Below are 114,678 nucleotides of genomic sequence, written 5' to 3' on the forward strand. Positions count from 1 at the left end.
CCCCGGCCCGTGCTGGCGGCGCGGGCGCTCCAAGGCACGCGCGCCAATGGCGCGCAAACCGCGCCTTCTCGCCCCGGCGGGAGAGGGGCACCCTTGCGGTGTCGCCGGGCAGCGCGATCACCGACCGACTCTGGATTTTTGATGACCACCACCCCCTTCCCGCTCGAACCCACCGCCGTCGACGCACAGGCCGCCATCGCCGAGGAGTTCTCCTTCTTCGGCGACTGGTCCGAGCGCTACCAGTACCTGATCGACCTGGGCCGCAAGCTGCCCAGCTTCCCCGAACAGTGGAAGACCGAAGAACACCGCCTGCATGGCTGCCAGTCGATGGTGTGGATCGTGCCGGAGGGCAATGCCGAGCGGCTGGACTTCCACGCCGTCAGCGACTCGGCGATCGTGTCCGGGCTGATCTATCTGGCCTTGCGCGTGTACTCCGGGCGTAGCGCGCAGGAGATCCTGGCCACCGAGCCGGACTACATCGCCGGAATCGGGCTGGCCAAGCATCTGTCGCCGACCCGCAGCAACGGCGTGGCGGCCATGCTGGCCTTCATCCGCGACACCGCCCGCGCGCAGCAGTGAGTACGCCGACGCCCTCGCCCGCCGCCTCGCTGCGTACGCTGCTCGCCCACCCCGGCTTCGGCCTGGTGCTGCTGTATCGCGTGGCGGCGATGCTGTCGTACCAGATCGTCGCGGTCACGGTCGGCTGGCATATCTACGAGATCACCCGCAATCCGCTCTCGCTCGGCTTGATCGGCCTGGCGGAGATCCTGCCGTTCTTCTGCATCGCGCCGTTTGCCGGCTATCTGGTCGATCACCTGCCGCGCCGCCGCCTGGGCACGATCGCGGTGCTGGGCCTGGTCGCCACCGCTCTGCTGTTGCTGGCCATCACCCATGGCTGGCTGCCGGTGCAAGGCGTGTGGCCGATCTATGCAGCCATCGCGCTGACCGGTGCGGCACGCTCGTTCCTGTCGCCGGTCTATAACGCGCTGTTCGCGCGTGCGCTGCCGCGCGAGGCCTTCGCCCGTGGCGCCAGCATCGGCAGCGTCACCTTCCAGGCCGGCATGGTGATCGGCCCGGCGCTGGGCGGCGTGCTGGTCGGCTGGGGCGGCAAGGGGCTGGCCTATGGCGTGGCCGCCAGCGTGGCGTTGGTGGCGATCCTGGCACTGGCGCTGTTACGGGTCAGCGAGCCGGTCAACACAGGCCCGCGCGCGCCGATCTTCCGCAGCATCGCCGAAGGGGCGCAGTTCGTGCTGTCCAACCAGATCATGCTGGGCGCGATGGCGCTGGACATGTTCTCGGTGCTGCTGGGCGGCGCGGTGTCGATGCTGCCGGCCTTCATCCACGACATCCTGCATTACGGCCCGGAAGGCCTGGGCATCCTGCGCGGTGCCCCGGCGCTGGGGTCGATCGTGGTCGGGGTGTGGCTGGCCCGGCACCCGCTGCAACGCAATGCCGGGCGCATCCTGATGCTGTCGGTGGCCGGCTTCGGGCTGTGCACGATCGCATTCGGCCTGTCGCGGCACTTCTGGCTGTCGGCGGCGATTCTGCTGGTGTACGGCATGTGCGACGGCGTGTCGGTGGTGGTGCGCCAGACCATCCTGCAGCTGGCCACGCCCGATGCGATGCGCGGCCGGGTGTCGTCGATCAACGGCATCTTCATCGGCTCGTCCAACGAGCTGGGCGCGTTCTACGACGGGGTGATGGCGCGCCTGGTCGGCCTGGTACCGGCGGTGGTGATCGGCGGCTGCGTGACCCTGGGCGTGGTCGCCACCACCGCGTGGAAGGCGCCCAAGCTGCGCACGCTGGATCTGCGCGACCTGCAGTGAGCCCTGCAACGATGCGGTGCCGGTTGCACCAATGCAGCCGGCACTGTTTCGCTGCGTATGCCGGGCCGGGCACGGCACGCCCGTACATCTGGCCCACATCAGGCAAGCGACCCCCACCAGGCCGCCTGCCCTGCGTCAGGCATGTCGATGCATCGAACGCCATTGCGTGTGCGCGATGCGCACAAAAAACCCCGCACATGGCGGGGTTTTTTAGTCGACGGACAAGGCCTGGACCCTGTCGAACGATCAGTCGCCCTGCTGCTTCTGCAGGTGCTCCCAACGCTCCTGGGCGTCGATGGTGCGCTCGGCGGTCAGACGCGCTTCCAGGCGGTCGATGCCGATCTCTTCGCCGGTGTCCACGCAATAGCCGTAATCGCCGTCTTCCAGGCGCTTGAGCGTGCTGTCGATCTTGCCGATCAGCTTGCGGTGACGGTCGCGGGTACGCAGCTCCAGCGAGTTCTCGGTCTCGCGCGTGGCACGCTCGGCTTCGTCGCCGATGTCGCGCACTTCTTCGCGCAGGTTTTCGATGGTCTGCTTGGACTCTTCGACCAGGTCGTTGCGCCAGCTCTGCAGACGCTGACGGAAGTACTCCTGCTGCAGCTTGCTCATGTACTCCTCATCGGCTGCAGGCTTGTAGCCCTGCGGCAGGATCGGACGACCGGTGGCTTCATCGGTCTTGTACTCGACCACCTTGTACTTGGTCTTGGGGGTCGGGCTGGACGGCTTGGAGGTCACGGCCACGGCCACCTTGCCGACCGGACGGGTCGCGGCGGGCTTGGCGGGGGCTTCGGTTTTGGTTGGCGTTTTTGCTGAAGATTTCGAAACGGGCACGGGATTCTTAGGTGACGGGGTCGCAGGCTTTGCCGGCTTCGCAGGGACGGCCTTGGAGGCCGGTGCGGGCGCGGGCTTTTCAGCCTTGACCGGGACTGACTTGGCCGGAGCCGACTTGGTAGCTGGCTTCGGTGCGGACTTGGGCGCCACCGGCTTGGCGGCCGGTTTGGCGGCAGCCGGAGCTGCCTTGTTCGCCGCCGGCTTGGCAGCACTCTTGGCGACAGGAGATTTTACAGGTTTGGAGGCCGCGGCTTTGGACGCTGCGCTCTTGGAGACCGGCGCCGGCTTGGCCGTGGTCTTCGTCGCAGCTGCCTTCTTGGCGACAGGCGGCTTGGCGGGCGATGTCGCCTGCTTGGCGGCCGGTTTTGCAGCGGCGGGCGCCGCTGCCTTCTTCGCAACGGGTCTGGCGGACTTCTTGGCGGCCTCTACGGCCTTTTTTGCAGGTTTTTTAGCAGCCACGAAACGCTCATCCTTGGTTCCCCCGGGGCCCGGGAAAGCGGGCCTTTATAGCTTACCCCACGGACCCCCGGCAACCACGTATTAATCCAAGTGGCATATCATTGGCAAGTGATCTCACGCCTGCTCATTGCGCTGCTGCGCTTCTACAAGCGGTTCATCAGCCCCTTGCTGGGGCCGCGCTGCCGTTTTGCGCCCAGTTGCTCGGAGTATGCGATGACCGCGATCGGCCGCTTCGGCCCACTGCGCGGTTGCTGGCTGGCCACGCGCCGGCTCGGCCGCTGCCATCCATTCCATCCGGGCGGGTTCGATCCCGTGCCCGACGCGCCTGCGTCCGCAGCCTCGCCCGTCTCCCCTTCCTGCAGTTGCAAAGGACCTCATCCATGAGCCGAACCCTCATCGTCAACGCCCGCCTGGTCAATGAAGGCAAGGAATTCGACGCCGATCTGCTGATCGACGCCGGCCGCATCGCGAAGATCGCCAGCAAGATCCCCCCGGCCGCCGGCGACACCGTGGTGGACGCCGCCGGACGCTGGGTGCTGCCGGGCATGATCGACGACCAGGTGCACTTCCGCGAGCCGGGCCTGACCCACAAGGGCGACATCGCGACCGAATCCGGCGCTGCGGTGGCCGGTGGCCTGACCAGCTTCATGGACATGCCCAATACCAATCCGCCGACCCTGGACGCAGCCGCACTGCAGGCCAAGTACGACGCGGCGGCCGGGCGCGCCTGGGCCAACTACGGCTTCTACATGGGCGCCAGCAACGACAACCTGGCCGCGATCCAGACCCTGGACCCGAAGACCGCCCCGGGCATCAAGGTGTTCATGGGCGCCTCCACCGGCAACATGCTGGTCGACAACCCCGAAACGCTGGACGCGATCTTCCGCGACGCACCGACGCCGATCATCACCCACTGCGAAGACACCCCGACCATCGATGCGACGCTGGCGCAGTACAAGGAGAAATACGGCGACGCGCTGACCCCGGAGATGCATCCGGACATCCGTTCGCGGCAGGCCTGCCTGAAGTCGTCGCAGCTGGCGGTGGCGCTGGCGCGCAGGCACAACACCCGCCTGCACGTGCTGCATATCTCCACCGCCGACGAGCTGGCGCTGTTCGAGGCCGGCCCGCTGGTCGATGCCGACGGCAAGCTGCGCAAGCGCATCACCGCCGAGACCTGCATCCACTTCTTGCGCTTTGACCGCAGCGATTACGCGCGGCTGGGCAACCTGATCAAGTGCAACCCCGCGATCAAGGACGCCGAGGACCGCGTGGCGCTGATCGAGGCGCTGGCCGAGGATGTCATCGACGTGCTCGCCACCGACCATGCGCCGCACACCTGGGAAGAAAAGCAGAAGCCCTACGCGCAGGCGCCCTCCGGCCTGCCGCTGGTGCAGTACGCGCTGGTCGCCGCGCTGGAACTGGTGCACGAGGGCAAGCTGCCGATCACCCGCATCGTGCAGAAGTTCGCGCATGCCCCGGCGCAGTTGTTCGACGTGGAAGAACGCGGCTTCCTGCGCGAAGGCTATTTCGCCGACCTGGTGATGATCGACAACACCCCGTTCACCGTGAAGCGCGAGCAGGTGCTGTCCAAGTGCGGTTGGTCGCCGTTCGAAGGCACCACGTTCCGCTCGCGCATCGCCGCGACCTGGGTCAACGGCCAGCAGGTGTGGGATGGCGAACAGTTGCTCGGCAGTGCGGCCGGCCAGCGCCTGACCTTCGACCGCTGATGCGCGCAGCCCTGTTTGGCGCCTGGCTTGCGCTGGCGCCGCTGTCGCTCGCCGTCGGCAGCGCCGTTGCGCAGTCCGCGGCGGCGGCGGACGTGGTGTTTCCGCAAAGCGCGTCGCAGGGCGCGCTGGTGATCGGCAAGGTGCCGGCGGGTAGCCAGGTGCAGTACGCCGGCCGCACGCTGCGCGTCAGCGGCTACGGCAGCGTGGTGTTCGGCATCGGCCGCGATGCCACCGGCCCGTTGCAGGTGCAGATCACCCGCCCCGATGGCAGCACGCAGACCGCCAGCATCGCGGTGACGCCGCGCGACTGGCCGGTGGAGCGCGTCAACGGCGTGCCGCCCAAGACCGTCAATCCGCCTGCGGCGATCGCCGAGCGGATCAAGCGCGAGCAGGCGCAGGTCACCGCCGCGCGCGATCGCGACGATGCCCGCCCCGATTTCGCGCAAGCCTTCATCTGGCCGGTGCAGGGCCGCATCAGCGGGCGCTTCGGCAATGCACGCGTCTACAACGGCCAGCCCGGTGCCGGCCATTCGGGCATGGATATCGCCGTGCCCACCGGCACGCCGGTCAAGGCGCCGGCCGCCGGCGTAGTGACCTTCGCCGCGCCGGACCTGTACCTGACCGGCGGCACCGTGCTGCTGGACCATGGCTTCGGGGTGAGCTCCAATTTCCTGCACCTGTCGCGCATCGACGTGAAGGTGGGCGACCGGGTGGAGCAAGGCCAGGTGATTGCCGCGGTCGGTGCCACCGGGCGCGCCACCGGGCCACACCTGCATTGGGGAATGAACTGGTTCGACGTGCGGATCGATCCGTTGCTGGTGCTGGAACGCAATCAATAGTCGGAGCGTCGGGATCCGAACAAGGCCGGCGCGTGGCGGCATGGTCGCTGCGCCCCACCCGCCGTGCTCGTGTTCGCCGCGGGCCTTTGGGGTATAACCGGAACGACCGTGGATCGTCGTCCTGCAGCAGCGGGCGGGCGGTCGCTGGCGGTCGGTCCAGCGTTTAGGCGCCGGACCGCTTCATCTCCCCTCCCCCGACCGCAGGAGATGTGCGACATGCGCAACGAGCAGCTCAAACCCACCCTGGGCACCTGGCAACTGTGGGGGATCGCCGTGGGCCTGGTGATTTCCGGCGAATATTTCGGCTGGAGCTACGGGTGGGGCACCGCCGGCACGCTGGGCTTTCTGGTGACCACGCTGCTGGTTGCGGTGATGTATACCTGCTTCATCTTCAGCTTCACCGAGCTGACCACCGCCATTCCCAATGCGGGCGGGCCGTTCGCCTACAGCCTGCGCGCATTCGGCACCTACGGCGGCATGCTGGCGGGCCTGGCCACGCTGATCGAGTTCGTGTTCGCGCCGCCGGCCATTGCAATGGCGATCGGCGCCTATCTCAATGTGCAATTCCCGACCCTGGACCCGCGCATCGCCGCGATCGGTGCGTATGCGATCTTCATGGGCTTGAACATCGTCGGTGTGGCGATCGCCGCCACCTTCGAACTGATCGTGACCTTGCTGGCGGTGATCGAGCTGCTGGTGTTCATGGGCGTGGTGGCGCCGGGGTTCAGCGTTGCGCGCTTTGCCGCCAATGGCTGGGCCGGCAGCGATGTGTTCGGCCCGGCGGCGATCTCCGGCATCTTCGCCGCGATCCCGTTCGCGATCTGGTTCTTTCTGGCGATCGAGGGCGCGGCGATGGCGGCCGAGGAAGCGAAGGAGCCGAAGCGTACGATTCCGCGTGCCTACATCGCCGGCATCCTCACCCTGGTGGTGCTGGCATTGGGCGTGATGGTGTTCGCGGGCGGGGTCGGCGACTGGCGTCAGCTCTCCAACATCAACGACCCGTTGCCGCAGGCGATGAAGGCGGTGGTCGGCAACAGTTCGACCTGGCTGCACATGCTGGTGTGGATCGGCCTGTTCGGCCTGGTGGCCAGCTTCCACGGCATCATCCTGGGCTATTCGCGGCAGTTCTTCGCGTTGGCGCGTGCCGGTTTCCTGCCGCACGGCCTGGCCAGGCTGTCGCGCTTTCGCACGCCGCATCGCGCGATTCTTGCCGGCGGCGCGATCGGCATCGCGGCGATCTGCAGCGACAGCGTGGTCAAGATCCAGGGCATGTCGCTGACCGCGGCGATGATCACCATGTCGGTGTTCGGCGCGATCGTGATGTATGTGATGAGCATGCTCAGCCTGTTCAAGCTGCGCCGCGCCGAACCCGGGCTGGAGCGCAGCTTTCGCGCGCCGGGCTATCCGGTGGTGCCGGCCATCGCGCTGCTGCTGGCGCTGGTGTGCCTGGTGGCGATGGTCTGGTTCAACCCGATCGTGGCGCTGATCTTCGTGGGCCTGCTGCTGTTCGGCGGGCTGTGCTGCGTGCTGAGCCTGCGCGGCCAGGCCACGCCGGCGGCCAGTGCCAGATGAGCGGGTTCGCGTTCAGCGCAGGCGGCGAGCGCTTCCGGTTTGCCGATCTCAAGACCCTGCTGGCCAAGGCCACGCCGCCGCGCTCGGGCGACCAACTGGCCGGGCTCGCGGCCGACTCCGGGCTGCAGCGGGTGGCGGCGCAGATGGCGCTGGCGGACCTGCCGCTGCGGCACTTCCTCGAGGAAGCGGTGGTGCCGTATGAAGCGGACGAGGTCACCCGCCTGATCGTCGACCAGCACGATGCGGCTGCGTTTGCCGCGGTGGCGCACCTCACCGTCGGCGGCTTTCGCGATTGGCTGTTGAGTGCGCAGGCCGACGAAGCGGCGCTGACCGCACTGGCACCCGGGCTGACGCCGGAGATGGTGGCAGCGGTCTCGAAGTTGATGCGCGTGCAGGACCTGGTCCTGGTCGCGCAGAAGACCCGCGTGGTCACGCGCTTTCGCAATACGCTGGGCTTGCGTGGCCGTCTGTCCACGCGCCTGCAGCCCAACCACCCTACCGACGATGCCACCGGCATCGCCGCCAGCGTGCTCGACGGCCTGTTGTACGGCAACGGCGATGCGGTGATCGGCATCAACCCTGCCAGCGACAGCCTGGCCGCCACCACTGCGTTGCTGCGCATGCTCGATGCGGTGATCAGCGGTTACCAGATCCCGACCCAATCCTGCGTGCTGGCGCATATCACCACCACCATCGAGGCGATCAACCGCGGCGTGCCGGTGGACCTGGTGTTCCAGTCCATCGCCGGCACCGAGGCGGCCAATGCCAGCTTCGGCATCAATCTGGCGCTGTTGCAGGAAGGCCATGACGCCGGGGTGGCGTTGCGGCGCGGCAGCGTCGGCGACAACGTGATGTATTTCGAGACCGGCCAGGGCAGCGCGTTGTCGGCCAACGCGCATCATGGCGTCGATCAGCAGACCTGCGAGGTGCGCGCCTATGCGGTGGCACGGCAGTTCAAGCCGCTGCTGGTCAACACGGTGGTGGGCTTCATCGGCCCGGAGTATCTCTACGACGGCAAGCAGATCATCCGTGCCGGGCTGGAGGATCACTTCTGCGGCAAGCTGCTCGGCGTGCCGATGGGCTGCGACATCTGCTACACCAATCATGCCGAAGCCGATCAGGACGACATGGACGTGCTGCTGACCCTGCTCGGCACCGCCGGCATCAACTTCATCATGGGCATCCCCGGCTCGGACGATGTGATGCTCAACTACCAGACCACCTCGTTCCACGATGCGCTGTATGCGCGCCAGGCGCTCGGCCTGCGCGCCGCGCCCGAGTTCGAACACTGGCTGGAACAGCAAGGCATCCTGCGGCTGCGCGATGGCCGCTTCGAACTCGGCAGCGAACTTCCCGCACCGTTCCGGCGTGCGCTGGAGCAGCTGCACACCGGCGGCGCGCAATGAGCGCCCCGCCCCCCCCACCACGCGATGCCTGGGCACACCTGCGCCGGCTCACACCGGCGCGCATCGCGCTGGGACGCGTCGGCACCAGCCTGCCGACCGCCGCGCACCTGGATTTCCAGCTGGCGCATGCGCAGGCACGCGATGCGGTGCATCTGGCGTTCGACCCACAGCCACTGCAAACAGCGCTGAAACAGCGTGGGCGCGACAGCATTCTGCTGCACAGCGCGGCGGTGGATCGGCATGCCTATCTGCAACGTCCGGACCTGGGCCGGCGCCTGGGCGAGGAGGCGGCCGCGCATCTGCGTGGCCTGACCGCCGTACATGGCGGCGGACACGATGTGGCTGTCGTGGTCGCCGATGGACTCTCTGCACTGGCCGTGCATCGGCATGCAGCGCAGATGGTGGAGCATATCGACGCCCTGGCCGCGCACGAAGGCTGGTCGCTGGCGCCGGTGGTGTTGGTCGCGCAAGGCCGCGTCGCCATCGGCGACGAGGTCGGCGAACTGCTCAAGGCCCGCCTGGTGATCGTGTTGATCGGCGAACGACCAGGCCTGAGCTCGCCCGACAGCCTGGGCCTGTATCTGACCTACACCCCGCGGGTGGGCCTGACCGACGCGGCGCGCAACTGCATCTCCAACATCCGCACCGAAGGGCTGAGCTACGCCGATGCCACCCACAAGCTCGGGTATCTGCTGCGCGAATCGTTCCGACGCAAGCTGTCCGGCGTGCAACTCAAGGACGAGGCCGAGCAACCGGCGCTGCCGTCGGCCGGCCTGCCCGACGCCGCACCACGGACGTTTCTACTTCCCGATGGTTTGCCGCAGGATGTCGAACGTAGTCGACGTTAGCCGATCTACTTGAGTGCGCCATCCTGCGGATCGCTGGCCGCGTAGGTGCTGGTCGGCAATTCATTGTCGTGTGGGTGACGCAAGGCATTGCGTACCTCTTCCGGCAGTTGCTCGACATCCAGCATCACCTTGCCGGAATGCACATCGCGCACCACCGTCGCCGGCAGCACGAAGTCGCCACCGTTTTCGATATTGACGACGAGCTCGGCGCCATCCTTGCGAATCTCGCGAATTGCACCGACGCCGACTTCGCCGTCGCGCAAAAACACCATCTGGCCGATTTCGATCTGTTGCATCTCGCTTCTCCTGTGGAAGGCGCACGGCACATGTACGCGTGGCGCCTTTGGCGTTCCTGCATGCAGTCAGCAGCTGGTGCCGATCAAGCCTCACAACCGGGCCGGAACCTGCGCAAGCGACAGCACGTGAATGAAGACGATGCAGGCGCCATCGCGAAGATCGCGCCTGCATCGTTCAGGCCTTAGCGCAGCGGAACGTCCGCCACCTTGTCCTGGTAATCCTTCTTCGGGTCGACGCCGAACAGCACCTTGATGCCGGCCAGCAGACTGGAACCGTTAAGCCAGATCTGCGCGTGATCGGTATCCAGGCGCAGCAGCGCCAGCTTGGGATCGTCCTTGCCGCCTTCATACCAGGCCGCGACATGCGGGTTCCACAGACGTTCGACCACGGCCGGATCGGTGTCCTCGCGCAACGAGCCGCTGATGCTGGCGAACAGGTCGTGCCCCTTGCTGCTGAAGGCACCGATGACGCGGCGGCCCTGCCCCAGCATGGCAATCAGCGCATTGTCCTTGGAGGTGAAGAACCAGATCGGGCCACCGCTATCGCCTTCGATCTGCGCCGTCATCGGGCGTGCATGCCCATCTTCCACGCCATCCAGGCCCAGCATCACGGTGCGATCGGACTTCAGGGCTTTCCAGAATTTTTCCTGCAGCTCTTTGGGATCTGCCATCTCGCTATCTCACATGCGCGTGTCTACGCGGGTGGTTCAGTCTGGAAGTCTCCCTGCCCACGGCATGTGACGATGCGCACTCCCGCCTGCACACGGCGGCAACGCGATCGGCCCCTCTGCAATGGTGCACCTGCATAAATGGCGACCGCCCATGCTGCGTGTTTGCGACGCTGTCACCTTGCAGAGCGTGATGCCGGCAAAGCCCTCGAGCATTGCGCCTCGACACCGGGCAGCTGTAGCAACCATGTCAGTAAGCTCGCCTGCCAGGCCGCCCGGCATTGGAGCATGCTCCGCACGCCAACGGTTGGGGATAGCGCGTAGGGACCCGGCGCCTGCTGCCACGACGCTGATTGAGCTTCATCCCGGCGCTCGCTGCAGCCATGCTGCTCAATGAGCCAGGCAAGAAGCGGGCGCTTATGCGCCGGGTCTACAGCTTTTTTGCGATCAGATCCTTCAACGCATGGTTTTCCATTGCCCAACTCGGCATACATCCGCTTGCGCTTGGCGTGCTCGGCTTCAACATCACGCAGCCGCTGCACGTCGGAGGCTTCCGTGCCGCCGTACCTGGACTTCCAGACGTAGTACGTCGCATCGGAAATACCCGGCTCACGGCACACATCCTTGACCTGCTCGCAAGGCAGGAAACATCATGTGGTTCATGAATAAAAAAAACCTCAGTGACGAGCAGGCGACCGCGCTCAGTGAGCAGGCGTGGGCGGCGTTTCGCGAGCAGGATCTGGACACCGCGCTGGAGTCCTTCCAGACCCTTGCCAAGGCGTGCCCTGCCGACCCGCGCTGGATGAACGGCGTTGGCGCGGTGAGCCTGGCGCGTGAAGATCACGCCGACGCTCATCGACACTTCCAGATGGCCGCCGAGCACGATTATCCCGGCGGCCACTACAACCTCGGCATCTTGGCCTATCAGGACGGTGATCACGACGCTGCCCGCCACCACTTCCAAAGGGCCGCCGAGCACGATTATCCGGGCAGCCACTACAACCTCGGCAGCATGGCCTTCCAGGAGGGTGATCACGACGCCGCCCGCCAATACTTCCAGAAGGCCGCCGCGTACGATTGCCCCCGCAGCCACTTCTACCTCGGCAGCATGGCCTATCAGGACGGCGATCACGACGCCGCCGTCGAGCACCTCGACAACGCCGTGCGCCACGATCATGCGGAGGCGCTGAACCTGCTTGGCGACGTCCATCTGCACGCCAAGCGCTACCCGCAGGCCGAGCAGGCCTATCGGCGCGCTGCCGAGCTGGGGAATGTCGACGGCTACAACAACCTCGGCCTGCTGTACCTGCAGCTCGAGGACTACCAGCAGGCCAGGCAGGCATTGTTGCAGGCGCTGGAATCCGATCACGTCTACGCCCAGCACAATCTGGCGGTTGCCTACCACCGCCTGGGCGAACTCGAGGCGGCCGAGCGCTGGTATCTGATTTCCTTCTCCAAGCACGGCAACCTGCAGTCGCTGGAGAACCTTGGCCACGTGTATGGCGAAAGTGGGCGTGAAGTCGAGGGCCGGACGCTAGTCGACGCCTCCGACAAGCTCTACGAAAATCAGCCTCTCAACGATTACGAGCAGGCGTTGATCGATCGTTTGCTGATCTGAATCGCGATGACCTTGCGGAGAATCCTCAACGGCTCTTGAGAGAGGCGCTGGGTAATGCAGCCATACAGGGTGATCTGGGCCTGCCGCCCGATCTGCAGATTAGTGGGATTGCCCTGCTGGCCCACGATCTGTCGACACATCCGGCGAAGTACGCGATGCGCCACCGTATCCCGTACGCCAGCATCGCCACCCAGCGCACCAAGCTGGCGCCGAAGTTGGCCGTGCATGTGGGCGGCTGCGTCCGCGCCGCCGGCCTGATGTAGGACAGCGCAGATCGGCGGATAGCGCCTCAAGGACCTTTTTTATGTCCTTTCCTTGCCGCAAGGACTAATACAAGACATCAATTACAGCGACTTTTGGCGGCTTATCCTCACTATATTTAACAATGACTTTAATGCCTTTCTTTAATTTATGAACGTCGTTTGGCCTTACCAACCCTTTCGCAGTATGTAGATTCCGTTTTCCAGCAATATTAAGTGATACCTTGAAATCATAGAAGAATTCATCACCATGCTTGGTGTCTATTGGCGACCAACTTTTAGGCTCGGTAGTCATTATTTCACCATGCCATTCCCCCTTGGTCTTCCAGTTTCTTATATCCACCAACTCGTTTTTATCAGGCTTGAAGATTGAAAACATCACGAACAAACCAATGGCAGTCATTAAAATGCCGACGATAAATGGTGTTTCAGTTAAAAAATGCATCTTCACCTTCATATAAATAAATGTATCGCGCCGACCTGGGCGCGCCTGGCACGAGGGCATCGGCAGCAGCCTGTCCGCCTACGTCAACGGTAGCTCGCCCAATGGCCAGGTCACGGTGCGCAATTCCGGCCTGGGCAGCCACATCCGCAAGACCGCACCATGCAATGCATCCACCGTCAGCCGCCCGTACTGCAGCAGCACCCGTGTCAATTCAGCCAACCGTTGCTACGAATACGGCAATAGCGGTGCCGGCAGGCGGACCGACGGCTGCCACACCAGGTCATCCGCGTCGCCGGATCGCAACGCGTAGACGTTGCCACCCCCGCCTGTCGGCAAGCCGTGTGATGCGGTACGCCGACAGGCGTTGTCTTTCCTGCGATTGCGGCACCTTCGCCACGTCGTTGGTCGTGCTCTGACGGAACCGCAGATCCGCGCGCTCAGTCTGCGCCGCTGGCAGCACGCCAGCTATGCCACAGCTGCTGCACCGGCGGTGGATACGCTGCCTTGCCGGCAAGCTCGCGCTGCAGGCGCAAGCGGGCCAGCCGCGACCATACCCGATGCGGGCGCGCCAACGCCGCTTTGCGCGGCCAGGCGCGCAGCAACTGCGTGCGCCATGCAGCGAGCGTCATGTCACCGGGCGCGGCGCTGTCGCCGGCCACCCGCTGGCGGGCGTCCAGCCATTGCAGCGCCACCGCAGCGGCATCGCCAGGCTGGGTGCGCGCAAATAGCGCGGCTTCCACGGCGACCACGGCCTCGGCGAAGGCCCGCAATCTCGCCAACGCCTGCTGCAGCGATTGCGGTTGCGCACGCGCGTCCTGCATGGCAGGCAGGGTGTCGGCCAGTTGCGCCCATGGCGCAGGCACCGGCTCCAGCACACGCCCGAGCGGATGGCGCGAGCGCTGCTGCGACCAATCGCGCAGCTCCTGCTGCCACCATGCCAGCTTGGCGTCGGCCGGCAACGGGTCGCCGGCGATGTTCATGATGTCTTCCCATTCCTGCAGCAGCGCAAACCAGGCCGCCGTGAGGCGTCGCTGCGGCTCGGGAATGAATGGCTCGGCAACCGACCACTCCGGCCAGCGGGTGCGCCACTTGTCGAGAAAACTGTCGAGAGCGCTGGATTGGCTCATGGCGGGTCCAGAAGAAAACGAAAGAAGATCAGATCTGCGGCCACGCCACGGCGTCCCACAGTGCCTGCGGCTGCGCCACGAGCACGTCGGCCTGCCAGCGCGATGGCTCGTCGTCGTGCAGCCGATAGCCCCACAACACCGCCACCGACGGCATCGCCGCTGCGCGCGCGGCGAGAATGTCGCGCTCGTCGTCGCCGACGTAGACGCACTGCGCCGGCGCAACGCCGATGCGCTCGGCCGCTGCCAGCAAGGGCAACGGGTGCGGCTTGCGCTCGGCCAGCGTATCGCCGCCGATCAGCACCGCGCAGCGCCGCTCCCACCCCAGCTGCGGCAGGATCAGCCGGGCCAGATATTCGGGCTTGTTGGTGACCACGCCCCAGATGCAACCGGCGCGCTCCAGCCGCAGCAGCAGTTCGTCGACACCGTCGAACAGCTGCGACCGCGTGCCGATCAAGCCTTTGTAACGACGCAGGAATTCCGGCACCAGCGCATCGCGCTCGACCGCATCGCGTTCGGCAAACGCCACTGCCAGCATCGCGCGCGCGCCCTTGGACACCACCGGACGCAACTGCGCCAACGCCATCGGCGCGCGCCCACGTTCCTCCAGCATCGCATTGACGGTCGCCAGCATGTCCGGCGCACTATCCAGCAAGGTGCCATCCAGATCGAACAACACCGCACGCGGAAACCTCATCGCCGCCCCGCCGCTCTGCGCTTGCCTGCCGTCATCGGTAACTTGCGATTCGGCCGACATCAAACACGCACGTGCCGTTGCGAATGCCAAATCTCCACTGCCCAATCCCCGCTCGTCACGGCTTCACCGCATAGGCCAGGTAATTGACCTCGGTCCGCGACGACAGGCGCGCGCGATTGCGCCACGGCTCGTACAGCATGCCGCTGACGTCTGCCAGCTGCAGCTCGGCGCTGCGCAACCAGGCCGCAAGTTCTGCCGGCTTGATGAAATCCTTGTACTGATGCGTGCCCTTGGGCAGCAGCCGCGCGATGTATTCGGCGCCGACCACCGCCAGCGCGAACGCGGCCGGGGTGCGATTGAGCGTGGACAGGAACAGCTTGCCGCCGGGCTTGAGCAGGCTGGCGCAGGCGCGGATGATCGCGGTCGGGTCCGGCACGTGCTCGAGCATCTCCATGCAGGTCACCGCATCGAAACTGCCCGGCTGTTCGGCGGCCAGGTCTTCCACCGACTGCACGCGGTAATCCACCTGCACGCCCGATTCCAGGCTGTGCAGGCGCGCCACCTTGACCAGCTCCGGCGCCAGATCGATCGCCGTGACCTGCGCGCCCAGGCGCGCCATCGACTCGCTGAGCAGGCCGCCGCCGCAGCCGACATCGAGCACGCGCGCACCGGCCAGGCCCAGCCGTGCGGACACATAGTCCAGGCGCACCGGATTGAGCGCATGCAGGGGCTTCTGCGGGCCGTCGGCATCCCACCAGCGGTTGGCCAACGCCGCGAACTTGTCCAGCTCGCTCTGATGGAAGTTGCTGGACGTGGATTGGGTATTCGGATTCATGCGGAGCTCCGTGATGGGATGACGCGCGCTCAGGCGCGGACGGTGCGGATGCGCTCGCGCCACTGCCGCGCATTGGCGACCAGGGCAGCGGTATCCATGTCGATGAGCTCGCGCTGCACCAGCTTGGGCTTGCCGGCGATCCACACATCGGTAACCTGGTGACGGCCGGCGGCGTAGATCAGTTGCGACAGCACATGATGCAGCGGCTGGGTCTCCAGTGCAGACAAGTCGACGCAGACCAGATCGGCCTGCTTGCCAATTTCGATCGAGCCGATCCTGTCGCCGAAGCCCAATGCACGCGCGCCGCCCAGCGTGGCCGCGCGCAGCGTGGTGGCAGCATCCAATGCGGTCGCATCGTTGGCCACTGCCTTGGCCAGGATCGCTGCGGTACGGTTCTCGCTGAACATGTCCAGGTCGTTGTTGCTGGCGCAGCCGTCGGTGCCGATGGCCAGATTCACGCCGGCACGTTGCAGCGCGCAGGCCGGGCAAAAGCCCGAGGCAAGCTTGAGGTTGGACTCCGGACAGTGCACCACGCTGACACCGCGCTCGGCGCACAGATGGATTTCCGCGTCGGTGAGCTGGGTCATGTGGACGGCGATCAGGCGGTCGTTGACCAGCCCCAGGCGGTCCAGGCGTGCCAGCGGCCGCTGCCCGTACTGCGCAATCGAATCGGCCACTTCCTGCGCGGTTTCGTGCGTATGCAGATGCACCGGCAGATCCAGCTGGTCGGCCAGCATGCGCACGCGTTCGAAGTTGGCGTCGTTGACCGTGTACGGCGCATGCGGCGCGAACGCGGTGCTGATCAGCGGATCGTCGCGCCACTGGTCGTGCAGCTCGCCGGCCCGTGCGAAGTATTCGTCGTCCGACGATGCCCAGGCGGTGGGGAAATCGATGATCACCGCGCCGACCAGCGCACGGAAGCCGTGCTGCTTGTAGACGGCCGCCTGCACATCGGCGAAGAAGTAGTTTTCGTTGACGCAGGTGGTCCCGCCACGCAGCATTTCGGCGATCGCCAGCGTGGTGCCGTCGGCCACGAATTCCGGCCCGATCACCGCCGCCTCCACCGGCCAGATGTGCTGCTGCAGCCACACCATCAGCGGCAGATCGTCGGCCACGCCGCGCAGCAGCGTCATCGGGTTGTGGGTATGCGCGTTGACCAGGCCCGGGATCAAGGCTGCCTCCGGGCGCGAGACGGTCCGGGTCGGCGCGAATCGCAGGCGCGCCTCGGCGGTCGGCAGGATCGCCACGATGACGCCGTTGTGCACCGCCACCGCGTGATCGTCGAGCACCACCGCATGCGGCTCGATCGGCACCACGTAACCGGCTTCGATCAACAGGTCGCACACTTCGGGAGGGGCATTGGTCATGAGCGGATCCATAAAAGGTTAGTTGTCGAACGGCCAGCGGGGATCGCCATCGGCCACCGGCACATAGCGCTGGCCGTTGTAGTGCAGCACCTGGCGCACGCGACGGGTGCGTTCGGTATCGGTGTCGCTGCCAGCGGTGCTCTCCACGGTAGATACATTGGCTGTCAGCATGATGTCCGCATAGCCGGCATGTCCCTGCGGCGCCATGCTCACGCTCAGATTGGCGACGTCGGTGATCACATCGCCCTTCCCCAGACTGCACGGCTCGCCTTTCACACGTCGCCATGCATAGAGATCGCGCTGCAGCACCGGGCGCAGGCTGCGCCCCTCGCGCACCAGCAGGGTCAACGCCTGATTGCTGTAAAAATCCGGGCAGCTGGGCCCGCGCGCAGCACTCCGCACCACCACGCCGATCGCGCGCACGCCCTTGGCCAGGTCGTAACGCGCGGTATCCAGGCGCAGGCTGTCGGCAGCGAGTTCGAAGGCGGCGTCCTCGCCCATTGCCTGCGCGTAGAACGCCAGCACCTTGCCGCTGGCGGCATCGAGCATGGCCACGCGCAACTCAAGGTCGCGCTCGCCAGGCACGGCCTCCGTGTCGCCAGCAAATGCGAGTGCCGCCAGCCGGATCGTCGGGTCGTTCGGCCACCGCTTGCAGGCCTGGGCCACCAGACGGTCGACCGGCAGCGTGGCGGCAGCGCCGCCGACGACGCCGGACGTTGCAATGGCCGCAACGGCAGCCACGTCACCGGCGTCGCAGGTTGCGGCCGCCGATTGCGCCAACGCCGGGCACCCAAGCAGCGCAGCCCACAGCCCCAACCCGACACTGGCACCGCATACCGCTAGCTCAGGCCAGTGTCCCGGACGCATCGTCTTACTTGACGCGCGCCGAATATTCGCCCGAACGGGTGTCGACCTTGATGATCTCGTCCTGGTTGACGAACAACGGCACGCGTACCACTGCGCCGGTTTCCAGCGTCGCCGGCTTGCCGCCGCCGCCGGAGGTGTCGCCGCGCACGCCCGGGTCGGTCTCGGTGATCTTGAGCTCGACGAAGTTCGGCGGCTGCACCCAGATCGGGGTGCCGTTCCACAAGGTCACGATGCAGTCTTCCTCGCCCTTGAGCCACTTGTCGGCGCCGCCCATGCCGGCCTTGTCGGTCTGCACCTGCTCGAAGGTTTCCGGGTCCATGAAGTGCCAGTACTCGCCATCGCTGTACAGGTAACGCATGTCGGTATCGACCACGTCGGCCACTTCCACGTCGTCGGTCGCCTTCATGGTCATTTCGACCACGCGCCCGGACTTGATGAAGCGGTACTTCATGCGGGTGAAGGCCTGGCCCTTGCCCGGCTTGACGTATTCGGTCTCGGTGATGACCGCCGGCTCGTTGTTGACCAGGATCTTCATGCCGTTCTTGACGTCGTTCATGCCAACAGTGGCCATGGTGCAGCTCCTCGATAAGACCACGACCTGCCACAGGCCGTGGCAGGTCGGATTAGAATGGGGCGCCCGCCGCAACCGGCGGGCATTGGTTTTGTGACCGCATATGATACCCGCAGCCCCCCTCGCCTTGCAGCCATCTCCGCCTCCCACCCTGCAGCCGCCACGCTGGCAGCAGCAGTGGCGCGACGCCGTGCGCGACCCGCGCGCGCTGCTGGCGCTGCTGGGCCTGGACGCGCAGGCGGCCGGGATCAGCGACGCAGCCGCCGCCCAGTTCCCGCTGCGGGTGCCGCAGGCATTCGTGGCGCGCATGCGCCGTGGCGACCTGCACGACCCGCTGCTGCGCCAGGTGCTGCCGCTGGACGATGAAATGCGGCTGGTGCCGGGCTTTGACCTGGATGCGGTCGGCGATGGTGCCGCCAAGATCGCGGACGGCGTGATCCAGAAATACCGCGGACGCGCCCTGCTGATCGCCACCGGCAGCTGCGCGGTGCACTGCCGCTACTGCTTCCGCCGCCACTTCCCGTATGCCGAGGAAACCGCCGCGCGTGACGGATGGCGCGACGCGGTCGCCGCGATCGCGGCCGACCCCGGCATCGACGAAGTGCTGCTGTCCGGCGGCGACCCGCTGTCGCTGGCCACCGGCAAGCTGGCCGAACTCACCGACGCGCTGGCCGCCATCGGGCATGTCAAACGCCTGCGCATCCACAGCCGGCTGCCGATCGTGCTGCCCGAGCGCGTCGATGCGCCGCTGCTGGCCTGGCTGCGCAGCCTGCCCTGGCCGGTGGCCTTCGTGGTCCATGCCAACCATGCCAACGAATTCGACGGCGCGGTGGACGCCGCCATGCGCGCCCTGCGCGAGGCCGGTGCGCAGCTGCTCAATCAGGCCGTGCTGCTGCGCGGCGTGAACGACAGCGTGGACGCGTTGGCGGCACTGAGCGAACGCAGCTTTGCCGCCGGCGTGCTGCCGTATTACCTGCACCAGCTCGACCGGGTCGCTGGCGTGGCGCATTTCGAAGTGGACGATTCCCGCGCGCGCGCCTTGCACACCGAGCTGGCCGCGCGCCTGTCCGGCTATCTGGTGCCGCGTCTGGTGCGCGAAATCCCCGGCGATACCGGCAAGCGGCCGCTCTAACCAAGGGCGCCACACACGGGACCCGTAGGAGCGCACCCGGGCGCGACGCAGCATACCGATAACGCCCGTCGCGCCCGGGTGCGCTCCTACGCCGATCAGCCGGCCGCGATCAGCTTGACCATATCGGCCGGGCTCAGCGGGCGGCTGAACCAGTAGCCCTGGCCCAGGTCGCAGCCGCGCTCGCGCAGCAGGTTGAACTGCGCTTCCTGCTCGATGCCCTCGGCCACCACCGTGATGCCCAGCGAATGCGCCATGCCGATGATGGCCGTGGTCAGCGCCAGATCGTCCGGGTCGCGCTGCAGGTCGGCGATGAAGCTCTTGTCGATCTTGACCCCATCCACCGGCACCTGGCGCAGGTGGCTCAGGCCGGAGAAACCGGTACCGAAGTCATCCAGCCAGACCTTTACGCCGGTGCGGTGCAACTGATCGAGCAGGCTGGCGGCCATCATTTCGTCGCCGATCACCGCCGTTTCGGTCAGCTCCAGATGCAGCCGCGCAGCCGGCAAGCCGGACTCGGCCAGGCACTCGGCCACCGTGTCGATCAGGTCGCCACTGCGCAGCTGACGCGGCGAGACGTTGACCGAGATGAACAGGCCATCGCCCACCACCGGCCATTGCGCCGCTTCCAGGCAGGCCGCGCGCAGCACCTTGGGGCCGATCACCTCGATCAGGCCGCTCTGCTCGGCGATATCGATGAAGGTGGACGGCGCAATCGTGCCCAGCGCCGGGTGCTGCCAGCGCAGCAGCACTTCCACCCCCACCAGCACACGGTCGCTGGTGCGGTAGATCGGCTGATAGACCAGCCGCAACTCGTCGCGATCCCAGGCCCCGCGCAGCTCGTGCTCCATGTGCACACGCCGCTCCACCGCATGATCGGCGGCGCGGCTGTAGAAACGATGGCAGTTCTTGCCGGCGACCTTGGCCTGATACATCGCAATGTCGCCGTTCTTCAACAACGCAGTGGCATTGCTGGCATCGTCCGGGAACAGCGTGATGCCGATCGAGGTGCCCAGGAACACCTCCCGGCCCTGCACGTTCAAGGGGCGGCTCAACTCGTGCACCAGCCGGTCGGCGAGCTGGGCGGCGAGCAGGCTGACATCGCCGTTCTGCAGCAGAATCACGAACTCATCGCCACCGAAGCGCGCCAGGATCGCATCGTCGCCGCCCAATGCGCCGACCGCGCGGCTGATCCGGCTGGCGAACTGCAGCAAGGCCTCGTCGCCGGCCTCGTGGCCCAGCGTGTCGTTGACGCGCTTGAAGTCGTCGATATCGGCAAACAGCAGCGCCAGCTTGCTGTCGGTACTGCGGGCGGTGTTGAGCAGATGATCCAGGCCTTCGCGAAATCCCAGCCGGTTGGTCAGGCCGGTCAGCGCATCGGTGTAAGCCATGTGGCGCACCTCGCGATCGTGCCGGGCGATGCTCTCGCTCATGCGGCCGAAGGCGGAGATCAGCTCGCCGATCTCGTCGTTGCGCGGATGCGGCGGCAGCTGCACCGCATAGTCGCCACGCTCGATCTGGCGCGCGGCCGCGGCCAGCAACCGCACCGGCGCCACCAGGGTGCGCTGCACGTAGATGGCCAACAGCACACCCAGCGCGACCAACGCGGCCAGCAGCACCAGCAGCCAGCCCAGATCGCGCTTGCCGATCGCGTTGAGGTTCTGCACCAGGGTCAGGTTGGCGCCCGATTCGATCCTGCGCACCCGTTCGAGCGACATGCCCACGCGGACGCCGCCGATACGCTGGTCGCCGATCTTGATCGGCACCGTCACGTCCAGCACCTCCGGCGAGGACTGCAACACCATGGCGCGCGCCGTCACCGCCTTGAAGGCGAGCGGGTCGGTCATGGCCTGACCGTAATGCTGCAGGTTGGGCGAGCCGTCGTGCACCAGCCGGCCGCGACGGTCGAACACCAGCACGTAGCTCACCACCTGCTGCCGCGCGGCATTGCGCACCAGGGCCCCCACTGCGCCCAGGTCCGAGTAGTACAGCGGATTGGCCAGACCGTTCGCCAGTTCGGTGGCCAGGGTCTCGCCGCGCGTGCGCAGGCTGCGATCGAACAGCTCGTGCAGGATCTGCGCACTGAGCCCGCGCACCTCGCGCTGCATCGCGCTCTGGCGCTGCAGCAGCGACGCCAGGATGGCACCGACCAGCAACAGCGTCAGTGCCATCACCAAGAGAAAGCGTGCCTGCAGCCCGAAGCGCATCTGAGTCATTCCACGTGATCCCTGACACGTCGCAACCCCGCGCTCAGCGCATCCAGGCGCCGGCGGCTGGCCTCATCCAGCGGGTGGAAGGCGGTGGTGCCGAAAAAGCGCTTCAAGGCCGGCCCGGCTTTCGGGTCGGAGGCCGCCTGCAGCAGCACCACGCGCAGCCGCCGCTCCACCGCCGGGTCCATGCCGGTGCGCACCATCTCCACCGCGCGCGGTACCGGCGCACTGCGATGCACGATGCGGAAGTCGCGCTTGAATACCGGTGGCAGGTGGCGCTCGTCGTCCCAGTCGGCATTGCTGAAAGCACCCGCATCGATCAGGTGCTGATGCACGAACGCGGCGATATTCAATTTCGACCCGACCATCAGGTAACCCACCGAGCCCGGCACCCGGCTGTCGTCCGGCGACAGCAGCACATCGCAGGCGATGCCATTGCGCACCAGCTCCAGCATCGGCAGCAGATAGCCGCTGGTGGAGGAGGCGTTCTGCAATGCCAGGGTGTGGCCGCGCAATTGCTTGAGCGACTGGATCGGACTGTCGCGGCGGACGAAGAACACCGTGTGGAACTCGCGCAGGCCATCGCGCTCGGTCATCACCAGCGGGTGCGCACTGCCGCGCTGTTCCAGCAGCATCGCCGCACCGGTGGTCTCGCTGACCCAGTCGACCCGGCCACGCCGCAGGTAACTGGACATCTGTCGCGCATCCGGCGCCATCAGGATTTCGCCACGGCGGATACCCACCTCGCGCATGCGCGGCACCACGTAATCCAGCAAGGGCTTGAGTTGCGCGTAATGCGTGGCGGGATCGTCGCTGATCCGTCCAAGCACCAAGACCGGGGAAGGCGCCGCCGTCGCCGTCGCGGCCAGGCCTGCCCCCGCCAACAGCCCGCAGGCAATCAGACACCATCGTAGACCGCGCAAAACGGACACTCCCCTAGAGCCGCCGACAGCCTAGCCGAATCTTTCGAGATGTGACAGACGTCAGCTTCCGGCGCGCTTTGCCAGCATGGCCATGCGCTGCGCATCGGACAGAATGCCGCGCAGCAAGCGCACCTCCTGCTCGCTCATGTCCGCGCGCAGCAGCAACCGCCGCAGCTTGCGCATCGCCGACTCCGGCGCGCGCCCCTTGTGGAAGTCGATCTCGTCCAGGGTGTCGCCCAACTGGCCGAACATGCCCTCCAGTTGCGCATGGCTGGCCGGGCCGTCGCGCAGCGCGCCGCCCGTTGCAGCCGCTGCCGGGGCCGGCTCTGCCTCGCCCGCCGCCAGCTGCGCCAGCCGGACTTCGTACGCCACCACCTGTACCGCCGCCGCCAGGTTGAGCGAGCTGAACGCCGGGTCGGAGGGGATATGCAGCGCCGCGTGGCAAAGCTGCAGCTCGTCGTTGGTCAGGCCGGTACGCTCGCGGCCGAACACGATCGCCACCTCGGCCGGTTCGCTGGCCTTGGACCAGGCGCGGCGCGCACCTGCGTCCGGTGGCAGCTCTTCCAGCGCGACCCGGCGCGCACGCGCGGTGCAGCCGATCACCAGGGTGCAATCGGCCACCGCCTCGGCCAGGGTGGCGAAGATCGGCGCCTCGCCGAGCACGTCCTCGGCGCCGGCCGAACGCCGATAGGCGTCTTCGTCGAGCGCACGCTCCGGCGCCACCAGCACCAGGCGCGACACGCCCATCGTCTTCATCGCACGCGCGGCGGCGCCGATGTTGCCTGGATGCTGGGTGCCGACAAGAACGAAACGGATGCGCTGGCTGACGGACATGAACGGAGATTGGGGAGCGATTCGGCCGTAGATGGTAAACTGCGCGGCCGGCTTTGGTGCCGGACCGCTCTTTTACCTTCGCCATTTTCGATTCTGCCTTCACGGGAGCTTTAACCATGCAGAAACCCGCCGTCACCGTCATGGTCAAAGCCGCCCGCCTCGCCGGCAATGTGCTGTTGCGCGGCATCAACAAGCTCGATGCGCTGAATGTGGTGCAGAAAGGCCGCATGGACTACGCCAGCGAAGTCGATGCCGATGCCGAGAAGGTCATCATCAAGGAACTCAAGCGCGGCTACCCCGAGTACGCCGTGTTCGGCGAGGAAGGCGGCGTGCAAGGCGGCAAGAGTGGCCGCTACACCTGGGTCATCGACCCGCTGGATGGCACCAGCAACTACCTGCGCGGCTTCCCGCATTACTGCGTGTCCATCGCGCTGGTGGAAAACGGCGAGCCGACCGATGCGGTGATCTTCGACCCGTTGCGCAACGAGCTGTTCACCGCCAGCCGCGGCGCCGGCGCGGTGCTCAACGACCGTCGCATCCGCATTGCCGAACGCAAGGACCTGGAAGGCGCGATGGTCCACACCGGCTTTCCGCCGCGCGAGCGCGCACGCATCAGTGCGCAGCTGAAGTGCGTCGACGCGCTGCTGGTGCAGGCCGAAGACGTGCGTCGTACCGGTTCTGCCGCACTGGACCTGGCCTATGTGGCCTGTGGCCGCGCCGATGCGTATTTCGAAGCCGGCGTCAAAGCCTGGGACATCGCGGCCGGCGTGCTGCTGGTGCGCGAAGCCGGTGGCCGCGTCTGCGACTACAAGGGCGCCACCCCGCCGCGGATGGACAACATGGGTCCGGAAACGCAGCAGATCGTGGCCGGCAACATCAAGATCAGCGACGCCCTGCAGAAGGTCATCGTCAACACCGGCTACGCCCGCGAGTTCGACGCCAAGTTCTGATCTCTGCCTGAGAGCCGAGCTCCAATCGCCGCCGACAACGTAGGAGCGCGCCCGAGCGCGACGGGCTTTCCCTGTAAAGCCTCTCGCGACCAGGGTCGCTCCTACAACAGCGTGCAGCAGAACGCACAAGGCCGGGATCGCTCCCGGCCTTGTGCGTTCCAGCTCCACGCCAACCAATGGCGCCGCACGATGTAGGAGCGCGCCCGAGCGCGACGGGCTTTCCCGGTAAAGCCTCTCGCGACCAGGGTCGCTCCTACATCACAGCGTGCAGCGAAATGCACAAGGCCGGGATCGCTCCCGGCCTTGTGCGTTGGGTGTCACTGGTAGAGCGCTACACAGGATTCAGCGCTCAAGCAGGACGTCAGGCGATCGCAGCGTGGTAACGGCGCTCGACTTCTTCCCAGTTCACCGCGTTGTAGAACGCGCCGATGTATTCCGGGCGGCGGTTCTGGTACTTCAGGTAGTACGCGTGTTCCCACACGTCCAGACCCAGGATCGGGGTGTTGCCTTCGAACAGCGGGCTGTCCTGGTTGGCGGTGCTCTCCACCACCAGCTTCTTGTCCGGGGTCACGCTCAACCAGGCCCAGCCCGAGCCGAAACGGCTCACCGCGGCCTTGGTGAAGGCTTCCTTGAACTTCTCGAAACCACCGAGGTCCTTGTCGATCGCCTTGGCGACCTCGCCCTTGGGCTCACCGCCGCCATTGGGCGACAGCACGGTCCAGAACAGCGAATGGTTGGCGTGGCCGCCACCATTGTTGCGCACCGGGCCCTGCAGGTTTTCCGGCAGGCTCTTCAGCTTGGACACCAGCTCTTCCACCGGCAGATCGGCGTACTCAGTCCCTTCCAGCGCCGCGTTGACGTTGTTGATATAGGTCTGATGATGCTTGGTGTGATGGATTTCCATCGTCTGCGCATCGATGTTGGGTTCCAGCGCGTCGTAGGCGTAGGGCAACTGCGGAAGGGTGTAAGCCATGGGTGTCTCCTGGACGTGCCGCCCGGCGAAGACCGGGCGTTGCGGGGTAGATGGTAAGGACGGCGGCGGCGCTTACCAAGGGTGGTGGCAGGGAAACTTCATCCCATCGCATGCCGCGTCGTGTTCGCTGCACACCTTGCACCATGCCCCGGTTACTTGGGCGTGAACCGGACCGGCGCAGTTGTGCATTCAAAGTCGACACAGTCGGGCAACGGCATACTTGCCCTGCCGTCCATACCGTCGCTTCCGGAACGTTTTCATGCGCAAGCCCGCTTTGCTGATCGTCGCCATCGTGCTGCTCGTGGCCGGGTTATGGGGCATGCGTGCGCTGCAGACGCCCAAGCCGCACTTCGCGCCGCAGCTGAGCGCGCCGATCGCCGCGGAGGCACCGGCCGAACGGCCATCCCGGCAGCACGAGTTGCCGGGGTTCCTGCCGACCGAAGCGATGGCCACGATCGTGCTGATCCAGCGCGGCGGCCCGTTCCCGCATCCGCAAGACGGCAGCGTTTTCGCCAATCATGAGCAGCACCTGCCCGCGCGCCCACGCGGCTACTACCACGAATACACCGTGGAAACGCCAGGCAGACCCGATCGCGGCGCGCGCCGCATCGTCACCGGCGGCACGCCGCCGCAGGCGTGGTATTACAGCGACGATCATTACCAGAGTTTCAAATCGTTCCAGGGCCCGGCCCCGGAGCGCACGCCATGAGCGCAGGCGACTTCGCGCTGGATCTGTCCGACCCGCAGCAATCGGGCGTCTACCAAGCCGACACCGACGATCTGGACACCATGGCCGCGCTCGCCCGCGATGCCGGCCTGCACATCCTGCGCGTGGACCTGGCCGGTTGCAGCGACAAGCACAGGTTGCTGATGCGCCTGGCCACCCAACTGGACTTCCCGGCCAGCTTCGGCCGCAACTGGGACGCGCTCTCCGATGCCTTGCGCGACCTGGCGTGGCTGCCGGCAGCGCAGGGCTATGCGCTGCTGATCGACGGCGCCGACGCACTCGCGCGCACTGCGCCGAAAGACCGCGACACCTTGCTGGATATTCTCGACCAGGCCGCTACCGCCTGGGCCACGCGCGGGCACACGTTCGCGGCGTTCGTGGCACCTGCCAGTGCCTGCGACTAGGCGCGGTCTGCAAGACCAGCCTGCGATCACGGAACAGACCAAGACCGGCACTGCGCGCGCGATCGGTGAGTGGCGGCGGGCATCTATCCCGCGTTTTACCTGACGCGCGGCCCCAACGCCTGCCACCGCGTCATGGATGTGTGGTGCCAGCTATCGGCACCGCACCTCCACAGGGCCGGCATGCAGTCGCGCGCCGGCCCGATCGTCAACCATCCAGTTCGCTCCAGCGCGCGAACGCCGCATCCAGCTGCGCCTGCGCGGCGCCCAATGCGGCGGTATGCGCGGCCATCGCCGCACTGTCGCGCTGATAGAAGGCCGGGTCGTTCATGGCCTCGGTCAGTGCCGTGACCTGCTGCTCCAGGGTTTCGATCAACGCCGGCAACTGCTCCAGCTCACGCGCGTCCTTGTAGCTGAGCTTGCGCTTGGGCGCGGCATCGGCCGGCACCACAGCCGCCACCGGCGTGGTCGCCGCCGCCGTTGCCGATGCCTTGGCAACCGCCATCGCGTTGGGTGCAGGGGTGCGACGCTGACGCAACGAATCGCTGTACCCGCCGACGTAATCGCCGATCAGGCCCTCGCCTTCCATCACCAAGGTGGAGGTCACCACGTTGTCGAGGAAGTCGCGGTCGTGGCTGACCAGCAACAAGGTGCCGGTGTACTCGCCGAGCAGCTCTTCCAGCAGTTCCAGCGTTTCCACGTCCAGATCGTTGGTCGGTTCGTCCATCACCAGCAGGTTGGACGGCTGCGCGAACAGGCGTGCCAGCAGCAGCCGATTGCGCTCGCCACCGGACAGCCGGGTGATCGGCGCACGGGCGCGCTCGGGCGTGAACAAAAAGTCCTGCAGATACGCATGTACATGCTTGCGCTTGCCGTTGATCTCGATGAAATCGCGGCCTTCGGCCACGTTCTCGATCGCGCTCCAGTCCTCGCGCAGCGTGGAACGGTATTGGTCGAAGTAGGCGATCTGCAGATTGGTGCCGATGCGGATCTCGCCGTGCTGCGCCTGCAGATCGCCCAGCAACAGCTTGAGCAAGGTGGTCTTGCCGCTGCCGTTGGGACCGATCAGACCGATGCGGTCGCCACGCTGGATGATGGTCGAAAAATCCTTGACCATCGTGCGCGTACCGAATGCGAAGCCGACCTCCTTGGCCTCGATCACCTTCTTGCCGGAGGACTCGCCCTGCGAGACTTCCATGCGCACGTTGCCGGTCAGGTCGCGGCGTTGCACACGCTCGTTGCGCATCGATTCCAGACGCCGCACGCGGCCTTCGTCGCGGGTGCGCCGCGCCTTGATGCCCTGGCGGATCCAGATCTCTTCCTGCGCCAGCATCTTGTCGAAGCGCGCATTTTCCTGCGCCTGCGCATTGAGCCGCTCTTCGCGGCGGCGCTCGTAATTGGCCCAGTCGCCCGGCCAGCTGGTGACCTGGCCACGATCGATCTCGACGATGCGGGTGGCCAGCGCACGCAGGAAGCGCCGGTCATGGGTGACGAACAGCACGCTGCCGTTCCAGTTCTTCAGGAACGACTCCAGCCAGTCGATGGCTTCGATGTCCAGATGGTTGGTCGGCTCGTCCAGCAGCAGCACATCCGGCGAGGACACCAGCGAGCGCGCCAGCAGCACGCGCCGCTTCATGCCGCCGGACAGCCGCGCAAACTCCGCATCGCCGTCCAGTTCCAGCTTGGTCAGCGTTTCGCTGACGCGCTGATCCAGCGCCCAGCCTTCGGCTGCATCGATCTTGGCCTGCACCTTGCCGAACGCATCGGCATCGAACACCTCGGCATGGCTGAGCTGATGGAACTCGGCCAGCCAATGACCCAGCTCGCCCAGGCCGTCGGCCACCACATCGAACACGCTGCCGCCGGTGCCCTGCGGCACTTCCTGCTCCAGCCGCGCGATACGCACGCCTTGTTGCACGCGCACTTCGCCGTCGTCGGGCTTGAGCTCGCCGGCAATCAGTTTCATCAAGGTCGATTTGCCGGCGCCGTTACGGCCGATCAGGGCGATACGCTCGCCCGGCTCGATCGTGAGGTCGGTTTTTTCCAGCAACAAGGGGCCGCCGACGCTGTAGTCGACGCTTTGCAGAGTGATTAAAGGCATGGACCAATTGTACGGGATTGGTGATTGGGGATTCGGGATTGGCAGGAGCGCGGGCTGTCGCGGTGACGAATCCCGAATCCCCAATGCCCAATCCCGGGCTAAAATGCGTCATGAACGAATTCTCCGCGCTGCCGCTGTCGCCGGCCCTGGCCCCCGGCATCGACGCCCTTGGCTACACCGTCCTCACTCCCATCCAGGCACAGAGCCTGCCGCCAATCCTGCAGGGGCTGGACGTCATCGCCCAGGCGCCGACCGGCAGCGGCAAGACCGCCGCCTTCGGGCTGGGCCTGCTGCAAAAGCTCGATCCGGCAGTGACCCGTGCGCAGGCGCTGGTACTCTGTCCCACCCGCGAACTGGCCGACCAGGTCGGCAAGCAGCTGCGCAAGCTGGCCACCGGCATCCCCAACATGAAGCTGGTGGTGCTCACCGGCGGCATGCCGCTGGGCCCGCAACTGGCATCGCTGGAAGCGCATGACCCGCAAGTGGTGGTCGGCACGCCCGGCCGCATCCAGGAACTGGCCCGCAAGCGCGCCCTGCATCTGGGCGGCGTGCGCACGCTGGTGCTGGACGAGGCCGACCGCATGCTCGACATGGGCTTCGAGGAACCCATCCGCGAGATCGCCAGCCGCTGCGACAAGCACCGCCAGAGCCTGCTGTTCTCGGCTACCTTCCCGGACATCATCCGCACGCTGGCGCGCGAGATCCTGAAGGACCCGATCGAAATCACCGTCGAAGGCGCCGACAACGCGCCGGAAATCGACCAGCAATTCTTCGAGGTCGACCCGACCTACCGGCAGAAGGCCGTCGCCGGCCTGCTGCTGCGCTTCAATCCCGAATCCAGCGTGGTGTTCTGCAATACCCGCAAGGAAGTGGACGAAGTGGCCGGCTCGCTGCAGGAGTTCGGCTTTTCAGCGCTCGCGCTGCATGGCGACATGGAACAGCGCGACCGTGACGAAGTGCTGGTGCGCTTCGTCAACCGCAGCTGCAACGTGCTGGTGGCCAGCGACGTGGCCGCACGCGGGCTGGACGTGGAAGACCTGTCGGCCGTGGTCAACTACGAGCTGCCCACCGATACCGAGACCTACCGCCACCGCATTGGCCGTACCGCACGCGCCGGCAAGCGAGGGTTGGCGCTCAGCCTGGTGGCCTCGCGCGAGACCGGCCGCGCGCAGGCGCTGGAAGCCGAACAAGGCCAGCCGCTGACCTGGTCGCGCGCACCGCTGGCCACCGCCCGCCCCGCGCAGATGCCGCAGGCGGCCATGACCACGCTGCGCATCGATGGCGGCAAGACCGACAAGCTGCGTGCCGGCGACATCCTCGGCGCACTGACCGGCGAAGCCGGGCTCTCGGGCGCGGCGATCGGCAAGATCGCCATCTACCCCACGCGCTCCTATGTCGCCATCGCCCGCGCGCACGTCGCCAAGGCACTGGCGCATCTGCATGCGGGCAAGATCAAGGGCCGCCGGTTCCGGGTCAGCAAGCTGTAACCAAGCTGCGGCAGAACTCCTGCCGACCAATCGATCGAGCGGCGGCGACAGCACCCGCCGCGGGATCCACAGGGATGCGCACGCTGGCGCACATGGGCGATCTGCACACGGCGGCACGACCGTTGCGCCGGTTTGCAGGCCGTCAGAGCAGCGAGACGCGCAGTCGGAAAGAGGCCTGGATCAATAGCTCAGCGTTGCCAGCAGCGGCACGTCATTGGCCCACTTCTCACGGCCCTGCAGCGCCAGCAGCTCGACCAGCACCGCCGCGCCGACCACTTCCAGTTCCAGCTGTGCGGCCAGACCCAAGGCCGCGCGCAGCGTACCGCCGGTGGCCAGCACGTCGTCGACGATCAAGACACGGGCACCGCGCGGCAACGCATCCTCGTGCATCTCGATGCGATCGGTACCGTATTCCAGCGCATATTCCTGGATCAGCGTCCGCCCGGGCAGCTTGCCGGGCTTGCGTACCGGCACGAAGCCGGTGCGCAGTTCGCGCGCCAGGGCTGCTCCCAGGATGAAACCGCGCGCTTCGATGCCCAGCACCGCATCCAGCGGCGTGGTGCGCCAGGGCTGCGCCATTTCGTCCAGCGCGGAAGCGAAATCCGGGCCGTCGGACAGCAGCGGCGTGATGTCCTTGAAGACGATGCCCGGCTTGGGAAAATCGGCGATGTCGCGGATTCGCTCGGACCATTGATTGGGTCCGGAAGAATGGGTGCCGGCGCAACGGGTGCAGTCAGTCATGGTGGCAGTGGCATCAGGGCCGGTGGGGATGCCCCTATTCTAGGCTGCGCGGCCTGACGACGCTGGGTTTACGACATACCTGCATCTGAGCGCGTCAGGAACTGCACGACAGCATCGAGCAACCGGCGCGGTCGCGCGCCCAGTCCGGCCGCCGCGCGGCAAACGCGTCGCGGCCCGGCTGGTCGTCGTAGGGCCGGCGCACGACCTCCAGCAATTCCTGCACGCCCGACGCATCGCCCTGCTCGGCCAGATCGATCGCCTGCTGCGCCAGGTAGTTGCGCAGCACATAACGCGGGTTGGCCAGGCGCATGCGTTCGCGTCGCTGCTCCGGCGACAGCGTGTCCTGGCGCAGCCGCGCCGCGTAGCGCTGCAGCCATGCCTGCAATGGCACGGCATGCGCGAGGCGCTTGTCCTGGTCGTAGAACGCCTCGTGCAATAGATCCGGATCAGGATTTTCCTGCGCGAACGCGATCAGGCCGCGGAATGTCAGCGTCATGTCCATCTCGGCGTCGAGCATCAGCGCGCGCAGCGCATCGATCAACTGCAGATCCTCGTCGCGGCAGTCGGCCAGGCCCAGTTTGGCAGCGGTGTCGTGGCGGTCGCAGGCCAGGTAGGTATCGCGGAAGCGGTCCAGGCCCTGCTGCAACCGCGCCTGGTCGGCAAACAGCGGCGCCAGCGCCTGGGCCAGGCGCCCCAGGTTCCAATAGGCGACCTGAGGCTGGGTGCCAAAGCGATAGCGACGCCCCTGCGCGTCGGTGGTGTTTGGCGTCCAGTCCGGGTCGTAGTCGTCGACCCAGCCATAGGGGCCGTAATCGATGGTCAATCCCAGGATCGACATGTTGTCGGTATTCATCACCCCGTGCACGAAGCCCACCCGCATCCAGTGCGCCACCATCACTGCCGTACGCTCGCAGACCTGCGCGAACCATGCCGCGTACAACGCCTCACCGGCACCTTCCAGCTGCGGGAAATCGCGTGCGATGGTGAAATCCACCCATTGCCGCAGCAGCGCAAGATCGCCGCGCGCACCGGGCAACTCGAAATTGCCGAAGCGGATGAACGAGGGCGCCACCCGACACACGATCGCGCCCGGTTCGCGCTGCGGCCGGCCGTCGTAGAACATGTCGCGCACCACCGCATCGCCGGTGGTGACCAGACTCAGCGCGCGTGTGGTCGGCACACCCAGATGATGCATCGCTTCGCTGCACAGGAATTCGCGAATCGACGAGCGCAGCACCGCCCGGCCATCGGCCCCGCGCGAATAGGGCGTCGGGCCGGCGCCCTTGAGCTGCAGCTCGTAGCGGCCGCCATCGACCCCGATCGCCTCGCCCAGCGAAATCGCCCGGCCATCGCCCAGCTGGCCGGCCCAATGCCCGAACTGGTGGCCGCCATAATTGACCGCCCATGGCTGCATGCCCGGAAACACCGCATTGCCGGCAAACACCTCGGCAAAGTGCGCGCTGCCGATCTCCGCGGCGTCCAGCCCCAGCCGTTGCGCGACATCTGCCGAATACGCCAACAGGCGCGGCGCGGCGACCGGTGTCGGCGCCACCGCCGACCATGCGGCGCGCACTTCGCGGCGGCGTGGACCTTGTTCCGGATCACCAGGCAGCTGCTGGCGCAGGCGGTTGTCAAATTGCAGGGTCGTCATGGCTGCCAGCGTAGGCCAACGACAATGAACTTCGCATGGGCAACCACGCATCCGGCTTCGCGCACGTACCGTATCTTCGATCAGCTGGCCGCCAGCAAGCGGACTCGTCCTGCACATGCTGGCGACAACCACAGCGTTATTCCTCCCTGCCCTTCGACAGACATCGCCCATGCCTTCGCGCGCTTATCGCTGGTTTCGCCCCGCCCTCCTGTTGCTCGGTTCGCTGACGCTGACCGCCTGCAGCAGCGTGTTCTTCGGTGGCATCAACGCCGCATCCAGCCGAGACGGCATCGTCGAGCATCGCGACCAGGTGTTCGATGCGGCGCATGATCTGGCACTGGACGTCTACCAGCCGCGTGGCGCGGTGGATGCACCGGTGGTGGTGTTCTTCTATGGCGGCACCTGGAAGCGCGGAACGCGCGCCAACTATCGCTGGGTCGGGCGTGCACTCGCGCGCCAGGGCGTGGTGGCGATGGTGGCCGACTATCGCAAGTATCCGCAGGTGGGGCCGCAAGGCTTCATGTCCGATGCCGCCGCTGCCACCGGCTGGGGCTATCGGCATGCCCACGCCTATGGCGGCGACCCGACGCGCCTGGCGGTGATGGGCCACTCCGCCGGTGCGCATATGGCTGCGCTCCTGGGTACCGATGCGCGCTGGCTGCAGACGCAGGACATGCAGCCCCGCCAGCTGTGCGGGGTGGTGGGGCTGGCCGGGCCGTACGATTTCCTGCCCACCAGCGACCCGGAACTGGTGGAGATCTTCGGCAAGGCGCCGCAGACGCAACAGCAGTCGCAGCCGGTGCACTTCGTTGGCGGCGACGAACCGCCGATGCTGTTGCTGCACGGCGATGCCGACCACGTGGTCGAGCTGCAGAACAGCACCTCGTTGCAGCAGGCTCTGCAACGCACGGGCGGCACGGCCGTGTTGAAGATCTACCCGGGCATGGGCCATCTCGGCCTGGTGCTGGCACTGCGCAAATCGCCCGAGCGCTCGCCGGTGCTGCGCGACACGCTGCAGTTCCTGCGGCAGTGTCAGGCGCCGTGATGGGGCGGTAACGGATTGGGGAGCCGGGAGTCGGGAGTCCCCAACCCTGGCAGGACACCGTCAAGGCACGGTGACCTGCAGCTTCTGTGGGCGCACGGTCGACACGGCGACCGCAATGTCACCCGGCCGGCTTGCGCCCCATCAGCGCGAACGGGCCGCCCTTCTTCAACGCGGCCTGATATGCCGGGCGCGCTTCGATGCGCGCGAGAAAGGCACGCAGGCGTGGATAGCTCTCCAGGCCGCCGCCGCGTGCAGCAGCCGCCTGCACCGGGAAACTCATCTGGATGTCGGCCGCAGTGAAACGCTCGCCGGCAAACCACTTGCGTGCCTGTAGCGACTGCTCCATCCAGTCCAGGTGCAGCTTGAGCTGCGGACCGACAAAGCCCGCCATCGCCTTGTCCACGATGGCGCGTGCGATCGGCTTGGCGAAGAACGGCATCGGCGCACTGCGAATGCGCCCGAAGATCAGGGTCATCAGCAACGGCGGCATCGCCGAGCCTTCGGCGTAATGCATCCAGTAGCGGAATTCCAGGCGCTCCGGCGACTCCAGCGGGCGCGGCGACGGCGACAAGACGCACTCGGTGTCGTAGCGTTCGGTCAGGTACTCCAGGATCGCGCCGGACTCGGCCACGGTCAGATCGCCGTCGACGACGATGGGCGACTTGCCGAGCGGATGAATGGCACGCAAGGCCGCCGGTGCCAGCATGGTCTTGGGATCGCGCTCATGCCGGACGATCTGGTACGGCAGCGCCAGTTCTTCCAGCAGCCACAGCACGCGCTGGGAACGGGAATTGTTGAGATGGTGAACAGTGATCATGGCAGTGACTGCGCGCGGAAAGCACCTATGCTACCGAGCCGCGTGTCGTCGCTGCGCTCACCTGCGCGGGTCGGTCTGCCCGGCTCTGGCGCATCGATCAGATTGCGCCCAATAAAAAACGCCGGTCGCTTGCGCGACCGGCGTTTTGGCAACCTTACGGTTGCAGACGGATTAGACCGCCTGCACCTGGTCAGCCTGCATGCCCTTCTGGCCCTGCACGGCGACGAAGGTCACCTTCTGGCCTTCCTGCAGCGACTTGAAGCCGGTGCCCTGGATGGCACGGAAGTGCACGAACAGGTCCGGGCCGCTTTCCGGGGTGATGAAGCCGAAGCCCTTGGCATCGTTGAACCACTTCACGGTACCGCTCTGACGATCTGACATTTACAAACTCCTGAACTATAGATGGATAAATCGCAGCGTCCGAAAAGCCGGAGCTGAGACTGAGTTGCAGGCGTTGGTAAAGCGGAACGATGAAGCGAGATCTGTAACGATCCGGCTGCATCAGGCCACGATTCACGGTGACCCTTGCAAACACAGTGCGTGCACAGTACTCGTGTTCCCAGCAAAAAGCGACACCCTGCGTCAAATTTTTTACTGTCAGGCTGGATCCGACCACCTGTCAGGCCCTTTCCCTCCCGATTTCAGCACATGAATACGCCTCCCCTGCCGTCCCGCCCGCAGATCTGGGTCGATGCCGACGCCTGCCCGGCAGTCATTCGCGACATTCTTTTCCGCGCTGCCGCACGGACCGGCGCGGCCGTGACACTGGTCGCCAATCATTTCCTGCAGACCCCTCGCCTGGCGCATGTGCGTGCGCTGCAGGTCCCCGGAGGGCCGGACGCGGCCGACGACCTCATTGCCGGACGGGTGGCTGCGGGCGACCTGGTCGTCACCCAGGACATCCCGCTGGCTGCCCGCGTCCTGCAGGCCGGCGCGGCCGCCGTCAGCCCGCGTGGCGAGCCGTTTACCAGCGACAGCATCAACGAGCGCCTGTCGGTACGCGGTTTTCTGGAAGAACTGCGCGGCGCCGGCGTCGTCACTGGCGGGCCTGCGGCCCTGCATCCGCGCGACCGTCAGGCATTTGCCGCCCAGCTGGACCGCTGGCTGGCCGAGGTGGCGCGCAGCTGAGCGCCGCACGCTGGGGTTGCAGCGGGGGCGTATCATGGGCGCCCTTTGCAACCGGCATCCTGATGGCCCTTACCGCCACCGTCCGCAGGGCGGAACTCCAGATCAGCGACATGGACCGTGGCTACTACGCCAACCATTCGTTGACCCTGGCCCAGCACCCCTCCGAAACCGACGAACGCCTGATGGTGCGGCTGCTGGCGTTCGCGCTGTTTGCCGACGACCGCCTGGAATTCGGCCGCGGCCTCAGCAACGAGGACGAACCCGACCTGTGGCGGCGCGACTACACCGGCGACCCGGACCTGTGGATCGACCTCGGCCAGCCGGACGAGAGCCGCGTGCGCAAGGCCTGCAACCGCTCGCGCGAGGTGGTGGTGATCGGCTACGGCGGCCAGGCCACCGAAACCTGGTGGAAGAAGCACGCCAACGCGCTGGGCCGGCACCGCAACCTGCGGGTGCTCGAACTGGAGTCGCAGGCCACCGAGGCGCTGGGCGCGCTGATCCAGCGCGGCATGCGCTTCGATGTGATCATCCAGGACGGCGAGGTGCAGATGCTGGCCGACCACGGCAGCGTCACCCTGACCCCGATGGTGCGGCAAGCTCCGGCCGAATGAGCACGCGTTGCGACGTGCTGGTCGTCGGTGCCGGCGCGGCCGGACTGATGAGCGCCTTCACCGCCGGCCGGCGCGGCCGCCAGGTGCTGGTGATCGACCATGCCAACAAGGTCGGCAAGAAGATCCTGATGTCCGGTGGCGGGCGCTGCAACTTCACCAATACCGGCACCGCCCCGGGCAACTTCCTCTCGGCCAACCGCCACTTCTGCAAGTCCGCCCTCGCCCGCTACAGCCCGCTGGATTTCGTGGAGATGGTCGAGCGCCACGGCATCGCCTATCACGAGAAAGAGCTGGGCCAGCTGTTCTGCGATATCTCGTCCAAGCAGATCGTGCGCATGCTGCTGGACGAATGCGACGCGGCCGGCGTGCAGGTGCGTACCGACTGCAAGGTGCATTCGGTGCAGCGTGACAGCGATGGCTTCACCGTGGAGACCAGCCAGGGACGCGTGCAGGCGCAGTCGCTGATCGTGGCCACCGGCGGGCTGTCGATCCCGAGCATGGGCGCCAGCGGCTTCGGTTACGCGCTGGCCCAGCAGTTCGGCCACACGCTGTTGCCGACGCGCGCCGGGCTGGTGCCGCTGACCTTGAGCGGCAAGCACCAGGAGCGGCTGCAGGATCTGTCCGGGCTGGCGGTGCCGGTCCAGGCGCAGTGCAACGGCGCCAGCTTCCGCAACTTCATGCTGATCACCCATCGCGGCGTCAGCGGCCCGGCCATCCTGCAGATCTCCTCGTACTGGCAACCCGGCGACGAGCTGCGCCTGGACCTGCTGCCGGGCCAGGACGCCGCGGCGTGGCTGCGCGAACAAAAACGCCAGCGGGGCGCCACCGAGCTGCGCAACGTGCTGGCCGACGTGCTGCCACGGCGGTTTGCCCAGCGCCTGTGCGAGGTGTGGTTGCCGGACAAGCCGGTCCGCCAGCTCGACCCGCCGCAGTTGCAGGCCGCCGCCGACCTGCTGGCCGCCTTTCCGCTGATCGCCAGTGGAACCGAAGGCTATCGCACCGCTGAAGTAACGCTGGGCGGTGTCGATACCCACCAGGTCTCCAGTGCGAGCATGGAGTCGCGCCTGGTGGCCGGCCTGTACTTCGTCGGCGAGGTGCTGGATGTGACCGGATGGCTGGGCGGCTACAACTTTCAATGGGCATGGGCGTCCGGTCACGCTGCCGGGAGCGTAGCCTGATGCGACGTCCCCAGGCGGAAACATGGCCTGAGTCTCACCCCGGATGCGGCCTTGTCCACAGACATGGACGCAGTCGAGTTCCTTCGTATATTAAAGCCCGTCGCCAGGGAAACGCGCATGCAAAAAGGTAAAGATCTCACCCTCCGCTTGATGATGGTCGACGACAGCGTCGAAGGCGCAGAGGCGATCGTGACCGCGTTGCGCAACGGCGGCATCGCGGTGCGCCCATCGCGACCGCAGACCCCGGAAGAGCTCGCCGGCATGCTGTCGGGGCAGATCGACCTGGCCCTGTACGGGCAGGCGCTGCAGATCCCGATGAGTGTGTTGCAGCAGCAGATCGCCGGCAGCGGCAAGGACATCCCGATCATCCTGCTGGCCGAGCGGATCGAGGAAGACGCGCTGGTCGAGGCCGCCGCGCATGGCATCCGCGCCATCGTGCTGCGTCATCGCCCCGAACACCTGCTGGCGCTGGTGCGCTCGGAATGGGCCGACCTGCAGGCACGCCGCGGGCTGCGCCGCATCGAGGCGCAGATGCGCGAAACCGAACGGCGCTGCGATGCCTTGATCGCCTCCTCGCGCGACCCGATTGCCTATGTGCACGAAGGCATGCATATCCGTGCCAACGAGGCGTACCTGGACATGTTCGGCTTCGAGTCGTTCGACGATGTCGAGGGCGTGTCGCTGCTGGACATGATCGCCGCGCAGTACGTCGACGACTTCAAGCAGTTGCTCAAGGCGATGTCCAAGGGCGAGCCGCCGCCGGCGCAGTACAAGGTTGACGCGCGCCGGCTGGAAGGCGACACCTTCCCGGCGACGATGGAGTTCGCCACCGCCACGTATGAAGGCGAGCCGTGCATCCAGGTGGTGTTCCGCCGCCGCGAGGAATTCGACCCGGAGCTGGCGCGCGAGGTCGAGGACCTGCGTCAGCGCGACCAGGTCACCGGCCTGCTCAACCGCCCCGCCTTCATGGTGGCGCTGGAACAGGCGGTGGCGCGCGCCGGCCGCAGCGAAGGCCAGTCCGGCTTCCTGCTGATCGAGCCCGACCATTACGCGCGCCTGCTGCCCGAGATCGGCCTGGATTCGGCCGACGCGCTGATCGCCGCCCTGGCCGCGCATGTGGCCAGCGTGACCGATGACAGCGTGGTCGCCGCGCGTTTCGGCGAGCACAGCTTCGCGTTGCTGATGGACGGCAATTACGCGCGCACGCACGCATTGGCGGAACTGGTGCGCGACGCGTTCGCGCAGCACGTCTTCAGCATTGGCGCGCGCTCGGCCACGGTGACGGTGAGCATCGGCGGCGTGCAGATCGGCGAGAAGATCGCCAGCATCGGGCAGGTGCTCAACCGCGGTACCGAGGCGGTACGCACCACCGCCGAGCTGGGCGGCAATGCAGTCAGCATCTACGACCCGGCAGCGGCCGACCGGGCCGAAGAGGAACGCATCGAACGCTGGGTGCAACAGCTGCGCGAGGCACTGGCCGGCGACGGCTTCCTGCTGCATTACCAGCCGGTGCTCAACCTGCAGGGCGAGCCGCTGGAGCTGTATCAGGTCTTCCTGCGGCTGGAGCGCAACGGCGAGATGATGTCGCCGAACGCCTTCATGGCGATCGCCGAAGAACACGATCTGATCACCGAGATCGACCGCTGGGTGGTGGCGCGCGCGATCCGCCAGCTTGGCGAGCGGCAGCGTGCGGGACACGCCACGCACCTGCTGGTACGCATCGGGCCCAACTCGTTTTCCGATCCGCAGATGGTCGACATCATCCGCGAGCAGCTGGCCGTGTATGGCGTGCCGGGCGAACGGCTGTGGTTGCAGACGCCGGAATCGAAGGTGTTCACGCACCTGCGCAACGCCCAGCAGTTCCTGGCGGCGGTGTCGGCGATGGGCTGCAAGGTCGGGCTGGAACAGTTCGGCTCGGGCCTGGATTCGTTCCAGCTGCTGGCGCATTTCCAGCCGGCCTTCCTCAAGCTCGATCGCGGCATCACCGGCGAAGTGGCCTCGGCCCGCGAAAGCCAGGAAAAGATCCGCGAGATCACCTCGCGCGCGCAGCCGGCCGGCATCCTCACCGTGGCCGAGTTCGTGGCCGATGCGCAGTCGATGAGCAGCTTCTTCAGCGCGGGGGTGGACTATGTGCAAGGCGATTTCGTCGCACCGACCGGGCCGTTGATGAACTACGAGTTCGGCTGAGGCCTGCAGCCGCATCGCATCGCTGGCACCTCGCGCCAGCCAACAAAAAACCCGCGTGCTGCGGGTTTTTTGTTGGCTGGCGTGAACCAATGCGCCACGCGGGCATCTGGCAAGGCCGTCTTACATCGCCGCACCGTTGGCGGCACGCAACGCGGCGATGCGCTCGGCCAGCGGCGGGTGGCTCAGGAACAGCCGGCGCAGCCCGTCGCCCACACCGCCGGAGATGCCGAAGGCCTGCACCTGCGAGGGCAAGGTGCTCTGGCCGTGGTTCAGCGACAGGCGCTCCAGTGCGGCAATCATCTTGCCGCGACCCGCCAGCTGCGCACCACCGGCATCGGCGCGGAATTCGCGGCGACGCGAGAACCACATCGCGATCATCGTCGCGAACAGGCCGAACACCATCTCCAGCACGAACACGATGATGTAGTAGGCAAAGCCACGGCCACCATCGCGGTTGCCCGACATGGCACTGTCGATGATGCCGCCGACCACGCGTGCCAGCACGATCACGAAAGTATTGAGCACGCCTTGCAGCAAGGCCATGGTGACCATGTCGCCATTGGCGACATGTGCGATTTCATGGCCCAGCACCGCCTCGGCCTCGTCCTGGCTCATGTTCTGCAGCAGCCCGGTGGACACCGCGACCAGCGCGTTGTTTCGGTTGGCGCCCGTGGCGAAGGCATTGATTTCCGGGCCGTCGTAAACCGCCACCTCCGGCATGCCGATGCCGGCCGCCTGGGCCTGACGGCGCACCGTCTCCAGCAACCAGCGCTCGGTCGGCGTGCGTGGCTCGGTGATCACCTGCGCACCGGTGCTGCGCTTGGCCATGAACTTGGACAGCAGCAACGAGATGAACGAGCCGCCGAACCCGAACACGGCCGCCATCACCAGCAGGCCGCTCATCCGCGCGGGATTGACGCCCGCGACCGACATCACGATGCCGGCCAGCATCAACACCGCAAAATTGGTCAGCAGGAACAGGAAAATGCGGTTGAACATGGTGCGATGACTCCACGCAAGCAGGATGACCTGCAGCGGATCTGCGGTCGTCAGCGCTTGAAATCAAGCGATCACCTGACCGACGATTCAGCCGATCATGCCAGCCCTCCTCTACCGCGGCCGCTTCGCGCCCTCCCCGACCGGCCCGCTGCACTTCGGCTCCCTGCTGGCGGCATTCGGCAGCTGGCTGCTCGCGCGGCACGCCGGTGGTCAGTGGTGCGTGCGCGTCGAAGACATCGATCCACCGCGCGCCGAGCCCGGCGCCTGCGAACGTCAACTGCGCACCCTGGCCGCCTTTGGCCTGCGCCCGGACCTGCCGGTGCTATATCAATCCGACCGCCACGCGCACTACGACGCCGCCGTCACCCGCTTGCTGGAGGCGGGACTGGCCTTCGAATGCAGTTGCAGCCGCGCCGATCTTGCCGGCATGGGCGGCATCCACCATGCCTGCGTGGCGCCGCTGAGTGCCCGCCGCGCGGTACGCCTGCGGGTGCCGCCACAGCCACCGGTCGGCTTCGACGACGCGCTGCAGGGCCACATTGTGCAGGACGTGCATGCCGATGTCGGCGACGTGGTGCTGCGCCGCGCCGATGGCTACTGGGCGTACCAGCTGGTGGTGGTGGTCGACGATGCCGCGCAGGCCATCACCGATGTCGTGCGCGGCGCCGACCTGCTCGACTCCACCCCACGTCAGTTGCTGCTGCAGCGCGCGCTGGGCCTGCCGCAGCCACGCTATCTGCACCTGCCGCTGATCCTGGACCACGCCGGCCGCAAGCTGTCCAAGTCGCACGCCGCGCCCGCGCTGGACGATGCGGACCCACAACCGGCGCTGCACGCCGCCTGGGCGGTCCTGGGACAGGATCCGGCGGCATTGCCGCACCGTGCCGCGCTCGACACCGTGCTGCAGCATGCGGTGCAGCATTTTTTGCCGCAGCGGTTGCCCCGGCAGCTGCATCTGGATGCCAACGGACGCGCATCACCGCCCCGGCGTGACTAAAATTGCGCCCCAGCACCGGCGTCGGGCCAGGCAGCGCGCCTGTGCCCTGACCGCCATCGTCTTATCCTGTCCATTGGAGTCGTCATGACATCTCGCGTCGTATTGGTCACCGGCGGCACCGGCGGTATCGGCACCGCCATCTGCAAGCGCCTGGCCGACCAGGGCCACCGGGTGGCCAGCAACTTCCGCAATGCCGAAAAAGCCCAGGCCTGGCAGCAGCGCATGCAGACCCAGGGCTACGACATCGCCCTGTTCCGCGGCGACGTGGCGTCTTCCGAGCATGCGCGCGCCCTGGTCGAAGAAGTCCAGGCAGCGCTTGGGCCGATCGAAATTCTGGTCAACAACGCCGGCATCACCCGCGACACCACCTTCCATCGCATGACCGCCGAACAATGGCATGACGTCATCAACACCAATCTCAACTCGGTCTTCAACGTCACCCGTCCGGTGATCGAAGGCATGCGCCAGCGCGGCTGGGGACGGGTGATCCAGATCAGCTCGATCAACGGCCTGAAGGGCCAGTACGGGCAGGCCAACTACGCGGCCGCCAAGGCCGGCATGCACGGCTTCACCATCTCGCTGGCACGCGAAAATGCCGCGTTCGGGGTGACCGTCAATACAGTGTCGCCGGGATATGTGGCCACCGACATGGTGATGGCGGTCCCGGAAGAGGTGCGCGCCAAGATCGTCGCCGACATCCCTACCGGCCGCCTGGGCCGCCCGGAGGAAATCGCCTATGCGGTGGCCTTCCTGGTGGCGGAAGAGGCCGCCTGGATCACGGGCTCCAATCTGGATATCAATGGCGGCCACCACATGGGCTGGTAACGTTTGCTGCAACTTCGCGATGCAGCATGAAAATCCCTTGAAAATCATGCTGCGCAGCATTTTTTTGGTGTGCGCTTAAGAAAATAAGGCCTTGCGGCGGTTGCAAGGGCTGCTGCGGTGCGCCATCCTGCGCGCACTATCGTTGTGAGTGAACGTTCCATGGCCGGACTTCGCATCATCAAGAAGTATCCCAATCGCCGTCTCTACGACACGGAAATCTCCAGCTACATCACCATCGAAGATGTGCGCCAGCTCATCATCGACGGCGAAGAATTCGAAGTACGCGACGCCAAGAGCGGTGAAGACCTCAGTCGCGCCGTCTTGCTACAGATCATTGCCGACCGTGAACAGGACGGCGAGCCGATGCTGTCGACCCAGCTGCTGAGCCAGATCATCCGTTTCTACGGCGACTCGCTGCAGGGCTTCATGGGCAACTACCTGGAGCGCAGCATGCAGGTGTTCCTGGATCAGCAGCAGCAGTTCCGCCAGCAGATGGGCAACCTGCTCGGGCAGACCCCGTGGGCGATGATGAACCAGCTGACCGAGCGCAACCTGGAGTTGTGGCAGGAGTTCCAGCGCAACTTCGGCGCCGGTTTCGGGCGTCCGGGCGGCCCTGGTACGCCGCCGCCGGGGGCGAGCGGCATGGGCAGCGGCCCGATGGGCACCGGCACCCACGGCACTGCCGCCGGTAGCGCCGGCACCACCGGCAAGGCCCGCAACCGCGGATGACGCAAGCGCGGCGCCTGGAGCGTGAGACGCTCCACGGCGCCGCCAGTCAGCGGCCGGCCTGCTCCGCGCAGGCCGCGCAGATCCGCTCCACGTGGTACCCACGCGCGCGCAGGCGCTCGACCACTCCATCGCTTCCCAGCAGATGCAGCGCACCGACCACCACCAGCGTGGTCCCGCTCCCTTTGCCGAGCCGCTGTTCCAGCCGCGGCACCCAGCGCGCATTGCGCTCGACATTGATGTCCTGGTACAGCGCCGGATAGTGCTGCCGCATCTGCTCGGCCATCTGCGTGGACAGGGTGTGCACATCGCCATTGCGCCAGGCCGCGTGCAACTGACGCAGCTGATCGGTGGTGCCTGCGGCGTCCAGCGCCTCTTCCAGCAGCTGATGCTGCTCGGTGGGCGACATCCCGTCGAGCAAAGCAATCTGCTCCTGGGCGCGCTCCAGCCCATCGGCCGGTTTACCCTGGGCTTGCGCCTGCGCCATCAGGTAATGGTCCAGGCCGGCAGCCGGATCCATGCCTTGCCGGCTCATCTCCGCCAGGCTGATCGTCAACGCCACGAACCAGGGTTCCAGTGGCTGCAAGCTGTCCACCTGCATCCCGCGCTTGCGTGCGTAGCTGGTCAGCGCCTGCCAGGTCTTTGGATCGAGTACGTCCTGCAGGCGACGTCCGTCGCTGCGCCGCGCCGCCTGCAGCATGCGGCCGGCCAGTTCGGGCGATTGCGCATCGGACGGCGGTAGTTCGAACACCAACCGGTCGGCCTTGGCAAATGCCTGCATCACATCCGGCGACAAGGGGTAATCGCTGGGCTTGAGCACATGGAACGAGCCCAGCAGATACAGCGTGCCGCCCTTGCCATCGACCTTCCACAACAACGGCACCGGCGGACCGGCAGGCGTGTCGTGGCCGGTACGTGCCCAGGTCGGCGCGGCTGCCCCGCCCCACAGCCCCAGCGCGATCACCGCGCCGCAGCACCAGGCGGCCAGCCGGGTGCGCATGCTTGCCTCTACCACGTCGCTGTCTCCACGTCAGTGCGGCACTTTGTAGGTTTTCTCGCCTGCCGATACCGCCAGGTCGATGCGGTTCTCCGGCGGCGGCAGCGGACAGGTCGCAAACGGAGTGAACGCGCACGGCGGGTTGTAGGCACGGTTGAAATCCACGATCACATGCCCGGAGGCGTCGGGCACGTCCAGATCCAGGAAGCGCCCGGCCGGATAGCTGCCGTGCCCGCTGGTGCGGTCGGCGAACACCACGAACATCGGCCGCCCCGGTTCGCCGATGGTCTGCAGCCGATATGCCTTGCCATCGCGCTCGAAGGCGATGGCCCCGGCATTGGGCTGTTCGCTGCTGATGCCGACGATGTCCACGATCGGAATGGTCTTGCCGACATCGTTGGGCACATAGCGTGCGCTGATGCGCCAGGACGGATCGGCCGGCCAGTACTCCAGCCCGGCGAAGTGGCTGCGCGACGGCGCGTCGGCATGCTTGACCCGCAGCGCGTTGCGGTCGCCGCGATGGATCAGGCTCAACACGCCCTTGCCGCCATCGAAATGGATGAAGGTCGGCTGCGGGTCGCGATCGGACTGGAAGCGGATCCGGCCGGTCAGCGGCTTGCCATCGACGCTCAAGGCCGCGCCGCGCTCGGGCACGAAACAGACCGTGTCGGCCTCGGTGGCGACCATGCCCAGCTTGGGCGGCCCGACCGCCAGCCTGATGCCACTGTCGGCACTGCTGCCGATGTAGTGCGCCTTCAGCGACAGCCAGTGCAGGCCGACCAGGCTGGTCCAGCCATCGGGCGCGCGCAGCTCGGTCAGGCGCGCTTCGCGCCAGGCCGCGTTGTCGGCCAGGAAGGCCTTGTCGAGTGCGGCCGGTGCCGCCGGCGGCGGTGCGTCCTTGCCGCAGCCGGCCAGCGCCGCACACACCAGCATGCCGAGCAGCCAGCGGTTCCCCCTGTGCAATGCAGCCATCAGCGCCCCCTCAGGAACCAGCGATCGATTTCGCCCAGCGTAAACCGTGCCCAGGTCGGCCGACCATGGTTGCATTGGCCCGAGCGCTCGGTGATTTCCATATCGCGCAGCAGTGCGTTCATTTCCGGCAAGGTCAGGCGCCGGTTCGCGCGCACCGCGCCGTGGCACGCCATGGTGGAGAGCAGCTCGTCGCGCGCCCCGGCAATGCGCCGGCTCTGGCCATGTTCGCGCAGGTCGCCGAGCACATCGCGCAACAGTGCCTCGGGATCGGCGTTGGCAAGCAATGCGGGAATGCTGCGCACGTGCAGCGATTGCGGGCCGGCGCGGGTGACCTCGAAGCCCAGGCTGGCCAGCGTGTCGGCTTCGCGCTCGGCGGTGTCGGCCTCGCGCTCGCCCACCGCCAGCGTCATCGGCACCAACAGCGGTTGCGCGTGCAGGCCGATGCTGTCGTGCGCGTTCTTGAGCCGCTCGTAGCCGATGCGTTCGTGCGCGGCATGCATGTCCACCACGATCAGGCCTTCGGCGTTCTCGGCCAGGATGTAGATGCCGTGCAACTGCGCCACGGCATAGCCCAGCGGCGGCACGCCGCTGTCTGCGGCAGTCGCCGGCAGGCCCATTCCCGAGCCCTCGGGCAAGCGTGCCGACTGCTGCTGCGCGCCGCTGGGCGGCGGCGCATACAGCGCGCTGTAGGCCGCACGCGCCTCATCCACGCGCAGGCCCAGCGGGGTCTGCGATGGCGTCCACTGGCCGTAGCCGGCACCACCGCCGCCACGACTGCTTCCGCTTCCGTAGCCTGGACGATCGAGCATGCTCCCCGGCACCGCGCCGGCATCGCCAGTGCCTTCCGTAGCGCTGCTGTTGGGCATCGCGCCGGCGCGCGTCTGCGCCAGCGCGTCCTGCAAGGTGCGGTAGACGAAGTCGTGGATCAGCCGCGCCTCGCGGAAACGCACCTCGTGCTTGGCCGGATGCACGTTGACGTCCACGCGCGCCGGATCCAGCTCCAGGAACAGCACGTAGGCCGGCTGGCGGCCATGGAACAGCACATCGCCATAGGCCATCTTGACCGCGTGCGCGACGCTGCGATCGCGCACCGAGCGGCCGTTGACGTAGAGATACTGCTGGTCGGTACTGGCGCGCGAGTAATGCGGCTGCGCGACCCAGCCATGCAGCCGCAGGCCGGCGCCACTGTGATCGACACGCAAGGCCTGCCGTGCGAAATCCTCGCCCAGGGTTTCACCCAGACGCGCATCCGAATACAGATCGCCCGGCTTGTAGCGACGCGAGGGTTTGCCGTTGTGCGAAACCCGCAACTCCACATCGGGCCGCGCCAACGCCAACGAACGCAGCCACTCTTCGATATGCCCCAGCTCGGTGCGCTCGGCACGCAGGAACTTGCGCCGCGCCGGCACGTTGAAGAACAGTTCGCGCACTTCGACCGTGGTGCCGGGCGCGTGTGCACGTGGCATCACCTCGCCCAGTCGGCCACCGTCGATCTCCAGCGCGGAGCCATGTTCGGCATCGTGGCGGCGCGAGATCAGGGTGAAACGGCTGACCGAGGCGATCGACGGCAACGCTTCGCCACGAAAGCCTAGCGTGGCCACGGTCTCCAGATCGTCCAGCGATGCGATCTTGCTGGTGGCATGCCGCGACACCGCCAGCGGCAGTTCGTCGGGAGTGATGCCGCCGCCGTTGTCGCGGATGCGGATCAGCCGCACGCCGCCCTCTTCCAGCTCGATATCCACGCGGGTGGCGCCGGCATCGAGTGCGTTTTCGACCAGTTCCTTGACCACCGACGCAGGGCGCTCGACGACTTCGCCGGCGGCAATCTGGTTGATCAGGATTTCGGGGAGCTGACGGATCGCCATCAGCGCAGGCGCTCGTGATGGACGCAAAGGTCCACGCGCATCGAGGGTGTAACAGGCAAGGCAGACGTCGGCACGGCAATCCGGCGGCGCGCGGGCGCCGTCATCAAGGAATCAGTGCGGAATGATAGCCGAGCGGCTCAGCGGCTGCCGCCGGCCACGGTGCCGACGCCGGCATCGGCTTCGGCCTGCGCGCGCGCTGCAAACAAGGTGCCTGGCGGCGGCTGGCGGGTGAAGAAGGTATCGATGCCATCCAGCACGGCCGCGGCGATCTTGCGCTGGTAGGCGGGGTCGATCAGGCGACGCTCTTCGTCCGGATTGGAAATGAAGGCCGTCTCCACCAGCATCGCCGGCATGTCGGAGGTGCGCAGCACCGCGAAGTTGGCGCGTTCCAGCTGCGGCTTGTGGTTGTTGCCGATCCGCTTGAGGCCGCCGAGCACGTGCCCTGCCGCATCCTCGGAGGCCTTCATGTGGCCGCTCTGCGCCAGATCCAGCAGCACATTGGCCAGCGTGCTTTCGGTCTGCTGCAGACGCACCCCGCCGACCAGGTCGGCGGCATTTTCCTTGTCGGCCAGCCAGCGCGCGCGCTGCGAGGAAGCCCCCTTGGTCGACAGCACATAGACCGACGAGCCGGTCGCACTGCGGTTCTCGGCAGCGTCGGCATGGATGGAGATGAAGATGTCGGCCTTGGCGGCGCGTGCCTTCTGCGCGCGCATCGGCAGCGGAATGAACACGTCGGTATCGCGTGTCAGGTAGGCCTTCATGCCGGGTGTGGCGTTGATCTGGCGCGCCAGTTCACGCCCGACGGCCAGGGTGACATCCTTTTCGCGCTTGCCGGTGGGGCCCATGGCGCCCGGATCCTGGCCACCGTGTCCCGGATCGATCGCAACGATCAGCGGCCGCATTCCGGGTGCCATCTTGATCCGCGAGGCCTCGCTGGGCAGTACCGGACGCGGCGGCAAATCGTCGCTGTCCGCCGCGGCAACGCCGCCGGCGGTATTCGGTGTGGCAGTCACGGCATTACCCGACGCGGCGCCCATCGGCGCATTGCCGCCATTCAAGATGGCAGCCGGCGATGCGGCGTTGCCTGTCATCGCGGGTGCTGGCGGCGTACCGGCGATGCGATTGGAGGGGTTGCCGGCAGTGCCGGCTGGCGTGGACGAGCTGGTGGTTACCGCGGCCGCGGCCATGCCTGGACGCGGTGTCGGCACGCCGGTGGCCACCGTCGTCGGTACCGGCGCTGGGGTCACGCTGGGCATGGCCGAGGCAGGGACATACGGTGCAGGCGCGGGCGGCACCACCGACGCACGCTGCGCAGACGCCGCCAACGCAGCGGTCGCGCGGGCCGCCTCGGATTGTGCATTGGCCGGACGCGGCGGCGGCGTCGCAGGTGTTGTCGGGTTGGCAGCCACCGTGCCGGCGGAGACCGGCGAATCGCCCGGCCACTCGATCACCAGGGTCGACGCACTGCCCAGCGTCTGCATCTGCGGCTTCAACGGCGTGACCGGCGTCGCCAGCTCGAAGACCACCCGAAAGGTGCCCGGCACCGGTTGGCCGGTCCGCACCGACGTCACCAGGCCGGCTGCGGGCGGCAACTTGAGGCCTCGCACACCGGAAGAATCGGGAAAATCCACCACCAGGCGATTGGGATTGGCCAGCGACAGCGTCTTGAATCCGCCGCTGCCGGCCAGCTGGATCTCCGCACGCGTGCCGGTGGCACCGGTGCTGATGCCGACACCCTTGATTTCGCCGGCCCACGCAGCAAAAACCGCCAGGCTGAGGCTGGCGGTCAGGGCGAAAACACAGAACTGGCGGAACCCCGGTGTCATGGCGCTGGATTCAATCACCCGCGCGTGTGAATTGCAAGGTGATTTCCCTTAATAATCCACAACCTGGCGTTCATTGTTGTTGTGAGCCGGCAAAAAGACGCTGCAACTGCGGCAGGCCTGACAGCCGCGTCAGCCAGTCGCGCCCGGGTTGGCTGCGGCCCAGCAGCGTGACGCTGCGGCCCTCGCCATCGACAGCCAGTTCCACGTCCAGGTCCACCGGCGGCAACGCGCCCGCGCCGCGCTCGGGCCATTCCACCAGCCACAGGCTCGCGCTGCCCTCGTCGAGCCCGAGAAAATCCAGTTCCCCGGCCTGCCCGATGCGGTACAGATCCAGGTGCCAGGCCTCGTCGCCGGTGCTGAGCGGATAACGCTCGACCAGGGTGTAGGTAGGGCTGCGAATCGGGCCGGTGACGCCGAGTGCGCGCAGCAGCGCACGCGCCAGTGTGGACTTGCCCGCGCCGAGATCGCCGTGCAGTTGCACCATCGCGCGGGCGGGCCGTACCGCGGCCAGGGCCTGCCCCAGGCTTTCGGTGACCTGCGCATCGGCCAGGTGTGTGCTGAGCTGGCTCATTCAATGGCTCCGGCATTGGAGAGGCGGCGCAGCTCGGGCAGCAGATCGGTCGGCAGCAGGCCGCGCTCGCCCGCGCGCGCAGCCGCATCGCCGGCGCAGGCATGCAGCAAGGCACCCAGGCTTGCCGCATCGAACGGCGACCAACCCTGCGCCAGCAAGGCGGCGATCACGCCGGTCAGCAGGTCGCCCATGCCGCCGACCGCCATGCCCGGATTACCGGCGTCAATGATGCGCGGCACTGCGTGCGGCGCGGCGATCACGCTGCCGGCGCCCTTGAGCACCACCACGGCATCGAAACGTTTGGCCAAGGCGTCTGCGGCAGCCAGGCGGTCGTGCTGAACCTGCCCGGTCGACATCCCCAGCAGGCGACCGGCTTCGCCCGGATGCGGTGTCAGCACGCGCGGGCCGCGTGTCGGCACCTGGTTGGCGGCCAGCAGGTTCAGGCCATCGGCATCGATGACGACGGCGCTGTCCGACGCCAACACGCCGTGCCACAACGGCTGCGCCCAGGCGTCCTGGCCCAGGCCCGGCCCCAGTGCGACCACGTCGGCCGCATCGGCCAGCGCGGCGATGTCGTCGCCGGCCTGCAGCGCGCGCACCATCGCTTCCGGGCAGCGCGCCAGCAATGGCGCGACATGCTCGGCGCGGGTGGCGACCTGCACCAGCCCGGCGCCGCTGCGCAAGGCCGCTTCGGCGGTCAGCATGATCGCCCCGCCGCTGCCGAGGTTGCCGCCGACACACAGCACGCGCCCGGATTCGCCCTTGTGCGTATTGCGTCGGCGCGGGCGCAACTGCGCGGCCAGGGCGTCGATCTCCCAGCTGTGCGCGGCCGGCGTCAGCCCGTCGAATGCCGCATCCGGCACGTCCAGCGACGCGACTGCGCGCGTGCCGGCATGCTCCAGCGCATCGCCGGTGTAGAGCCCCACGTGCGGCACGATGAACTGCAAGGTGGCGTCCGCGCGCACCGCAGCACCGAAGGCCACGCCGTGATCGGCATCGATGCCGCTGGGCACATCCAGCGCAAACACCGGCACGCCGGCGGCGTTGATGGCATCGATCAACGCGCCGGTCTCGCTGTCGGGCGCGCGGTTGAGGCCGATGCCGAACAGCGCATCGACGATCACATCGGCCTGCGCCAGCGGAGATGGAAACAGGTCGATCGCACCGCCCACGCCCAGATAGTCGGTGCAGGCGCGCTGCGCCAGCGGCGCGGCCGGGCCGTGCCCGGGAAGATGCACCACCTGCACCTGGCGCCCGGCCCGCTGCGCCAGGCGTGCCAGCACATAGCCATCGCCCCCGTTGTTGCCGGTGCCGCAGACCACCACGATGCGGCGTGCCCGTGGCCAGCGTTCCAGCAGGACCTGCCAGGCGGCCTGCCCGGCACGTTGCATCAAGGTATAGCCGTCGCCGCCGAGCAGCGTGGTGGCCTGCGTGTCCAGCCTGCGCGCGGCGGCGGTGTCGTAAAGATCGAGCGGTGCGTACATGCCGGGAATTCTATACTTGTCGCCATGTCTGCCGTCCTTGCCCGTCCCGACCCCACCGACGCCGCCGCGCGCATCCGTGCGCTTGCGCGCGAGGCGGGCTTCCAGCGCTGCGGCATCACCGGCATCGAGCTGGGCGAAGACGAGGGACACCTGCGCAGCTGGCTGGAAGAAGGCCTGTACGGGACCATGCACTGGATGGCCCAGCACGGCGACAAGCGCTCGCGCCCGCAGGAGCTGGTGCCCGGCACCCTGCGCGTGTTGTCGGTGGGCATGGATTACGGCCGCAAGGACGACAGCGAAGCCTGGAACACCCTGCACGACGGCCGCCGCGCCTACGTGGCGCGGTACGCGCTGGGGCGCGACTATCACAAGCTGATGCGCAACCGGCTGCAGAAACTGGCCGAGCGCATCCAGGGCGAAGTCGGCGCATTCGGCTATCGGGTGTTCGTCGATTCGGCGCCGGTGCTGGAGCGGGCACTGGCACGCAACGCGGGCCTGGGCTGGATCGGCAAACACACCTGCCTGATCGATCGCAAGGGCGGGTCGTGGTTCTTCCTGGGCGAGATCTACCTCGATCTGCCCTTGCCCATCGACACCCCTGCCACCGCGCATTGCGGCACCTGCACGCGCTGCATCGACATCTGCCCGACCCAGGCCATCATCGCCCCGTACCGGCTGGATGCGCGCCGCTGCATCGCCTATCTCACCATCGAACACGAGGGCGCAATTCCCGAGCAGATGCGCAAGCCGATCGGCAACCGCATCTTCGGTTGCGACGACTGCCAGCTGGTCTGCCCCTGGAACAAGTTCGCCCAGCGCACCGACGAAGCCGATTTCCGCGCCCGCAACGAGCTGGATGTGGCAACGCTGCCGCAACTGTTCGCCTGGGACGAAGACGAATTCCTGCGCCGCACCGAAGGCAGCCCGATCCGCCGCAGCGGCCATCAGCGGTGGTTGCGCAACATCGCCGTCGGCCTGGGCAATGCGCCCGGCACGCCGGAGGTGCTGGCGGCGCTGGAGGCGCGCCGCCACGACGACTCGGAACTGGTACGCGAACACGTGGGCTGGGCGCTGGCGCAACACGGTTTGTAGGTTTGCGCCGGATACGCTCACGCATGCGCATCGCCGCTGCGGGATAATGCGGCGATGGCCGACCGCAACGAACAGATCCTCACCCCCAGCCAGCTCAACACGCTCGCGCGCGACCTGCTGGAAGGCAGCTTCCCGCTGGTGTGGGTGGAAGCAGAGCTGAGCAGCGTCACGCGCCCGTCCTCGGGCCATCTGTACTTCACGCTCAAGGACGCGCGCGCACAGATCCGTTGCGCGATGTTCAAGCCCAAGAGCACCTGGCTGAAGTTCCAGCCGCGCGAAGGCCTGCGTGTGCTCGCGCGCGGACGCCTGACGCTGTACGAAGCGCGCGGCGACTACCAGCTGGTGCTCGACCACATGGAAGAGGCCGGCGAAGGCGCCCTGCGGCGCGCCTTCGACGAACTGCGTGCGCGCCTGGCCGCCGAAGGCCTGTTCGATGCCGAGCGCAAGCAGCCGTTGCCGGCGCACGTGCGGCGGCTGGCGGTGATCACCTCGCCCAGCGGCGCGGCGGTACGCGACGTGCTCAGCGTCCTGGCGCGCCGCTTTCCGTTGCTGGAAGTGGACCTGTTGCCCTCGCTGGTGCAGGGCGACAGCGCTGCTGCGCAAATCACCTCGCTGTTGCAGCGCGCCGATGCGTCCGGGCGCTACGACGTCATTCTGATCACCCGTGGTGGCGGCTCGCTGGAAGACCTGTGGGCCTTCAACGACGAACGCCTGGCCCGCACGATTGCCGCCACGCGCACGCCGGTGGTGTCGGCGGTCGGGCACGAGACCGACTTCAGCCTCAGCGATTTCGTGGCCGATGTGCGTGCGCCCACGCCGTCGGTGGCGGCCGAACTGCTGGTGCCCGATCAGCGCGAGCTGGTCGCGCGCGTGCGGCGTGCGCATGCGCGCATGGCCCAGCTGCAGCAGCATGCGCTGGCCACTGCGATGCAGCGCGCCGACCGGCTCGCCCTGCGCCTGCGTGCACACAGCCCGCAGGCGCGACTGCAGCTGCTGCAACGCCGCCAGCAGGATGCCGGACGCCAGCTGCGCGCGCGCCTGACCCAGGTGCTGGAGCGCCTGCAGGCGCGGGTGCAACGGTCGCAGGCGCGCCTGCAGGCGCACAACCCGCAACGCGACCTGGCCACGCTGCAACAACGGCTGCGTGCGCTGCATCCGCAGGCAGCGATGCAGCGGCGCCTGCAGCACGACCAGCTGCGGCTACGCAGCCTGGCACGCTCGCTGGAAGCGGTCAGCCCGCTCGCCACCGTCGCGCGTGGCTACGCCATCGTGACCCGCCCCGCCGATGGCAGCGTGGTGCGCAGCGCCGCCGAGGTCAGCGCCGGCGAGCACCTGCGTGCGCAGCTGGCCGATGGCAGCATCGCGGTGCGGGTCGAGCCGGGCGACGCCTGACATCCGGCAAGACATCACGCGCGCGCTAACCGTGACCAGGCGTCTTCGCCGCCTGCTGCCAACCTTGCAGCAGCAGCCCGGCCAGCGCGACCGGATCATGGTCGAAATGATGCCCGCCCGGACGCGCCACCACCTGCACGCCCCGCGCGCGCAGCTCCGGGCACAGGGTGTCCTTTTCCTGCTCGCCGTAGATGCATTGCAGGCGATGCGCGTCCAGCGACTGGATCGCCGGTTCCACATCACGCTCGGCATCGTTATGCCAGCCCAGCCAGCCACCGACGCGCACCTTGAAATCGGCTTGATGGGCCAGGCCCAGCAGGCTGACAAACTGCACCGACGCACGTTGCTGCGGCGACAGCTCGGGATAGGCAAACGGCAGCACATCGGCACCGAACGAGTAGCCCACCAAGGCAACGTGCTGGATATGCCAGCGCTGCCGATAGCTTGCGATCACCCGGTCCAGGTCCGCCCCGACCTGCTGCGGCGTACGGCTGGCCCAGAAGTAACGCAGGCTGTTCCAGCCCACCACTGACACCCCCTGCTGCTGCAATTGCGCGGCGATGCCCTTGTCCAGTTCGCGCCAGCCGCCGTCGCCGGACAGCATCACCACCATGCGATCGCTGCCGGGCGCATGCAGTTCGACCAGCGGCAGATCGCCCACGCCGTGGGCCTGGGCCGTGAGGAAATGGCCGCGGGTGGCGGCAGCGATCTGCGTGGGGCTGGCAGCGTCGACCAGATCGTCGAGGAAGCCCTGGTTGGCATCGGGCATGTCGCGTGCGCAGGCCAGGGCGCCAGCGCTGGCACCGCCATCGGCGACAACCGCGCCACCCAGCACGTCGGGCGCGGCCGAGGCCAGCGCCTGCCGCGCCAGCACCGCGCCATCGCCCTGCCCCACCAGGACCGGCGGCAGGAATGCGTCGACATGCTCGGCGCGCAGCAACTTCTTGCCCAAGCGTTCGGCATCGTCGGCCAGGGAACTGCAGGCCGCATGATGCGCGCGCACGCGTTCGCGATAGCTGGCGGTGTCGATCACCGCGACCAGCGCGCCATCGTTGCTCAGCATCTCGGCAAGCCGCTGGCCGTCCTGCGCATGGCCGCTGTCGGGCAACAGCACCACCATGGCCTTCGGCGTGCCTTCCGGACGCAGCACCTCCACCGAGCGGTAATGCCCGGCGGTATTTCCGTCCTGCAGATGCCGCGCCACGGCGTAGCCGCTGCCGCCGATCAGCAGTAGTGCGACGACCCAACGAAACAGTTTGATTCCCCAGCCCATCACCGCAATCCTCGCAAGCGCTGGCGCTTGGACCGCGGCCAGGGTGACCGGTTCCAGCGCGATCACGGTCGGTGTTCGCTGCGGTTAAGCCAGCGCGCTCACTTCGGTGTGTGGCCGCCGCGACGCGGAAGACCGTGCACGTCGTCGTCGATGTCGCGCCCCGAGACGCGGATATGGCACACAGCATGGCGATCGGCGATCGCTGGCCATGCGGGTGCAGACCGCGCATGCGCAGCGGCAATGCAACTGCGCCCTAGATGCCGCGCGCCAGGCGAAAGCCGATCCGCGCGCTGGTGCTGTCCGAATCCTGCGACTGCCGCCAGGCCGCACGCGTCTGCTGCGGCGAATTGGCCCAGCTGCCGCCGCGGATCATGCGCTGCCGGCAGCCGGGGTTGAACCACGCCGCACCGTCGGCCGGCGCGCGGCGGTAGCTGGCATGCCAGCAGTCGGCCACCCACTCGCTCAGGTTGCCGCCCATGTCGTGCAGCCCCCAGGCGTTAGCGCGAAAGCTGCCGACCGGCGCCGGGCCCCAGAAGCCATCGCCGTAGCCGACAAAACCGTTGTTCCAGTGCCGGCCGCTGCGCGAGACATCGTTGCCGCCGGTGAAGTTGCCCGCATCCAGCGGCGGCGAGCCGGCATTGCCCCAGGGATAGCGCCCGGTGGTGCCGGCGCGCACCGCGTATTCGAACTCGGCCTCGCTGGGCACGTGGTAGTGGCGGCCGGTCTGTTCCGACAGCCAGCTCGCATAGGCTTCGGCGTCGCGGATGCTGACGTGCATCACCGGGCTGTTGGGGGCGGCCTGCGCGCCGTTGTAGTCGGACTGCCAATCCACCCCGCTGCGGCGGATGAAGTTGCCGCTGCGCTCGTCGTACACCACCGAATGCCCGCGCCGGGTGGCGCGCGGGCGGGCGCCGGTTGCCTCGACGAACTGGCGGAACTCGGCGACCGTCACTTCGGTGATCGACAACGCAAAGCCGCGCGCGAAACGCACGTAATGCGACGGCCGCTCGTTGTCGGAGGCGCCGGGCTCGGCATCGCCTGCGCCCATCTGGAACGCGCCATGCGGCACCACGATCATCTGCGGACCACGCCCACCGACCTTGAGCCCGTCGGTGAACACCTGCCCGGGGCGGAAGCTGCCGTAATGGGTGGCCAATTCCAGCCGCCGCCGCAGATCGCCGGCCACCGCATCGCCTGGATCAGCGATGCGCAGCACTTCGGCCAGCGTTTCGCCGGCCGCCTTGAGGCCGCGCGGGGAGGTCAGATCGTGCAGGCCGGCGTCGTGCAAGGCGGCGATCTGGGCACGGCGCATGCGCTCGATGCGCGCACGTGCGTCGGCAATGGTCGGAGCGCGCTCACGTACCTGCCCGGCCATCTGCAACCAGTAGCGCGCGCCGATGAAGTCGCTCGCCTCCGCAGCCTGTTCGGCGCGTGCCAGCAGGCCGCTTTCCACCGCAGCCAGCCCCTGGCGCGTGCGCGGGTTGTCCGGATCCAGCTGCGCCGCATCGCGAAAGTTCACCAGCGCCCCGTTGCCGTCCTCGCCCAGCCGGCCGCCGCGCAGATCCTCCTCGCCGGCACGGTTGAAGCTCAGCACCCGCTGCGCGGTTTCGACCGCGCGTTGCAGCGTACGCACCTTCGGATCCTGCGGAGCGAGCGCCAGCGCCACGATGGCCAGCTCACGCGCCTGTTCCAGTGCACTGTCCTGGCGGTCGGTCTGCTCGATCAGCGCTTCGCCCAGCTCGATCAAGCGACGCCGCGCCTGTTCCAGTCCGCGACGGCTGGCCGCGTCCTTGCCGCCGGCGCGCTGCTGGATCGCCAGGTACAGCGGAATTGCATCGTCCGCATTGCGATACAGCCGGTCATCCTGCAATGCCTGGTCGGCGCGCTTGCGCGCCTGCGCCAGCGTCTCGTCGCCCAGGTCCACCGGCGGTGGCTGCCATTGCGCCACGGTCTCGGCGGACTCTTCGCCACCGATGGACACATTCGGCTGGCTCGACGGCGCGGCGGCGGCAGCTGGGGGCGCCGCGGCAGGCGCCGGCGTCGGTGTCCGCGAACAGGCGCACACGCCTAGCGCGAGCAAGGCCCATGCTGCGATCCGGTTACCGCACTCACCCACCACCTGCTCCTTCCAGTGCTCTGCCGCACGACAGGCGATCGCGACGTTAGGCTATTCTGCGCGTTCTGCGCAAACCCTCGCTGTCGACGGAAATCACGTGCCCCATTGGATCACCCACCCCTCCGAGCTGACCGAACGCCTGCAGGCGTCGCGTCCGTCCCGCATTGGCCTGGATACCGAATTCATTCGCGAACGCACCTACTGGCCGCAACTGGCGCTGGTGCAGATGGCCATCGGCGAGGAGATCCTGTTGATCGACCCGCTGATCCCGGGCATGAACGAGGCGCTCAAGGCGTGGTTGACCGCCACCGACATCGTCAAGGTGATGCATAGCGCCAGCGAGGATCTGGTCACCTTCAAATGCGCGTGCGGGGTGTTGCCGCGGCCGTTGTTCGACACCCAGATCGCCGCCGCGCTGGCGGGTGTGGGTGGCGGCATGGGCTATCAGAAACTGGTGCAGGAAGTGACCGGCACCTTGCTGAGCAAGGGCGAGACGCGCTCGGACTGGATGCGCCGCCCGCTGTCGCCGGCGCAGCTGGAATATGCTGCCGACGATGTGCGCTACCTGTTCGCCATCCACGACGAACTCACCCGTCGCCTGACCGAGCAGGATCGCCTGGGCTGGCTGGCCGAAGATGCCGAGCGCCTGCTCGCCACGGTAGAGCACGACGACGGCGAGCGCTGGCCGCATGTGAGCCTGCGCACCGCGCAGTTCCTGGAACCGGCGGCGCAACGTCGCCTGTTGCGCCTGCTGCGCTGGCGCGACCTGCAGGCGCGTCAGAGCGATCGCCCGCGCAGCTGGATCCTGGACAATGAACTGGCCAGCCAGCTGGCACGGTTTCCGCCGGCTGATCTGGACGCCCTGCTGCGTCAGTTCGACAAGTTCCCCAAGGCGCCGCGCAAGCTTGCCGCCGCCGTATGGGAGGCGCTCAACACGCCGCTGCCCGACGAGGAGCACGCGCCGCTGGCGCAGGCCGCCACCGACGGCAACAAGGTCGTGCTCAAGCGCCTGCAGGATGCAGTGGCCCAGCGCAGCCGCGAGCTGGGATTGCCCGACGGCATCCTGGCCTCGCGCCGGCACCTGGAAACCCTGATCGAGCAACGCAGCTGGCCTGCACCGTTGGGACAATGGCGCCGCCATGCCCTGGAAGCGCAGCTGACACCACTGCTGGAAGACACTGCGACGCAGTGAGGTGGTGCAGCGGTCCTGAGATCACGCCTCCATGCGCCCGCCGCGAGGCGGGCAAAGCGCAGGCGGTTTTCAGCCAGCTTCACTTCCACAGCGCAGCTTGTGGATCCGACCACACGCGCGAGCAGCATCTCCGTCGATCGCCTCATCTGATTGATATCGCGCCATCGAAGCTGGCGCAGTCAGGACATGTTCTGGTCACGAAGCGGTCAGTGTCTGACCAGGACTGCATGGATGTGTCATCTCGCCTGGCCTGCTGCTGTATCGTTACGGCCGGGGTCGCCGTGTGCGCAAGCATGTTCGGCGGCCTCGCCAGACACCGCGAACGCGCGAACAGGCCCTGTGAAAGGCCTGCTCACTATCTGCAGGCGCGCGCGCGCAACGGCCGCCCCCGGGCCACATGCCATAATGACGCGTGTCCATCGGGCAACGTCTCCACCACTTATTCCGAGGCTATACCTCTGTGAGCAATACCACTTCCAAACTGGATTCCATCGCACAAGCCAAAGCCAAGCTGCTGGACGAGCTGCAGAAGCTGGAAGAACAGGAAAAGACCGAGCGCGCCAGCGAGGCATCCTCTGCGCATGCCACCATCGTCTCGCTGCTGGAACAGTTTGCCGGCCACTTCAACACCAAGCAGCGCAACGATATTGCCGCTTACCTGGGCACCACTGCTGCACGCAAGGATGTGGTCAAGAGCGGCCGCAGCGAAGTCAAGCCGAAGTACGAACTGCCGCACACCGGCGAGACCTGGTCCGGCCGCGGCCGCACGCCCAAGGCCTTCGCCGCCTGGGAAGGATCGGTGTCGTACAAGGAATGGAAGGCTAAGAATCCGGACCTCAAGTTCCCGCTCGTCCGCGAGTGATTGCCGCAGGATCGCGCCTTCGGGCGGCGATCCAGGCTGCCGGCCTGCTTGGCGAATCGCGCCACATGTGGGTAGAATCAGGACACGTGGGGCGGTAGCTCAGCTGGGAGAGCGTCGCGTTCGCATCGCGAAGGTCGAGGGTTCGATCCCCTTCCGCTCCACCATTGCTTCAACCGTAGGGCCTCGGAAACGCCATGTTTCCGGGGCCTTTTCGTGTCAGGCGTGTGCATCGGGAGCGCGTCGGCCAGTGCAGTGCCGGTGCCGGTCACGGCCATGTCGCCGGGATCACATCGTGCGCGCTAACGTCCGTCTCATCATCACGCCGGACGCAAGCCATGAACAACAAGCAGAGCCAGCCCGACAAGGCCGCCGACAACCAGCACGGTGTTTCGGAGAGCCAGCAGGATCGCAAACAGGATGAGGCCGCCAAGCAGCGCCCCGGACAGGAAGACCTGCAGGTCCATGACGAACAGACCCGCCGCCCCAAGGGCAACGCCGGCCAGGGCGAATGACCTGCCGAGCAGGGTGGTTTCGCAGCGCCTCAGCGCGGGTTCGCTGGCGCTGCTCCGCCCTGCCCGATGTGGCAAGATCGGCGACAGCCGTCATCCGCCGGGGCGGATGAGGCCTACGCCAACTTGCGCGCGCGATGGGCTGCGACACGCCCTCGCCGCACGCACACCTCCATCGCCTGACGGCGCCCTGTTCCGGTGGTCTTCGCATGCAGATTCCTGACGCGTCCGCGCTGCAACTCTTCCACGCGACGCTGTTGCCAGGCGATGCCGCCGTTGCGGCGCAGATGCCGGCCAACGAAGACGAACGCCTGGCTGCACTGCAGGACTACCAGCTTCTGGACACTGCCCCGGAGCCGGTCTACGACGAATTCACTTCGATCGCGGCGGCGGTCTGCCGTACGCCGATGGCACTGATTTCGCTGATCGACACGCAGCGCCAGTGGTTCAAGTCGAAGCTGGGCATGGCGCCGAGCGAAACCCCGCGCGAGCTGTCGTTCTGTGCCCACGCCATCCTCGAACCCGATCACGTGATGGAAGTGGGCGACACCCAGCTGGATGCGCGCTTCGTGCGCAACGCGCTGGTCACCGGCGAGCCGCAGATCCGCTTCTATGCCGGCGCCCCGCTGCTGACCTCCGACGGGATCGCGCTGGGCACGCTGTGCGTGCTGGATCGCACACCCCGCCGCCTGTCGGTCGCCGAGCGTGACGCACTGCAGGCACTGGCCAGGCAGGTCGTCAACACCATCGAGTTGCAGCGTGCGGCCAGGCTGGTCGAGCTGGACGCATTGCGCGATGACCTCACCGGCGTGTGGAATCGCGCCGGCCTGGAGCAGGCACTGCAGACGCTGGCACAGGGATCGGAGACGGCCGCGTCGCCATCGCTTGCGCTGGCACTGATCGACCTGGACGGCTTCAAGCGGCTGAAGCTGCAGGCTGGAACGGCAGCAGCGGACGCCACGTTGGTCCAGGCTGCCAGGATGATCGAAGTGCAGCTGCCGGAGAGCGCCACGGTGGCGCGGTTGAGCCGCGACCAGTTCTGTGTCGCAGTGCCGGAGACAGCGGCGACCGAGGCCATGGAAATGATCGAGGCCGTGCGCAGGGCGATCGAAGCGGCGCGCTGGCCAGCCGGTGCACTGACGATCAGCGCCGGCCTGGTCGAGGTGGCAGCCGGTGCGTCGCTCGACAGCAACGCCTTGCTGGCGCGTGCACGGCACGCCCTGCAGGGCGCGATCGGCAAGGGACGCAACTGCGTGCGTCGCTTCGATGGCTGGCATCGGCAGGACTGAGCTGCAGACCACGCCCAGGCCTGAGGAGGTCGGTCACCAGCGCGCGGATCGCCCCGGCCACGCAGCCTCGGGCGGCGTGGTCGATGCCGGTGTCCGGCTGCAGTCGTTGCGGTTGCGGATGCAGTGTGTACATCCGCGCCCGCTTCCTTCAATGGTCGATCACACGTGGCGGGCAGCCGCCCGGCGAGTCCGCAGCCGTGTTGGTGGGCTGCGCCTGGCCAGGCTCAGGCTGCCAAGGCATCGGTGTTGCCGGCAATCTCATCCACCTGCAGCACCTGGTCCATCTCCAGCAGCACCACGAAGCGCTCGCCCACCTTGCCCATGCCGCGCAGCAGGTCGCGGCGGATATGCGTGCCGAATGACGGCGCCGCTTCGATGTCCTGATCGGCCAGTTCGATCACCGCGTTGACCGCATCGACCAGCACCCCGATCACCTGCGGTCCCTGCGCTTGTTCGGTGGCCAGGATCACGATGCAGCTGCGTTTGCTGATCGCACTGTCGGCACGCCCGAGCCGCGCCTGCAGGTCCACCACCGGTACCACCGCACCGCGCAGATTGATCACCCCGCGCACGCAGGCCGGCATCGACGGCACCGGCGTGGGCGCGCGGTACTGGATGATTTCGCGAATGCCAACAATGCTGATGGCGAAGATTTCACCATCCAGCTGGAAGGTCAGGTACTGGGCTGCCGCAGCGGCGTCGCCAGGCATCACATCGGGGGTCTGTGCAGTCATCGATCGGTCTCTCAGAAGCGGGCGAACTGGCCTTCGTCCGGGCCCTCGGACATCGCATAGGCCGGCGCCGCGGTGCTGCGCCAGCCGCGCGTCCCGGGCGCACGTGCCGGGCCTGCGGCCGCCACCTTGCCGCGCTTGGGCGGGGTGCTCGCAGGCCCCTGCCCGCCCAGGCGGAAGAACGCCATGCTCTGCTGCAACTGCTCGGCCTGCGCGCTCATTTCCTCGGCGGTGGCGGCCAGTTCTTCCGATGCACTGGCGTTCTGCTGGGTGGTCTGGCTCAGCTGCACCACCGCCGAATTGATCTGGCTGACGCCGGAGGATTGTTCCTCGGACGCGGCGGAAATCTCCTGCACCAGGTCCGAGGTGCGCTTGATGCTGGGCACGATGGTGTCGAGCAGACGGCCGGCACGATCGGCCAGCTCGACGCTGGAACTGGCCACCTCGCCAATCTCCTGCGCGGCCACCTGGCTGCGTTCGGCCAGCTTGCGCACCTCGGCGGCCACCACGGCAAAGCCCTTGCCATGCTCGCCGGCGCGCGCCGCCTCGATCGCCGCGTTGAGCGCGAGCAGATTGGTCTGGTACGCGATGTCGTCGATGATGCCGATCTTCTGCGCAATCTGCTTCATCGCCTGGGTGGTGGCGACCACCGCTTCGCCGCCTTCGATGGTTTCTTTGGCGGCCTGCGTGGCCATGCCATCGGTGATGCGGGCATTTTCGGTGTTCTGGCTGATCGATGCGGTCATCTGTTCCAGCGAGGCGCTGGTCTCCTCGACACCGGCGGCCTGTTCGCTGGCAGCCTGCGACAACGATTGCGCGGTGGCGCTGACTTCTTCCGACGCGCTGGCCAGGGTTTCGGCACTGGTGTTGACCTCGCCGACCACCTGCGACAGCTTCTGCACCATCGTACGCATCGCTTCGAGCAGCTGCGCGGTCTCGTCGCGGCCATGCACGTCGATGCGCATGGTCAGATCGCCTTCGGACAGCCCATTGGCCACCGTCACCGCGCGGCGGATCGGGCCGGTGACGCTACGGCTGATCACCACGCCGAGAATCGCGCCGAGCAGCACGCCGCCGCAGATGATGGCGATCAGCAGCTGGGAGCTGCGCGTGTGGATGCTGCCGGCTTCGGCATTGGCCGAGGCGGCACTGCGCTCGCGCAGCCCGCTCAGGTCGGTCATCAGGCTATCGACCTCATCCGAACTGGCGCGTACCGCACGCGACAACTCGGCCAGTTCCGGATTGGCGTCGCGCAAGGCTTCGCGGTTGGCGGCGTCGATGAAGCGGCCGCGCTCTTCCAGGTATTTCTGCCAGGCGCGGTCGAATTGCGCCAGCTTGTTCCTGCCTTCCTCGGTCTGGAAACTGGGCCGCGCGCGCGTCATGTAGTCGACCACCTTGGCGGTGTACTTGTCGATGTTCTGCACATGCGACTGACGCTCTTCGGCGCTGCTGGCCAACAACAGGTTGGCGCGTGCGCGGCCGGCGTAGATGAGGTTGATATTGGCCTCCTTCACGTTCGACAGGCCGAGCAGCTCGCGCTGGTACAGCGAGGTCGACAGGTCGCTGATACGACCGGAGTTGGAATAGCCGACCCAGCCGATGCATGCGCCGATCGCCGAGACGATCAGGAACGCCACGATCAGCCTGGTTCCAATTCTGAAGTTGCCTAACATTGGGAAGTTCTCTTGAGATGGTGCATGTGCGACCTGCAGTGCAGGGTCGCCCGGTGGCGTGATGCGGATGCCGCTCGCTGCGATGCGGCTTGTCTAACCAATCGCTAATGGCTATCGGCGACGTCAAAACGCGCTTGAGACACAAACGGTGCTTAACCACGTATTCACACCATCGGATATGCGCTTTTGTGACCGGTCACGCGCTCGCAGGGCCAGGCATTCAGAAAATTCCTACCCCCCGGATTGATGCCCGGACAGTCCGCAGCGACATCACGACTGCACGGTTAGGCTTGGCGCATGTCGCCACAGCCACTTCCACGTAGTTTCTATGCGCACGATGCCCGCCAGGTCGCACCGCGATTGCTCAACAAGGTGCTGGTCAGCGCGGATGGGCGCCGCGGCCGCATCACCGAGGTCGAGGCGTATTGCGGCAGCGAAGATCCGGCCGCGCATTCGTTTCGCGGCATGACCCCACGCACGCAGGTGATGTTCGGCGCACCGGGGCATCTGTATGTGTATTTCATCTACGGCATGCATTGGGCGATCAACGCGGTGTGCGGTGGTGCGCCCGGGCATGCGGTGCTGATCCGCGCGCTCGAGCCGCTGGCCGCAATCGCCGCGATGCAGGCCGCGCGCAGCGCCGCCCCGCTCAAGACCTTGACCACCGGCCCCGGTCGCCTGGCCCAGGCATTTGGCGTGAACGCCACGGACAACGGGCTGGACCTGACCGACGCGCGCGCACGCCTGTGGATCGAGGACGATGGCCTGCCGCCGCCATCCGGGCCGCTGGCAACGCCGCGCATCGGCATCCGCAAGGCGATGGATGCACCATGGCGCTGGGTGGTGCCCGATAGCCGCTATCTGTCGCGTCCGCTGCCACGGACGACAGGCGCGCGCGCGGTGCTGCCGGGCGACTGAGCCAGCCACTGCTCCATCGGCGTCTGCTCGGCGGCGCCAGGCCCACGCTGCAGCAGGCGCAGGGCCTGCTCGGCCTGCTCGGTACTCAGGTCCTGCAGCGGCTGGAAGCGATCGGCCGCCCATACCGCCATCGGCAGGCCATCGAGATAGGCCACACGGTTGCCCGGCACGCGTGCGACGCGCTCGCCCGGCAGGAGGCTGCCCAGCAGATTGCTCGGGTCGCTCGCGCTCACGCACACCCACTGCTGCGGCAAGGCTTGCGCACGTACGCGGCGCAGGGCGGCGATCGCATCCGGCAACGCAAACTGCTCGCCGGACAGGCCGGCGATGAAACGCCCGCCACGGATTTCGCCACGCGCTTCCAGGCGTTGGTACATGCGCAGCAATTCGCGCCACGGCGGCAACCACGCCGCCTCGCGCTCCAGCAGCCGCCAGCAGACCACGCCGTAGCGACGCAACAAGGTGTGCGCCACATGTTCGAGCATGTCCTGGTGGCGCTCGCCGGCCTCGGCCAGCGGTAGCTCCGGCAGCGCGCGTACCGGCGCCCAGCGCCCGGCATCGCGAATGCCCAGGGCACTGGCGCGGCGCCGGTGGCGCGACAGCGCCGAGGGCCGCTTGGATGCCGGCACCAGCAGCGCGCGCAGCCCGGCATAACTGTCGCAATGCGCACGCCCGCGCATCACCAGCTCGCTCAGGGCATCTTCTAATTCGGTGCTCATCAGCCGGGCCGCATCGGCAATCTCGTCGAAGAACAAGGCGCCTTGCTGCTGCAGGACCTCCGCCACCCGTTGCGCGCGCGAACCCAATGGTGCGTCGTCGCCATCGCGTGCCAGGCTGCTCCAGCGTTGCGCGGCGCGGCGCGGCAGCAGCACGATCGGCGTGCTACGCAGCGCGGCACCGCCACGGCCGCCGCCGGGCCGCAGCCGCGCCCACACGGTGCGCCCGGCAGTGCACAGCTCGTCCAGCCAGGCCGGTTGATAGTCGCGCACGCGTGCCGGCAGCAGCTCGCTTTCCCACAGCACTGCGGGGGCCTCGAAGCCTTCCAGCTGCCCGACCACGCCGGCCAGTGCGTCCGGCCCTGCCACACGGCTGGCGCCATCGACGTGCTGCCACTCGAACAGGAACCGCGCGTAGTCGCGTTGCGCCACCGGCTCGATCTCGCGGCGCAACCGCCCCAAGGTATAGCGATGGATGCGCGCCAGCAGATGACGTTCGCACCATTCTTCCGACTGCGCCTGCGCGCTGAAGTGGCCGGCCATGACATAGCCCTCGCGCTGCAGCGCGGCCAGGGCAAGCACGATCTCGGATTCGGGCAGGCGCAATGCGCCCGCCAGGGCCGGTACCTGCGCCGGGCCGACCGCAGACAGGCGCCCGCGCAGCAGCTCGCGCACGGCCCAGTCGCGCTGCCAGTCGGCAACGCGGCAATCTGCCGGCGCCTGTAGCGGCGGTTGGGCAACGGCATGCGGATACAGCGGCACAAACCAGTCGATGCGCTCGGCACTGATCCACAACGCGGGCACCCCGTCGAAGGCAAGACAACTGGCGCGCCCATCGCCGGCGAGTGCAGCCAGCCACGCCTGCCATTGCGCATCGCCCGCTTCATCGACCGGAAGCACACCGAGTCCGACCAACGCCTCGTGCATTTCTTCGGCATCGCGCGGCTGCGGCCAGGCCTGTTCACGCACCGAGGCGATGGCCTCGGGATCGAGCTGCCCCAGGTCGTCGCTGCTCTGCGGCGTATAGCGACGGCTCTGCACGGCCTGGGTGCGGCGCTCCTCCAGCGGTGCGTCGTCCAGGAAGGCATACGGCCGCGCATTCAAGGCTTCGGCCGCCAGCGGCGACGGTGCCGCCAGATCGCGCGCCACCAACGTGATCGCGCCCGACTCCAGCCCGCGCAGCACCTGCAACCAGCCCTCGCTGTCCATGGACTGATGCAGGCAGTCTTCCAGTGTCTGCGCCACCAACGGGTGGTCCGGCACCTCGCGCTCGCCGACCAGGTTCTCCGCGCAGGCGACCTGGTCGGGGAACACGGTCGCCAGCAGATCCTCCGACTTCATCCGTTGCAGTTGCGGCGCGACCTTGTGGCCGCCGGCAAAGCGCGGCAGCGCCATCGCATTGGTCGCATTCCAGCGCCAGCGCACGCCGAACAGCGGTGCATCCAGCAGCGCCTGGATCAACACATGCTCGGCCGATGACGAATGGAGGTAGCGGGCCACCTCCTCCAGCGCAAAACTGTGGCTGGTGGACAGCGACAACACGATCGCATCCTCGGTCGCGGCGGCCTGCAGTTCGAAGTTGAAGGTGCGGCAGAAGCGCTTGCGCAACGCCAGTCCCCAGGCACGGTTGATGCGGCTGCCGTACGGCGAGTGGATCACCAGCTGGGTGCCGCCACTGGCATCGAAGAAGCGCTCCATCACCAGACACTGCTGGGTCGGCATCGCGCCCAGGGCCGTGCAGGCATGGGCGAGATAGTCGACCAGCTGGCGTGCAGCTTCCACCGACAGACCCAAGACGTCGTGCAGCCAGTCGCAGGCGGCCTGATGTGGCGGGCTCTCCAGCCGCACCGCAATCTCGCCGCGCAGGCGCGACACCGCCGCCGACAATTCATCGCTGCGCCCGGGCGCCTCGCCGAGCCAGAACGGGATATTCGGTGGCGCGCCCTTGGCATCTTCCACGCGCACGCGCCCGGCATCCACGCGCAGGATGCGGTAGCTGGCATTGCCAAGCTGGAACACATCGCCGGTAAGGCTTTCGACCGCAAAATCCTCGTTCACCGTGCCGATCTTTTCGGCCTGCGGCTCCAGCACCACGCTGTAGTCGCCGGTTTCGGGAATGGTGCCGCCGGAGGTCAGCGCGGTCATGCGTGCGCCACGCCGCGCATGCAGGCGCCGATGCACCGCGTCGCGATGCAGGTAACCCGCACGCGGCCCAAGCCGTGTGCTGAAGCCCTCGCACAACATGCGCACCACGTCATCGAAGCTCGCACGGCTCAGCTGCGCGAACGGCCAGGCACGACGCACCAAGGCGAACAACGCGTCTTCGTCCCAGTCCTCGCACGCGGCCTCGGCCACGATCTGTTGCGCAAGCACGTCGATCGGCGCCAGCGGCATGCGCAAGGCGTCCAGCTCACCGCGGCGCACGCTGTCCAGCAGCGCGGCGCATTCGATCAGCTCGTCGCGGGTCTGCGGGAACAGGCGCGCCTTGGGCGTGCCGCCGACCTTGTGCCCGGAGCGTCCGGCGCGCTGCAGGAAGGTGGCGATCGAGCGTGGTGAACCGAGCTGGCAGACCAGGTCCACATCGCCGATATCCAGACCCAGTTCCAGCGATGCGGTGGCCACCAGCACGGTGAGGTCGCCGGCCTTGAGCCGCTGCTCGGCCAGCAGACGCGTTTCGCGCGACAAGCTGCCGTGATGGGCGGCGACGCGCTGCTTGCCGAGCAGATCGCCAAGATGGCGCGCAGCCCGCTCGGCCATGCGCCGGGTATTGACGAACACCAGCGTGGTGCGATGCTGCTGCGCAAGCCTGGCGACATCGGCATACACCTGCAGCCACTGATCGTTGCACATCACCACGCTCAGCGGCGTCGGCGGCAGGGCCAGCGCCAGATCGCGCTTGCGGGTGTAGCCGATATCCACGATCTCGCAGGGCGGCGGCTGGCCGGCATCGCCCGCCCCGACCAGGAACTGCGCCACGATCTCGATCGGCTTCTGCGTCGCCGATAAGCCAATGCGGGTGATCGGGCGCTCGGCCAGCCGCTGCAGTCGCTCCAGCGTCAGGCTCAGGTGGCTGCCGCGTTTGTCCGCCGCCACCGCGTGGATTTCATCGACGATGACGGTGCGCACATGCCGTAGCGCATGGCGTCCGGAGGCCGAGCCCAACAGCACGTACAGGGACTCCGGCGTGGTCACCAGGATATGCGGCGGCGTGCGGCGCGCTTGCGCTCGCTCACGCTGCGGGGTGTCGCCAGTACGCACCGCCGTGCGCACTGCCACGTCCGGCAGGCCGCTCGCGACCAGGGCCGTGCGGATGCCCTGCAACGGCGCATCCAGATTGAGGTGGATGTCGTTGGACAGCGCCTTCAGCGGCGAGACGTAGACCACGCGGGTTTCGTCCGGCAGCGCGCCACCGTTGGCCAGGCCGTCGCGGATCAATGCATCGATCGCCGCGAAGAACGCCGTCAACGTCTTGCCCGAGCCGGTGGGCGCGGCTACCAGCGTGTGGCGTCCGGCCTGGATCGCCGGCCACGCGGCAATCTGCGCCGGCGTGGGCGCAGCGAAGGTCTGCGCAAACCACGCAGCCACGACAGGATGGAACTGCTGCAGGACAGGATGCATAGGCGATACCGCAGGCCGTGATGCCAAGCCAGGACCGACGGCGCGTGGATTCAAGGGGGTGAGTTCAATGGATGGGGTTGCGCTGCGCCCCACACAAGCCAGCCGCAGCAATGGCGATGCATCATGAAATCGGAGGACGACCGGCGCGCGACCTCGCCGGCGGCCAACGCAACACTGCGGCCCGGCGCGACGATTGTCGACCGGGCGCGTGCCATGGCACATTGACGCCCATGCCCAGCCTGATTCTCTTCATGATTGCCGGCGCCGCGCTGTACGCGTTCTGGAACTCCTCGCGTGCCGCAGCCGAACGTGCCGACATCCTCGGCCGCAACGCCTGCCGTGCCGCCGACGTGCAATGGCTGGACCAGAGCGTGCATTCCACCAACCTGCGCATCTGCCGCAAGCCCAATGGCTGGCTGGGCTTCGAGCGGACGTTCCGGTTCGAGTATTCGCACGATGGCATCGACCGGCATAGCGGCCGCCTGGTGCTGCGCGGCGATCAGCTGATCGCCTTTACCGGACCGCAAGTGGCCACGGTGACACCGCTGAGCCCGGATCATCAGCGCCTGAACTGACCGCGATCTGGCCGCTGTGGACGCCTGCAGGCGCCTGGCCTGCAGGCGGCAACCGAAGACCAGCGTCCTGCAGCGCATTCAAGAAGCCGCCGCAGTGACTGCAACCGCATCTGTCGGTGCCTCAGGCGACCGCGGTGCACACACCACGCGTACCTGCCGCGGCACCGGACGGGCGCGCGGTGCGCGCCCGCTGCCGGTTACTTGACCACGCGCAGATGCGGACGCTTGCCGGCAGCCGGCGGCTCGTCCGGCGTGGGCGCACCCGGCGGCGGCGACGCACCCGGATCCGGCGGTTCGGTGCTGGTACCGGGGATATCGTCCGGCAAGGCCATGCCCTGCCCCGTCTCGCGCGCATATACCGCCAGGACGGCGGCCATCGGCACCATCACCGGATAACTGACGCCGCCAAAGCGCGCGGTGAACTGTACGCTTTCGTTGTCGACCTGCAGCCCGACCACGGCGCGCTCGGCGATGTTCAGGACCACACGGCCGTCCTTGACCGCACTGGCAGGCACCTGCACGCCGGGCAGTCCTGCGTCCACCAGAACGTGCGGCGTCATGCCGTTGTCGTTGATCCATTCGACCAAGGCCCGCAACAGGTACGGGCGATGGCTGGTCATGCGGGGGAAATCTTCGCTCATGGCGTCATTTTACCCGCACACGGCCCGCAGCGGCGGCTGCGCGATGCGGCGTCGGTCTGTTGGCATACAGCCGTCGCATCAGCCTGGCAGGTCGCGCAGTTTCTTTTCCTGATCGGTCAGGCTGCGGATGAAGCCGGGATTGCGGAAGATCCGGTTGCCATAGTCTTCGATCGCCTTGCCATCCTTGGGCAGCCCGATCTCCAACGCGTCCAGTCGCCAGATGATCGGCGCCATCGCGCAATCGGCCAGACTCATTTCCGGATTGAGGAAGAACTTGCTGGCCTTGAACAGCGGCACCGACGCGGTGAGCAGTTCCTTCAGGCGCTTGCGGCCGGCTTCGGCCTGGGTCTTGTTGCCGAGCTGGATGGCCTGCACCTGCGGCACCCAGTCGTGCTCGATCCGCAACATCGCCAGACGCAGGCGCGCGCGAGAGAGCGGGTCGACCGGCATCAACGGCGGATGCGGGTAGCGCTCGTCCAGGTATTCGCTGACCACCGATGCGGCGTACAGCACCAGGTCGCGTTCGACCAGGGTCGGGACCGAATGATAGGGATTGAGATCGATCAGATCTTCCGGGGGATTTTGCGGGTCGACCGGCACCAGGTCGTAGGTCACCCCTTTCGCCGCCAGGACCAGACGGACCCGGTGGCACAACACGTCGTCGTTGGACGAAAACAAAGTCAAGGTATTCCGCATACGCACACTCGTCGCCATTCAAGGCTCTCCGACGACCGGAATCCGCCGGCCGCATCGGCGCGGCCGGCCCAACGCCGACCGTCACCACGGTCCTTCGAGTGTGCAATCACGTCACGCAAAAGCCAAGGGTGATAGGGCCTCAAAAACACCAACTGGCCATATTGTGGCGTTCAATGTCTGGCGCGGCCGGCGATGACGCGTCATCGGCAGGGTCCGCAGCGGATCTGCGGATTCTGTGCAGGCCCTTGCACGCCCACCATCGCGAGACACGCCGCAAGTACGTCCTTGACGCTGCGAGTTGGCTGCAGGGCCCTTGCCCGCCCACCATCGCGGCACACGCCGCAAGTACGTCCTCGACGCTGCGAGTTGGCTGCAGGGTCCTTGCCCGCCCACCATCGCAGGACACGCCGCAAGTACGTCCTCGACGCTGCGAGTGTGCTGCCGGGCCCTTGCCCGCCCACCATCGCAGGACACGCCGCAAGTACGTCCGTGTAGGCTCCGGCGCGGCATCCATGCCGCTCAGGGTCCCGCGACGGTGAGCGGGCAAGGACCAGTGGAGAGGTTCGGTGTGCATGGGAAGAGCAGTGCTGGATGCGCCTTGTTCGATCATGAAGCACCGGTTGCACGTCTGATGCACACCGCACGACAGGCAGCTTTTCGGATGAGCGCCGACCAACTGTCTGGTGGGTGTCCTTGCCGGTTGCGGGGCCGTGTGGCGGCATGGATGCCGCCACACGGCCCCGCAAGGGACGGGTTCACGGCGTGTCCCGCAAGCGGTGAGGGCGCCGCGCCCTCGACGTTGGGAGTGTGCTGCAGGGCCCTTGCCCGCCCGCCGTCGCGGGACACGCCGCAAGTAGGTCGATGTAGGCTCTTGAGTCGATCTAGGCTCTTGAACGGCGTCCATGCCGCTCAACGACTGCGCCACCGCCGACGGACGCGGCCCAGGCCCGGAATCGGCAAATAGCATGCGCACGCCTGCCCTGCGCAGCGCCTGCATGCACCGGGCGATCGGTTGCTATTCCTGGGCGGCCGCGGCATTGCGCGCCGCCTCGGGTTCACCGCACGATCAATGCACGTCCTTCCAGTATTCCTTCTTGAGCAAGTAGGCAATGAAGGTGAGCAAGACCAGGAACAGGATCACCCACACGCCCATGCTTTGCCGTTTCAGCGCCGCCGGCTCGCCCGCGTACTCGAGGAAGTTGGCGATGTCGCGCACGGTCTGGTCGAACTCCACTGGCGTCTGTCGCCCGGGCTGGCCGAGCTTGAGCGCCTGCACCGGCTTGTCGCCGGTCGCCTTGTCGGGCGGGCCGAACTGCGCCTGCTGCAGTCCTTGCAGCTCCCACAGCGGATTGGGCATGGACGCATTCGGGAACAACTGGTTGTTCCAGCCCAGGGGGCGGGTCTGATCCAGGTAGAACGACTTGAGGTAGGTATAGACCCAGTCGGTGCCGCGCACGCGGGCGATCAGGGTCAGGTCCGGCGGCGCCTTGCCGAACCACTTGGCCGCCGCATCGTGCGGCATGGTGCCTTCGATGTGTTCGCCGATCTTGGCGCCGGTGAAGTTGAGGTTGGTCATGACCTCTGCTTCGCTCAAGCCCAGATCGCTGGCCATGCGCGAATAGCGCAGGTACTTCAGCGAGTGGCAGCCGGAACAGTAGTTCATGAACAACTGCGCGCCACGCTGCAGCGAGGCACGGTCGCTCAGGTCATTGCCGGCCTGCTGCACCGCACCGCCTTCGGCCGCAATCGCACCGCCGCCAATGAGCAGCCCGCACAGCAGGGCGACCAGGCGCGACGTCCATGACCTCACGTTGGAATTAGTCATGGGTGGTCACCCGCTCCGGCACCGGCTTGGTCTTGTCCAGCCGCGTCCACACCGGCATGGTGATGAAGAAGGCGAAGTAGAGGAAGGTCAGCACGCGCCCGACATAGGTTTCGTGCGCGTCGGTGCCGGGGCCGGAGCCGATCACGCCCAGCCACACGAAGCACACCACCAGCACGCCGAGCGCGACCTTGGAGATCCAGCCACGGTAGCGAATCGAGCGCACCTTGGCCCGATCCAGCCACGGCACCAGGAACAGGATCGCGATCGCCGAGAACATCACCAGCACGCCGCCGAGCTTGTTAGGCACAACCCGCAACATCGCGTAATACGGCGTGTAGTACCAGACCGGCTTGATGTGCTCGGGAGTCACCAGGCGATTGGCCTCGGTGAAGTTGTCGTGCTCCAGGAACAGGCCGCCAAACGCCGGCGCGAAGAAGATGATGAAGGCCGCGATCAACAGCAGAAAGCCGACCCCGACCAGATCCTTGACCGTGTAATACGGGTGGAACGGGATGCCGTCGGCCGGCTTGTGCGCGTCCCAGCGGTTGCCCTTCGGCCCCTTCTTGATGTCCACGCCATCGGGATTGTTGGAACCCACTTCATGCAGCGCGCCGATGTGCAGCACGATCAGCAGCAACAGCACCAGCGGCAGCGCGATCACGTGCAGCGCGAAGAAGCGGTTGAGCGTGGCATCGCCGGGCAGGTAGTCACCCATGATCCATTCGGTCAGCCCGTTGCCGATCACCGGGATGGCACCGAACAGCGAGATGATGACCTTGGCGCCCCAGAACGACATCTGACCCCACGGCAGCACATAACCCATGAAGGCTTCGGCCATCAGCACCAGGTAGATCAGCATGCCGAGAATCCACACCAATTCGCGCGGCTTCTGGTAGCTGCCGTACATCAGCCCGCGGAACATGTGCAGATACACCACGATGAAGAACAGCGAGGCGCCGGTGCTGTGCATGTAGCGGATCAGCCAGCCCCACTCCACGTCGCGCATGATGTATTCGATCGAGGCGAATGCATCGGCGGCGCTGGTCTTGTAGTGCATCGTCAGGAAGATGCCGGTGACGATCTGGTTGACCAGCACCACGATGGCCAGCGAGCCGAAGTAGTACCAGAGGTTGAAGTTCTTCGGCGCGTAGTACTCGCTGACATGCTTGCGATACATGGGCATCAGCCCGGGCGCGCGTTCGTTGACCCAATCGAACACACCGTTGGCGGTACGGACCAGGATATTGCTCATCAGGCAGCCCCCGTGCTGTTGGCCGACGTACCGGCACCATCGGGATCGACGCCGATCACCAGGGTGTTGTCGTCCACGTAGTGGTGTGGGGGCACCAGCAGATTGATCGGTGCCGGCACGCCGTCGAAGACGCGGCCGGACATGTCGAAACGCGACTTGTGGCAGGGGCAGAAATAGCCGCCCTTCCATTGCGGGTCGTAGGGCTCGGGGCGGATCTCGGCGACCATTTCCGGCGAGCAGCCCAGATGCGTGCACAGCCCGACCAGCACCGAGATGTCGGACTTGATCGAGCGGTATTCGGGATTCTTCAGTACATAGTCCGGCTGCTGGTCCTTGTTCTCGGACTTGGGATCCTTGAGCCGGTCATCCAGCGATGGCAGCGCGTCGAGCATCGCCTTGGAGCGCTTGACGATCCAGATCGGCTGACCGCGCCATTCCAGAACCAGCCGTTGCCCCTCCTGCAAGGCGCTGATGTCGGCAGTCACCGGGGCACCGGCCAACTTGGCGCGTGCACTGGGATTCCACGACTTCACGAACGGAACTGCGACAAATCCTGCTCCGACCGCACCGACCACGGCCGTTGTCGCGGTCAAAAACCGACGACGCCCGATATCCGCAGGTGCGTTAACCCCATCGTTGGCCATCCGGCTCTCCGATCTTGATTAGGTAGCGTGAGGCTGCCAACGGCTGGCGGGGGGTCCAGCCGCGATGAATCGACCGCAGTGTAGCGGAACGCTTAATACACAGACAACGCAATGTACGCAGTCGGACCGGCGCAGTGCAAACACCGGATGCAGGCGCGCGCCGATTGCATCACGTGCCAGCCTGGCACAGGACCGACAGCTGTGACGCAGTGCTGGCATCGACCCTGCACCAGCCGAAGACCTGCTGCGCGTGGGCTGCGGCATCGCGCAGCCGCGAAGGCTGCCTGCGCGACGTGGTGGCCGCCCGACATCCGTCCCGATTGGTTGCGGTCAACGCAGGCCGAAGCGGGCAGCGCATGCGTGCGAAGGCACGCAGCTCAGTTGGCTGCCGTGGCCTGCCCACGATAGCGTCCGGCCAGCAGGCCGACGCGTTGCACGTAGCGCTGGGTCTCGCTGTAAGGCGGCACGCCACCGTAGCGATCCACCGCGCCCTCGCCCGCGTTGTAGCCGGCAGCAGCGAGCGTGAGATCGCCGTTGAAGCGCTTCAGCAACCACGAAAGATATTGCACGCCACCGCGAATATTTTGCGTTGCATCATAGGCATCGCTGACCCCGAAGCGGCGTGCGGTCCCGGGCATCAACTGCATCAACCCCTGCGCGCCGGCACGACTCAGTGCCAGCGGGTTGTAGGCCGACTCGGCATGGATGATCGCGCGCACGATCGCCTCCTCGACCCCGAACTCGCGCGCGGCCGCAGTGATTTCCTGCTGGTAGGCGTTGGTATTGAGCCGGATCGCGCCGAAATTGACGCCCGGCTTGGCCCCGCAGGCGTAACAGGTTTCGATGAAGCTGTAGTGGATGGTGCGCAGGCCCTGGATGCTGGCGACCTGGCGCGGGCGCGCACTGGTGTAATGGCGCACGCCATCCTTCATGTAGGAATAGACCTGCCCGCTGACCACCCGGCGCGGATTGACCGCGGCGGCAGCGGGCGGCTGCACGATCGACGACTCCGACACCGGCTGCGCGCGCGGCCTCAGCGCCGAGGCGAGCTCGGCAGCGCGAGGAGGCGGTTGGCTGGCCGGCTGGCTGATGATCGTGGCCGGCGCGCCACTGTCGATCGTGGCGCTGCTGCGCGCCGGGTTGGCGGCCACCCCCGGCGTCGGCCGAAGCGTGGACGGCGCGGCGCGGCGCGCGGACCGGTCCGGGGTGTAGCTGCTGATGACGCTGCAGGTCGCCCCGCTCTGGCGCTTGCTCAGGTAGCTGGTGATCCCGTCGCCGCTGACGCACTTGTACAAGGTGCCGGCGCTGGCCGGCGCCGCCGACAACGTGACAACTAGCAGCCCCAGCGCTCTTGACATCCCCTTCATGCGGCGGAGTGTCCCAGCTTGGCCCGAGCTTGCCAAGTGGCTGCCGCGGTTATCCGGGCAGTTGCTCCAGCCGCGTCCGCAACGCATTCAGCGCCTGGGTCAGGGGTGCACGCACGGCCTGCGGGGAGATCGCATCGAAGGGTAGATCGAGCAGCAGCAGGTTGGCCGCCAGGGCCGGCATGCTCGGTGCGCCCAGGCCCAGCCAGCAATGTGCCGGCCCGTCGGCTTCCAGCGCGCCCAGCCAGGGCGGGATGCGCGCGGCAAGTGCGTCCAGCGTGCCGTGCAGGCGTACCCGCGCCCGACACGGAAACGGCGACTCGCCGATCGCCTTGCGCAGGAGTTGCAGCGGCTCCTCCGGCAACGCGCGCGCGGCGAACCGGGCGCCGGTCGCGCTGGCCTGGTCGATCCGGTCCGCCCGCAGGGTACGCCAGTCCTGACGCTCGCAGTCCCAGGCCAGCAGGTACCAGCGCCGCCCGTAGTTCACCAGCAAGGCCGGCTCCACGCAGCGCGTGATCGGCGCGCCGGAATGCCGGCGATAGTCCAGCCGCAGCGTAGCCCGGTCGCGGCAGGCGCTGGCCAGCTGCGCCAGCAGTGCCGCATCCACCAAGGCACCGGCGTCCTCGGTGATCGGCAGACTGGCCGTGGCCGCATGCGCGGCACTGGCACGCTGGCCGCTGCTCCGCGGCAACAACGGATCGAGCTTGCGCAGCACCCGCGCCGCCGCCGCATCCAGGCCGCGCATCACCGGAGCCGCTGCGCGCAAGGCGATCGCCACGGTCAGCGCTTCGTCCTCTTCAAACAACAGCGGCAGGGCCGCAGCGCCCTGCCCCAGCTGATAACCGCCTCCGGCCCCGGGCGCGGCCTGCACCGGGTAGCCCAGCTCGCGCAAGCGCTCGACCGCGCGCCGCACGCTGCGCGGATGCAGTTCCAGGCGCTCGGCCAGCGCCGCACCGGACCAAGTCCGGCCGCCTTGCAGCAGAGCGAGCAGACGCAACAAGCGGGCAGCGGTCGAAGCCATCGCGCTACCGTATTGCGGACAGGAACTGTCCGCAATGGCTGCGTAGGATGGCGCTGGCACCGCGGCCCATGCCTGCCGCATCCACCAAGGAACCTGCAATGTCCGACCAGCGCCACATCACCCTGTTCCACAATCCCCGCTCGCGTTCGCGCGGCGTGCTGGTGCTGCTGGAAGAGCTCGGCGCCAGTTACGACCTGCAGATCGTCAATCTGGAAAAAGGCGAGCAACTGACGAGCGACTACCTGGCGATCAACCCGATGGGCAAGATTCCGGCGATCCGGCACGGCGACAGCGTGGTCACCGAGCAGGGTGCGATCTACCAGTACTTGGCCGAGCTGTATCCGGAAGCCGGCCTGTCGCCGGCCCCGGGCGATGCCGATCGCGGCGCCTACCTGCGCTGGCTGGCCTTCTACGGCTCGGCGTTCGAGCCGGCAATCATCGACCGCGCGCTGAAGCGCGACGCGCCGCCGCGCGCGATCTCGCCCTACGCCGACTGCGACACGGTGCTGCAGGTGATCGATGCGCAACTGGCCAAGGGCGACTATCTCTTGGGCGAACGCTGCAGCGCGGCCGATGTGCTGTGGGGCGGCGCGCTGGGCTGGATGCTCGATTTCGGCCTGATCGATCCGCCTGCCAGCACCCGCGCCTACATCGCCCGCATGGCCGACCGGCCGGCGTTTGCACGTGCCGAGGCGACCAACGCCAAGGCCTGACCAGGCGGACGGGCCCGGCGCAAGCGGGTAAACTGTGCGGCTATCTTCTACCCGCCTGGAATAAGCGCCATGCCCGGGACATCCGTTTCCGACCTGTCCGCGGCCACCGCCGTGGACGCACCTGCCCTGTTGCCGCTGCCGGTGGCCCGCCCGTCGGCGCCTGCCGTGGTGCGCGGCAAGCTCTACATCAAGACCCACGGGTGCCAGATGAACGAGTACGACTCGGCCAAGATGGCCGACGTGCTCGCCGCCTCCGAGGGCCTGGAGCTGACCGACAACCCCGAAGACGCCGACGTGGTGCTGGTCAATACCTGCTCCATCCGCGAGAAGGCGCAGGAAAAGGTGTTCAGCCAGCTCGGCCGCTGGAAGGCACTGAAGGCCGGCGGCAAGCCGGTGATCATCGGGGTGGGCGGCTGCGTGGCGTCGCAGGAAGGCGAGGCCATCGTCAAGCGCGCGCCCTACGTGGATCTGGTGTTCGGCCCGCAGACCCTGCATCGCCTGCCGGAGCTGATCCGCGCGCGGCGCGAATCGGGCAAGTCGCAGGTGGACATCAGCTTTCCGGAAATCGAGAAGTTCGATCGCCTGCCCGAGCCGCGTGCCGATGGCCCGTCGGCATTCGTGTCGATCATGGAAGGCTGCTCCAAATACTGCTCGTTCTGCGTGGTGCCCTACACCCGCGGCGAGGAAGTCAGCCGGCCGTTCGAGGACGTGCTGGTGGAAGTGGCGCAACTGGCTGCGCAGGGCGCGCGCGAGATCAACCTGCTCGGCCAGAACGTCAACGCGTATCGCGGCGCGTACGGCGCCGATGCCGGCGATGCGGCGCAGTACGCGGATCTGGGCCTGCTGATCCGCACCATCGCGCAGATCGACGGCATCGGCCGTATCCGTTTCACCACCTCCCATCCGCTGGAATTTTCCGATTCGCTGGTGGATGCCTATCGCGACGTGCCGCAGCTGGCCAATTACCTGCACCTGCCGGTGCAGGCCGGCAGCGACCGCATCCTGTCGGCGATGAAGCGCGGCTACACCGCACTGGAATTCAAGTCCAAGATCCGCAAGCTGCGCGCGGTACGCCCGGACATTTCGATCAGCTCGGACTTCATCGTCGGCTTTCCCGGCGAGACCGAAGCGGATTTTGAAAAGACCATGAAGCTGATCGAGGACGTGGGCTTCGACCAGAGTTTCTCGTTCGTGTATTCGCGTCGTCCCGGCACGCCGGCATCGGACCTGCAGGACGACACGCCGGAAGCCGTCAAGCAGGCGCGGCTTGCCCGCCTGCAGACGCAGATCAATGCGCACGCCACGCGTATTTCGCAGTCCATGGTCGGCAGCGTGCAACGGGTACTGGTGGAAGGCCCGTCGCGGCGCGATCCGAACGAGTTGACCGGCAAGAGCGAGAACATGCGCCCGGTGAATTTCCCCGGCAACCCGCGCCTGATCGGGCACTTCGTCGATGTGGTGATCACCGAGGCGATGAGCAATTCGCTGCGTGGCCTTATCCAGGTGGACGACAGCGCAAGCTGACGCGGCACGGGCGCCGGCTTGCGTTGGCGCCTTCCGTCAGCGCTCGGTGGCGGATTCGTGGTGGATGACAGAGTGCGTGCTGGTCGGTCGCGACGGTCGTGGTGCTGCCGCCAGCCGCCCGATGCCGCATCTGCCTGCGATGGTCCTTACCTTGCGTGGCTGCGTGCGTGTGTGCAATACGCTGGCACTTCAGCCAGCTCACGCGCGTCACGCCGCGCGCCTCTACTTTCGCGAGCACGCAGCGGCGTGCGCATCGCGCTGAGTCGCCAACTGGCGCTCGAGCGTCGGCAGTGGCCCGGTGACCTGGCGCAGCACTTGTCCATGCTCGGTCTGCAAGCCAGCGACAGCGCGCATCGTTCGCAAGGGCCGCGCAATGCGTTGATCGCGCACAGCGACGACATCGACAGCGACTCGCCTCAGCACGCGGCACGCGGCACGCGGCACGCACGCCGAGTGATCAAAATTTCACCACCCGTCTGCAACACCTTGCGGCACAAGGCGTGCGAGCACTTACCCACAGGCTTTGCCGAATTCGATCCACACCGCTTGTGGACAACCGCCACCGCAGTGGCGATTTTTTCGCCACCTGCCTGCCAGACCTTGTGCGAGTAGGCGCCACAATTTTTATCCACAGGTTAGTGATGCGTGACTCCACAGCGACTGTGGAAAACCCGCGCACGCCGCCGGCCCCGGCCAGACCGGGTGATTGCAGTGCCCGGGCGTGTTGGTGGGATCACACGCTGCGCGCTACCCTCATCTGCCGCCCAACCGACCAGCGCATGCGTGCGCGGTCCGATCCGACCATGAACTCACCTGCACATCGCGACTTCACCCTGGAACCCGACGACATCGAGCGCCTGGCCAATCTGGCCGGCCCGTTCGACGCGCACCTGCGCCAGATCGAACTCAAGCTCGGCGTGGAGATCGCCAACCGCGGCAACATCTTCCGCGTCACCGGCCCGGAGCCGGCGGTCACCGCCGCGCAGTCGCTGCTGACGGCCTTGTACGAGGAAGCCGCCGCCACCACGTTCGACAACCACGCCATCCACCTGCGCCTGAACGATGCCAATGTCGAGCACGTGATCGATCGTTCCTACGTGGCCCAGGACGTGGCGATCAAGGTCAAGCGCGGCACCGTGCGTGGCCGCGGCGCCAACCAGGCCAAGTACCTGCATGCGATTGCCACCCACGACATCAATTTCGGCATCGGCCCGGCCGGTACCGGCAAGACCTTCCTGGCCGTGGCCAGCGCAGTGGAAGCCTTGAACGAATCGCGCGTACAGCGCCTGATCCTGGTGCGCCCGGCGGTGGAAGCCGGCGAAAAGCTGGGCTTCCTGCCTGGCGATCTCAGCCAGAAGGTGGACCCGTACCTGCGCCCGCTGTACGACGCGCTGTACGAGATGCTGGGCGTGGAAAAGGTGGTCAAGCTGCTGGAAAAGAACGTCATCGAGATTGCGCCGCTGGCCTATATGCGCGGCCGCACGCTCAACGATGCCTACGTGATCCTGGACGAGGCGCAGAACACCACCATCGAGCAGATGAAGATGTTCCTGACCCGCCTGGGCTTCGGCTCCACCGCGGTGGTCACCGGCGACCTGACCCAGATCGACCTGCCCAAGCACGTCAAGTCCGGCCTGCGCGACGCGATCGAGGTGCTGCGCGATGTGGACGGCGCCAGCTTCACCTTCTTCGAGGCACGCGACGTGGTGCGCCACCCGCTGGTGCAGCGCATCGTTACCGCGTATGAGAAGCGCGATCAGCAGGACGCCGCTACCAAGAACAACGCTGAATGAAGCTGCGCTTTGCCGGCCTGACGTTGGCAAGCGGATTGCTCGCGGCGGCATCGCTCGATGCCACCGAAGCGCCGCCGGGACCTGGAATCCCCGTTGTGGATCGCGATGTGATCCCGGCGGCGCAAGTGGCGCCCCCCTGTGTATCGCTGGCTGCCGACCACACCAGCATCAGCATTCCAACCACGTACCTGGAGAAACTGGCCGAACAGGCGCAAGGCGATATGCCGGCAGGAAACGAGCGCGCACGATTCGGTGCTTGGCAGCAAGGGCGCAGTGCACGCTGGCTGCTCGATCTACCGGGAACGGTCACCGATGCACGCGGCTGCGAAAGCTCACCGATCCAGCACGCGCACCGCGCAAGCCAGTCACTGGTCGGCGGGCTCCTGGAAAGCGGTATCGCTGCGGTCTGGGTGCATGATCACTCCGGATTCGTTTCAAGGTTGCGGGTGCGGGATTACAATCACGGCTGCGGGCGCGGCCCGATCGGAAGTTCGAGCTACCGCGTGGCCAACGGGCCTGCGGTGATACTGCTGATCACGTGCACGCACTGACCCCAGCCCAGGAAACTCTCCCCATGACCCGTGGACCTGTCCGCCTCGACGTCGCTGTCAGTTACGCGCTGCCGCGCGCCGGCCTGCCGTCGGCGGTGAGTTTTCGCAAATGGGTGGCGGCCGCGCTGAAGGGGCGCATCCGCGAGGCCGATCTGGCGGTGCGCATTGTCGATGAGAAGGAAGGCTGCTCGCTCAACCACCATTACCGTGGCAAGGATTACGCCACCAATGTGCTGAGTTTTCCGGCCGAGTTGCCCGAGGGCCTGCCCAAGGGCATCAAGATGCCGCTGCTCGGCGATCTGGTGATCTGTGCGCCGGTGGTGGCGCGCGAGGCCGCCGAACAAGGCAAGTCGCTGGCCGCCCATTACGCCCATCTGACCGTGCACGGCACCTTGCACCTGCTGGGCTGGGATCACGAGGACGACAAGGAGGCCGACGCGATGGAGCAACTCGAACGCGAGATCCTGGCCGATCTCGGCATCGACGATCCCTATGCGGGAGAGCACTGATGCGGGCCTGTGTCGCCACCGCGGTGCTGTTGCTGGCCTGCTCCGGCGCCTGGGCCCAGACCGCGCCGGTGCGTCCGGACCTGCCGGCCCTGATCGAATGCCGCCAGCGCATCGGCGACTTCAACGCGCTGGCGCCGGTGCTGGCCGACCCGCTCAAGGCGGTCGCGCTAGGCTGGACGCCGCTGGAACAGGCCAACCTGTTCATGACCGAGTACACGCTCAACACGCCGATCAGCGTGTTCGGCCACCGCACCACCCATATCGCGTTTTCCGGCGCCAGCGTCATGGCGCTGCTGGACCTGCCCGACCCGCGCCCGCTGGCCAAGCAGCTGAACCTGGAACTGGGCGTGGATAACGCCGACAAGGTCATGTATGGCCGTGAGCTGGTCAGCGAAGACACCACCAACCCCAAGACCGGCGAGGCGATGATCGAATCGATCGTGCTCAGCGTCTCCAACGTGAAGTCGCATCCGGGCAAGACCGTGGTCGGCTGCGGCTACAGCCTGGACCTGCCCTGACGCGGTGCCCGCCCCGCCCCGTCTACAGCGCCTTAGCGGCTTCCTGTTAGACTGCCTGCTATCGCCTGGTTTGCCGGGTGCCGCCCCCCGTCACGATGTCCGAAGACGACAGTAGCCAATCCCAAGAAACACCCGAAAAACGCCGTAGCTGGCTCGAGCGCCTGAGCGCTGCCTTCTCTGGCGAGCCCCATACCCGCGACGAACTGGTCGCGTTGCTGCGGACCGCCGAACAGGACGGCCTGATCGCCGCAGACACCTTGCGCATGATGGAAGGCGCGATTTCCGTGTCCGAGCTCACCGTGGGCGATGTGATGATCTCGCGCTCGCAGATGGTCTCGCTGCCGGTGGAAGCCCGTTTCATCGACCTGATGAAGCAGGTGGTGGAATCGGGCCATTCGCGCTTCCCGGTGCACGGCGAGAACAAGGACGAAGTGCTCGGCATCCTGCTGGCCAAGGATCTGTTGCGCGGCGTGGTTGCCGACAACGGCCCCGGCAACGTGCGCGAACTGCTGCGCCCGGCGGTGCTGATCCCCGAGTCGAAGAAGCTCAACGTCCTGCTCAAGGAATTCCGCCTGTCGCGCAACCACATGGCCATCGTGGTGGACGAGTACGGCGGTGTCGCCGGGCTGGTCACCATCGAGGACGTGCTGGAGCAGATCGTCGGCCAGATCGACGACGAGCACGACGATGCCGAGGAAGAGAATTCGCTGATCGCCATCCAGGCCGACGGCCGCTATGTGGTCGATGCGCTGACGCCGATCGAGGACTTCAACGAGCGCTTTGGCGCCGACTTCCCCGATGACGAGTACGACACCGTCGGCGGCCTGGTTACCGATGCGATCGGGCATCTGCCGGAAACCGGCGAGGAGCTGACGCTGGGGCGCTTTGCGTTCCGCGTGGCCAAGGCCGATGCGCGGCGCGTGCACGCCTTCCACGTGACCATCCTGCCGCCAGACCCGCAGGACGACGCTTGAACCTTTCGCACCGCATGACTGCTGCAGCAACAGGCCGCGGCAGGGTTCGGCGATGGGCGGCGTCCTGTCTGCTGCTGTTGCTTGCACTGCTGGTGGCGCCTGCCGCCGTTGCCCAGGTCGCCGATCAGGCCCCTGCCCAACCGGCTGCGTCGGCACCGCGTGTCGGCGTGGTCACCATGCAGCCGGGCGAGGTGTTCTTCGAGCGCTTCGGCCACGATGCCATCGTGGTGGTCGATCCGGTCACCGGGCAGGCCACCTCCTACAACTTCGGCTTCTTCGATCCCAGCGAGCCGGATTTCGTTCCGCGTTTCGCGCGTGGCGAGATGATGTACTACCTGGTTGCATTGCCGCTGGACGAAGACCTGCAGCAATATCGCGCGGTCGGCCGCGGCGTCAGCATCCAGTGGCTGGATCTGCCACCGGACCAGGCGCGCGCGCTGGCTGACGGGCTGGCCGTCCGCAGCCGGCCCGAGAACGCGCGCTACCACTACGATTATTTCGTGGCCAACTGCGCCACGATGGTCCGCGACACGCTGGACCGGGCGATGGGCGGCGCATTGAAATCGCAACTGGCCGGGCGCTCGCGTGGCAATACCTACCGCAGCGAGGCAGTACGCCTGGCCTCTCCCGCCCCGTGGATGTGGCTGGGCTTCGACCTGGGCCTAGGGCCGTACGCGGACCGCCCGTTGTCGCGCTGGGAAGAAGCCTTCGTACCGATGCGGCTGGCCGACAGCCTGACCCAGGTCCACAACAGCGCCGGCCGCCCTTTGGTGCAGTCCACGCAGGTGCTGTTGCCGCATCGCATCGCACCGGAGCCGGCCGAACAGCAACGGCACTGGTGGCCATGGTTGCTGACCGGGTTGATCGTCGCCGCCGGCGTGCTGGCGCTCGGTCGCCGGCAGCGCGTGCTCGCCGCTTTCGCCCTGCCGTACTGGCTGCTGTGCGCGATCGGCGGCGGCCTGCTGGTGTATCTGTGGGGCTTCACCGTGCATCAATCGGCCTGGGCCAATCGCAACCTGCTGCTGGTCAACCCGCTGTGCGTGCTGCTGTTGGCCGGCGGCATTGCCCTGCTGCGCGGGCGCCGGCCCGGACGCTGGTTCGACGTGCTGCGATGGGTGGTCGCCGGCTCGGCCCTGCTGGCCCTGCTGATCCACTGGCTGTCGTTCCAGGCGCAGGACAACCTGCAATGGGTGCTGCTGCTGTTGCCCATCCACACCGCGCTCGCCATCGCCTTGCGGCGGCGTGACTTGTCCGTGCGCACGCGCTGATCCAGGATGCGTCCATGAACCACCACGGCCGCCATCCGGACAACCCCTCCTGCGTCATCACCTGTGCCTATTACGACGGTGAGGGCGAACGCCACGACATCAGCCTGGAGCAGATCAGCGACGTGCTGCAGCGCCCGGATGGGTTCGTCTGGGTGGGGCTGTACGAGCCGCAGGAATCGGTACTGCACAAACTGCAGGACGAGTTCGGCCTGCACGATCTGGCCATCGAGGATGCGCTCAAGGCGCACCAGCGCCCCAAGGCCGAGAGCTACGGCAACTCCCTGTTCGTGGTGGTCAACACCGCGCAGCTGGTCAACGAGCGCATCCGCTACGGCGAGACGCACGCGTTCCTGGGCGCGCGCTTTCTGTTGACGGTGCGCCATGGCGCATCGCTGTCGTATACGCCGGTGCGGCACCGGGTCGAACGCGAACCGGCCATGCTGCGCATGGGCGCCTCGTTCTGCCTGTACGGCGTGCTCGATTTCGTGGTCGACAATTATCTGCCGATCATGGACGAGTTCCGCGACACGCTGGAAGGCCTGGAAAAGGACATCTTTGCCGACAACTACAAGCGCGAAACCGTGGTGCGCCTGTACGAGCTCAAGCGCGAACTCAACAAGATGCGGCTGGTGGTGGCGCCGCTGCAGGACGTGCTCTCGCACCTCAAGCGCAACCCGGGCTCGCTGATCCACGACGAAGTCGGCATCTACCTGCGCGACGTGCTCGATCACGCGGTGCGCATCAATGACGCCATCGACACCTTGCGCGAGATGCTGGGCACCGCGCTGAGCGTCAACCTGTCGATGGTGACCCTGGCCCAGGGCGAGACCGTCAAGCGCCTGGGCGCCTGGGCCGCGCTGCTGGCCGCCCCCACCCTGATCACCAGCTGGTATGGCATGAACTTCACCCACATGCCCGAACTGGACAAGCGCTACGCCTACCCGCTGCTGGTCGCCGGCGTGGTCGCCTCGTGCCTGGTGCTGTATCGCCTGTTCAAGCGTGCGCGGTGGCTTTGAGGGCCGCGTTGCGGCCTGGGAATCGGGATTCGGGATTCGGGAATGGGTAGAGCAGGTTTTTCTGACTGCTGAGTGTTGGCTTGGCACAGAGCTGCTGGAGGTTCCCGCACTGCACGTACTGCAAGGCGCGCTGGCTCTGCACTGGCTGGTTTGAAGGCGTCGGCATCATCGTGGGCTGCCCGTACCCTCATCCGCCCTTCGGGCACCTTCTCCCGAGGGGAGAAGGAAGGCCTGCTTTTACGAATCCCCACTCCCGAATCACCAATCCCAGCACTCAAGCCACATAGATCGTCTTGATGTTCATGAACTCGTGGATGCCGTGCTCGGCCAGCTCGCGGCCGAATCCCGAGCGCTTGATGCCGCCGAACGGCAGGCGTACGTCGCTCTTGACCACCGAATTGACGAACGCCGCGCCGCACTGCAATTGCTGCGCCACGCGCTCGCCGCGCTTGGCATCGGAAGTCCACACACTGCCGCCCAGGCCGAAGCTGGTGTCGTTGGCCACGCGTACCGCCTCCGCCTCATCGCGCACGCGAATCACCGAGGCCACCGGACCGAAGAATTCTTCCTCGTAGGCCGGCATGCCCGGGGCGACATGATCGAGAATGGTGGCCGGATAGCCGGCATGCGAACCAGGCACCGGTTCGCCGCCCAGCAGCACCTTGGCGCCTTTTTCCACGCTGGCTTGTACCTGCTTGTGCAACTCGTCGCGCAGATCTGCACGGGCCATGGGCGCCAGCGTGGTGCCCTCCTGCTGCGGGTCACCGAGCACGCGCTTGGCGGCGGCGGCCACGAAGCGTTCGATGAAGCGATCGGCGATGGCGTCCACCACGATGAAACGCTTGGCGGCGATGCAGGTCTGCCCGCTGTTGTCGAAACGCGACTGCACGGCTGAAGCGACGGTGTGCTCCAGGTCGGCGTCTTCCAGCACCACGAACGCGTCGCTGCCGCCCAGTTCCATCACGCACTTCTTCAACTGATCGCCCGCATTTGCAGCCAGCGACCGTCCGGCGCGCTCGCTGCCGGTCAGCGTCACTGCGGCGATGCGATCATCACGCAGCACATCTGCGGCCTGATCGTTGTCGATATGCAGCACGTCGAACACGCCGGGCGGAATACCGGCGGCATCGAGCACCTGCTTCATCGCATCGGCGCAGCGCGGCACATTGCTGGCGTGCTTGAGCAGCGCGACATTGCCGGCCATCAGCCCCGGGGCGAGGAAACGAAACGCCTGCCACAGCGGGAAATTCCACGGCATCACCGCAAACACGCAACCCAGCGGCTCGTAGCGCACATAGCTGGACTGCGCCTCGGTCGGGATGTCGCGCGGTGCCAGATATTCGGCCGCATGCTCGGCGTAATAGGCGCAGGCCTGCGCGCACTTGTCCACCTCGGCCAGCGCCTCGTGTCGCAGCTTGCCCATCTCGGCGGTCATGATGCGCTGCAACTCGTCGCGCCGCCGGGTCAGCTCTTCGCCCACGCGCCGCAACAGCGCGCCGCGCTCGGCCAACGGCAGCGCCGCCCACTGCGGGAATGCCTTGGCGGAAGCAGCCAGGCGCGCTTCGATGCCGGCAGCGTCGAGGGTCTGCTGGGTATGCTCGACCTGGCCATTGGCCGGGTTGACGGTGTCGTAGGACATGACGGTCTCCTGTTACAGGCCCGTCATGCTAGTCGGCGGGAAGTTGCAGCCGCGTCACAACCGCAGCAAATCGCTGCAACGCTGTGTTTACCCACGCCGCGACGCAATGCCGCACCTCCATCGCACCGCTCGCGGATCACTGGCAACCGGAGCAACGCTTCCAGCCACGCTAACGAAAGCGGCCCTGCCCTGTCCCGACCGTCCCACCGCACAAAAATGCTCTAGCATTCGGCACTTGGCAGCTTCATCCATTCACGGAAGACCACCACGATGCGCCGGGATCTGATTGTTCTAGTTGTACTTGGCATCGGCGCCTGCCTGCCGGGGTGCGCCGTCCTGCAGGACATGCTGCACGGCCCGCGTCCGGGTCCGAACGGATTTGTCACCGTGAGCTGCACCAACACGCTGCCCAATCCCAGCCAACCCTGCGAGGAACAGGCGCTGCGGGCCTGCTCGGACACTGCCATCCGCCAATTCGTTACCGCGCACTCGTCGCCGAACATGGTCACGATCTATCCGAGCAGGCAGAAATCCAAGGACGACGGAAAGAACAAGGACAAGGATCGCGCCGACGAACAACCCAAGGTCGAGCAACAGGGCTACGACATCAGCGCCGAGTATCAGTGCTACCTGACCAAGCCGCAGCCCTGGGACAGCGGGTACACGCCTCCGGCCAGGTAACAGCGGCCCAACCAACTGCCGTGCCCGGCGTCCGGTGGCCGCATCAGGCGTCCGCAATCGGCGTGCAGCCATCGTGGATGTCGGTGGCGTCGGCGTTCGCAGCCGTCTGGCCGCCGCTGGTGGCGATGCATTCGCCACACTCATATTGGTGCCTGCTCAGGAAGCAGCTTGCAGCGCCAGTTGCGCATCGCGCTGGCGGCGTTGTTCGCTGCGCGCCAGCAGCCACCAACCGATCGCTGCGGCGACCGACACCGCCAGCACCATCAGCGTGGCAAGCGCGTTGATCTTGGGGCTGATGCCCAGCCGCACCGACGCGAACACCTTGATCGGCAAGGTGGTCGAACTGGGCCCGGCCAGGAAGCTGGCGATTACCACGTCGTCCAGCGACAGCGTGAACGCCAGCAGCCAGCCCGATGCCAATGCCGGAGCGATGATCGGCAAGGTGATCAGGAAGAACACCTTCAGCGGTGTCGCGCCCAGATCCATCGCCGCTTCTTCCAGCGAGCGATCCAGTTCCTGCAGGCGCGAGGAAATCACCACCGTCACGAACGAGACGGTGAAGGTGACATGCGCCGCCCAGATCGCCACCGCGCCACGCGGTGCGATGCCGAGCACGCCGCCCATCGAGACCAGCAACAACAGGATCGACAGGCCGATGATCACCTCCGGCATCACCAACGGTGCGGTGATCAGCGCACCGAACAGGGTCTTGCCGGGGAAACGCCGCATGCGCACCATCGCCAGCGCCGCCATCGTGCCCAGCACCGTCGATGCCCCGGCTGTCCAGAACGCGACCTCCAGGCTGACCCAGGCCGCATCCAGCAGCTGGCGATCGCGCAGCAATTCGCCGTACCAGCGCGTGGAAAAGCCGCCCCACACCATCGCCAGCCGCGAGGCGTTGAACGAGTAGACCATCAGCAACAGGATCGGCAGGTACAGAAAGCCGAAGCCCAGCGCGAGCACGCTGCCACCCAGCACGCGACCACCGCGCCAGGCGCGCATCATGTCAGCCGCCCTTCCAGCTCGCGCTGCTGATACCGGTGGAAGAGCACGATCGGCACCAGCAACAGCAGCAACATCACCGTGGCCACCGCAGCGGCCACCGGCCAGTCGCGATTGTTGAAGAACTCGCCCCACAGCACGCGGCCGATCATCAAGGTGTCCGGCCCGCCCAGCATTTCCGGAATCACGAATTCGCCCACCGCCGGAATCATCACCAACATGCAGCCGGCCACGATCCCGTTGCGCGAGAGCGGCAAGGTGATGCGCACGAACGCCTGCCACGGCCGCGCGCCCAGATCGTAGGCGGCTTCGAGCAGGCGCCGATCGTGCTTGACCAGGTTGGCGTACAACGGCAGCACCATGAAGGGCAGATAGCAGTACACGATGCCGATATAGGCGGCGAGCGGTGTGTACAGCAACTGCAACGGCTGGCGGATCACTCCCAGCGCCAGCAGCGCCTGATTGAGCAATCCGTTGCCGTCGAGGATGCCGATCCAGGCGTAGACGCGGACCAGGAACGAGGTCCACGACGGCAGCACCACCAGCATCATCGCCACGTTGCGCGTGGCCAGCGGCAGCCGCGCAATGACATAGGCCATCGGGTAGCCGATCAACAGCGCAAACACGGTGGACAGCGCGGCGATCCGGATCGAACTCGCATACGCCGCCAGGTACTGGCTGTCGTGCAGCAGGACCAGATAGTTGCCCAGATGCAGCTTGACGCTCACCGCGCCATCGGCCGCGATGGCGAACAGCGGCGTGTACGGCGGCATCGCGGTGGCGCGCTCGGCGAAGGAAATCTTCAGCACGATCAGGAACGGGATCGCGAAGAACACCAGCAGCCACAGATACGGTGCGGCGATCACGCCCCAGCGCGCGCCCGGCACTGCTGCGCGGAACAGGCGGCGCCTCATGTGGTGAGCACCACGCCGTCGTCCTCGCCCCAGCTCAGCCATACGGTGTCGCCCCAGGTCAGCGCTTCGCTGGCCCAGCGCTGCCGATTGGCGAAGTTGGCCATCAGTTTGAAGCCACCGGGCAGGCGCACGTGGTAGACCGAATGGCTGCCGAAATAGGCGATGTCCTCGATCACGCCCTGCGCCTTGTTGCAGGGCTGGGCGGGTTCCTCCTTGCCGATGACCAGTTTTTCCGGACGCAGCGCGAACGCCACCGCCTGCCCTTCGAAACCGGTGATGCCATGGCCGACCCGGATACTGGCGTCGAATGCCGGGGCCTTCAGGCTGACGTGGTCCGGTTTGTCCTCGACGATGACCGCATCGATCAGATTGACCGAGCCGATGAATTCGGCGGCGAAGCGGTTGGCCGGTTGTTCGTAGATTTCGTCCGGGGTGCCGACCTGCTGGATCCAGCCCTGGTCCATCAATGCGATGCGGGTGGCCATGGTCATGGCCTCCTCCTGATCATGGGTGACCATGACGCAGGTGACGCCGGAGGTCTCGATGATGTTGACCAGCTCCAGCTGCATCTGCGAGCGCAGCTTCTTGTCCAGTGCGCCCATCGGTTCGTCCAGCAGCAGCAACTTGGGCCGCTTGGCCAGCGAACGCGCCAGCGCCACGCGCTGCTGCTGGCCGCCGGAGAGTTGATGCGGCTTGCGCCTGGCCAGGCTGCCGAGCTGCACCAGCTCCAGCATCTCGCCCACGCGCGCCGCGATTGCGGCCTTGGGCAGGGCTTCCTGCTTCAGTCCAAAGGCGATGTTCTGCTCCACGCTCATGTGCGGAAACAGCGCATACGACTGGAACATCATGTTGATCGGGCGCTCGTACGGCGGCAGTGCGTCGATCGGCTGGCCATCGAGGACGATGCGGCCCTTGGTCGGCCGCTCGAAGCCGGCCAGGCAGCGCAGCAAGGTGGACTTGCCGCTGCCCGAGCCGCCCAGCAACGCGAAGATTTCGCCCTTGCGGATCTGCAGGCTGACGTCGTCGACCGCGACGACGCCGTCGAACTCCTTGCGGACCTCGCTGATGCTCAGATAGGCGTTGTCGCCAGCGGAAAGCGGCGCCGCTGCGGCCTGGGTAAGTGCCATGAACCCTCTCGTTTGCGAAGCGTGGCCCGGCAATGACTGTGCACCGCAAGACGCCGGGGCCGCCAGTGCCCGGTGCAGATGCCGGCACCGGTCCCCTTCAGTTCAATCGCGTGCTCTGCCACCAGCTGACGCGAACCCGGCATGTCTGATGCGCACCTGCCAGCGCGGGTAGCGCAGCAGGGTGGTGCCGGCAGCGGCAGGGCAGCACCCTGCCAGGACCAGCGTGCCCATGCCCGCCGCAACCGGTCGCGATCAGCGTGCCTCCTGCACCGGCGCGCTCCAGCCCAGCCCCAGGCTCTTCTGCAGCGCGACGTAGTTCACCAGCAACTGCACCTGCGCCTGTGCGGCAGCGTCCTGCGCCGACAGCTGCTGGCGTTGCACGTCGAGCAGATCGATCGACGAGGTGGCACCGGCATCGCGGCGTTGCTGCATCAACCCGGCCGAACGCGTTGCCGAGGCTTCGGCCTGCCGCGCCACCACCAGTTGCTTGCGCGCCGAGCCGAAACGCGACAACGCGGAGTTGGCGTCCTGCAACGCCGCCAGCACCGCACCCTCGTAGGCCGCCTCGCGGCCGGCGTTGCCGGCACGCGCCTGCTCCACCTGCGCGCGGGTCTTGCCGAAATCAAAGATCGACCAGCGCAGCATCGGCACCGCCAGCGTGGTCAACGCGTCGGAATTGAAATCGCTGGGCGAACCGGCCACCCAGCTCAGGCCGCCCAGCAAGGTCACTTGCGGGAAATAGCCATTCAACGCCTCGCCGATCTGCGCGCTGGAGGCCGCCAGCTCGCGCTCGGCCTTGCGCACATCGGGGCGGCGACGGATCAGGGCGCCGGCATCGTCCACGCGCACCTGCGTGGGCAGCATCGGCAACGGCTGCGGCGCGCGCAACTGCGCATCCAGCGCGCCGGGCGCGCGCCCCACCATCAACGCCAGCTGGTCCAGCGCTTCCTGCGATTGCATCTCCAGCGGCAGGCGTTGCGCTTCCTGTTGCTGCACCTGCGTGGCGATCTGCTCGACCTGCAGGTCCGAGGCCGCACCACGCGCGCGGCGCTGCTGGGTCAGGCGCAGGGTCTGCCCGATCTTGTCCAGGTTGGCATCGGCGATCGCCAGCCGTGCCTGCAGGCCGCGGTAGTTGAGGTATACCTGCCCCACTTCGGCCGCCAGCTGCACCTGCGCATCGGCCAGCTCGGCTTCCGAGGCCTGTGCCTGCGCCAGGGCGCCTTCGGCGGCGCGACGGCGGCGGCCAAAGAAATCCAGCTCCCAGCTGGCATCGAAACCGGCGCTGTAGATCTGGGTCTTTTCCAGATCCAGCGCCTCGCTGCCCTGGGCCGGTGGCTGGCCGTTCTGGCCATTCTGCAAGCCGCCCAGCGTATCGACGATGGTCTGCGGCGGCTCGGCGTACGCATACACCGCGCTGGCGTTGAGCTTGGGCAGGCGCTCGGCACGGCGCTGGCTGGCCAGTGCGCGGTTGGCGCGCAGCCGCGCCTGCGCCGCACGCAGGTTGGGGCTGTCGGCCAGGGCCTGGGTGACCAGCTGGGTGAGGGTCGGATCGTGCAACTCCTCCCACCAGTGATTCAGCGGCGCGGCAGCGACCACGTCGGCGCCACTGGCGCGATGCAATGCGGGCGCCTGCATCGCCGCATCGGCCACTGCCGGCGCCTTGGTGTAGTTGGGACCCAGCATGCAGCCGCCGAGCAGGACCGCGCTCAACGCCGCGGCCAGCGGCATGCGGATCAGGCGCATGGAATCAGTGCATTGCAAGGTGCGCCCCCTTGGGTAACGGCTTGAGCAAAAAGGCCAGCGGAATCGTGCAGACCACGATCACGCCGAAGATCCAGAACAGATCGCTATAGGTCATCACCAGGGCCTGCTGCTGCACCAGGCGCGCCAGCTGCGCAACCGAGCGAATGGCCGCCTCGCCGCCGGCGCTGCCCTGCATCTGCGCGGTCAGGCCGGAAAGAAAATCCTGCGCGCGCGAGGAATTGGCAGTGATCGCACTGCCGATGGTTTCGGTATGGAAGGTCATGCGGCGCTCCTGGAAGGTGGAGATCAGCGCAAGCCCCACCGAGCCGCCCAGGTTGCGGCCGGCATTGAACAGGCCGGACGCATCGCCGGCCAGCTCCGGCGGCACCGAGGAGATGGCAGCCTGGTTCAGCGACATCATCGCCAGCGCCAGGCCACAGCCCTGCAACAACTGGCCGGCGACAAAATGCATGCCGACGGTGTCGGCGGTCAGCGACAGATTGGCAAAGCAGGCCGCGGCAAAACAGATCAGCCCGGCGATCACCAGGATGCGCACGTCCACCACCTCCAGCAGCTTGGGCATCATCGGCATCAGCAGCACGGTCGGCAGGCCCGACAGCAGCAGCACGTAGCCGGCCTGCTCGGTGTTGTAGCCGGAGATCACCGCCAGGAACTGCGGAATCATGTACATGACGCCGAACAGGATCATGCCCACCGCCATGATCATCACGAACACCGCGCCGAAACTGCGGTGCAGCAACAGTGACAGGTGGATCACCGGCGGCCGTTTGCGGAACTGGCCCACGACCAGTGCAGCAAATCCGCTGAGCGCGATCACGCTGAGCGTGTTGATCTCGCTGGATTCGAACCAGCGCTCGCGCTGGCCCTCTTCCAGCACCACGGTGAGCCCGCCCAGGCCGGCGGTCAGGCCGTAGATACCCAGCCAGTCGGCATTGAGCAGGCCGGCCCAATCGCCTTTTTCATGCTTGAGGCCGAGCAACAGCAAGGCCACCAGGCCGACACAGATCGGCACGTTGATGAAGAACGCGTAGTGCCAGCTGACGTTTTCGGTAAGCCAGCCGCCGAGCAGCGGGCCGATCACCGGGCCCATGATCACGGTCATGCCGAACAGCGCGGTGCCCATGGTCTGCTGACTGGGCGGCAGGCGCGTGGCGACGATGGTCAGCGCGGTGGGAATCAGCGCGCCACCGGCCAGGCCCTGCCCCACACGGCCGATGATCATCATCGTCAACGAGGTCGACAGCCCGCACACCACCGAAAACGCGGTGAACATCACCGCGCAGATCAGCAGGAAGTTGCGCAGGCCCAGCGTGCGCACGAACCAGCCGGTCAGCGGGATCATGATGATCTCGGCCACCAGATACGCGGTGGAGATCCAGGTGCCTTCGGTGCCGCTGGCGCCGACCTCGCCCTGGATGGTGGGCAGCGCCGCATTGACGATGGAGATGTCCAGCGTCGCCATGAACGAGCCGATGGTGCCGGCCAGCACCGCCAGCCAGGCGCCCGGCTCGGCCTTCTCGCGTTGCGCGCTGCCGCCGGCACGCGGGCCGGTGGCTGCCGCTGCACTCACTGCGCGCGCTCCTGCGCCTGCACGCGATCGGATTCCTCCTCGGCCCGTTGCTTGGCGTCCTTGGCCGAGCGCGTGTCCACGGTGACCTCGACCGACATGCCCGGCACCAGCACCTTGCGTGCCTCCTCGCCGGCCAGCACGCGGATACGCACCGGCACGCGCTGCACCACCTTGGTGAAGTTGCCGGTGGCATTTTCCGGCGGCAGCAGTGCGAACTGCGAGCCGGTCCCCGGCGACAGGCTCTCGACCTTGCCGTGCAGCGTGACGCCCGACAAGGCATCGACCTCGATTTCGGCCGGCTGGCCAGGACGCATCAGGCCGACCTGGGTTTCCTTGAAGTTGGCGATCAGGTACAGCGATTCCTGCGGCACGATGGTCATGGTGCGGGTACCCGCCCCGAGGAACTGGCCGACCTGCACGGTCTTGTCGCCGACGCGGCCGTGGATGCGGCTGGTCAGCAAGGTGTCTTCCACCGCCACGCGGGCCTGGTCGGCGTCGGCAGTGGCCTGCTTGACGCCGGCCTGGGCCTGTTCCAGTTGCGCGTTGCTGGCCAGGATCTGGCTTTGCGCACCCTTGGCCTGCGCCTGCGCGGCCTGGTACTGCGCGCGTGCGCGTTGCAGTTCGTGCTGCAGGCTTTCCTGGTGTTCGTGGGTGTCCGCGCCGGAGGCGGCCAACGGCGCGAAGCGCTTCACTTCGGCCTGGGCAAACGTCAGGCTCGCCGCTGCCGAGCTCACCTGGCTACGTGCCTGCACCAGCGCCGACTCCTGTGCGGAGACATTGGCGGTGGCAGCGGCGATATCGGCCTGGCGCGCGGCGATTGCGGCCTCGGCCTGCTGCAGCGTGGCCTGATAGGTACGGTCGTCGATCTGCAGCAGCGGCTGGCCGGCCTCCACGATCTGGTTGTCGCTCACCATCACCTTGGTCACGTAGCCGCTGACCCGCGGCGCCACGGCGACCGAATCGGCCTGCAGGTAGGCGTTGTTGGTGTCCTGCATGTAGCGGCCCTTGATCAGGTAATAGGCCAGCCAGATCACCAGCAGCACCACCACCAGCACCCCGACCACGATCAGCGTCCACTTGACCTTGGGATTCTTCAACGGCGAGGGCTTGGGTGGCTCCTGCTCGTCGTGCGCGCCGCTGCCTTGCGCATCCGTGCCCGAAGGCTGGCCATCGTTGGACTGCTGGTCGTGATTGCTCAAGGTGGGGTGTCCTGTGTCGTGGGCGAGGCGCGCGCGACGGGCCGCATCAGCGGTTCGGCGAAGGCGGCGCAACCATACAATTATTTGAACCGCCCGGTACAGATTGCGTGATGACCGCAGTCAGCGTCCGCTCGGACTTCCGGACAAACGCCGGCGGACGCTCCTACAGGAATAAGACAGCGATGGCGGCTGTCAGCGCCCGGTCTTGATCTCGGTCCACAGCCGCGTATACAGCCGGTCCACCTCGGGCGGATTGATCGCATAGGTGAACATCCGGGCGGTCACCTCCGGCGGCGGGTAGATGGTGGGGTCGTTGCGGATCGCCGCGTCCACCAGCGGCGTGGCGGTGCGCACCGGGTTGGCGTAGTGGATGAAGTTGCTGTTGGCCGCGGCCACCTCCGGCTTCAACAGATAATTGATGAAGGCGTAGGCGTTGTCGGGGTGCTTGGCGTCCTTGGGAATGGCCAGCATGTCGAACCACTGCGGCGCGCCTTCCTTGGGGATTGCGTAGGCCACCTTGATGCCGTTGCCGGCTTCCACCGCGCGGTCGCGCGCCTGGATGATGTCGCCCGACCAGCCCACCGCCAGGCAGGTGTTGCCGTTGGCCAGCGAGGTCACGTACTGGCTGGAATGAAAGTTCTGCACATACGGGCGGATCGTCTTGATCAGCGCGGCGGCCTTTTCGATGTCGGCCGGTGCGCTGCTGTGCGGATCCAGGCCCAGGTAGTTGAGCGCGATCGGAATCAGGTCCGAGGGCGTGTCCAGCAGGGTCACGCCACAGTCCTTCAACCTGGACAGGTTCTCCGGCTTGAATACCAGGTCCCAGCTGTTGGCGACCTCGGTGTTGCCGAAGATCGCCTTGAGCTTGTCCACGTTGTAGCCGATGCCGGTGGTGCCGATCATGTACGGCACGCCATAGGCGTTGCCCGGGTCCTGCGCGGCAATGCGCCGCATGATGTCCGGGTCCAGATTGGCCAGATTGGGGATCTTGGCCTTGTCCAGCGGCAGGAACACGCCGGCCTGGATCTGCCGGCCGAAGAAGTTCAGCGTGGGCACCACCACGTCGTAATCGCTGCCACCGGCGAGCAGCTTGGTTTCCACCATCTCGTCGCTGTCGAACACGTCGTAGGTGACCTTGATGCCGGTGCTCTTTTCGAACGCGGGAATGGTGTCTTCGGCGATGTAGTCCGAATAGTTGTAGACATTGAGCACCTTGGCCTGCGCCTCGGCGTCGCCGGGCGCATTGCGGCTACCGCAGGCGGCCAGCAAGGTAGTGGACAGCGTCAGGGCGAGCAGTCGCAGCGTCATGCGGGTCTCCAGGGCAGCGCGATCAGGGCGGACCGGTGTACGGCCGGTCGGAGGTCCAGCCTACCCATGGTGTTTGTGTTTGCACAGCGTGGCGTGGCGCAATTCCCGCGTGCACTGCGGCAGGCGGGCACGGCCGATGCCGGAATCGCACCGGCCCGCCGCCCTTTGCACATGCGCGCGAGACCTTCAGCCTCCGGAGCTGCGCCGGCAGGGCTTACACCGCGCCGACGCCCAGCGCCTGCGCGGTATCGTCCAGCGCCGCCCAGGCCTTGTCGAATAGTTCGTCGATCTGTTCGCGGGTGATGATCAACGGTGGCGACAGCAGCATGGCGTCATGGGTGGCACGCAGGATCAGCCCGCGCCGCAGCGCGAAATCACGGCACAGGGCGCCGACCCGACCGCGCTCGGGAAAGTAGGCGCCGCGCCGACGTTTGTCCGGCACCAATTCCAGTGCCCCGACCAGCCCGGCGATACGCGCCTCCCCCACCAGCCGGTGTTCGCCCAGCTCGGCCCAGCGCTGCGCCAGATACGGTGCGATGTGGGTGCGCGCGCGTTCCACGATGCCCTCGTCCTGCAGCAGGCGCAGGTTCTCCAGTGCCACCGCCGCGCAGACCGGATGCCCCGCATAGGTGCCGCCATGCGCCAACTCGCCGCCCTGCGCCTTGAGCACACCGGCCACGCGGTCGTTGAACATTGCCGCTGCCAGCGGGATGTAGCCGGAGGTGACGCCCTTGGCCAGCGTCATCACGTCGGGCTGGAAGCCGAAATACTCCGCACCGAACCAGGCACCGGTACGCCCGAACCCGCAGATCACCTCGTCGGCGACCAGCAGCACGTCGTAGCGCCGGCAGATGCGTTCGATTTCCGGCCAGTAACTGCGCGGCGGGATGTACACCCCGATCGCGCCCATGATCGGTTCGCCGATGAACGCCGCCACCTGCTCCGGCCCGAGCTGCAGAATCCGGTCTTCCAGCCGACGTGCCGCCAGCAGTCCGTAGGCCTCGGGGTCCATGTCGCCGCCATCGCCGAAGTGATACGGCGGCGCGATGTGGTGGATATCCGGGATCGGCAAGCCGCCCTGCCTGTGCATGCCTTTCATGCCACCCAGGCTGGCGCCGGCCATGGTGGTGCCGTGATAGCCGTCATGACGGCCGATGAAGATGCGTTTTTCCGGCTGCCCCTGCACCGCCCAGAAATGCCGCACCAGCCGCAGGATGGTGTCGTTGGCCTCCGACCCGGAATTGGCGAAGAACGCATGGTTCAGATCGCCCGGCGTCAGCTCCGCCAGCTTGGCAGCCAGATGGATGGTGGGCTCGGTGGTGCACTGGAAGAAGCTGTTGTAGTACGCCAGCTGTTCCATCTGCCGCGCCGCCGCCTGTGCCAGCTCCTTGCGCCCGTAGCCGACGTTCACGCACCACAAGCCGCCGAACGCATCCAGCAACTTGTTGCCCTGCGCGTCCCAGACATACACGCCCTCGCCACGGGTCAGGATGCGCGTGCCCTTTTCGGCCAATGCCGCGTTGTCGTTGAACGGATGCAGGTGATGGGCGGCATCGAGCTGCTGCAAGGTTTCCAACACAGTAGGGTGCACGGCTTGCTCCGGAAGGTGGCTCACGCCAGTGGCGCGAATGCAGTGGCGTTACGAAAGGCAGCTGGCGCAAAACGCATCGGACGCCTGCAGTAAACGTAGGCCTGGACCATGGCCAGACGACCTGCCCTCATCCGCCCTTCGGGCACCTTCTCCCGAGGGGAGACGGGAGCGGCGCGGCACGCTGCGCCGAGCGCAGACGCCTCACACATTCAACAACAGGAACTCCCGCTCCCACGAACTGATCACGCGGAAGAACGTCTCGTACTCCTTGCGCTTGACCGAGATGTAGGCGCGCACGAAGCGCCGCCCCAGCATCTCCTGCAAGGCCTCGCAGCCCTCCAGTCCGTCCAGCGCCTCGCCCAGCGAGCGCGGCAGATCGTAGCCCTGCTCCTTGCCGTTGCTGCTGATCGGCGCGGTCGGTTCGAGCTTCTCGCGGATGCCGAGCAACCCGCAGGCCAGGGTCGCCGCCATCGCCAGGTACGGATTGGCGTCGGAGCCGGCAAAGCGGCTTTCCACCCGCATGTTCTGCGGCATATCGATCGGCACCCGCAGCCCGCAGGTGCGATTGTCGAAACCCCACAGCACATTGCTCGGCGACACCTCGCCGAACATCAGCCGCCGGTAGGAATTGACGTTGGGTGCCAGCAGCCCCATCGCCATCGGAATGTATTTCTGCAGGCCACCGAGATAGTGCGCAAAGGTGTCGCTGAAGCCGCCGTCGCGTTTGCCGCTGAACACGTTCTTGCCGGTGCCGGCATGCAGCAGGCTCTGATGGATATGCATCGCACTGCCCGGCTCGGTCTCCATCGGCTTGGCCAGAAACGTCGCATACACGCCATGCCGCAACGCCGCTTCGCGCATGGTGCGCTTGAACAGGAACACCTGATCGGCGCGCGAGAGCGCATCGGCGTGGGTGAAGTTGACCTCCAGCTGCGCGGCGCCGGATTCGTGAATCAGCGTATCCACGTCCAGTTCCATCGCATCGCAGTAGTCGTACATCAGGTCCAGGATCGGGTCGAACTCGTTGACCGCATCGATCGAATACGACTGCCGCGCGGTCTCCGGCCGACCCGAGCGCCCGGCCGGCGGCAACAACGGAAAGTCCGGGTCGGTGTTCTTTTGCACCAGGAAGAATTCCAGCTCCGGCGCCACCACCGGTTGCAGCTTGGCTTCGGCATAGGCGTCGAGCACGCGCCGCAGCACATTGCGCGGGGCAAGCTCATGCGGCTGGCCGTCCTTGGTGTAGCAATCGTGGATGACCTGCGCGGTGGGATCGGCCGCCCACGGCACCATGCGCACGGTGGATGCATCCGGGCGCAGATGCATGTCCGAATCCGATGGCGAGGTCAGCTCGTAGTAATCGTCCGGGAAATCGCCGGTGACGGTGGTGGCGAAGATGCCTTCCGGCAGGCGGGTGCCGTAGTCGTGCGAGAACTTGTCGGCCGGAATGATCTTGCCGCGTGCATTGCCGGTGATGTCCGGCACCAGGCACTCGACCTCGGTGATGTGGCGCTCCTTGAGCCAGCGGCGCAGGGCGCTTTCGGGCTGTTTGGGCGTGGACGTGCGCGAACGTGTGCGGATGGACATGCAACCTCACTGACCGCGTCGGGCGGCATATTGGCGACAGGCCTCGCCGAAGGCCTGGAAGATGGCACGGTAGAACGGATGCTGTGTGACACGCCACTCCGGGTGCCACTGCACCGCCAGCAGGAAGCCCGGCCCGGGGCCGCGAAAGGCTTCGATCAGGCCATCCGGCGCGGTCGCCTCGATCAGCAGGCCGTCGGCCAGCCGCGCAATGCCCTGCCCGTGCAGCGAGTTCACCGCCACCTGCGCGCTGTCGCTGATGCCGGCCAGCAGGCCGCCGGCATGCAGCTGCACCGGATGCGCCGGGCCGTACTGCGCGTCCAGCGCCGCGGTACGGTCTTCGCGGTGATCGGCCAGACCGGGCACCTCATGCACGCGTTGATGCAGGCGCCCGCCCAGCGCCACGTTGACCTCCTGCAGCCCGCGGCAGATCGCCAGCACCGGCAGGCCGCGTGCAAGTGCCTGCGGGATCAGCCCGAGGCTGGCGGCATCGCGCGCCGGGTCGTGCGGATTGCCCTCCCAGCTCGGCTCGTCGCTGTAGTGATGCGGCTCCACATTGCTCACCGCGCCGGTCAGCAACAGGCCATCCAGGCGATCCAGCCAGCCCCCCGCATCCAGCGCCGGCTGCAGGCTCGGCAACAGCACCGGCATTGCGCCGGCCGCGTCCACCACCGCGCGGATGTATTTTTCGCCGGTGGCCAGAAACGGATGCGGCCCTTGCTGGATGCGATCGGTCGGCAACCCGACCAGGGGAACGACAGCCATGCGGATATCCAGGTTGTACGCGGCAGGGAAACGGGTGCGCTCGCCGTCAGGCAGGCGCAGGAAATGTGCAGGCCACAGGTTGGCGCGCGTTTGCAATTGTGCGCGGCATTGCATGCGTCCGATCACGACGCAACGTCAGCGTGTCTTCGCCACGGGTTGAGGGTGTGTCGTGGGCGCCTGCGAACTTACCGTGCAGCCAGCGGCATTGCCAGGGTCGGCACGCGCACGATTGCGAAAGATCACGTGCGCTTTGCTAGTCTGGGCAGCGACCCTGCAGGTGGTGCCCATGGTTTCCGAGAACTCCGTCGCGTGCTTGCCCGCCACCGATGCCGCCACGCTGGCGCGGATCGATGGCTGCGAAGCGGTCGATCTGCTGTTGCCCGACACCAATGGCGTGCTGCGTGGCAAACGCGTGACAGCCGAGGTCCTGGGCAAGATCTATCGCGACGGGGTGTGCCTGCCGATGTCGCTGATCGCCACCGACATCACCGGCAATACCGTCGAAGAAACCGGGCTGGGCTATGCCATCGGCGATGCCGATCGCATCTGCCGGCCCATTGCAGGCTCGCTGCGCCCGGTGCCGTGGGCACCGCGGCCGATGGCACAGCTGCTGCTGGCGATGCATCAGCCGGACGGCAGCGTGTTCGAGGTTGCACCGCGTGCGGTCCTGCAGCGCGTGCTGCACGGCTTCGCCGCGCTCGGCCTGACACCGGTGATTGCGGTGGAACTGGAGTTCTACCTGTTCGATGGGGTGCCCGATGCACAGGGGCGTCCGCAAACACCGCGCGACCCGCAGACCGGTGCGCGCAGCGACAGTACCCAGGTGTATTCGCTGCAGGACCTGGACGACCAGCGCACGTTCACCGACGCGGTCACCGCCGCCTGCCGGCAGCAAGGCATCCCTGCCGACACCGCCGTGGCCGAGTACGCGCCCGGCCAGTTCGAAATCAACCTGCAGCATCGTGCCGATGCGGTGGCCGCCTGCGACGAGGCACTCCTGCTCAAGCGCACCATCAAGGCGATTGCGCAGCAGCAGGGCAAGCTCGCGAGCTTCATGGCCAAGCCGTTTCCCGGCCAGGCCGGCAGCGGCCTGCACCTGCACGTGAGCCTGCTCGATGCCGACGGGCACAACGTGTTTGCCGGCAGCGTCGCTGCACCTGCCGACCGCCTGCGCCATGCCGTCGCCGGCCTGCAACGGCATGCGGAGGCCTCGTTGCTGATGTTCGCACCGCACGCCAACAGTTACCGCAGGTTCGTCAGCAACGCCTTCGTGCCACTGGATGCGAGCTGGGGCTTCAACAACCGCACCGTGGCGCTGCGCATCCCGCACAGCGATGCACGCAACACCCGCATCGAACACCGCATCGCCGGCGCCGATGCCAACCCGTACCTGGCCGCCGCCGCCGTGCTTGCCGCCATGCTGGACGGCCTACAACACCCCGGCGAGCCCACCGCGCCAGTCACCGGCAATGCCTATGCGCAAGCGGTGTTCCGGCCGCGCACCTGGCAGGGCGCAGTGGAGGCATTCGGCGCCAGCGACTTCGTCGGCGCGCAGTTCGGCAGCCAGTTCCAGCATGTATTCGGCCAGCAGAAACAGCGCGAGCTGCTCGACTACCAGGCGCTGGTGCCGGATCTGGACTACGCACGGTATCTGCGGATCGTCTGATGGACGGCCCGGGCACGCCCCTGCCGCCTGCCGATCCGCCGGGCAATGGCTATCCCGACAGCTGGTACGCGCGCAGCACGCCGCCCTTGCCGGAGCAACCGCGCCTGCAGGGCGCCGCACGTGCCGATGTCTGCATCCTCGGCGCCGGCTACACCGGCCTCACCGCCGCGCTCGCCCTGGCCGAGGCCGGCTACTCCGTCATCGTGCTGGAAGCCAGGCGCATCGGCTGGGGCGCCTCCGGGCGCAACGGCGGCCAGGCCATCGTCGGCTACGGCTGCGAGCAGGAAACCCTGGAAGCGCTGGTCGGCGATACCGACGCGCGGCTGCTGTTCGACTTCTCGCGCGACGGCATGCGCCTGCTGCGCGCGCGCATTGCGCGTCATGCCATCGCCTGCGACTGGCGCGACGGTCACGCCCATGTGCCGCTGAAACCGCGCCAGGTGCAGGCCCTGCAGCACAGCATCGTGCGGATGGCCGAGCGCTATGACTACCCGCTGGAATGGTGGGACCGCGCGCGTACCCGGCAGGTGCTCCACAGCCCGCTCTACCTGGGCGCGATGTTCGACCCGGCCAGCGGCCATCTGCATCCGCTGGCCTACGCACTGGGCCTGGCACGCGCAGCGCTGGCGGCCGGCGTGCGCATCCACGAGGCCTCGGCGGTGTCCCGCCTGGAACATGGCGCGCGCGTGACGATGCAGACCGACCAGGGCAGCGTCAGCGCCGACTTCGGGGTGATCGCCGGAAACGCCCTGCTGCAGGGCATTTCCACAACGCTGGAACGCCACATCATGCCGGTCGGCACCTATGTCGGCGCGACGCCGCCGCTGGGCGCAGCCCGCGCGCGCGCGCTGATCGCCAACGACATGGCGGTCGCCGACACCAACTGGGCACTGGATTATTACCGGCTCAGCGCCGACCACCGGCTGCTGTTCGGCGGACGCGCCAGCTACTCATCGCGCCCGCCCCCCGGGCTGGATCGCTTGATGACCCGGCGCATGCACACGGTCTTCCCGCAACTGCACGACGTGCCGCTGGAAACGCTGTGGGGCGGCTACGTGGACATCTCGCGCAATCGCGCCCCGCACTGGGGACGGCTGGGGTCCAACGTGTATTTCGCCCAGGGATTCTCCGGGCATGGCGTCGCCGCCACCGGGCTGGCCGGCCAGGTCATCGCCGAGGCCATCGCCGGCCAGGGCCGGCGGCTGGACGTGTTCGCGCGCATTCCGCATCGGCCCTTCCCCGGTGGGCGCCTGCTGCGTACCCCGCTGCTGGTGGCCGCGATGAGCTGGTACCGGCTGCGCGATGCATTGTGGTGAGAGGGGCGCGGTCTTGGGCACTTTGAGACGCGGCGCTCAAGTTTTGGCGAACCGGGCCGTTAGCCGGTAGGACGGTTCGATCCGCACGGCCAGCCGATGTCCCCAGGTACCCTACATCGCAATAGCGAAAGCGCAGTCCTGCCGCAACGCGTGTTGCTGGTGGAGAACTCGCGCACCTTCACCAGCATGCTGCGCGAAGCCATCGAGCAACGTGTGGAACTGCCGGTCACGGTCGTGTCGACCCTGGCGGAAGCGGCCCGCGTACTGGACGAAGAAGACGGTTGGTTTCTGGTTCTGACCGGCCTGGTGCTGGTGGACGGCGACCGCGACAAGGTCGTGGAATTTTTCCTTTCGCGCAAACTGCCCACCGTGGTGGTCAGCGGCGTCTATGACGAAGATCTGCGCCAGCGCGTGCTGCAGCAGCAGATCATCGATTACGTGCTCAAGAACGCGCCCGGCAGCATCGAGTATCTGGCCTGGCTGGTGCAGCGCCTGGAACGCAACCGCCGCATCGCGGCGCTGGTGGTGGACGATTCCCTGTCTGCACGGACCTATGCGGCCGCGTTGTTGTCCATGTACGGCTACCGCGTGGTGCTGGCGGCCGACGGTGCGGCCGGCCTGCAGGCGATCGAGCGCGATCCCGGTATCCGCCTGACCATCGTCGACCAGGAAATGCCCGGTATGGAAGGGGTGGAATTCACCCGCCGGCTGCGCGCGATCCGTTCGCGCGACAAGGTCGCGGTGATCGGCATTTCCGGCAACAGCGATTCGTCGCTGATTCCGCGCTTCCTGAAAAATGGCGCCAACGACTTCCTGCGCAAGCCGTTCTCGCGCGAAGAATTCTTCTGCCGCGTATCGCAGAATGTGGACCAGCTGGAACTGATCGGCACGCTGCAGGACCTGGCCACCCGCGACTTCCTCACCGGCCTGCCCAACCGGCGCTATTTCCTGGAACAGAGCCAGCGGGTGATCCCCACCCTGCTGTCGCAGGAGCAGACGGTCACCGCGGCGATGCTGGACATCGACCACTTCAAGCACATCAACGACACCTGGGGCCACGAGGCCGGCGACCAGGCGCTGCGGGCGGTGGCCGCATCGGTCTCCAGCCATGCGCGGCCGCAGGATCTGGTGGCACGTTTCGGCGGCGAGGAATTCTGCCTGCTGGTGCCGGGGCTGGATGCCGCCAACGCCACCAGTTACTTCGAGACCCTGCGCGAGCGCATCAGCGCGCTGCGCGTGCGGATCGGCAATGAAACCCTCAGCATGACGGTGAGCATCGGCGTGTGCATCGCCACCGAAGACGGCCAGTCGCTGCACCACCTGCTGGGCGAAGCGGACAAATATCTGTACCTGGCCAAGGCCGGCGGTCGCAACCAGGTGCGCCTGGCCAGCTGAGACGCGTCGGCTCCGCCGCCGCGCTGGCTAGGTTGAAATCGCCGATGCCGAACGGCGCCGCATCGCACGTGCGGCCATCAACGCCACCAGGCTCAGTACCGCAGCGCCGCCCAGATATTGCCCCACCGCCTGCACGCCGAAGCGTGTGGCCAGCTGCGTGGCCACGTACGGCGCAGGCGCCGCACCGAGAATGCTGGCCAGGTTGAACGACAGCGAGGCACCGGTGTAGCGCACCTCGGTGGGATACAGCTCGGCCAGCAACGTGCCGCAGGGGCCGTAGGTCAGGCCCATGAAGAAGAACCCCAGCCCCAGAAATGCCAGTACCTGCAGCGGGTGATTGGCCTGGAACAGCGGCGCGAACGCCAACCCGAACGCGATGATCGCAACACTGGCCAGCATCATCGCCAGCGGCGCACCATGCCGGTCGCCAAACCTGGCCGAGAGCGGGATGCCGATCGCGAAAAACACGATGCCGGCCATCTGCAACAACAGGAATTGCTCCTTGTCGTAGCCCAGGGTCTTGGTGCCATAGCCCAGCGCGAACACCGTCATCAGATAGAACAGCACGAAGGTGGCGAACGCGCCCAGCGTGCCGATGATCAGCGCCGACCAGTGCTGCGAGATCACCGTGCCCAGGGGCAGGCGCACACGGGTCTTGCGGTCCAGGGCCTTCTGGAAATCCGGCGTCTCGGTGATGCTCAGGCGTACCCACAAACCGGTCAGCACCAACAGCGCGCTGGCCAGGAACGGCACCCGCCAGCCCCATTGCATGAACTGCGCATCGTCGAGCACCGCGCCCATGCCGAGAAAGGTGCCGGTGGACAGCAGAAAGCCCAGCGGCGCACCCAACTGCGGAAACATGCCGTACCACACGCGCTTGCCCGGCGGCGCATTTTCGGTGGCAAGCAGCACGGCCCCGCCCCACTCGCCGCCCAGACCCAGGCCCTGGCCGAAGCGACACAAGGCCAGCAGCGCTGGGGCGAACACGCCGATCTGGGCGTAGCTGGGCAGCAAGCCGATCGCCACGGTGGACAGGCCCATCGTCAGCAGCGCCGCCACCAGGGTGGCCTTGCGCCCGATCCGGTCACCGAAGTGGCCGAACACCGCCGAGCCCACCGGCCGCGCGACGAAGGCCACTGCAAACGTCGCCAGCGACTGCAGCATCGCCGCGCTGCCATCGCCCGCCGGAAAGAACAGGGTGGGAAACACCAGCACCGCGGCGGTGGCGTAGATATAGAAATCGAAGAACTCGATCGTGGTGCCGATCAGGCTGGCGAACAGCACGCGCGCAGGCGAATTGATGGGAGCAGCGAGCGGCGCGGCAGCAGTCATCGTTGATCGGCTTCCAGACAAGACAGGACAGCCGATTCTGGCAGATTGCAGCAACGGTTTGCGCAGGCCCACCGGTGGGTAAAAAGTTACAGACGTGACCTCCGGCCCAGCTGGGCCATGTCAGCCTCAGTTCTGGCAGTGACCGACAGAGCGCGGCGCGTTCTCTTCACCGAGGATTGATCGCGTCGAAAATGCGTCGGTTGCAGAACGGCGGGGCTGCGACTTGGCTGTAGAGCTCTTGTCTGCTCGCCACAGCAGGACACGCCGCAAGTCCGCTCTGGGTATATCGCTAACTCCCGAAATCCCGCTTATTTTAGGGTGGTCGTCAGACAATGCGGATAGATCACTGACAGAGCGGTTGGTCAGCTATTTGGCTGCAAGGCCCTTGCCGGCCCACCATCGCGGGACACGCCGCAAGTACGTCCATGTAGGCTCCGGCGCGGCGTCCATGCCGCTCAGGGTCCCGCGACGGTGGGCCGGCAAGGACCAGTCGAGATGGTCGGTACGTCACGTAGAGCAGTGCTGGGTGCGCCTTGTTCGATCGTGAAGCATCGCCTCCACGTCTGATGCGCACCGCGCGACAGACAGCTCTTCAAACGAGCGCCGACCAACTGTCTGGTGCGGTGTCCTCGCCGGTTGCGGGACCGTGTGGCGGCATGGATGCCGCCACCGAGCCCCCAGGGACGGGTTCACGGCGTGTCCCGCACGCGGTGGGCCCGTCCTGGGGGCTCGACGCTGCGAGTGTGCTGCAGGGCCCTTGCCCGCCCACCATCGCAGGACACGCCGCAAGTACGTCCGTGTAGGCTCTTACGCGGCATCCATGCCGCGTAAGGTCCCGCGACGGTGAGCGGACAAGGACCTGTCGAGATGGTCGGTGTGCATGATGAGAGCGGTGCTGGATGCGTCTCGTTCGATCATGAAGCATCGGATGCACGTCTGATGCACGCCGCATTACAGACAACTTTCAGACGTGCGCCGACCAATTGTCTGCCGCGGTGCCCCCGCCGGTTGCGGGACCGTGTGGCGGCATGGATGCCGCCACCGAGCCCCCAGGGATGGATTCACGGCGTGTCCCGCAAGCGGTGAGGGCACCGCGCCCTCGACACTGCGAGTGTGCTGCAGGGCCCTTGCCCGCCCACCCTCGCAGGACACGCCGCAAGTACGTCCATGTAGGCTCTTACGCGGCATCCATGCCGCGTAAGGTCCCGCGACGGTGGGCGGGCAAGGACCTGTCGAGACACTCGGTGTATTTGGCTGCAAGCAAAGCATGGCCTGCGTTGTTCGGATCAGGTTGCGTCTGATCAAGCTTCCCGTGCAGGTGAAGAGGCTTTAGTCTCCCGCCTTCCTCAGCCGGGAAGTAGCAGCAAGTTGCTCAGTCGCCGTGCGGCGCCTGTGCCATTGCACGCTGCGCATGCGCAGCGCGCCCGGCATCCGTCAGCACCGCAAATTGGCGCTCGCCGCGGTTTTCCACCTGGATCCAGCCCGGACCGGGGTGACCGTCCAGGCTGGCGCTGCCCAACCACGCCAGGGTGCGCAGCAGGACGCTCATGCGCACGCCCAGCTGCTTGCACAACCGGGCCAGCGACACGCCCTCCGGCGTGTCGGCCAACGCAACAAGCAACTGCGCGGTGAGCTGTGGATCAGCGGACAAGCACCGCTCCGATGTCGCGCGGCGCCGCATCGGCGGTTTCTGCGCGGTGCGGCAGCACGATGACCGGAATCGACTTGGAGGTGGGCGTACGCGCTTCGTCGGCGAAGCTGGACAGCGGCACCAATGCGTTGGTTTCCGGGTAGTACGCTGCCAGGCAGCCGCGCGGGATGTTGTAGTCCACCAGCAGGAAGCGGCGTGCCTCACGATGCACACCGTCCTCGCACAGGCTCTCCAGGTCCACCCAATCGCCGGCCTTCATGTTCAATGCCGCGATGTCCGCACCATTGATGAAAAGCACGCGGCGCTCGCCGAACACGCCGCGGTAGCGGTCGTCCAGCCCATAGATGGTGGTGTTGTATTGATCGTGCGAGCGCGTGGTGGCCAGCGTAAACACCATCTGCCCGGTGTGGCTGCGGCGTGCGCGGTGGATCGGGTTGTCGGTCGGCACCGCGTGTGGCTTGAACACCGCGCGCTTCTCCGGCGTCACCCACTGGCGATCACGCGCGGTGTTGGACAGACGGAAACCGCCCGGCACGCGCACGCGCTGGTTGAAGTCGGCAAAATCCGGGAAGACCTGTGCGATCAGATCGCGTACGCGGTCGTAGTCGCCCACCAGCCAGCGCCAGCGGATCGCGCTGCGCGCGCCCAGCGTTGCCTCGGCCAGGCGTGCCACGATCGCCGGCTCGGACAGCAGGTCCGGCGAGGCCGGCGGATTGATGCCGGCCGACAGGTGCACCATGCTCATCGAATCCTCCACCGTCACGCCTTGCGGGCCGGCGTCCTGGATGTCGATTTCGGTACGACCCAGGCATGGCAGGATCAGCGCATCGCGGCCATGCACCAGATGGCTGCGATTGAGCTTGGTGGTCACATGCACGGTGAGTTCGCAGTTGCGCAGCGCGCGGTGCGTGGCGTCGGTGTCGGGCGTGGCGGCGGCAAAATTGCCGCCCATCGCGAAGAACACCTTGCCGCGCCCGTCCAGCATCGCTTCGATCGCACCAACGGTGTCAAAGCCGTCTTCGCGCGGCGGCGCAAACCCGAACAGCGTCTGCAGCTTGTCCAGGAAGGCGGCCGGCGGTTTTTCGTAGATCATCATCGTGCGGTCGCCCTGCACGTTGCTGTGCCCGCGCACCGGGCACACGCCCGCGCCCGGCCGGCCCAGATGGCCGCGCAGCAACAGCAGGTTGGTGATCATGTGGATGGTGGCCACCGAATGCTTGTGCTGGGTGATGCCCATGCCCCAGCAGGCAATCACGCGCTCGGCATTGAGATAGAGCTCGCCGGCCTTGCGCAGCGCGGCCTCGTCCAGCCCGGACTCTTCGATGATGGTGTCCCAGGATTCGCCATGCACCTCGGCAGCGAAGGCCTCGAAATTGGCGGTGTGGGCGTGGATGAATTCCAGATCCAGCAAACGCGGCGTGCCATCGCGCTGGGCCTGCGCGTCGCGCTCGAGCACATGCTTGATGATGCCCTTGACCGCGGCCAGGTCGCCGCCGATCTTGAGCTGGAAATAATCCGAGGCGATGCGGGTGGAGCCGTTGTGCAGCATCTCCAGCTTGTCCTGCGGGTCGGCGAACTTTTCCAGCCCGCGTTCGCGCAACGGATTGAATGCCGCGATCGCCGCGCCGCGCTTGGAGGCCTGGCGCAGCTCGCCGAGCATGCGCGGGTGATTGGTGCCCGGGTTCTGGCCGAAGATGAAGATCGCATCGGCCAGTTCGAAGTCGTGCAGCGACACCGTGCCCTTGCCCACGCCGATCTGCGAACGCAGCGCAGTGCCGGACGGCTCGTGGCACATGTTCGAGCAGTCCGGGAAGTTGTTGGTGCCGAACTCGCGCACGAACAACTGATACAGGAAGGCCGCCTCGTTGCTGGTGCGCCCGGAGGTGTAGAAGATCGCCTCGTCCGGCGATGCCAGCCCGTTGAGGTGCCCGGCGATCTGCGCAAACGCCGCGTCCCAGCTTACCGGCACGTAGTGATCGGTGGCGGCGTCGTAACGCATCGGCTGGGTCAGCCGGCCCTGCCCTTCCAGCCAGTAGTCGCTGTATTGCGACAACAGGCTGACGCTGTGGGAGGCAAACAGCTCCGGCCCGGCGCGGCGCGCGGTGGATTCGGCGGCAACGGCCTTGGCGCCGTTCTCGCAGAACTCGAAGGTGGAGGTGTGGTCGCGGTCGGGCCAGGCACAGCCGGGGCAGTCGAAACCGTCCGGCTGGTTGGCATGCAGCAGCGTCTTGGCGCCCTGTACCGCGATGTCCTGTTCCATCAGGTGCTTGGCCACCGAGCGCAGTGCGCCCCAGCCGCCAGCGGGATTGTCGTATTGCTGGATGGTCTTCTTGCTCATGCGGGCTCTCCCACGGCGACGCCCAAGTCCAGGCGCTGCGGATGGCTGTAAACGACACAATCGTGATCGCGGGCAAACCCGATCAGGGTCAGTCCCGCACTGTCGGCCAGGCTGATCGCCAGCGCGGTCGGTGCCGAAATCGCTGCGAGCAGCGGGATCCGGGCCTGCGCGGCTTTCATGGCCATTTCGTAACTGGCGCGGCTGGTCACCACCGCAAACCCGTGCGATGCATCCACGCGCGCGCGCGCCAGGGCACCGATCAACTTGTCGAGCGCGTTATGCCGGCCGACATCCTCGCGCACGTAACGCACCACACCCTGCGCATCGGCCCAGCCGGCGGCATGCACCGCGCCGGTCTGCGCGGCGATCGGCTGCTGCGCATGCAGCGCATCCAGTGCCCGCGCCAGGGTCTGCACATCGATCTGCAGCGCGGACTGCAGCACCGGCGGCACACGCAGTACCGCTTCGATCGATTCGTTGCCGCATACCCCGCAACCGCTGCGCCCGTCCAGGTTGCGCCGCCGCTGGTCCAGCGCGGCGGCACGCCCGGGCGGAATCTCGATCTGCAGCGAGGCGCCCTCCAGGAACGTCTCCACCGCCGTCACCCGCAGGTCCTGCGGGTGCTCGACGATGCCTTCGCTCAGCGAGAACCCGAGTGCGAAATCCTCCAGGTCCTCCGGCGTGGCCATCATCACTGCGAACGGCACGCCGTTGTAGTGGAAGGCGACCGGCATTTCGGCCGCCACCATGTCCTGCACCGTGGCGTTGCGGCCGCCGCGGTGGCGGACGACCGTGCGCACCACACTGCCGGCGCGCACGGAACGGGAAGACGAAGTGGTCATCTCATCTCAATGAAACAGCACGAAGGCTTTCTGCAGCGTGACCCAGATGCCCCAGCACATCGGCACGCCGACGGCCAGCCAGGCCAGCGCGACCAGCGCGGGATTGCCGCCGTGCCCGATGCGCGCCATCTGCTCCGGCGGCAGGATCGCCTTGCCGCTGCGGTCCACCTTCTCGTGCGCAAGCTGTTTCTCGCGCGCCAGCTCGTCGGGCGTCATGAAGTGACGCGCGGCCACCGGACGCACCAACAGGTTGCAGATCAGACCGAGCACCAACATGCCGGCCAGGATGTACATGGTGGTGTTGTAGACCTGTGACGGCGGGCTGCCGTGGGCCAGCTGGTACTCACGCATGTAGCCGACGACCACCGGGCCGAGAATGCCGGCGGTGGCCCAGGCGGTCAGCAGGCGGCCGTGGATGGCGCCCACCATCTGGGTGCCGAACAGGTCGGCCAGATACGCCGGGATGGTGGCAAAACCGCCGCCGTACATCGACAGGATGATGCAGAAGATGCCCACGAACAGCGCGATGCCGCCCACGCTGCCGGCCGACGGTGCCGCCGCATACAGGCAGATGCCCAGCACGAAGAACAGCGTGTAGGTGTTCTTGCGGCCGAGCTTGTCGGACATGCTGGCCCAGAAGAAGCGGCCGCCGATGTTGAACAGGCTGAGCAGGCCGGTGAAGCCGGCCGCGATGGCCGCGATGCTGGCCAGCTGCGCCGTATCCAGGCTGCCGAAGCCGGCATCCACCCCGATCAGGCGGCCGCCGAACACTTCCTGCAGCATCGGCGAGGACATGCCGATCACGCCGATACCGGCCGACACGTTCAGGCACAGCACGCCCCACAGCAGCCAGAACTGCGGGATGCCCCAGACCTTGCTCACGTGCACGTGGTTGGCGGTGATCATGGCGTTGTTGCTGGCCACCGGGGCGGTCCAGCCGGCCGGGGTCCAGCCGCTCGGCGGCACGCGGTAACCGAACGCGCCGGCCATCATGAAGACGAAGTACAGCGCCGCCATCACCAGGAAGGTTTCCATCACGCCCACCGAGGTCGGCGTGGCGAAGTGGCGCATCAGCGCATCGGCCAGGGGGCTGCCGATCATCGCGCCGCCACCGAAGCCCATGATCGCCATGCCGGTCGCCATGCCGCGGCGGTCCGGGAACCATTTGATCAAGGTCGACACCGGCGAGATGTAGCCCAGGCCCAGACCGATACCGCCGATCACGCCCGAGCCCAGCCACAGCATCCAGATCTGGTGGAAGTGGATGCCGGCCGCCGATATCACCAGCCCGCCGCACCAGCACAGCGCCGAGACCACACCGGCCTTGCGCGGGCCGGCACGTTCCAGCCAGCCGCCCCAGACCGCCGCCGAGCAGCCCAGCAGCACGAAGAACAACGTGTACATCCACTGCAGCTCGCTGATCTTCCAGTCGCAGGTGGTGGCGACCATGCGCGCGAACAGGCCCATGTCGGCCGGGCACGCGATCGCCTCGGTGATGCCCAGCGCCTTGGACAGCGGCAACCAGAACACGCTGAAGCCATAGGCCATGCCGATACACAGGTGGATCGCCAATGCCGCCGGCGGTACCAACCAACGATTGAAGCCCGGACGCGCAACGATGCGCTCCTTGGACAGCAGGCCGGCGTCTGCGCCGTTGGCGCTCGCCACGGTGGACCCTTGTGTCATTCCCGTTCCCCTAAAAAAGTGCGATGAAGTGTGTCCGGAGCGCCCGACAGGATGGCTGCATGCAGGCGGTGTCAGTGGTTCCGAAAACGATTGATGGCTGCGATCGATTGACGTGTTGCGATAAGGGCAGCGGCGACCACCAGGCCCAACTGGCACTCGTCTGGCGCATCATCGGCGATCGTTGAATCTTTGCAATGCTTCGGCACGCCCCGCAGCTAGTCAAAAACCCGTCATGGCCTGCGCCACAAGGCGTTCCCAGAGCATAGCGGCCGACGTTGCGACTAATTGACTAGTCCATGCGGATCGGCGCATACGGGTCCGGAAATCGTGGTCGCCGTCGCGCTCTGCGGGGTGACGGCCGACGCGCGGTGGCCTTAGAGTCGGACGCTCCCCAGCGACGGAGCCCGCCATGCACGACCACCCTCCGCGCGACGACGCGCATGCGTTGCAGGCAGCGGCGCAGCTGGACGCGTTCTGGATGCCGTTCACCGCCAACCGCCAGTTCAAGGCGCGCCCGCGCCTGCTGGCCTCCGCTGCCGGCATGTACTACCGCGATGTCGACGGCCGCCAGATCCTGGACGGCACCGCCGGGCTGTGGTGCTGCAATGCCGGCCACGCCCGCGAGCGCATCATGGCGGCGATCCGTGAGCAGGCCGGCACGCTGGATTTCGCCCCGACCTTCCAGATGGGTTCACCGCTGCCGTTCGTGCTGGCACAGCGGCTGGCCGCGATCGCCCCGCCCGGCCTGGGCCATGTGTTCTTCACCAACTCCGGCTCGGAGGCGGTCGACAGCGCGATGAAGATCGTGCTCGCCTACCACCGCCTGCGCGGCGAGGGCCAGCGCACCCGCTTCATCGGCCGCGAGAAGGCCTACCACGGGGTCGGCTTCGGCGGTATGTCGATCGGTGGGCTGCCCAACAACCGCAAATGGTTCGGCCCCCTGCTGGCCGGCACCGACCACCTGCGGCACACGCTGGATCTGCAACGCAATGCCTACACGCGCGGGCTGCCGGCGCACGGCGCCGAACTGGCGGACGATCTGGAACGCCTGATCGCCCTGCACGACGCGTCGACCATTGCGGCGGTCTTCGTCGAACCGGTGTCCGGCTCGGCCGGGGTGATCCTGCCGCCGGAAGGCTATCTGCAGCGGCTGCGCGCCATCTGCGACCGCCACGGCATCGTGCTGGTGTTCGACGAGGTCATCACCGGCTTCGGCCGGGTCGGCGAGGCGTTTGCGGCGCAACGCTTCGGCGTCACCCCGGACCTGATCACCGCCGCCAAGGGGCTGACCAGCGGCAGCGTGCCGATGGGCGCGGTGCTGGTGGCCGATGCGATCTTTGACGCCTTCATGCACGGCCCGCAGAACGCGATCGAGCTCTTCCACGGCTACACCTATTCCGGCCATCCGCTGGCCTGCGCCGCGGCGATCGCCACGCTGGACACCTACGCCGAGGAGAACCTGTTCGACCGCGCGATCACGCTGGGCCGGCAATGGGAAGACGCGCTGCACGGCCTGCGCGGGCTGCCGCACGTCATCGACATCCGCAACATCGGCCTGATCGGCGCGGTCGAGCTGGCCCCGCGCGATGGCGCGCCGGGCGCACGCGGCTACGAAGTCTTCGAGCGCTGCTTCCATGACGGCGGCCTGCTGGTGCGCGTCACCGGCGATGTCATCGCGCTGTCGCCGCCGCTGATCGTCACCCCCGAGCAGATCGGGCAGATGGTCGAAACGCTGGGGAAGATCCTGCGCAGCACTGCCTGACGGCGACGGCACGGGCGCCCGCGTGTACCGTCCGCGCGCAGCCCGGTCAAGCGCGCAAAGCCGGAGCAGGCTCACTACAATGCCGGCCCCGCACTTCCCCGCAGTTGCCGCATGAACATCGTTGTCAAAGAAGAACTCAAGGCCTACATCGACCCGTTGACGCCCGACGAGCACGAGGCGCTGGAGCGCAGCCTGCTGGCCGAGGGCTGCCGCGATGCACTGGTGCTGTGGGGCGATGTGCTGGTGGATGGCCACAACCGCTACGGCATCTGCCAGAAGCACGGCCTGCCGTTCCAGACCGTGCAGAACCCGCGCTTCCAGTCGATGCAGGACGTGCACCTGTGGATGATCGAGCAGCACCTGGGCCGGCGCAGCGTGTCGGACTTCCAGCGTGGCGTGCTGGCGCTGCGCAAGCGCGAGATCCTGGCCGCGCGCCAGCGCAGCCAGCGCGACGCCGACGCCGCGGCGGAAGCGCCGTTGGTCACCGACGATGACCAGCCCGCCGCCGGCATCGAACACGGCACCGTGCAGACCGCCGCCGACAGCGACAGCCCGCCGTGGGAAGAGACCTCCACCCCGGTCAGCCGCGCCGAGCTGGCGCGCGAGGCCCGCCTGAGCAACAACCAGGTTGTGATGATCGAGCGCATCCACAAACAGGCCGCCCCGG

101 protein-coding genes, 1 tRNA gene and 2 pseudogenes (1 of these 104 only partly in view) are annotated in these 114,678 nt (G+C 67.0%); 49 read left to right on the forward strand and 55 right to left on the reverse strand.

Annotated features, from left to right (window positions below; genetic code table 11):
• The first annotated feature begins 141 nt into the window (after positions 1-141).
• Complete coding sequence (locus EO170_RS18525) at positions 142-579, forward strand: SufE family protein (protein ID WP_016903219.1); 438 nt, start codon at positions 142-144, stop codon at positions 577-579.
• Positions 576-1,826, forward strand: a complete 1,251-nt coding sequence (locus tag EO170_RS18530; RefSeq protein WP_104586172.1) for an MFS transporter — start codon at positions 576-578, stop codon at positions 1,824-1,826. Before EO170_RS18525 ends, EO170_RS18530 begins: the two co-directional genes overlap by 4 nt.
• Before the next feature lie 246 nt (positions 1,827-2,072).
• On the opposite strand, the gene dksA is transcribed toward EO170_RS18530, so the two are convergent.
• The gene (dksA, locus tag EO170_RS18535; RefSeq protein ID WP_126947252.1) at positions 2,073-3,116 is read right to left on the reverse strand and encodes an RNA polymerase-binding protein DksA; all 1,044 of its coding nucleotides are present in this window, start codon (positions 3,114-3,116) and stop codon (positions 2,073-2,075) included.
• Positions 3,117-3,206: 90 nt separating this feature from the next.
• On the opposite strand from dksA, the gene yidD reads away from it, so the two are divergent.
• The 6 genes from yidD to eutC all read left to right on the forward strand — a co-directional run bounded on the left by yidD (position 3,207) and on the right by eutC (position 9,511).
• Positions 3,207-3,500 (forward strand): membrane protein insertion efficiency factor YidD, encoded by a 294-nt coding sequence (gene yidD / locus EO170_RS18540; protein WP_104586168.1) that lies wholly within the window; start codon positions 3,207-3,209, stop codon positions 3,498-3,500.
• Entirely contained in the window at positions 3,497-4,846 is a 1,350-nt protein-coding gene (locus EO170_RS18545) for a dihydroorotase (RefSeq protein WP_115676899.1), read from the forward strand. The genes yidD and EO170_RS18545 overlap by 4 nt, the downstream gene beginning before the upstream one ends.
• Positions 4,846-5,685, forward strand: a complete 840-nt coding sequence (locus EO170_RS18550; protein WP_164741098.1) for a M23 family metallopeptidase — start codon at positions 4,846-4,848, stop codon at positions 5,683-5,685. Before EO170_RS18545 ends, EO170_RS18550 begins: the two co-directional genes overlap by 1 nt.
• Before the next feature lie 207 nt (positions 5,686-5,892).
• A complete protein-coding gene (gene eat, locus EO170_RS18555; RefSeq protein WP_126947259.1) occupies positions 5,893-7,257 on the forward strand; it encodes an ethanolamine permease in 1,365 nt (454 codons plus the stop codon).
• Complete coding sequence (locus EO170_RS18560; RefSeq protein ID WP_104649022.1) at positions 7,254-8,663, forward strand: ethanolamine ammonia-lyase subunit EutB; 1,410 nt, start codon at positions 7,254-7,256, stop codon at positions 8,661-8,663. The genes eat and EO170_RS18560 overlap by 4 nt, the downstream gene beginning before the upstream one ends.
• The gene (gene eutC, locus EO170_RS18565) at positions 8,660-9,511 is read left to right on the forward strand and encodes an ethanolamine ammonia-lyase subunit EutC (protein ID WP_126945395.1); all 852 of its coding nucleotides are present in this window, start codon (positions 8,660-8,662) and stop codon (positions 9,509-9,511) included. The genes EO170_RS18560 and eutC overlap by 4 nt, the downstream gene beginning before the upstream one ends.
• Before the next feature lie 5 nt (positions 9,512-9,516).
• Here eutC and EO170_RS18570 read toward each other — a convergent pair whose 3' ends face one another.
• From EO170_RS18570 to EO170_RS18580, 3 genes and pseudogenes are all read right to left on the reverse strand, one after another.
• The gene (locus EO170_RS18570) at positions 9,517-9,807 is read right to left on the reverse strand and encodes a hypothetical protein (RefSeq protein ID WP_024940408.1); all 291 of its coding nucleotides are present in this window, start codon (positions 9,805-9,807) and stop codon (positions 9,517-9,519) included.
• Positions 9,808-9,989: 182 nt separating this feature from the next.
• Complete coding sequence (locus tag EO170_RS18575) at positions 9,990-10,478, reverse strand: pyridoxamine 5'-phosphate oxidase family protein (RefSeq protein WP_024940409.1); 489 nt, start codon at positions 10,476-10,478, stop codon at positions 9,990-9,992.
• A gap of 271 nt (positions 10,479-10,749) precedes the next feature.
• Positions 10,750-11,107: pseudogene (locus EO170_RS18580) on the reverse strand (transposase); the annotation flags it as partial.
• A gap of 20 nt (positions 11,108-11,127) precedes the next feature.
• On the opposite strand from EO170_RS18580, the gene EO170_RS18585 reads away from it, so the two are divergent.
• Positions 11,128-12,093, forward strand: coding sequence for a tetratricopeptide repeat protein (locus EO170_RS18585; protein ID WP_119128670.1), 966 nt, complete (start codon positions 11,128-11,130; stop codon positions 12,091-12,093).
• 35 nt (positions 12,094-12,128) lie between these two features.
• On the forward strand, positions 12,129-12,356 hold the full coding sequence (locus EO170_RS18590) for a hypothetical protein (RefSeq protein WP_126947264.1): 228 nt from the start codon (positions 12,129-12,131) through the stop codon (positions 12,354-12,356).
• 64 nt (positions 12,357-12,420) lie between these two features.
• Here EO170_RS18590 and EO170_RS18595 read toward each other — a convergent pair whose 3' ends face one another.
• Complete coding sequence (locus EO170_RS18595; RefSeq protein ID WP_206514038.1) at positions 12,421-12,810, reverse strand: hypothetical protein; 390 nt, start codon at positions 12,808-12,810, stop codon at positions 12,421-12,423.
• A 25-nt stretch (positions 12,811-12,835) separates the two neighbouring features.
• Here EO170_RS18595 and EO170_RS18600 point away from each other — a divergent pair.
• A pseudogene (locus tag EO170_RS18600) lies at positions 12,836-13,108 on the forward strand (hypothetical protein); the annotation flags it as partial.
• A 127-nt stretch (positions 13,109-13,235) separates the two neighbouring features.
• Here the strand turns inward: EO170_RS18600 and EO170_RS18605 are convergent.
• The 6 genes from EO170_RS18605 to efp are packed head-to-tail and all read right to left on the reverse strand — an operon-like array spanning position 13,236 to position 18,259.
• Entirely contained in the window at positions 13,236-13,925 is a 690-nt protein-coding gene (locus EO170_RS18605) for a phytoene/squalene synthase family protein (RefSeq protein WP_126947267.1), read from the reverse strand.
• A 28-nt stretch (positions 13,926-13,953) separates the two neighbouring features.
• Positions 13,954-14,679: a phosphoglycolate phosphatase gene (locus EO170_RS18610; protein ID WP_343134529.1), complete on the reverse strand. Its 726-nt coding sequence runs from the start codon at positions 14,677-14,679 to the stop codon at positions 13,954-13,956.
• A gap of 55 nt (positions 14,680-14,734) precedes the next feature.
• Positions 14,735-15,454 carry a bifunctional 2-polyprenyl-6-hydroxyphenol methylase/3-demethylubiquinol 3-O-methyltransferase UbiG gene (gene ubiG / locus EO170_RS18615; RefSeq protein WP_126947272.1) on the reverse strand — a complete coding sequence of 240 codons (720 nt, stop codon included), beginning with the start codon at positions 15,452-15,454 and terminating at the stop codon, positions 14,735-14,737.
• Positions 15,455-15,483: 29 nt separating this feature from the next.
• Entirely contained in the window at positions 15,484-16,821 is a 1,338-nt protein-coding gene (locus EO170_RS18620) for a TRZ/ATZ family hydrolase (RefSeq protein WP_164739864.1), read from the reverse strand.
• Between the two features lie 18 nt (positions 16,822-16,839).
• A complete protein-coding gene (locus tag EO170_RS18625) occupies positions 16,840-17,637 on the reverse strand; it encodes a hypothetical protein (RefSeq protein ID WP_126947274.1) in 798 nt (265 codons plus the stop codon).
• Between the two features lie 55 nt (positions 17,638-17,692).
• Positions 17,693-18,259, reverse strand: coding sequence for an elongation factor P (efp, locus tag EO170_RS18630; protein ID WP_007962665.1), 567 nt, complete (start codon positions 18,257-18,259; stop codon positions 17,693-17,695).
• A 103-nt stretch (positions 18,260-18,362) separates the two neighbouring features.
• On the opposite strand from efp, the gene epmB reads away from it, so the two are divergent.
• Complete coding sequence (epmB, locus tag EO170_RS18635; protein WP_126947276.1) at positions 18,363-19,391, forward strand: EF-P beta-lysylation protein EpmB; 1,029 nt, start codon at positions 18,363-18,365, stop codon at positions 19,389-19,391.
• A 95-nt stretch (positions 19,392-19,486) separates the two neighbouring features.
• Here the strand turns inward: epmB and EO170_RS18640 are convergent, their stop codons facing one another.
• Genes EO170_RS18640 through EO170_RS18650 form a run of 3 tightly spaced genes read right to left on the reverse strand, consistent with a single transcriptional unit; the run spans position 19,487 to position 23,355 of the window.
• On the reverse strand, positions 19,487-21,604 hold the full coding sequence (locus EO170_RS18640; RefSeq protein ID WP_115676889.1) for an EAL domain-containing protein: 2,118 nt from the start codon (positions 21,602-21,604) through the stop codon (positions 19,487-19,489).
• On the reverse strand, positions 21,601-22,530 hold the full coding sequence (locus tag EO170_RS18645; RefSeq protein WP_164739863.1) for a phosphate/phosphite/phosphonate ABC transporter substrate-binding protein: 930 nt from the start codon (positions 22,528-22,530) through the stop codon (positions 21,601-21,603). The genes EO170_RS18640 and EO170_RS18645 overlap by 4 nt, the downstream gene beginning before the upstream one ends.
• A 51-nt stretch (positions 22,531-22,581) precedes the next feature.
• Positions 22,582-23,355 carry an RNA methyltransferase gene (locus EO170_RS18650; RefSeq protein WP_104649033.1) on the reverse strand — a complete coding sequence of 258 codons (774 nt, stop codon included), beginning with the start codon at positions 23,353-23,355 and terminating at the stop codon, positions 22,582-22,584.
• 116 nt (positions 23,356-23,471) lie between these two features.
• Between EO170_RS18650 and EO170_RS18655 the strand changes: the two genes are divergently transcribed.
• Positions 23,472-24,305 carry an inositol monophosphatase family protein gene (locus EO170_RS18655; protein WP_016905058.1) on the forward strand — a complete coding sequence of 278 codons (834 nt, stop codon included), beginning with the start codon at positions 23,472-23,474 and terminating at the stop codon, positions 24,303-24,305.
• A gap of 361 nt (positions 24,306-24,666) precedes the next feature.
• Here EO170_RS18655 and EO170_RS18660 read toward each other — a convergent pair whose 3' ends face one another.
• Positions 24,667-25,278 carry a superoxide dismutase gene (locus EO170_RS18660; RefSeq protein ID WP_104582195.1) on the reverse strand — a complete coding sequence of 204 codons (612 nt, stop codon included), beginning with the start codon at positions 25,276-25,278 and terminating at the stop codon, positions 24,667-24,669.
• 259 nt (positions 25,279-25,537) lie between these two features.
• On the opposite strand from EO170_RS18660, the gene EO170_RS18665 reads away from it, so the two are divergent.
• Complete coding sequence (locus tag EO170_RS18665) at positions 25,538-25,987, forward strand: ribonuclease domain-containing protein (RefSeq protein WP_126947278.1); 450 nt, start codon at positions 25,538-25,540, stop codon at positions 25,985-25,987.
• The gene (locus tag EO170_RS18670) at positions 25,984-26,409 is read left to right on the forward strand and encodes a barstar family protein (RefSeq protein WP_126947281.1); all 426 of its coding nucleotides are present in this window, start codon (positions 25,984-25,986) and stop codon (positions 26,407-26,409) included. The genes EO170_RS18665 and EO170_RS18670 overlap by 4 nt, the downstream gene beginning before the upstream one ends.
• 205 nt (positions 26,410-26,614) lie before the next feature.
• Here the strand turns inward: EO170_RS18670 and EO170_RS18675 are convergent, their stop codons facing one another.
• Complete coding sequence (locus EO170_RS18675; RefSeq protein ID WP_126947284.1) at positions 26,615-28,507, reverse strand: ATP-binding cassette domain-containing protein; 1,893 nt, start codon at positions 28,505-28,507, stop codon at positions 26,615-26,617.
• 110 nt (positions 28,508-28,617) lie between these two features.
• Here EO170_RS18675 and dbpA point away from each other — a divergent pair, with 110 nt between their 5' ends.
• Positions 28,618-29,994: an ATP-dependent RNA helicase DbpA gene (dbpA, locus tag EO170_RS18680; protein WP_126947287.1), complete on the forward strand. Its 1,377-nt coding sequence runs from the start codon at positions 28,618-28,620 to the stop codon at positions 29,992-29,994.
• 180 nt (positions 29,995-30,174) lie between these two features.
• Here the strand turns inward: dbpA and EO170_RS18685 are convergent, their stop codons facing one another.
• On the reverse strand, positions 30,175-30,735 hold the full coding sequence (locus tag EO170_RS18685) for an adenine phosphoribosyltransferase (protein WP_104582190.1): 561 nt from the start codon (positions 30,733-30,735) through the stop codon (positions 30,175-30,177).
• Between the two features lie 94 nt (positions 30,736-30,829).
• Positions 30,830-32,386, reverse strand: a complete 1,557-nt coding sequence (locus tag EO170_RS18690) for a YdiU family protein (protein ID WP_126947290.1) — start codon at positions 32,384-32,386, stop codon at positions 30,830-30,832.
• A gap of 169 nt (positions 32,387-32,555) precedes the next feature.
• Between EO170_RS18690 and EO170_RS18695 the strand changes: the two genes are divergently transcribed.
• The gene (locus tag EO170_RS18695) at positions 32,556-33,431 is read left to right on the forward strand and encodes an alpha/beta hydrolase (protein ID WP_126947293.1); all 876 of its coding nucleotides are present in this window, start codon (positions 32,556-32,558) and stop codon (positions 33,429-33,431) included.
• A gap of 118 nt (positions 33,432-33,549) precedes the next feature.
• On the opposite strand, the gene EO170_RS18700 is transcribed toward EO170_RS18695, so the two are convergent.
• On the reverse strand, positions 33,550-34,248 hold the full coding sequence (locus EO170_RS18700) for a glutathione S-transferase (protein WP_126947296.1): 699 nt from the start codon (positions 34,246-34,248) through the stop codon (positions 33,550-33,552).
• A gap of 171 nt (positions 34,249-34,419) precedes the next feature.
• Positions 34,420-34,629, reverse strand: a complete 210-nt coding sequence (locus EO170_RS18705) for a cold-shock protein (RefSeq protein WP_006451993.1) — start codon at positions 34,627-34,629, stop codon at positions 34,420-34,422.
• A 267-nt stretch (positions 34,630-34,896) separates the two neighbouring features.
• On the opposite strand from EO170_RS18705, the gene EO170_RS18710 reads away from it, so the two are divergent.
• The 4 genes from EO170_RS18710 to EO170_RS18725 all read left to right on the forward strand — a co-directional run bounded on the left by EO170_RS18710 (position 34,897) and on the right by EO170_RS18725 (position 39,352).
• Complete coding sequence (locus tag EO170_RS18710; RefSeq protein WP_115676884.1) at positions 34,897-35,376, forward strand: YaiI/YqxD family protein; 480 nt, start codon at positions 34,897-34,899, stop codon at positions 35,374-35,376.
• Between the two features lie 62 nt (positions 35,377-35,438).
• On the forward strand, positions 35,439-35,987 hold the full coding sequence (locus EO170_RS18715; RefSeq protein ID WP_104582185.1) for a YaeQ family protein: 549 nt from the start codon (positions 35,439-35,441) through the stop codon (positions 35,985-35,987).
• Positions 35,984-37,165: an NAD(P)/FAD-dependent oxidoreductase gene (locus tag EO170_RS18720; RefSeq protein ID WP_104582184.1), complete on the forward strand. Its 1,182-nt coding sequence runs from the start codon at positions 35,984-35,986 to the stop codon at positions 37,163-37,165. Before EO170_RS18715 ends, EO170_RS18720 begins: the two co-directional genes overlap by 4 nt.
• A gap of 117 nt (positions 37,166-37,282) precedes the next feature.
• A complete protein-coding gene (locus EO170_RS18725; protein WP_126947299.1) occupies positions 37,283-39,352 on the forward strand; it encodes an EAL domain-containing protein in 2,070 nt (689 codons plus the stop codon).
• Between the two features lie 120 nt (positions 39,353-39,472).
• Here EO170_RS18725 and htpX read toward each other — a convergent pair whose 3' ends face one another.
• A complete protein-coding gene (gene htpX, locus EO170_RS18730; protein WP_126947302.1) occupies positions 39,473-40,351 on the reverse strand; it encodes a protease HtpX in 879 nt (292 codons plus the stop codon).
• A 97-nt stretch (positions 40,352-40,448) separates the two neighbouring features.
• Between htpX and gluQRS the strand changes: the two genes are divergently transcribed.
• The 3 genes from gluQRS (at position 40,449) to phaR (ending at position 42,902) form a co-directional block, all read left to right on the forward strand.
• On the forward strand, positions 40,449-41,348 hold the full coding sequence (gene gluQRS, locus EO170_RS18735) for a tRNA glutamyl-Q(34) synthetase GluQRS (protein WP_126947305.1): 900 nt from the start codon (positions 40,449-40,451) through the stop codon (positions 41,346-41,348).
• Between the two features lie 84 nt (positions 41,349-41,432).
• Positions 41,433-42,173, forward strand: coding sequence for a beta-ketoacyl-ACP reductase (locus EO170_RS18740; RefSeq protein WP_126947308.1), 741 nt, complete (start codon positions 41,433-41,435; stop codon positions 42,171-42,173).
• A 159-nt stretch (positions 42,174-42,332) separates the two neighbouring features.
• Complete coding sequence (gene phaR, locus EO170_RS18745; protein ID WP_104582180.1) at positions 42,333-42,902, forward strand: polyhydroxyalkanoate synthesis repressor PhaR; 570 nt, start codon at positions 42,333-42,335, stop codon at positions 42,900-42,902.
• Positions 42,903-42,948: 46 nt separating this feature from the next.
• On the opposite strand, the gene EO170_RS18750 is transcribed toward phaR, so the two are convergent.
• The 6 genes from EO170_RS18750 to EO170_RS18775 form a co-directional block, all read right to left on the reverse strand.
• Complete coding sequence (locus EO170_RS18750; RefSeq protein ID WP_126947311.1) at positions 42,949-43,899, reverse strand: TraB/GumN family protein; 951 nt, start codon at positions 43,897-43,899, stop codon at positions 42,949-42,951.
• 30 nt (positions 43,900-43,929) lie between these two features.
• Entirely contained in the window at positions 43,930-44,868 is a 939-nt protein-coding gene (locus tag EO170_RS18755) for a DUF1684 domain-containing protein (protein ID WP_164741099.1), read from the reverse strand.
• Positions 44,868-46,733, reverse strand: coding sequence for a DNA mismatch repair endonuclease MutL (gene mutL / locus EO170_RS18760; RefSeq protein ID WP_126947314.1), 1,866 nt, complete (start codon positions 46,731-46,733; stop codon positions 44,868-44,870). Before mutL ends, EO170_RS18755 begins: the two co-directional genes overlap by 1 nt.
• 137 nt (positions 46,734-46,870) lie before the next feature.
• Positions 46,871-48,559: an N-acetylmuramoyl-L-alanine amidase gene (locus EO170_RS18765; RefSeq protein WP_126947317.1), complete on the reverse strand. Its 1,689-nt coding sequence runs from the start codon at positions 48,557-48,559 to the stop codon at positions 46,871-46,873.
• A 70-nt stretch (positions 48,560-48,629) separates the two neighbouring features.
• Positions 48,630-49,130 carry a tRNA (adenosine(37)-N6)-threonylcarbamoyltransferase complex ATPase subunit type 1 TsaE gene (gene tsaE / locus EO170_RS18770; protein WP_126947320.1) on the reverse strand — a complete coding sequence of 167 codons (501 nt, stop codon included), beginning with the start codon at positions 49,128-49,130 and terminating at the stop codon, positions 48,630-48,632.
• On the reverse strand, positions 49,127-50,614 hold the full coding sequence (locus EO170_RS18775) for an NAD(P)H-hydrate dehydratase (protein WP_126947323.1): 1,488 nt from the start codon (positions 50,612-50,614) through the stop codon (positions 49,127-49,129). Before EO170_RS18775 ends, tsaE begins: the two co-directional genes overlap by 4 nt.
• 24 nt (positions 50,615-50,638) lie before the next feature.
• Between EO170_RS18775 and queG the strand changes: the two genes are divergently transcribed.
• Together queG and xseA are read left to right on the forward strand one after the other, a co-directional pair.
• The gene (gene queG, locus EO170_RS18780) at positions 50,639-51,706 is read left to right on the forward strand and encodes a tRNA epoxyqueuosine(34) reductase QueG (protein WP_104649052.1); all 1,068 of its coding nucleotides are present in this window, start codon (positions 50,639-50,641) and stop codon (positions 51,704-51,706) included.
• Positions 51,707-51,760: 54 nt separating this feature from the next.
• Positions 51,761-53,098, forward strand: a complete 1,338-nt coding sequence (gene xseA / locus EO170_RS18785) for an exodeoxyribonuclease VII large subunit (RefSeq protein WP_126947326.1) — start codon at positions 51,761-51,763, stop codon at positions 53,096-53,098.
• Between the two features lie 25 nt (positions 53,099-53,123).
• Here the strand turns inward: xseA and EO170_RS18790 are convergent, their stop codons facing one another.
• On the reverse strand, positions 53,124-54,371 hold the full coding sequence (locus EO170_RS18790) for a virulence factor (RefSeq protein WP_126947329.1): 1,248 nt from the start codon (positions 54,369-54,371) through the stop codon (positions 53,124-53,126).
• A 253-nt stretch (positions 54,372-54,624) separates the two neighbouring features.
• Positions 54,625-56,487 carry a formylglycine-generating enzyme family protein gene (locus EO170_RS18795; protein WP_104582240.1) on the reverse strand — a complete coding sequence of 621 codons (1,863 nt, stop codon included), beginning with the start codon at positions 56,485-56,487 and terminating at the stop codon, positions 54,625-54,627.
• A gap of 97 nt (positions 56,488-56,584) precedes the next feature.
• Here EO170_RS18795 and rnd point away from each other — a divergent pair, with 97 nt between their 5' ends.
• From rnd to EO170_RS18820, 5 genes are all read left to right on the forward strand, one after another.
• Entirely contained in the window at positions 56,585-57,679 is a 1,095-nt protein-coding gene (rnd, locus tag EO170_RS18805) for a ribonuclease D (protein WP_115676873.1), read from the forward strand.
• Positions 57,680-58,139: 460 nt separating this feature from the next.
• Positions 58,140-58,541 carry an H-NS family nucleoid-associated regulatory protein gene (locus EO170_RS18810; protein ID WP_104649055.1) on the forward strand — a complete coding sequence of 134 codons (402 nt, stop codon included), beginning with the start codon at positions 58,140-58,142 and terminating at the stop codon, positions 58,539-58,541.
• Between the two features lie 88 nt (positions 58,542-58,629).
• Positions 58,630-58,705 (forward strand) — tRNA-Ala (locus tag EO170_RS18815).
• A 171-nt stretch (positions 58,706-58,876) separates the two neighbouring features.
• The gene (locus EO170_RS21550; RefSeq protein WP_164739116.1) at positions 58,877-59,053 is read left to right on the forward strand and encodes a hypothetical protein; all 177 of its coding nucleotides are present in this window, start codon (positions 58,877-58,879) and stop codon (positions 59,051-59,053) included.
• A 206-nt stretch (positions 59,054-59,259) separates the two neighbouring features.
• Positions 59,260-60,339 carry a sensor domain-containing diguanylate cyclase gene (locus tag EO170_RS18820; protein WP_126947332.1) on the forward strand — a complete coding sequence of 360 codons (1,080 nt, stop codon included), beginning with the start codon at positions 59,260-59,262 and terminating at the stop codon, positions 60,337-60,339.
• A gap of 224 nt (positions 60,340-60,563) precedes the next feature.
• Here the strand turns inward: EO170_RS18820 and EO170_RS18825 are convergent, their stop codons facing one another.
• Both EO170_RS18825 and EO170_RS18830 read right to left on the reverse strand, forming a co-directional pair.
• The gene (locus EO170_RS18825) at positions 60,564-61,073 is read right to left on the reverse strand and encodes a chemotaxis protein CheW (protein WP_104582169.1); all 510 of its coding nucleotides are present in this window, start codon (positions 61,071-61,073) and stop codon (positions 60,564-60,566) included.
• An 11-nt stretch (positions 61,074-61,084) separates the two neighbouring features.
• Positions 61,085-62,743, reverse strand: a complete 1,659-nt coding sequence (locus tag EO170_RS18830; protein ID WP_104582168.1) for a methyl-accepting chemotaxis protein — start codon at positions 62,741-62,743, stop codon at positions 61,085-61,087.
• 297 nt (positions 62,744-63,040) lie between these two features.
• On the opposite strand from EO170_RS18830, the gene EO170_RS18835 reads away from it, so the two are divergent.
• On the forward strand, positions 63,041-63,661 hold the full coding sequence (locus tag EO170_RS18835) for a DNA-3-methyladenine glycosylase (protein WP_104582167.1): 621 nt from the start codon (positions 63,041-63,043) through the stop codon (positions 63,659-63,661).
• Here EO170_RS18835 and EO170_RS18840 read toward each other — a convergent pair.
• Positions 63,601-67,995, reverse strand: coding sequence for a DEAD/DEAH box helicase (locus EO170_RS18840; protein WP_126947335.1), 4,395 nt, complete (start codon positions 67,993-67,995; stop codon positions 63,601-63,603). The two genes, EO170_RS18835 and EO170_RS18840, sit on opposite strands and share 61 nt — an antisense overlap.
• Positions 67,996-68,225: 230 nt before the next feature.
• Here EO170_RS18840 and EO170_RS18845 point away from each other — a divergent pair, with 230 nt between their 5' ends.
• A complete protein-coding gene (locus EO170_RS18845) occupies positions 68,226-68,570 on the forward strand; it encodes a DUF3301 domain-containing protein (RefSeq protein WP_119128642.1) in 345 nt (114 codons plus the stop codon).
• Positions 68,571-68,767: 197 nt separating this feature from the next.
• On the opposite strand, the gene EO170_RS18850 is transcribed toward EO170_RS18845, so the two are convergent.
• From EO170_RS18850 to EO170_RS18885, 7 genes are all read right to left on the reverse strand, one after another.
• Entirely contained in the window at positions 68,768-69,211 is a 444-nt protein-coding gene (locus EO170_RS18850; RefSeq protein ID WP_104582164.1) for a ClpXP protease specificity-enhancing factor, read from the reverse strand.
• A 78-nt stretch (positions 69,212-69,289) separates the two neighbouring features.
• On the reverse strand, positions 69,290-69,925 hold the full coding sequence (locus tag EO170_RS18855) for a glutathione S-transferase N-terminal domain-containing protein (protein WP_024939278.1): 636 nt from the start codon (positions 69,923-69,925) through the stop codon (positions 69,290-69,292).
• A gap of 1,048 nt (positions 69,926-70,973) precedes the next feature.
• Positions 70,974-71,732 (reverse strand): cytochrome c1, encoded by a 759-nt coding sequence (locus EO170_RS18865; protein WP_164740223.1) that lies wholly within the window; start codon positions 71,730-71,732, stop codon positions 70,974-70,976.
• Positions 71,725-72,984: a cytochrome bc complex cytochrome b subunit gene (locus EO170_RS18870; RefSeq protein ID WP_104649060.1), complete on the reverse strand. Its 1,260-nt coding sequence runs from the start codon at positions 72,982-72,984 to the stop codon at positions 71,725-71,727. The genes EO170_RS18865 and EO170_RS18870 overlap by 8 nt, the downstream gene beginning before the upstream one ends.
• Positions 72,984-73,628 carry a ubiquinol-cytochrome c reductase iron-sulfur subunit gene (gene petA, locus EO170_RS18875; RefSeq protein WP_026064126.1) on the reverse strand — a complete coding sequence of 215 codons (645 nt, stop codon included), beginning with the start codon at positions 73,626-73,628 and terminating at the stop codon, positions 72,984-72,986. Before petA ends, EO170_RS18870 begins: the two co-directional genes overlap by 1 nt.
• A 377-nt stretch (positions 73,629-74,005) precedes the next feature.
• Positions 74,006-74,995: a lytic transglycosylase domain-containing protein gene (locus EO170_RS18880; protein ID WP_126947338.1), complete on the reverse strand. Its 990-nt coding sequence runs from the start codon at positions 74,993-74,995 to the stop codon at positions 74,006-74,008.
• A gap of 49 nt (positions 74,996-75,044) precedes the next feature.
• The gene (locus EO170_RS18885; RefSeq protein WP_126947341.1) at positions 75,045-76,013 is read right to left on the reverse strand and encodes a WYL domain-containing protein; all 969 of its coding nucleotides are present in this window, start codon (positions 76,011-76,013) and stop codon (positions 75,045-75,047) included.
• Between the two features lie 98 nt (positions 76,014-76,111).
• Between EO170_RS18885 and EO170_RS18890 the strand changes: the two genes are divergently transcribed.
• The 10 genes from EO170_RS18890 to EO170_RS18935 all read left to right on the forward strand — a co-directional run bounded on the left by EO170_RS18890 (position 76,112) and on the right by EO170_RS18935 (position 84,879).
• Complete coding sequence (locus EO170_RS18890; RefSeq protein WP_126947344.1) at positions 76,112-76,726, forward strand: glutathione S-transferase family protein; 615 nt, start codon at positions 76,112-76,114, stop codon at positions 76,724-76,726.
• Positions 76,727-76,795: 69 nt separating this feature from the next.
• Entirely contained in the window at positions 76,796-78,250 is a 1,455-nt protein-coding gene (miaB, locus tag EO170_RS18895; RefSeq protein WP_126947347.1) for a tRNA (N6-isopentenyl adenosine(37)-C2)-methylthiotransferase MiaB, read from the forward strand.
• Between the two features lie 246 nt (positions 78,251-78,496).
• Positions 78,497-78,862, forward strand: coding sequence for a hypothetical protein (locus tag EO170_RS18900; RefSeq protein ID WP_126947349.1), 366 nt, complete (start codon positions 78,497-78,499; stop codon positions 78,860-78,862).
• Positions 78,863-79,053: 191 nt separating this feature from the next.
• On the forward strand, positions 79,054-80,043 hold the full coding sequence (locus EO170_RS18905; RefSeq protein WP_126945495.1) for a PhoH family protein: 990 nt from the start codon (positions 79,054-79,056) through the stop codon (positions 80,041-80,043).
• Complete coding sequence (locus tag EO170_RS18910; protein WP_126947352.1) at positions 80,040-80,594, forward strand: hypothetical protein; 555 nt, start codon at positions 80,040-80,042, stop codon at positions 80,592-80,594. Before EO170_RS18905 ends, EO170_RS18910 begins: the two co-directional genes overlap by 4 nt.
• Positions 80,595-80,617: 23 nt before the next feature.
• On the forward strand, positions 80,618-81,103 hold the full coding sequence (gene ybeY, locus EO170_RS18915; RefSeq protein ID WP_104582154.1) for an rRNA maturation RNase YbeY: 486 nt from the start codon (positions 80,618-80,620) through the stop codon (positions 81,101-81,103).
• Entirely contained in the window at positions 81,103-81,621 is a 519-nt protein-coding gene (locus tag EO170_RS18920; RefSeq protein ID WP_119131417.1) for a hypothetical protein, read from the forward strand. The genes ybeY and EO170_RS18920 overlap by 1 nt, the downstream gene beginning before the upstream one ends.
• Before the next feature lie 95 nt (positions 81,622-81,716).
• The gene (locus EO170_RS18925; protein WP_016901625.1) at positions 81,717-82,595 is read left to right on the forward strand and encodes a transporter associated domain-containing protein; all 879 of its coding nucleotides are present in this window, start codon (positions 81,717-81,719) and stop codon (positions 82,593-82,595) included.
• A 14-nt stretch (positions 82,596-82,609) separates the two neighbouring features.
• A complete protein-coding gene (locus EO170_RS18930) occupies positions 82,610-83,863 on the forward strand; it encodes a DUF4105 domain-containing protein (protein ID WP_241239474.1) in 1,254 nt (417 codons plus the stop codon).
• Between the two features lie 14 nt (positions 83,864-83,877).
• On the forward strand, positions 83,878-84,879 hold the full coding sequence (locus EO170_RS18935) for a magnesium and cobalt transport protein CorA (RefSeq protein ID WP_047125205.1): 1,002 nt from the start codon (positions 83,878-83,880) through the stop codon (positions 84,877-84,879).
• A gap of 274 nt (positions 84,880-85,153) precedes the next feature.
• Here EO170_RS18935 and EO170_RS18940 read toward each other — a convergent pair whose 3' ends face one another.
• Positions 85,154-86,518 carry an NAD-dependent succinate-semialdehyde dehydrogenase gene (locus EO170_RS18940; RefSeq protein ID WP_126947355.1) on the reverse strand — a complete coding sequence of 455 codons (1,365 nt, stop codon included), beginning with the start codon at positions 86,516-86,518 and terminating at the stop codon, positions 85,154-85,156.
• A 270-nt stretch (positions 86,519-86,788) separates the two neighbouring features.
• On the opposite strand from EO170_RS18940, the gene EO170_RS18945 reads away from it, so the two are divergent.
• Complete coding sequence (locus tag EO170_RS18945; RefSeq protein ID WP_104649069.1) at positions 86,789-87,199, forward strand: hypothetical protein; 411 nt, start codon at positions 86,789-86,791, stop codon at positions 87,197-87,199.
• A 156-nt stretch (positions 87,200-87,355) separates the two neighbouring features.
• Here the strand turns inward: EO170_RS18945 and EO170_RS18950 are convergent, their stop codons facing one another.
• The 10 genes from EO170_RS18950 to EO170_RS18995 form a co-directional block, all read right to left on the reverse strand.
• Positions 87,356-88,204: an ABC transporter permease subunit gene (locus tag EO170_RS18950; protein ID WP_126947358.1), complete on the reverse strand. Its 849-nt coding sequence runs from the start codon at positions 88,202-88,204 to the stop codon at positions 87,356-87,358.
• Positions 88,201-89,115 carry an ABC transporter permease subunit gene (locus EO170_RS18955; protein ID WP_047125201.1) on the reverse strand — a complete coding sequence of 305 codons (915 nt, stop codon included), beginning with the start codon at positions 89,113-89,115 and terminating at the stop codon, positions 88,201-88,203. Before EO170_RS18955 ends, EO170_RS18950 begins: the two co-directional genes overlap by 4 nt.
• Entirely contained in the window at positions 89,112-90,242 is a 1,131-nt protein-coding gene (gene potA, locus EO170_RS18960; RefSeq protein WP_126947361.1) for a polyamine ABC transporter ATP-binding protein, read from the reverse strand. The genes EO170_RS18955 and potA overlap by 4 nt, the downstream gene beginning before the upstream one ends.
• A 252-nt stretch (positions 90,243-90,494) precedes the next feature.
• Positions 90,495-91,985, reverse strand: a complete 1,491-nt coding sequence (locus tag EO170_RS18965) for an efflux transporter outer membrane subunit (protein ID WP_164741100.1) — start codon at positions 91,983-91,985, stop codon at positions 90,495-90,497.
• 4 nt (positions 91,986-91,989) lie between these two features.
• On the reverse strand, positions 91,990-93,576 hold the full coding sequence (locus tag EO170_RS18970) for an MDR family MFS transporter (protein WP_104582146.1): 1,587 nt from the start codon (positions 93,574-93,576) through the stop codon (positions 91,990-91,992).
• Positions 93,573-94,775 (reverse strand): HlyD family secretion protein, encoded by a 1,203-nt coding sequence (locus EO170_RS18975; protein ID WP_104649074.1) that lies wholly within the window; start codon positions 94,773-94,775, stop codon positions 93,573-93,575. Before EO170_RS18975 ends, EO170_RS18970 begins: the two co-directional genes overlap by 4 nt.
• Before the next feature lie 192 nt (positions 94,776-94,967).
• Positions 94,968-96,083 (reverse strand): polyamine ABC transporter substrate-binding protein, encoded by a 1,116-nt coding sequence (locus EO170_RS18980; protein WP_126947367.1) that lies wholly within the window; start codon positions 96,081-96,083, stop codon positions 94,968-94,970.
• Between the two features lie 214 nt (positions 96,084-96,297).
• A complete protein-coding gene (locus EO170_RS18985; protein ID WP_126947370.1) occupies positions 96,298-97,674 on the reverse strand; it encodes an aspartate aminotransferase family protein in 1,377 nt (458 codons plus the stop codon).
• 201 nt (positions 97,675-97,875) lie between these two features.
• Entirely contained in the window at positions 97,876-99,261 is a 1,386-nt protein-coding gene (locus EO170_RS18990; RefSeq protein WP_126947373.1) for a glutamine synthetase family protein, read from the reverse strand.
• Between the two features lie 6 nt (positions 99,262-99,267).
• A complete protein-coding gene (locus EO170_RS18995; RefSeq protein WP_126947376.1) occupies positions 99,268-100,023 on the reverse strand; it encodes a gamma-glutamyl-gamma-aminobutyrate hydrolase family protein in 756 nt (251 codons plus the stop codon).
• Between the two features lie 286 nt (positions 100,024-100,309).
• Here EO170_RS18995 and EO170_RS19000 point away from each other — a divergent pair, with 286 nt between their 5' ends.
• The 3 genes from EO170_RS19000 (at position 100,310) to EO170_RS19010 (ending at position 104,400) form a co-directional block, all read left to right on the forward strand.
• Positions 100,310-101,689, forward strand: coding sequence for a glutamine synthetase family protein (locus EO170_RS19000; RefSeq protein WP_126947379.1), 1,380 nt, complete (start codon positions 100,310-100,312; stop codon positions 101,687-101,689).
• A complete protein-coding gene (locus EO170_RS19005; protein WP_126947382.1) occupies positions 101,689-103,005 on the forward strand; it encodes an FAD-binding oxidoreductase in 1,317 nt (438 codons plus the stop codon). Before EO170_RS19000 ends, EO170_RS19005 begins: the two co-directional genes overlap by 1 nt.
• Positions 103,006-103,101: 96 nt before the next feature.
• On the forward strand, positions 103,102-104,400 hold the full coding sequence (locus tag EO170_RS19010; protein ID WP_047125193.1) for a diguanylate cyclase: 1,299 nt from the start codon (positions 103,102-103,104) through the stop codon (positions 104,398-104,400).
• Between the two features lie 27 nt (positions 104,401-104,427).
• On the opposite strand, the gene EO170_RS19015 is transcribed toward EO170_RS19010, so the two are convergent.
• The 5 genes from EO170_RS19015 to EO170_RS19040 all read right to left on the reverse strand — a co-directional run bounded on the left by EO170_RS19015 (position 104,428) and on the right by EO170_RS19040 (position 112,249).
• On the reverse strand, positions 104,428-105,732 hold the full coding sequence (locus EO170_RS19015) for an MFS transporter (RefSeq protein WP_126947385.1): 1,305 nt from the start codon (positions 105,730-105,732) through the stop codon (positions 104,428-104,430).
• A gap of 1,372 nt (positions 105,733-107,104) precedes the next feature.
• Entirely contained in the window at positions 107,105-107,383 is a 279-nt protein-coding gene (locus tag EO170_RS19025) for a hypothetical protein (RefSeq protein ID WP_164741101.1), read from the reverse strand.
• The gene (locus tag EO170_RS19030) at positions 107,373-109,721 is read right to left on the reverse strand and encodes an FdhF/YdeP family oxidoreductase (protein WP_104582138.1); all 2,349 of its coding nucleotides are present in this window, start codon (positions 109,719-109,721) and stop codon (positions 107,373-107,375) included. The genes EO170_RS19025 and EO170_RS19030 overlap by 11 nt, the downstream gene beginning before the upstream one ends.
• The gene (gene fdhD, locus EO170_RS19035; protein WP_126947391.1) at positions 109,718-110,563 is read right to left on the reverse strand and encodes a formate dehydrogenase accessory sulfurtransferase FdhD; all 846 of its coding nucleotides are present in this window, start codon (positions 110,561-110,563) and stop codon (positions 109,718-109,720) included. Before fdhD ends, EO170_RS19030 begins: the two co-directional genes overlap by 4 nt.
• A gap of 6 nt (positions 110,564-110,569) precedes the next feature.
• Positions 110,570-112,249 (reverse strand): OFA family MFS transporter, encoded by a 1,680-nt coding sequence (locus EO170_RS19040; protein ID WP_115677443.1) that lies wholly within the window; start codon positions 112,247-112,249, stop codon positions 110,570-110,572.
• 409 nt (positions 112,250-112,658) lie between these two features.
• Here EO170_RS19040 and EO170_RS19045 point away from each other — a divergent pair, with 409 nt between their 5' ends.
• Complete coding sequence (locus EO170_RS19045) at positions 112,659-114,011, forward strand: aspartate aminotransferase family protein (protein WP_126947394.1); 1,353 nt, start codon at positions 112,659-112,661, stop codon at positions 114,009-114,011.
• A 111-nt stretch (positions 114,012-114,122) separates the two neighbouring features.
• Positions 114,123-114,678 carry the 5' portion of a plasmid replication/partition related protein gene (locus EO170_RS19050; protein ID WP_126947397.1) on the forward strand. It continues 302 nt past the right edge of the window, so only the first 556 of its 858 coding nucleotides appear in the window; it begins with the start codon at positions 114,123-114,125; the stop codon falls past the right edge of the window.

Origin of the sequence: Xanthomonas sp. BRIP62409, from assembly GCF_003992965.1 — a bacterium.
In the GTDB taxonomy this organism is placed as follows: domain Bacteria; phylum Pseudomonadota; class Gammaproteobacteria; order Xanthomonadales; family Xanthomonadaceae; genus Xanthomonas; species Xanthomonas euroxanthea.

Excerpts from the sequence above, each read along its gene's own strand:
- EO170_RS18525 (WP_016903219.1), top strand. The coding sequence starts at position 142 with ATGACCACCACCCCCTTCCCGCTCGAACCCACCGCCGTCGACGCACAG.
- EO170_RS18545 (WP_115676899.1), top strand. The coding sequence starts at position 3,497 with ATGAGCCGAACCCTCATCGTCAACGCCCGCCTGGTCAATGAAGGCAAG.
- EO170_RS18550 (WP_164741098.1), top strand. The coding sequence starts at position 4,846 with ATGCGCGCAGCCCTGTTTGGCGCCTGGCTTGCGCTGGCGCCGCTGTCG.
- eat (WP_126947259.1), top strand. The coding sequence starts at position 5,893 with ATGTGCGACATGCGCAACGAGCAGCTCAAACCCACCCTGGGCACCTGG.
- EO170_RS18560 (WP_104649022.1), top strand. The coding sequence starts at position 7,254 with ATGAGCGGGTTCGCGTTCAGCGCAGGCGGCGAGCGCTTCCGGTTTGCC.
- eutC (WP_126945395.1), top strand. The coding sequence starts at position 8,660 with ATGAGCGCCCCGCCCCCCCCACCACGCGATGCCTGGGCACACCTGCGC.
- EO170_RS18570 (WP_024940408.1), bottom strand. The coding sequence starts at position 9,807 with ATGCAACAGATCGAAATCGGCCAGATGGTGTTTTTGCGCGACGGCGAA.
- EO170_RS18575 (WP_024940409.1), bottom strand. The coding sequence starts at position 10,478 with ATGGCAGATCCCAAAGAGCTGCAGGAAAAATTCTGGAAAGCCCTGAAG.
- EO170_RS18585 (WP_119128670.1), top strand. The coding sequence starts at position 11,128 with ATGTGGTTCATGAATAAAAAAAACCTCAGTGACGAGCAGGCGACCGCG.
- EO170_RS18595 (WP_206514038.1), bottom strand. The coding sequence starts at position 12,810 with ATGAAGGTGAAGATGCATTTTTTAACTGAAACACCATTTATCGTCGGC.
- EO170_RS18605 (WP_126947267.1), bottom strand. The coding sequence starts at position 13,925 with ATGAGCCAATCCAGCGCTCTCGACAGTTTTCTCGACAAGTGGCGCACC.
- EO170_RS18610 (WP_343134529.1), bottom strand. The coding sequence starts at position 14,679 with ATGTCGGCCGAATCGCAAGTTACCGATGACGGCAGGCAAGCGCAGAGC.
- ubiG (WP_126947272.1), bottom strand. The coding sequence starts at position 15,454 with ATGAATCCGAATACCCAATCCACGTCCAGCAACTTCCATCAGAGCGAG.
- EO170_RS18620 (WP_164739864.1), bottom strand. The coding sequence starts at position 16,821 with ATGACCAATGCCCCTCCCGAAGTGTGCGACCTGTTGATCGAAGCCGGT.
- efp (WP_007962665.1), bottom strand. The coding sequence starts at position 18,259 with ATGGCCACTGTTGGCATGAACGACGTCAAGAACGGCATGAAGATCCTG.
- epmB (WP_126947276.1), top strand. The coding sequence starts at position 18,363 with ATGATACCCGCAGCCCCCCTCGCCTTGCAGCCATCTCCGCCTCCCACC.
- EO170_RS18640 (WP_115676889.1), bottom strand. The coding sequence starts at position 21,604 with ATGACTCAGATGCGCTTCGGGCTGCAGGCACGCTTTCTCTTGGTGATG.
- EO170_RS18650 (WP_104649033.1), bottom strand. The coding sequence starts at position 23,355 with ATGTCCGTCAGCCAGCGCATCCGTTTCGTTCTTGTCGGCACCCAGCAT.
- EO170_RS18655 (WP_016905058.1), top strand. The coding sequence starts at position 23,472 with ATGCAGAAACCCGCCGTCACCGTCATGGTCAAAGCCGCCCGCCTCGCC.
- EO170_RS18660 (WP_104582195.1), bottom strand. The coding sequence starts at position 25,278 with ATGGCTTACACCCTTCCGCAGTTGCCCTACGCCTACGACGCGCTGGAA.
- EO170_RS18665 (WP_126947278.1), top strand. The coding sequence starts at position 25,538 with ATGCGCAAGCCCGCTTTGCTGATCGTCGCCATCGTGCTGCTCGTGGCC.
- EO170_RS18670 (WP_126947281.1), top strand. The coding sequence starts at position 25,984 with ATGAGCGCAGGCGACTTCGCGCTGGATCTGTCCGACCCGCAGCAATCG.
- EO170_RS18675 (WP_126947284.1), bottom strand. The coding sequence starts at position 28,507 with ATGCCTTTAATCACTCTGCAAAGCGTCGACTACAGCGTCGGCGGCCCC.
- dbpA (WP_126947287.1), top strand. The coding sequence starts at position 28,618 with ATGAACGAATTCTCCGCGCTGCCGCTGTCGCCGGCCCTGGCCCCCGGC.
- EO170_RS18685 (WP_104582190.1), bottom strand. The coding sequence starts at position 30,735 with ATGACTGACTGCACCCGTTGCGCCGGCACCCATTCTTCCGGACCCAAT.
- EO170_RS18690 (WP_126947290.1), bottom strand. The coding sequence starts at position 32,386 with ATGACGACCCTGCAATTTGACAACCGCCTGCGCCAGCAGCTGCCTGGT.
- EO170_RS18695 (WP_126947293.1), top strand. The coding sequence starts at position 32,556 with ATGCCTTCGCGCGCTTATCGCTGGTTTCGCCCCGCCCTCCTGTTGCTC.
- EO170_RS18700 (WP_126947296.1), bottom strand. The coding sequence starts at position 34,248 with ATGATCACTGTTCACCATCTCAACAATTCCCGTTCCCAGCGCGTGCTG.
- EO170_RS18705 (WP_006451993.1), bottom strand. The coding sequence starts at position 34,629 with ATGTCAGATCGTCAGAGCGGTACCGTGAAGTGGTTCAACGATGCCAAG.
- EO170_RS18710 (WP_115676884.1), top strand. The coding sequence starts at position 34,897 with ATGAATACGCCTCCCCTGCCGTCCCGCCCGCAGATCTGGGTCGATGCC.
- EO170_RS18715 (WP_104582185.1), top strand. The coding sequence starts at position 35,439 with ATGGCCCTTACCGCCACCGTCCGCAGGGCGGAACTCCAGATCAGCGAC.
- EO170_RS18720 (WP_104582184.1), top strand. The coding sequence starts at position 35,984 with ATGAGCACGCGTTGCGACGTGCTGGTCGTCGGTGCCGGCGCGGCCGGA.
- EO170_RS18725 (WP_126947299.1), top strand. The coding sequence starts at position 37,283 with ATGCAAAAAGGTAAAGATCTCACCCTCCGCTTGATGATGGTCGACGAC.
- htpX (WP_126947302.1), bottom strand. The coding sequence starts at position 40,351 with ATGTTCAACCGCATTTTCCTGTTCCTGCTGACCAATTTTGCGGTGTTG.
- gluQRS (WP_126947305.1), top strand. The coding sequence starts at position 40,449 with ATGCCAGCCCTCCTCTACCGCGGCCGCTTCGCGCCCTCCCCGACCGGC.
- EO170_RS18740 (WP_126947308.1), top strand. The coding sequence starts at position 41,433 with ATGACATCTCGCGTCGTATTGGTCACCGGCGGCACCGGCGGTATCGGC.
- phaR (WP_104582180.1), top strand. The coding sequence starts at position 42,333 with ATGGCCGGACTTCGCATCATCAAGAAGTATCCCAATCGCCGTCTCTAC.
- EO170_RS18750 (WP_126947311.1), bottom strand. The coding sequence starts at position 43,899 with ATGCGCACCCGGCTGGCCGCCTGGTGCTGCGGCGCGGTGATCGCGCTG.
- EO170_RS18755 (WP_164741099.1), bottom strand. The coding sequence starts at position 44,868 with ATGGCTGCATTGCACAGGGGGAACCGCTGGCTGCTCGGCATGCTGGTG.
- mutL (WP_126947314.1), bottom strand. The coding sequence starts at position 46,733 with ATGGCGATCCGTCAGCTCCCCGAAATCCTGATCAACCAGATTGCCGCC.
- EO170_RS18765 (WP_126947317.1), bottom strand. The coding sequence starts at position 48,559 with ATGACACCGGGGTTCCGCCAGTTCTGTGTTTTCGCCCTGACCGCCAGC.
- tsaE (WP_126947320.1), bottom strand. The coding sequence starts at position 49,130 with ATGAGCCAGCTCAGCACACACCTGGCCGATGCGCAGGTCACCGAAAGC.
- EO170_RS18775 (WP_126947323.1), bottom strand. The coding sequence starts at position 50,614 with ATGTACGCACCGCTCGATCTTTACGACACCGCCGCCGCGCGCAGGCTG.
- queG (WP_104649052.1), top strand. The coding sequence starts at position 50,639 with ATGTCTGCCGTCCTTGCCCGTCCCGACCCCACCGACGCCGCCGCGCGC.
- xseA (WP_126947326.1), top strand. The coding sequence starts at position 51,761 with ATGGCCGACCGCAACGAACAGATCCTCACCCCCAGCCAGCTCAACACG.
- EO170_RS18790 (WP_126947329.1), bottom strand. The coding sequence starts at position 54,371 with ATGGGCTGGGGAATCAAACTGTTTCGTTGGGTCGTCGCACTACTGCTG.
- EO170_RS21550 (WP_164739116.1), top strand. The coding sequence starts at position 58,877 with ATGAACAACAAGCAGAGCCAGCCCGACAAGGCCGCCGACAACCAGCAC.
- EO170_RS18820 (WP_126947332.1), top strand. The coding sequence starts at position 59,260 with ATGCAGATTCCTGACGCGTCCGCGCTGCAACTCTTCCACGCGACGCTG.
- EO170_RS18825 (WP_104582169.1), bottom strand. The coding sequence starts at position 61,073 with ATGACTGCACAGACCCCCGATGTGATGCCTGGCGACGCCGCTGCGGCA.
- EO170_RS18830 (WP_104582168.1), bottom strand. The coding sequence starts at position 62,743 with ATGTTAGGCAACTTCAGAATTGGAACCAGGCTGATCGTGGCGTTCCTG.
- EO170_RS18835 (WP_104582167.1), top strand. The coding sequence starts at position 63,041 with ATGTCGCCACAGCCACTTCCACGTAGTTTCTATGCGCACGATGCCCGC.
- EO170_RS18840 (WP_126947335.1), bottom strand. The coding sequence starts at position 67,995 with ATGCATCCTGTCCTGCAGCAGTTCCATCCTGTCGTGGCTGCGTGGTTT.
- EO170_RS18845 (WP_119128642.1), top strand. The coding sequence starts at position 68,226 with ATGCCCAGCCTGATTCTCTTCATGATTGCCGGCGCCGCGCTGTACGCG.
- EO170_RS18850 (WP_104582164.1), bottom strand. The coding sequence starts at position 69,211 with ATGAGCGAAGATTTCCCCCGCATGACCAGCCATCGCCCGTACCTGTTG.
- EO170_RS18855 (WP_024939278.1), bottom strand. The coding sequence starts at position 69,925 with ATGGCGACGAGTGTGCGTATGCGGAATACCTTGACTTTGTTTTCGTCC.
- EO170_RS18865 (WP_164740223.1), bottom strand. The coding sequence starts at position 71,732 with ATGACTAATTCCAACGTGAGGTCATGGACGTCGCGCCTGGTCGCCCTG.
- EO170_RS18870 (WP_104649060.1), bottom strand. The coding sequence starts at position 72,984 with ATGAGCAATATCCTGGTCCGTACCGCCAACGGTGTGTTCGATTGGGTC.
- petA (WP_026064126.1), bottom strand. The coding sequence starts at position 73,628 with ATGGCCAACGATGGGGTTAACGCACCTGCGGATATCGGGCGTCGTCGG.
- EO170_RS18880 (WP_126947338.1), bottom strand. The coding sequence starts at position 74,995 with ATGAAGGGGATGTCAAGAGCGCTGGGGCTGCTAGTTGTCACGTTGTCG.
- EO170_RS18885 (WP_126947341.1), bottom strand. The coding sequence starts at position 76,013 with ATGGCTTCGACCGCTGCCCGCTTGTTGCGTCTGCTCGCTCTGCTGCAA.
- EO170_RS18890 (WP_126947344.1), top strand. The coding sequence starts at position 76,112 with ATGTCCGACCAGCGCCACATCACCCTGTTCCACAATCCCCGCTCGCGT.
- miaB (WP_126947347.1), top strand. The coding sequence starts at position 76,796 with ATGCCCGGGACATCCGTTTCCGACCTGTCCGCGGCCACCGCCGTGGAC.
- EO170_RS18905 (WP_126945495.1), top strand. The coding sequence starts at position 79,054 with ATGAACTCACCTGCACATCGCGACTTCACCCTGGAACCCGACGACATC.
- EO170_RS18910 (WP_126947352.1), top strand. The coding sequence starts at position 80,040 with ATGAAGCTGCGCTTTGCCGGCCTGACGTTGGCAAGCGGATTGCTCGCG.
- ybeY (WP_104582154.1), top strand. The coding sequence starts at position 80,618 with ATGACCCGTGGACCTGTCCGCCTCGACGTCGCTGTCAGTTACGCGCTG.
- EO170_RS18920 (WP_119131417.1), top strand. The coding sequence starts at position 81,103 with ATGCGGGCCTGTGTCGCCACCGCGGTGCTGTTGCTGGCCTGCTCCGGC.
- EO170_RS18925 (WP_016901625.1), top strand. The coding sequence starts at position 81,717 with ATGTCCGAAGACGACAGTAGCCAATCCCAAGAAACACCCGAAAAACGC.
- EO170_RS18930 (WP_241239474.1), top strand. The coding sequence starts at position 82,610 with ATGACTGCTGCAGCAACAGGCCGCGGCAGGGTTCGGCGATGGGCGGCG.
- EO170_RS18935 (WP_047125205.1), top strand. The coding sequence starts at position 83,878 with ATGAACCACCACGGCCGCCATCCGGACAACCCCTCCTGCGTCATCACC.
- EO170_RS18940 (WP_126947355.1), bottom strand. The coding sequence starts at position 86,518 with ATGTCCTACGACACCGTCAACCCGGCCAATGGCCAGGTCGAGCATACC.
- EO170_RS18945 (WP_104649069.1), top strand. The coding sequence starts at position 86,789 with ATGCGCCGGGATCTGATTGTTCTAGTTGTACTTGGCATCGGCGCCTGC.
- EO170_RS18950 (WP_126947358.1), bottom strand. The coding sequence starts at position 88,204 with ATGATGCGCGCCTGGCGCGGTGGTCGCGTGCTGGGTGGCAGCGTGCTC.
- EO170_RS18955 (WP_047125201.1), bottom strand. The coding sequence starts at position 89,115 with ATGAGGCGCCGCCTGTTCCGCGCAGCAGTGCCGGGCGCGCGCTGGGGC.
- potA (WP_126947361.1), bottom strand. The coding sequence starts at position 90,242 with ATGGCACTTACCCAGGCCGCAGCGGCGCCGCTTTCCGCTGGCGACAAC.
- EO170_RS18965 (WP_164741100.1), bottom strand. The coding sequence starts at position 91,985 with ATGCGCCTGATCCGCATGCCGCTGGCCGCGGCGTTGAGCGCGGTCCTG.
- EO170_RS18980 (WP_126947367.1), bottom strand. The coding sequence starts at position 96,083 with ATGACGCTGCGACTGCTCGCCCTGACGCTGTCCACTACCTTGCTGGCC.
- EO170_RS18990 (WP_126947373.1), bottom strand. The coding sequence starts at position 99,261 with ATGTCCATCCGCACACGTTCGCGCACGTCCACGCCCAAACAGCCCGAA.
- EO170_RS18995 (WP_126947376.1), bottom strand. The coding sequence starts at position 100,023 with ATGGCTGTCGTTCCCCTGGTCGGGTTGCCGACCGATCGCATCCAGCAA.
- EO170_RS19000 (WP_126947379.1), top strand. The coding sequence starts at position 100,310 with ATGGTTTCCGAGAACTCCGTCGCGTGCTTGCCCGCCACCGATGCCGCC.
- EO170_RS19005 (WP_126947382.1), top strand. The coding sequence starts at position 101,689 with ATGGACGGCCCGGGCACGCCCCTGCCGCCTGCCGATCCGCCGGGCAAT.
- EO170_RS19010 (WP_047125193.1), top strand. The coding sequence starts at position 103,102 with ATGTCCCCAGGTACCCTACATCGCAATAGCGAAAGCGCAGTCCTGCCG.
- EO170_RS19015 (WP_126947385.1), bottom strand. The coding sequence starts at position 105,732 with ATGACTGCTGCCGCGCCGCTCGCTGCTCCCATCAATTCGCCTGCGCGC.
- EO170_RS19030 (WP_104582138.1), bottom strand. The coding sequence starts at position 109,721 with ATGAGCAAGAAGACCATCCAGCAATACGACAATCCCGCTGGCGGCTGG.
- fdhD (WP_126947391.1), bottom strand. The coding sequence starts at position 110,563 with ATGACCACTTCGTCTTCCCGTTCCGTGCGCGCCGGCAGTGTGGTGCGC.
- EO170_RS19040 (WP_115677443.1), bottom strand. The coding sequence starts at position 112,249 with ATGACACAAGGGTCCACCGTGGCGAGCGCCAACGGCGCAGACGCCGGC.
- EO170_RS19045 (WP_126947394.1), top strand. The coding sequence starts at position 112,659 with ATGCACGACCACCCTCCGCGCGACGACGCGCATGCGTTGCAGGCAGCG.